General features: G+C 71.7%; 110 protein-coding genes (1 of these 110 running past the window's edge). 46 read left to right on the top strand and 64 right to left on the bottom strand.

Annotated features, from left to right (window positions below):
* From KBX26_RS21040 to KBX26_RS20995, 10 genes are all read right to left on the bottom strand, one after another.
* Positions 1-305, bottom strand: the 5' portion of a protein-coding gene (locus tag KBX26_RS21040) for a GNAT family N-acetyltransferase (RefSeq protein WP_210866230.1). Its footprint begins 148 nt before the window's first position; only the first 305 of its 453 coding nucleotides appear in the window; its start codon is at positions 303-305; the stop codon falls past the left edge of the window.
* 31 nt (positions 306-336) lie between these two features.
* Entirely contained in the window at positions 337-870 is a 534-nt protein-coding gene (locus tag KBX26_RS21035) for a DinB family protein (RefSeq protein WP_210866229.1), read from the bottom strand.
* 94 nt (positions 871-964) lie between these two features.
* On the bottom strand, positions 965-1,672 hold the full coding sequence (locus tag KBX26_RS21030; protein WP_210866228.1) for a dihydrofolate reductase family protein: 708 nt from the start codon (positions 1,670-1,672) through the stop codon (positions 965-967).
* Complete coding sequence (gene ribA / locus KBX26_RS21025; protein ID WP_030335546.1) at positions 1,669-2,346, bottom strand: GTP cyclohydrolase II; 678 nt, start codon at positions 2,344-2,346, stop codon at positions 1,669-1,671. The genes KBX26_RS21030 and ribA overlap by 4 nt, the downstream gene beginning before the upstream one ends.
* Positions 2,347-2,405: 59 nt before the next feature.
* Entirely contained in the window at positions 2,406-3,344 is a 939-nt protein-coding gene (locus tag KBX26_RS21020) for a lysylphosphatidylglycerol synthase transmembrane domain-containing protein (RefSeq protein WP_036412151.1), read from the bottom strand.
* 66 nt (positions 3,345-3,410) lie between these two features.
* On the bottom strand, positions 3,411-4,229 hold the full coding sequence (locus KBX26_RS21015) for a class I SAM-dependent methyltransferase (RefSeq protein WP_030335542.1): 819 nt from the start codon (positions 4,227-4,229) through the stop codon (positions 3,411-3,413).
* Positions 4,226-5,272 (bottom strand): glycosyltransferase family 4 protein, encoded by a 1,047-nt coding sequence (locus tag KBX26_RS21010; RefSeq protein WP_210866227.1) that lies wholly within the window; start codon positions 5,270-5,272, stop codon positions 4,226-4,228. The genes KBX26_RS21015 and KBX26_RS21010 overlap by 4 nt, the downstream gene beginning before the upstream one ends.
* Positions 5,269-5,667: a 6-carboxytetrahydropterin synthase gene (locus KBX26_RS21005; protein WP_030335538.1), complete on the bottom strand. Its 399-nt coding sequence runs from the start codon at positions 5,665-5,667 to the stop codon at positions 5,269-5,271. Before KBX26_RS21005 ends, KBX26_RS21010 begins: the two co-directional genes overlap by 4 nt.
* A 2-nt stretch (positions 5,668-5,669) precedes the next feature.
* Complete coding sequence (locus tag KBX26_RS21000; protein WP_030335536.1) at positions 5,670-6,653, bottom strand: zinc-binding alcohol dehydrogenase; 984 nt, start codon at positions 6,651-6,653, stop codon at positions 5,670-5,672.
* A gap of 149 nt (positions 6,654-6,802) precedes the next feature.
* Complete coding sequence (locus KBX26_RS20995; RefSeq protein WP_030335534.1) at positions 6,803-7,783, bottom strand: DUF2804 domain-containing protein; 981 nt, start codon at positions 7,781-7,783, stop codon at positions 6,803-6,805.
* Positions 7,784-8,121: 338 nt separating this feature from the next.
* On the opposite strand from KBX26_RS20995, the gene KBX26_RS20990 reads away from it, so the two are divergent.
* A complete protein-coding gene (locus tag KBX26_RS20990; RefSeq protein ID WP_030335532.1) occupies positions 8,122-9,444 on the top strand; it encodes an LPXTG cell wall anchor domain-containing protein in 1,323 nt (440 codons plus the stop codon).
* A gap of 59 nt (positions 9,445-9,503) precedes the next feature.
* Here KBX26_RS20990 and KBX26_RS20985 read toward each other — a convergent pair whose 3' ends face one another.
* Complete coding sequence (locus KBX26_RS20985) at positions 9,504-11,327, bottom strand: glycoside hydrolase family 35 protein (protein WP_210866226.1); 1,824 nt, start codon at positions 11,325-11,327, stop codon at positions 9,504-9,506.
* A gap of 82 nt (positions 11,328-11,409) precedes the next feature.
* Here KBX26_RS20985 and KBX26_RS20980 point away from each other — a divergent pair, with 82 nt between their 5' ends.
* The 6 genes from KBX26_RS20980 to KBX26_RS20955 all read left to right on the top strand — a co-directional run bounded on the left by KBX26_RS20980 (position 11,410) and on the right by KBX26_RS20955 (position 18,143).
* Complete coding sequence (locus KBX26_RS20980; RefSeq protein ID WP_030335527.1) at positions 11,410-12,423, top strand: LacI family DNA-binding transcriptional regulator; 1,014 nt, start codon at positions 11,410-11,412, stop codon at positions 12,421-12,423.
* 152 nt (positions 12,424-12,575) lie between these two features.
* Positions 12,576-13,898, top strand: a complete 1,323-nt coding sequence (locus tag KBX26_RS20975; RefSeq protein ID WP_210866225.1) for a carbohydrate ABC transporter substrate-binding protein — start codon at positions 12,576-12,578, stop codon at positions 13,896-13,898.
* 70 nt (positions 13,899-13,968) lie between these two features.
* A complete protein-coding gene (locus KBX26_RS20970) occupies positions 13,969-14,943 on the top strand; it encodes a carbohydrate ABC transporter permease (RefSeq protein WP_245233718.1) in 975 nt (324 codons plus the stop codon).
* A gap of 11 nt (positions 14,944-14,954) precedes the next feature.
* Positions 14,955-15,833, top strand: coding sequence for a carbohydrate ABC transporter permease (locus KBX26_RS20965; protein ID WP_210866224.1), 879 nt, complete (start codon positions 14,955-14,957; stop codon positions 15,831-15,833).
* Positions 15,834-15,852: 19 nt separating this feature from the next.
* Positions 15,853-16,143, top strand: coding sequence for a hypothetical protein (locus KBX26_RS20960; protein WP_210866223.1), 291 nt, complete (start codon positions 15,853-15,855; stop codon positions 16,141-16,143).
* Positions 16,144-16,151: 8 nt separating this feature from the next.
* Positions 16,152-18,143 (top strand): discoidin domain-containing protein, encoded by a 1,992-nt coding sequence (locus KBX26_RS20955; protein ID WP_210866222.1) that lies wholly within the window; start codon positions 16,152-16,154, stop codon positions 18,141-18,143.
* Positions 18,144-18,231: 88 nt separating this feature from the next.
* Here the strand turns inward: KBX26_RS20955 and KBX26_RS33045 are convergent, their stop codons facing one another.
* The 3 genes from KBX26_RS33045 to KBX26_RS20940 are packed head-to-tail and all read right to left on the bottom strand — an operon-like array spanning position 18,232 to position 21,263.
* Entirely contained in the window at positions 18,232-19,761 is a 1,530-nt protein-coding gene (locus tag KBX26_RS33045) for a hypothetical protein (RefSeq protein ID WP_307857871.1), read from the bottom strand.
* A gap of 9 nt (positions 19,762-19,770) precedes the next feature.
* Positions 19,771-20,634 (bottom strand): alpha/beta hydrolase, encoded by an 864-nt coding sequence (locus KBX26_RS20945; RefSeq protein WP_030335515.1) that lies wholly within the window; start codon positions 20,632-20,634, stop codon positions 19,771-19,773.
* 32 nt (positions 20,635-20,666) lie between these two features.
* Positions 20,667-21,263 (bottom strand): helix-turn-helix domain-containing protein, encoded by a 597-nt coding sequence (locus tag KBX26_RS20940; RefSeq protein ID WP_030335512.1) that lies wholly within the window; start codon positions 21,261-21,263, stop codon positions 20,667-20,669.
* A 78-nt stretch (positions 21,264-21,341) separates the two neighbouring features.
* Here KBX26_RS20940 and KBX26_RS33040 point away from each other — a divergent pair, with 78 nt between their 5' ends.
* The 3 genes from KBX26_RS33040 (at position 21,342) to KBX26_RS20925 (ending at position 25,523) form a co-directional block, all read left to right on the top strand.
* The gene (locus KBX26_RS33040) at positions 21,342-22,916 is read left to right on the top strand and encodes a bifunctional NAD(P)/FAD-dependent oxidoreductase/class I SAM-dependent methyltransferase (RefSeq protein WP_210866221.1); all 1,575 of its coding nucleotides are present in this window, start codon (positions 21,342-21,344) and stop codon (positions 22,914-22,916) included.
* 267 nt (positions 22,917-23,183) lie between these two features.
* Positions 23,184-24,857: a hypothetical protein gene (locus KBX26_RS20930; RefSeq protein WP_210866220.1), complete on the top strand. Its 1,674-nt coding sequence runs from the start codon at positions 23,184-23,186 to the stop codon at positions 24,855-24,857.
* Between the two features lie 99 nt (positions 24,858-24,956).
* Positions 24,957-25,523, top strand: a complete 567-nt coding sequence (locus tag KBX26_RS20925; RefSeq protein ID WP_210866219.1) for a DinB family protein — start codon at positions 24,957-24,959, stop codon at positions 25,521-25,523.
* A gap of 72 nt (positions 25,524-25,595) precedes the next feature.
* Here KBX26_RS20925 and KBX26_RS20920 read toward each other — a convergent pair whose 3' ends face one another.
* Positions 25,596-25,787 (bottom strand): hypothetical protein, encoded by a 192-nt coding sequence (locus tag KBX26_RS20920; protein ID WP_210866218.1) that lies wholly within the window; start codon positions 25,785-25,787, stop codon positions 25,596-25,598.
* A 172-nt stretch (positions 25,788-25,959) separates the two neighbouring features.
* Here KBX26_RS20920 and KBX26_RS20915 point away from each other — a divergent pair, with 172 nt between their 5' ends.
* On the top strand, positions 25,960-27,354 hold the full coding sequence (locus tag KBX26_RS20915; protein WP_210866217.1) for an NAD(P)/FAD-dependent oxidoreductase: 1,395 nt from the start codon (positions 25,960-25,962) through the stop codon (positions 27,352-27,354).
* Between the two features lie 26 nt (positions 27,355-27,380).
* On the opposite strand, the gene KBX26_RS20910 is transcribed toward KBX26_RS20915, so the two are convergent.
* Genes KBX26_RS20910 through KBX26_RS20900 form a run of 3 tightly spaced genes read right to left on the bottom strand, consistent with a single transcriptional unit; the run spans position 27,381 to position 30,007 of the window.
* The gene (locus tag KBX26_RS20910) at positions 27,381-28,148 is read right to left on the bottom strand and encodes a nucleotidyltransferase domain-containing protein (protein ID WP_210866216.1); all 768 of its coding nucleotides are present in this window, start codon (positions 28,146-28,148) and stop codon (positions 27,381-27,383) included.
* A gap of 36 nt (positions 28,149-28,184) precedes the next feature.
* Complete coding sequence (locus KBX26_RS20905) at positions 28,185-29,525, bottom strand: hypothetical protein (RefSeq protein WP_210866215.1); 1,341 nt, start codon at positions 29,523-29,525, stop codon at positions 28,185-28,187.
* A 5-nt stretch (positions 29,526-29,530) separates the two neighbouring features.
* Positions 29,531-30,007, bottom strand: coding sequence for a hypothetical protein (locus tag KBX26_RS20900; protein ID WP_030335497.1), 477 nt, complete (start codon positions 30,005-30,007; stop codon positions 29,531-29,533).
* 124 nt (positions 30,008-30,131) lie between these two features.
* On the opposite strand from KBX26_RS20900, the gene KBX26_RS20895 reads away from it, so the two are divergent.
* Together KBX26_RS20895 and KBX26_RS20890 are read left to right on the top strand one after the other, a co-directional pair.
* Positions 30,132-30,974 carry a copper resistance protein CopC gene (locus KBX26_RS20895; RefSeq protein WP_245233717.1) on the top strand — a complete coding sequence of 281 codons (843 nt, stop codon included), beginning with the start codon at positions 30,132-30,134 and terminating at the stop codon, positions 30,972-30,974.
* 248 nt (positions 30,975-31,222) lie between these two features.
* Entirely contained in the window at positions 31,223-33,628 is a 2,406-nt protein-coding gene (locus tag KBX26_RS20890) for a ricin-type beta-trefoil lectin domain protein (protein ID WP_210866213.1), read from the top strand.
* Between the two features lie 34 nt (positions 33,629-33,662).
* Here the strand turns inward: KBX26_RS20890 and KBX26_RS20885 are convergent, their stop codons facing one another.
* Both KBX26_RS20885 and KBX26_RS20880 read right to left on the bottom strand, forming a co-directional pair.
* On the bottom strand, positions 33,663-34,064 hold the full coding sequence (locus tag KBX26_RS20885) for a hypothetical protein (protein ID WP_210866212.1): 402 nt from the start codon (positions 34,062-34,064) through the stop codon (positions 33,663-33,665).
* Positions 34,065-34,174: 110 nt separating this feature from the next.
* Positions 34,175-34,561, bottom strand: a complete 387-nt coding sequence (locus tag KBX26_RS20880; protein WP_210866211.1) for a DUF2267 domain-containing protein — start codon at positions 34,559-34,561, stop codon at positions 34,175-34,177.
* A 177-nt stretch (positions 34,562-34,738) separates the two neighbouring features.
* Between KBX26_RS20880 and KBX26_RS20875 the strand changes: the two genes are divergently transcribed.
* The 3 genes from KBX26_RS20875 to KBX26_RS20865 all read left to right on the top strand — a co-directional run bounded on the left by KBX26_RS20875 (position 34,739) and on the right by KBX26_RS20865 (position 36,261).
* Positions 34,739-35,071, top strand: a complete 333-nt coding sequence (locus tag KBX26_RS20875; RefSeq protein ID WP_030335490.1) for a nuclear transport factor 2 family protein — start codon at positions 34,739-34,741, stop codon at positions 35,069-35,071.
* Between the two features lie 242 nt (positions 35,072-35,313).
* Positions 35,314-35,778, top strand: a complete 465-nt coding sequence (locus KBX26_RS20870; RefSeq protein WP_307857870.1) for an ATP-binding protein — start codon at positions 35,314-35,316, stop codon at positions 35,776-35,778.
* Positions 35,779-35,883: 105 nt separating this feature from the next.
* The gene (locus KBX26_RS20865; protein WP_030335487.1) at positions 35,884-36,261 is read left to right on the top strand and encodes a nuclear transport factor 2 family protein; all 378 of its coding nucleotides are present in this window, start codon (positions 35,884-35,886) and stop codon (positions 36,259-36,261) included.
* A gap of 1 nt (position 36,262) precedes the next feature.
* Here the strand turns inward: KBX26_RS20865 and KBX26_RS20860 are convergent, their stop codons facing one another.
* Complete coding sequence (locus tag KBX26_RS20860) at positions 36,263-36,799, bottom strand: SUKH-4 family immunity protein (RefSeq protein ID WP_210866210.1); 537 nt, start codon at positions 36,797-36,799, stop codon at positions 36,263-36,265.
* 190 nt (positions 36,800-36,989) lie between these two features.
* Positions 36,990-37,460: a molybdenum cofactor biosysynthesis protein gene (locus KBX26_RS20855; protein WP_210866209.1), complete on the bottom strand. Its 471-nt coding sequence runs from the start codon at positions 37,458-37,460 to the stop codon at positions 36,990-36,992.
* Between the two features lie 113 nt (positions 37,461-37,573).
* Between KBX26_RS20855 and trpB the strand changes: the two genes are divergently transcribed.
* The 3 genes from trpB to KBX26_RS20840 are packed head-to-tail and all read left to right on the top strand — an operon-like array spanning position 37,574 to position 40,254.
* A complete protein-coding gene (gene trpB / locus KBX26_RS20850) occupies positions 37,574-38,746 on the top strand; it encodes a tryptophan synthase subunit beta (protein ID WP_374224318.1) in 1,173 nt (390 codons plus the stop codon).
* Positions 38,743-39,465, top strand: a complete 723-nt coding sequence (gene trpA, locus KBX26_RS20845; protein WP_210861261.1) for a tryptophan synthase subunit alpha — start codon at positions 38,743-38,745, stop codon at positions 39,463-39,465. The genes trpB and trpA overlap by 4 nt, the downstream gene beginning before the upstream one ends.
* Before the next feature lie 57 nt (positions 39,466-39,522).
* Positions 39,523-40,254 carry a GntR family transcriptional regulator gene (locus tag KBX26_RS20840; RefSeq protein WP_210861263.1) on the top strand — a complete coding sequence of 244 codons (732 nt, stop codon included), beginning with the start codon at positions 39,523-39,525 and terminating at the stop codon, positions 40,252-40,254.
* On the opposite strand, the gene KBX26_RS20835 is transcribed toward KBX26_RS20840, so the two are convergent.
* Both KBX26_RS20835 and KBX26_RS20830 read right to left on the bottom strand, forming a co-directional pair.
* The gene (locus KBX26_RS20835) at positions 40,251-42,374 is read right to left on the bottom strand and encodes a sorbosone dehydrogenase family protein (RefSeq protein WP_210866208.1); all 2,124 of its coding nucleotides are present in this window, start codon (positions 42,372-42,374) and stop codon (positions 40,251-40,253) included. The two genes, KBX26_RS20840 and KBX26_RS20835, sit on opposite strands and share 4 nt — an antisense overlap.
* Positions 42,375-42,411: 37 nt before the next feature.
* Positions 42,412-43,359, bottom strand: a complete 948-nt coding sequence (locus tag KBX26_RS20830; RefSeq protein ID WP_210866207.1) for a LamG-like jellyroll fold domain-containing protein — start codon at positions 43,357-43,359, stop codon at positions 42,412-42,414.
* A gap of 133 nt (positions 43,360-43,492) precedes the next feature.
* Here KBX26_RS20830 and KBX26_RS20825 point away from each other — a divergent pair, with 133 nt between their 5' ends.
* Both KBX26_RS20825 and KBX26_RS20820 read left to right on the top strand, forming a co-directional pair.
* Positions 43,493-44,527, top strand: a complete 1,035-nt coding sequence (locus KBX26_RS20825) for a LacI family DNA-binding transcriptional regulator (RefSeq protein ID WP_030335470.1) — start codon at positions 43,493-43,495, stop codon at positions 44,525-44,527.
* 76 nt (positions 44,528-44,603) lie between these two features.
* On the top strand, positions 44,604-45,479 hold the full coding sequence (locus tag KBX26_RS20820; protein ID WP_210862974.1) for an alpha/beta fold hydrolase: 876 nt from the start codon (positions 44,604-44,606) through the stop codon (positions 45,477-45,479).
* A gap of 15 nt (positions 45,480-45,494) precedes the next feature.
* On the opposite strand, the gene urtE is transcribed toward KBX26_RS20820, so the two are convergent.
* From urtE to KBX26_RS20790, 6 genes are all read right to left on the bottom strand, one after another.
* Positions 45,495-46,187, bottom strand: coding sequence for an urea ABC transporter ATP-binding subunit UrtE (urtE, locus tag KBX26_RS20815; RefSeq protein WP_210862972.1), 693 nt, complete (start codon positions 46,185-46,187; stop codon positions 45,495-45,497).
* A complete protein-coding gene (gene urtD, locus KBX26_RS20810; protein WP_247680895.1) occupies positions 46,187-47,134 on the bottom strand; it encodes an urea ABC transporter ATP-binding protein UrtD in 948 nt (315 codons plus the stop codon). The genes urtE and urtD overlap by 1 nt, the downstream gene beginning before the upstream one ends.
* Positions 47,131-48,318 (bottom strand): urea ABC transporter permease subunit UrtC, encoded by a 1,188-nt coding sequence (gene urtC, locus KBX26_RS20805; RefSeq protein WP_030335464.1) that lies wholly within the window; start codon positions 48,316-48,318, stop codon positions 47,131-47,133. Before urtC ends, urtD begins: the two co-directional genes overlap by 4 nt.
* Positions 48,315-49,202, bottom strand: coding sequence for an urea ABC transporter permease subunit UrtB (gene urtB, locus KBX26_RS20800; protein ID WP_030335462.1), 888 nt, complete (start codon positions 49,200-49,202; stop codon positions 48,315-48,317). The genes urtC and urtB overlap by 4 nt, the downstream gene beginning before the upstream one ends.
* A gap of 70 nt (positions 49,203-49,272) precedes the next feature.
* Positions 49,273-50,517, bottom strand: a complete 1,245-nt coding sequence (gene urtA / locus KBX26_RS20795) for an urea ABC transporter substrate-binding protein (RefSeq protein WP_030335461.1) — start codon at positions 50,515-50,517, stop codon at positions 49,273-49,275.
* A gap of 421 nt (positions 50,518-50,938) precedes the next feature.
* Entirely contained in the window at positions 50,939-52,021 is a 1,083-nt protein-coding gene (locus tag KBX26_RS20790) for a substrate-binding domain-containing protein (protein WP_030335459.1), read from the bottom strand.
* A 96-nt stretch (positions 52,022-52,117) separates the two neighbouring features.
* Between KBX26_RS20790 and KBX26_RS20785 the strand changes: the two genes are divergently transcribed.
* Entirely contained in the window at positions 52,118-52,582 is a 465-nt protein-coding gene (locus tag KBX26_RS20785) for a MarR family winged helix-turn-helix transcriptional regulator (protein ID WP_030335457.1), read from the top strand.
* Between the two features lie 181 nt (positions 52,583-52,763).
* Here KBX26_RS20785 and KBX26_RS20780 read toward each other — a convergent pair whose 3' ends face one another.
* The 6 genes from KBX26_RS20780 to KBX26_RS20755 are packed head-to-tail and all read right to left on the bottom strand — an operon-like array spanning position 52,764 to position 57,320.
* The gene (locus KBX26_RS20780) at positions 52,764-53,480 is read right to left on the bottom strand and encodes an urease accessory protein UreD (protein ID WP_036412142.1); all 717 of its coding nucleotides are present in this window, start codon (positions 53,478-53,480) and stop codon (positions 52,764-52,766) included.
* Positions 53,480-54,262 carry an urease accessory protein UreG gene (ureG, locus tag KBX26_RS20775; protein WP_245233715.1) on the bottom strand — a complete coding sequence of 261 codons (783 nt, stop codon included), beginning with the start codon at positions 54,260-54,262 and terminating at the stop codon, positions 53,480-53,482. Before ureG ends, KBX26_RS20780 begins: the two co-directional genes overlap by 1 nt.
* A complete protein-coding gene (locus tag KBX26_RS20770; protein ID WP_030335450.1) occupies positions 54,252-54,986 on the bottom strand; it encodes an urease accessory protein UreF in 735 nt (244 codons plus the stop codon). Before KBX26_RS20770 ends, ureG begins: the two co-directional genes overlap by 11 nt.
* The gene (locus KBX26_RS20765; RefSeq protein ID WP_030335448.1) at positions 54,986-56,689 is read right to left on the bottom strand and encodes an urease subunit alpha; all 1,704 of its coding nucleotides are present in this window, start codon (positions 56,687-56,689) and stop codon (positions 54,986-54,988) included. The genes KBX26_RS20770 and KBX26_RS20765 overlap by 1 nt, the downstream gene beginning before the upstream one ends.
* Entirely contained in the window at positions 56,686-57,021 is a 336-nt protein-coding gene (locus KBX26_RS20760; RefSeq protein ID WP_210862386.1) for an urease subunit beta, read from the bottom strand. Before KBX26_RS20760 ends, KBX26_RS20765 begins: the two co-directional genes overlap by 4 nt.
* Positions 57,018-57,320: an urease subunit gamma gene (locus tag KBX26_RS20755; protein WP_030335444.1), complete on the bottom strand. Its 303-nt coding sequence runs from the start codon at positions 57,318-57,320 to the stop codon at positions 57,018-57,020. The genes KBX26_RS20760 and KBX26_RS20755 overlap by 4 nt, the downstream gene beginning before the upstream one ends.
* A gap of 305 nt (positions 57,321-57,625) precedes the next feature.
* On the opposite strand from KBX26_RS20755, the gene KBX26_RS20750 reads away from it, so the two are divergent.
* Positions 57,626-58,030: a hypothetical protein gene (locus KBX26_RS20750; RefSeq protein ID WP_210862384.1), complete on the top strand. Its 405-nt coding sequence runs from the start codon at positions 57,626-57,628 to the stop codon at positions 58,028-58,030.
* Between the two features lie 26 nt (positions 58,031-58,056).
* On the opposite strand, the gene KBX26_RS20745 is transcribed toward KBX26_RS20750, so the two are convergent.
* Positions 58,057-59,232: an LLM class flavin-dependent oxidoreductase gene (locus KBX26_RS20745; RefSeq protein ID WP_210866206.1), complete on the bottom strand. Its 1,176-nt coding sequence runs from the start codon at positions 59,230-59,232 to the stop codon at positions 58,057-58,059.
* A 180-nt stretch (positions 59,233-59,412) separates the two neighbouring features.
* Between KBX26_RS20745 and KBX26_RS20740 the strand changes: the two genes are divergently transcribed.
* From KBX26_RS20740 to KBX26_RS20715, 6 genes are read left to right on the top strand one after another with little or no spacing between them, the layout of a single operon-like run.
* Positions 59,413-60,390: an aliphatic sulfonate ABC transporter substrate-binding protein gene (locus tag KBX26_RS20740; RefSeq protein WP_030335438.1), complete on the top strand. Its 978-nt coding sequence runs from the start codon at positions 59,413-59,415 to the stop codon at positions 60,388-60,390.
* Positions 60,387-61,220 carry an ABC transporter permease gene (locus KBX26_RS20735; protein WP_210866205.1) on the top strand — a complete coding sequence of 278 codons (834 nt, stop codon included), beginning with the start codon at positions 60,387-60,389 and terminating at the stop codon, positions 61,218-61,220. The genes KBX26_RS20740 and KBX26_RS20735 overlap by 4 nt, the downstream gene beginning before the upstream one ends.
* The gene (locus tag KBX26_RS20730) at positions 61,193-61,924 is read left to right on the top strand and encodes an ABC transporter ATP-binding protein (RefSeq protein ID WP_030335434.1); all 732 of its coding nucleotides are present in this window, start codon (positions 61,193-61,195) and stop codon (positions 61,922-61,924) included. The genes KBX26_RS20735 and KBX26_RS20730 overlap by 28 nt, the downstream gene beginning before the upstream one ends.
* A gap of 14 nt (positions 61,925-61,938) precedes the next feature.
* Positions 61,939-63,345 (top strand): selenium-binding family protein, encoded by a 1,407-nt coding sequence (locus KBX26_RS20725; protein ID WP_210866204.1) that lies wholly within the window; start codon positions 61,939-61,941, stop codon positions 63,343-63,345.
* Complete coding sequence (locus KBX26_RS20720; protein WP_030335430.1) at positions 63,342-63,971, top strand: hypothetical protein; 630 nt, start codon at positions 63,342-63,344, stop codon at positions 63,969-63,971. Before KBX26_RS20725 ends, KBX26_RS20720 begins: the two co-directional genes overlap by 4 nt.
* Before the next feature lie 42 nt (positions 63,972-64,013).
* Positions 64,014-65,030: a methyltransferase gene (locus KBX26_RS20715; protein WP_210858966.1), complete on the top strand. Its 1,017-nt coding sequence runs from the start codon at positions 64,014-64,016 to the stop codon at positions 65,028-65,030.
* Positions 65,031-65,119: 89 nt separating this feature from the next.
* Here the strand turns inward: KBX26_RS20715 and KBX26_RS20710 are convergent, their stop codons facing one another.
* Entirely contained in the window at positions 65,120-65,971 is an 852-nt protein-coding gene (locus KBX26_RS20710) for an alpha/beta fold hydrolase (RefSeq protein WP_210858965.1), read from the bottom strand.
* Positions 65,972-66,110: 139 nt separating this feature from the next.
* Here KBX26_RS20710 and KBX26_RS20705 point away from each other — a divergent pair, with 139 nt between their 5' ends.
* From KBX26_RS20705 to KBX26_RS20695, 3 genes are all read left to right on the top strand, one after another.
* Positions 66,111-66,977 carry a metallophosphoesterase gene (locus KBX26_RS20705; RefSeq protein WP_210866203.1) on the top strand — a complete coding sequence of 289 codons (867 nt, stop codon included), beginning with the start codon at positions 66,111-66,113 and terminating at the stop codon, positions 66,975-66,977.
* Between the two features lie 82 nt (positions 66,978-67,059).
* On the top strand, positions 67,060-67,893 hold the full coding sequence (locus KBX26_RS20700) for a helix-turn-helix domain-containing protein (protein WP_307857869.1): 834 nt from the start codon (positions 67,060-67,062) through the stop codon (positions 67,891-67,893).
* A 66-nt stretch (positions 67,894-67,959) separates the two neighbouring features.
* A complete protein-coding gene (locus tag KBX26_RS20695) occupies positions 67,960-68,541 on the top strand; it encodes a dihydrofolate reductase family protein (protein WP_210866202.1) in 582 nt (193 codons plus the stop codon).
* An 83-nt stretch (positions 68,542-68,624) separates the two neighbouring features.
* Here the strand turns inward: KBX26_RS20695 and KBX26_RS20690 are convergent, their stop codons facing one another.
* The 5 genes from KBX26_RS20690 to KBX26_RS20670 form a co-directional block, all read right to left on the bottom strand.
* The gene (locus KBX26_RS20690; protein WP_210866237.1) at positions 68,625-71,012 is read right to left on the bottom strand and encodes a discoidin domain-containing protein; all 2,388 of its coding nucleotides are present in this window, start codon (positions 71,010-71,012) and stop codon (positions 68,625-68,627) included.
* Between the two features lie 125 nt (positions 71,013-71,137).
* Positions 71,138-72,178, bottom strand: coding sequence for a GDP-mannose 4,6-dehydratase (locus tag KBX26_RS20685; RefSeq protein WP_210866201.1), 1,041 nt, complete (start codon positions 72,176-72,178; stop codon positions 71,138-71,140).
* A 220-nt stretch (positions 72,179-72,398) separates the two neighbouring features.
* Complete coding sequence (locus tag KBX26_RS20680; protein ID WP_210866200.1) at positions 72,399-73,619, bottom strand: YeiH family protein; 1,221 nt, start codon at positions 73,617-73,619, stop codon at positions 72,399-72,401.
* Positions 73,619-73,765 carry a hypothetical protein gene (locus tag KBX26_RS20675; protein ID WP_167337331.1) on the bottom strand — a complete coding sequence of 49 codons (147 nt, stop codon included), beginning with the start codon at positions 73,763-73,765 and terminating at the stop codon, positions 73,619-73,621. The genes KBX26_RS20680 and KBX26_RS20675 overlap by 1 nt, the downstream gene beginning before the upstream one ends.
* Positions 73,766-74,033: 268 nt before the next feature.
* The gene (locus KBX26_RS20670) at positions 74,034-75,887 is read right to left on the bottom strand and encodes an adenylyl cyclase (protein WP_210866199.1); all 1,854 of its coding nucleotides are present in this window, start codon (positions 75,885-75,887) and stop codon (positions 74,034-74,036) included.
* A 205-nt stretch (positions 75,888-76,092) separates the two neighbouring features.
* On the opposite strand from KBX26_RS20670, the gene KBX26_RS20665 reads away from it, so the two are divergent.
* Positions 76,093-76,557, top strand: a complete 465-nt coding sequence (locus KBX26_RS20665; protein ID WP_210866198.1) for a hypothetical protein — start codon at positions 76,093-76,095, stop codon at positions 76,555-76,557.
* A 115-nt stretch (positions 76,558-76,672) separates the two neighbouring features.
* On the opposite strand, the gene KBX26_RS20660 is transcribed toward KBX26_RS20665, so the two are convergent.
* A complete protein-coding gene (locus tag KBX26_RS20660) occupies positions 76,673-76,945 on the bottom strand; it encodes a GlsB/YeaQ/YmgE family stress response membrane protein (protein ID WP_030335408.1) in 273 nt (90 codons plus the stop codon).
* Positions 76,946-77,014: 69 nt separating this feature from the next.
* Positions 77,015-77,770, bottom strand: a complete 756-nt coding sequence (locus tag KBX26_RS20655) for an alpha/beta fold hydrolase (protein ID WP_051708735.1) — start codon at positions 77,768-77,770, stop codon at positions 77,015-77,017.
* A gap of 111 nt (positions 77,771-77,881) precedes the next feature.
* Between KBX26_RS20655 and KBX26_RS20650 the strand changes: the two genes are divergently transcribed.
* Positions 77,882-80,920 carry a BTAD domain-containing putative transcriptional regulator gene (locus KBX26_RS20650; protein WP_247680893.1) on the top strand — a complete coding sequence of 1,013 codons (3,039 nt, stop codon included), beginning with the start codon at positions 77,882-77,884 and terminating at the stop codon, positions 80,918-80,920.
* A gap of 7 nt (positions 80,921-80,927) precedes the next feature.
* Here KBX26_RS20650 and KBX26_RS20645 read toward each other — a convergent pair whose 3' ends face one another.
* The 11 genes from KBX26_RS20645 to KBX26_RS20595 form a co-directional block, all read right to left on the bottom strand.
* Positions 80,928-81,476, bottom strand: coding sequence for a dihydrofolate reductase family protein (locus KBX26_RS20645; RefSeq protein WP_030335403.1), 549 nt, complete (start codon positions 81,474-81,476; stop codon positions 80,928-80,930).
* 133 nt (positions 81,477-81,609) lie between these two features.
* Positions 81,610-82,164, bottom strand: a complete 555-nt coding sequence (locus KBX26_RS20640; protein ID WP_307857868.1) for a hypothetical protein — start codon at positions 82,162-82,164, stop codon at positions 81,610-81,612.
* 17 nt (positions 82,165-82,181) lie between these two features.
* Entirely contained in the window at positions 82,182-84,020 is a 1,839-nt protein-coding gene (locus KBX26_RS20635) for a prolyl oligopeptidase family serine peptidase (protein ID WP_210866197.1), read from the bottom strand.
* Positions 84,021-85,799, bottom strand: coding sequence for an N-acetylglutaminylglutamine amidotransferase (locus KBX26_RS20630; RefSeq protein ID WP_210866196.1), 1,779 nt, complete (start codon positions 85,797-85,799; stop codon positions 84,021-84,023). It abuts the gene before it with no gap.
* Positions 85,800-85,897: 98 nt separating this feature from the next.
* Positions 85,898-88,567: a carboxylate--amine ligase/circularly permuted type 2 ATP-grasp protein gene (locus KBX26_RS20625; protein WP_210866195.1), complete on the bottom strand. Its 2,670-nt coding sequence runs from the start codon at positions 88,565-88,567 to the stop codon at positions 85,898-85,900.
* A 239-nt stretch (positions 88,568-88,806) separates the two neighbouring features.
* Entirely contained in the window at positions 88,807-90,156 is a 1,350-nt protein-coding gene (locus KBX26_RS20620; RefSeq protein WP_210866194.1) for a cellulase family glycosylhydrolase, read from the bottom strand.
* Between the two features lie 98 nt (positions 90,157-90,254).
* Complete coding sequence (locus KBX26_RS20615; protein ID WP_210866193.1) at positions 90,255-90,737, bottom strand: SRPBCC family protein; 483 nt, start codon at positions 90,735-90,737, stop codon at positions 90,255-90,257.
* Entirely contained in the window at positions 90,734-91,078 is a 345-nt protein-coding gene (locus tag KBX26_RS20610; RefSeq protein WP_210866192.1) for a helix-turn-helix transcriptional regulator, read from the bottom strand. The genes KBX26_RS20615 and KBX26_RS20610 overlap by 4 nt, the downstream gene beginning before the upstream one ends.
* Positions 91,079-91,137: 59 nt before the next feature.
* Positions 91,138-91,704 (bottom strand): TetR/AcrR family transcriptional regulator, encoded by a 567-nt coding sequence (locus tag KBX26_RS20605; protein WP_210866191.1) that lies wholly within the window; start codon positions 91,702-91,704, stop codon positions 91,138-91,140.
* Between the two features lie 4 nt (positions 91,705-91,708).
* Positions 91,709-92,269 carry a carboxymuconolactone decarboxylase family protein gene (locus KBX26_RS20600; protein ID WP_030335392.1) on the bottom strand — a complete coding sequence of 187 codons (561 nt, stop codon included), beginning with the start codon at positions 92,267-92,269 and terminating at the stop codon, positions 91,709-91,711.
* Positions 92,270-92,302: 33 nt separating this feature from the next.
* Positions 92,303-92,662, bottom strand: coding sequence for a hypothetical protein (locus tag KBX26_RS20595; protein WP_210866190.1), 360 nt, complete (start codon positions 92,660-92,662; stop codon positions 92,303-92,305).
* Positions 92,663-92,813: 151 nt separating this feature from the next.
* On the opposite strand from KBX26_RS20595, the gene KBX26_RS20590 reads away from it, so the two are divergent.
* A complete protein-coding gene (locus KBX26_RS20590) occupies positions 92,814-93,224 on the top strand; it encodes a VOC family protein (protein ID WP_030335387.1) in 411 nt (136 codons plus the stop codon).
* 109 nt (positions 93,225-93,333) lie between these two features.
* Positions 93,334-94,311 (top strand): aldo/keto reductase, encoded by a 978-nt coding sequence (locus KBX26_RS20585; RefSeq protein ID WP_210866189.1) that lies wholly within the window; start codon positions 93,334-93,336, stop codon positions 94,309-94,311.
* On the opposite strand, the gene KBX26_RS20580 is transcribed toward KBX26_RS20585, so the two are convergent.
* Genes KBX26_RS20580 through KBX26_RS20570 form a run of 3 tightly spaced genes read right to left on the bottom strand, consistent with a single transcriptional unit; the run spans position 94,305 to position 97,394 of the window.
* On the bottom strand, positions 94,305-95,069 hold the full coding sequence (locus KBX26_RS20580; protein WP_210866188.1) for a YqjF family protein: 765 nt from the start codon (positions 95,067-95,069) through the stop codon (positions 94,305-94,307). The two genes, KBX26_RS20585 and KBX26_RS20580, sit on opposite strands and share 7 nt — an antisense overlap.
* 37 nt (positions 95,070-95,106) lie before the next feature.
* Entirely contained in the window at positions 95,107-96,264 is a 1,158-nt protein-coding gene (locus KBX26_RS20575; RefSeq protein WP_247680892.1) for a winged helix DNA-binding domain-containing protein, read from the bottom strand.
* A complete protein-coding gene (locus KBX26_RS20570) occupies positions 96,261-97,394 on the bottom strand; it encodes an epoxide hydrolase family protein (protein WP_210866187.1) in 1,134 nt (377 codons plus the stop codon). The genes KBX26_RS20575 and KBX26_RS20570 overlap by 4 nt, the downstream gene beginning before the upstream one ends.
* Before the next feature lie 63 nt (positions 97,395-97,457).
* Between KBX26_RS20570 and KBX26_RS20565 the strand changes: the two genes are divergently transcribed.
* From KBX26_RS20565 to KBX26_RS20550, 4 genes are all read left to right on the top strand, one after another.
* Entirely contained in the window at positions 97,458-98,426 is a 969-nt protein-coding gene (locus KBX26_RS20565; protein WP_030335379.1) for a YafY family protein, read from the top strand.
* Between the two features lie 93 nt (positions 98,427-98,519).
* Entirely contained in the window at positions 98,520-99,443 is a 924-nt protein-coding gene (locus KBX26_RS20560) for an RNA polymerase sigma factor (RefSeq protein ID WP_030335376.1), read from the top strand.
* A gap of 112 nt (positions 99,444-99,555) precedes the next feature.
* Positions 99,556-100,440, top strand: coding sequence for an alpha/beta fold hydrolase (locus KBX26_RS20555; protein ID WP_210866186.1), 885 nt, complete (start codon positions 99,556-99,558; stop codon positions 100,438-100,440).
* A gap of 121 nt (positions 100,441-100,561) precedes the next feature.
* The gene (locus KBX26_RS20550; RefSeq protein ID WP_081883976.1) at positions 100,562-101,023 is read left to right on the top strand and encodes a DUF5709 domain-containing protein; all 462 of its coding nucleotides are present in this window, start codon (positions 100,562-100,564) and stop codon (positions 101,021-101,023) included.
* A 54-nt stretch (positions 101,024-101,077) separates the two neighbouring features.
* On the opposite strand, the gene KBX26_RS20545 is transcribed toward KBX26_RS20550, so the two are convergent.
* The 5 genes from KBX26_RS20545 to KBX26_RS20525 all read right to left on the bottom strand — a co-directional run bounded on the left by KBX26_RS20545 (position 101,078) and on the right by KBX26_RS20525 (position 106,436).
* Positions 101,078-102,658, bottom strand: a complete 1,581-nt coding sequence (locus tag KBX26_RS20545; RefSeq protein ID WP_030335371.1) for a DHA2 family efflux MFS transporter permease subunit — start codon at positions 102,656-102,658, stop codon at positions 101,078-101,080.
* 495 nt (positions 102,659-103,153) lie between these two features.
* Positions 103,154-103,477 (bottom strand): hypothetical protein, encoded by a 324-nt coding sequence (locus tag KBX26_RS20540; RefSeq protein ID WP_210866185.1) that lies wholly within the window; start codon positions 103,475-103,477, stop codon positions 103,154-103,156.
* A 67-nt stretch (positions 103,478-103,544) separates the two neighbouring features.
* Entirely contained in the window at positions 103,545-104,120 is a 576-nt protein-coding gene (locus tag KBX26_RS20535; RefSeq protein WP_030338316.1) for a DinB family protein, read from the bottom strand.
* 72 nt (positions 104,121-104,192) lie between these two features.
* The gene (locus KBX26_RS20530; protein ID WP_030338318.1) at positions 104,193-104,996 is read right to left on the bottom strand and encodes an IclR family transcriptional regulator C-terminal domain-containing protein; all 804 of its coding nucleotides are present in this window, start codon (positions 104,994-104,996) and stop codon (positions 104,193-104,195) included.
* 3 nt (positions 104,997-104,999) lie between these two features.
* The gene (locus tag KBX26_RS20525; protein WP_030338320.1) at positions 105,000-106,436 is read right to left on the bottom strand and encodes an amidohydrolase family protein; all 1,437 of its coding nucleotides are present in this window, start codon (positions 106,434-106,436) and stop codon (positions 105,000-105,002) included.
* 197 nt (positions 106,437-106,633) lie between these two features.
* Here KBX26_RS20525 and KBX26_RS20520 point away from each other — a divergent pair, with 197 nt between their 5' ends.
* The 6 genes from KBX26_RS20520 (at position 106,634) to KBX26_RS20495 (ending at position 112,254) form a co-directional block, all read left to right on the top strand.
* On the top strand, positions 106,634-107,770 hold the full coding sequence (locus KBX26_RS20520) for a CaiB/BaiF CoA-transferase family protein (protein WP_030338322.1): 1,137 nt from the start codon (positions 106,634-106,636) through the stop codon (positions 107,768-107,770).
* Positions 107,755-108,525, top strand: coding sequence for a citryl-CoA lyase (locus KBX26_RS20515; protein WP_030338331.1), 771 nt, complete (start codon positions 107,755-107,757; stop codon positions 108,523-108,525). Before KBX26_RS20520 ends, KBX26_RS20515 begins: the two co-directional genes overlap by 16 nt.
* Before the next feature lie 31 nt (positions 108,526-108,556).
* Positions 108,557-109,423 (top strand): extradiol ring-cleavage dioxygenase, encoded by an 867-nt coding sequence (locus tag KBX26_RS20510; protein WP_210866184.1) that lies wholly within the window; start codon positions 108,557-108,559, stop codon positions 109,421-109,423.
* Positions 109,420-109,782 carry a hypothetical protein gene (locus KBX26_RS20505; protein WP_030338325.1) on the top strand — a complete coding sequence of 121 codons (363 nt, stop codon included), beginning with the start codon at positions 109,420-109,422 and terminating at the stop codon, positions 109,780-109,782. The genes KBX26_RS20510 and KBX26_RS20505 overlap by 4 nt, the downstream gene beginning before the upstream one ends.
* Positions 109,779-110,744 carry a zinc-binding alcohol dehydrogenase family protein gene (locus tag KBX26_RS20500; protein WP_210866183.1) on the top strand — a complete coding sequence of 322 codons (966 nt, stop codon included), beginning with the start codon at positions 109,779-109,781 and terminating at the stop codon, positions 110,742-110,744. Before KBX26_RS20505 ends, KBX26_RS20500 begins: the two co-directional genes overlap by 4 nt.
* Before the next feature lie 85 nt (positions 110,745-110,829).
* Positions 110,830-112,254, top strand: a complete 1,425-nt coding sequence (locus KBX26_RS20495; protein ID WP_210866182.1) for an aldehyde dehydrogenase family protein — start codon at positions 110,830-110,832, stop codon at positions 112,252-112,254.
* Positions 112,255-112,265: the final 11 nt, after the last annotated feature.

Genomic DNA, 112,265 nt, shown 5'->3' with positions numbered 1-112,265 from the left:
GCACGAACGGCGTCCACCGCGAAGCGGCCGTACCCCCGGCCCTGTTGCTCGGCGGCGATGTTCAGCCGCCACAGGCCCGAGCGCCTGTCGTCCGGTCGGTCCCACTCGATGTCGAAGAAGCCCATCAGGAAGCCGACGACCTCATCACCCTCCACGATCAGACGTGGCCAGGCGATGTCGGGCTGCGCGTACGCCTCGGCAAGGGACCAGGCGACCGGGGACGAGTACTTCTCCTGGTCGGGTCGCACCTGCAACCGGCAGGCGGCTTCCACGTTGTGTTCAGTGATCTTCACCAGTCCGGGCACGCCCGCCACCCTATCGACCAGGATCCGCGCATCACCGTCGAGACTGCTGTGCCGCGCGCATCAGCCGGAGCTGGCCGATCTCCGCGACGTTCTTCATCAGCTCGGAGTTGACCCAACCGATCGTGTGCGTGACGGTGTGGTCAGTCCCGTCCGGCCAGGGGAACGTCGCGGTGCGGTCGAGGTCACGCTCGCTGAGCTGGTCGAGCAGACCCAGCCACTCGGTGCGCAGGTCACGCAGCCAGGCCACAGTCGGCTCGCCCGGGCCCGGCCAGGTGACGGCCGTGCGGTCGGGCGCGGGCACCCCCCGCAGATGGTCCATCGCCACGGTCCACCACCAGCCGACGTGCCAGGTGAGCCAACCGATCGTCGGCACCGGGACCGGGTCGGGTTCGGTGTCGGCCCAGTCCGGAACCCAGGTGCCGTCGACGCCCTGCCGCACCGACCAGCAGTGGGCGGCCGGCTCCCAGAGGGCGTCAGCCGCGTCGAGTCGCTCGAGGTGGTACTCGAACAGCGACCAGGTCAGGTCGAACTGCCAGCGCAGAAGGGCCAGCGGCGAAACGGACATCAGGGGATTCTGTCCGGGCACCGGCACCGCCGTCGACAGAATAACCAATCGACGGCTCGCGGCAGAGCGCGGCGGCACGGCGCGCGGGCCCCGATCAGTCGGCCGGGCAGCGCTCGGAGAGGGCGTAGCGGAGCAGGACCACGTCGCCGATCTGGCGAGCCTCGGCCAGGCGGGCGCGGCGACCCGGGTGCCAGGGGAAGCGACCCTCGCCGACGAACCGGGGCGCACGGCCGTCGCCGACGAAGAACGGGGCGACCACCAGGTGCAGTTCGTCGGCGAGACCGGCGGCGAGGAACTGGGCGTGCACCGTCCCGCCGCCCTCCACCATCAACCGCCGCACACCCCGCGCGGCCAGGTCGCTCAGCAGCCACCCCGGGTCGACGGGCTCACCCGCGTCGACCACTGTGGCCAGTCGGCCGACCCGCTCCTCGGTCTTCTCCAGCGCGCCGGTGGCGCAGTAGACGAGCCGCACCGAATCACCGGCGGTGAAGAAGCGCGCGGTCGGGTCGAGGTCACCCTGGGCGGTCAGCGTGACCTTGGTGGGCGAGGCCTGTCGACCGGCCGCGACCCGCTCGGCCCGACGGCTCGGGGAGCGCACCAGCAGCCGCGGGTCGTCGCGCCGGACGGTGCCGGCGCCGACCAGGATGGCGTCGCAGCTGGCGCGGACCGCGTCGACGCGGTCCAGGTCCTCGTCGTTGGAGAGCAGTAACCGCTGCTCGGAGGCGTCGTCGATGTACCCGTCGATGGAGGCGGCGCAACTCAACAGCACGTACGGCCGCGTCGGCTCCGGCCGGCAACTCATCGGGGCTGCTCAGGAGTGCGACCCGCGAGCGCGTCCGCCGCCTCGATCTCCGCCGCCTTGGCCGCCTTCGCCGCCAGGTACTCGGCGTTGGCCGGCGACAGGAAGACGCTGGTGAGGATCCGTTCGACCACGTCCACGCCCAGCCGGGTCAACTGGTCTTCCTTGTCCGGGTTGCTGCTGAGCAGTCGGACCCGCGGCACGCCCAATGTGGCCAGCATCTGCGCGGCGGCCGTGTAGTCCCGCTCGTCCTCGCCCCGGCCCAGCGCGACGTTGGCCTGGTAGGTGTCCAACCCGGCGTCCTGCAACGCGTACGCGTCCAGTTTGGCGTACAGGCCGATGCCACGGCCCTCCTGCCGCAGGTAGAGCAGGAACCCACCGGTCTCGGCGATCCGCTGCACCGCCTCGCGCAGTTGGGGGCCGCAGTCGCAGCGTTCGCTGCCGAACACGTCGCCGGTCAGGCACTCGCTGTGCGGACGCACCAGCGGCGCCTCTCCCCCGACGGCGAGCCGGTCCAGGGCACCGGCCCAGTCACCGAGACCGAGGGCCAGGTGCTCCCTACCGTCCACCAGGCCCTTGAAGGTGAACACCCGGGCGGTTGTGGAGTAGCCGTCGGGAAACGCCAGCGGCACCGTGACCTGCGTGCGGATCGTGGCAACCGGCAATGCTTCGGGCATGGGACTCCTTCGTCCGGCGCCACCGCCGTCCGGCGACGCGTACCGTCTCACCATCGACTTCAACAGCCGCCGTCGGAGGTGGCTTCCCGGGCGGCGGCCGGAGTTCGACGCCGACGGGCCAGCAGCACGGCGGCACCCGGCAGGCTGGCCACCAGCACCAGTGCACCGTAGACGGTGGCGGTGGCGACACCCTCGGCCGCGCTGAGACCGGCCGCGCCGAACACCCACGCGGCCACCCCCTCCCGTGGCCCGAAGCCGGCCACGTTCAACGGTAGGCCCATGGCGAGCAGGGCGAGCAGCGTCAACGGCAACAGTCGGGACAGCGGGGCGTCGGATCCGGCGGTGCGCGCCGCCACCAGGAAGGTGGCCAGGTGACCGGCGACCATCACCGCCGAGGCGACCAGCACACCGAACCAGGTGCGCCGCGCCAGCAGCCCTGACCGCACGTCCGCCACTGCGGTACGCAGCGCCGTGGCCCAGCGGGACCCGCCGCCGTTGGGTAGGACCCGGGCCGCCAGCACGACGACCAGCCCGCCGGCGACGACGAGCGCGGCGGCGACCGGCAGGTACGGCCGCACCGGGGACGGGAAGGCCGCGAGCACCACCAGCGCGACGCCGACCAGGACCACCTGCCCGGCGGTACGTTCCCAGACCACCGCGCGGATTCCCCGGCTGACGTCACCGGCGTCGCGGCCGTGGCGCACCGCCCGGTGCACGTCGCCGAGCACACCGCCGGGCAGTGTGGCGTTGAGGAACACCGCCCGGTAGCAGTGCGCCACCGCCGTCGCCAGCGGCAGGCGGACACCGAGGCCGCCGGCGACCAGGCTCCACCGCCACGCCGCGCAGACCGTGGTGAGCACCCCGATGACCAGCGCCGCTGCCAACGCCGGCGCGTCGATCAGTCGTACTCCGGCGAGGAACGGGCCACTGCCCACCTGCCACAGCAGGACGGCGAGCAGACCCACCCCGCCGACCACTCGTGCCCAGGCCCAGAACATCCGCGCCGGCCCTCCCCTTGAAGATCGTCCACTTGCCCTAGTCCACGTACCCAGGGCGTGAACGGTTCATCCACCGGCGAGGAGGTCGGTGTGGTCGACAAGCACGGTGAGTCGGCCGGCGGCCGCGTCGGCCAGCCGACGGCGGGCGTACGCCTGGGCGGGGCCGGCCAGGTCGGGGCGCTGCGCGCAGGCGGCCCCGAGCCAACCTCGGAACCACTCGGCGGCCAGGTCGGCCTGCTCCGGGCCGAGCCGCCACGGGCTGGGTCGTTCCCGCACGTCGACGCCGTGCCGGGCGAACGCGGCGACCGTGGCGGCGGCGGCATCCGGGCCGAGCAGCCGCCGGCCATCGACGGTACGCCGCTGGTGGTCGTTGAACGCGGCTTCGACCTCCTCGTCGAGCGGGTCGGTCGGGCTGAGCCGGACCCGCCCGGTCACCGAGATGGCGAACAGCGCGGGCCGGCCGACGCAGGCGGCCACCACCCGTTCGACGTCCTCCGCGGTGAGCATGTCCAGCAGCGCGGACGCGGTGACCAGTGACGCCCCGGCCAGGTCGGCGGCGGTCAGCCGGGTGAGGTCACCGCAGCTCGTCCGCACTGTCACCGGGGCGCCGTCGGCGGCTCGCACCCCGGTCATGCCCTCGGCGGCGCGGGCCAGCAGGTCGGCGTCCCGGTCGTGCAGCACCCAGTGCTGCGGCCCGGGCAGCCGGGCGGCCAGCCAACGACTCATCGAGCCGGTGCCGCTGCCCAGGTCGTGGATCACCATCGGGGCGTTGGCGGTCGGCCGGGCGCGGACGGCGTCCAGCAGGTCCTCGGCGCGCGCCGCCGCGTCGGCCGGCTCCCGCAACCGCAGCCAGTCGGCGAACGGCAGGGTCTCCTCGGCGGTCATTCCGCCACCTCCTTCAGTACGCCGGCCAGCAGCGCGGCGGTCACCGACCAGTCGGTCAGGGTGTCGCGCCGGGCGAGCGCGGCACGCCGTAGCCGGGCGCGCAGCGCGTCGTCGTCCAGCCAGCGGATCAGCGCGGCGGCCAACGCCGCCGGGTCGCCGGGCGGGACCAGCAGTCCCGGTCGGTCACCGTCGGGGGCGTGGCCGAGCGCCTCCGGCAGCCCGCCCACCTCGGTGGTCACCACCGGCAGGCCCCGGGCCAGCGCCTCGGTGACGACCATGCCGTACGTCTCGCCCCGCGACGGCAACACCAGCAGGTCGGCGGCGGCGTACGCGTCGTCCAACGCCGCGCCGGTCAGCGGGCCGGCCAGCCGCACCCGCTCGGTGAGACCCGCCCCGGTCAGCCGGTCGCGCAGCCGGTGCACGAGGTCCGGTTCCCGGGCCAGCGTCCCGGCGCAGAGCATCGTCCACTCCCGCCCGACCAGCGTGGCCAACGCGTCGACCAGCACGTCGTACCCCTTGTGGTGGGTGACCGCCGCGACGCAGAGCAACCGGTCGCCGGTCGCGGAGCCGGCGGCCGGCGGCGCGGGCCGCACCCCGGGCGGCGCGGCCCGGATCCTCTCGGCGAGCCTCGGGTGCCGGGCCAGCAGGGCGCGGCGGGTCCACTCGCTGGTGGTGACGACGGCCCGGGCGGTGGCCAGCGCGCGGGCCTCCGGCTCGTCGTCGAGCGGCAGGTGCACCAGGACCACCAGACGCAGCCGACGGGCGTGCGGGGCGAGCAGGTCCGGCACGGTCGAGGCGATCAGGCCGTCGAGCAGCACCACGGCGTCGTCGGGCGTGGCGGCGAGCAGCCCGGCCAGCGTCGCCCGGTCGGCCGGCTCGGGGTGCGGCCACGCGCCGGGCACCGGGTGCTCGTGGACCGACCAGCCCCGCTCGCCCAGCCCGGCGCAGATCCGCCGGTCGTAGCTGTTGCCGCCGCTGGGCGTGGCCGGGTCGTCGATGTCACCGGGCAGGACGACGTGCACCGCCCGGCCCGCATCGGTCACAGTGACCGCTCGTAGCTCGCCCAGGCGATGTGCGACTCGTGCAGGGTGACCGTGATGCCGGCCAGGTCGCGCGCTCCCGCTCCCAGCTGACCGGCGTGCACCCGCTCGACCAGTCGGTCCGCGACAGTACGGGCCAGCACCTCCGTGGTGGTGTTCACCCCGGCGAAGGCCGCCTCGTCGTCGAGGTTGCGGTACGTCAGCTCGCTCAGCACGGCCCGCAGCTGCTCGGTGGCCAGGCCGATGTCCACGACGATCCCGTCGGCGTCCAGGTCGGGCCGGCGGAACGTCGCGTCCACCACGAACGTCGCGCCGTGCAGGCGTTGGGCGGGCCCGAAGACCTCGCCTCGGAAACTGTGGGCGATCATCATGTGGTCTCGAACGGTCACGCTGAACACTGTCACTCCCCGTCGTCGTAGGTGATGAGGTGGCAGAGGGCGGGCAGGTCACCCGAGCTGAGTCGGGCGAGCACGTCGGGCAGCTCCGCGAACCGGGACGCGCCGGTGATCAACGCGTCGAAGGCCGGGTCGTCGAGCAGGTCCAGGGCGAGCGCCAGGCGGTCGGCGTAGCTGCGCCGCCCCCGTCGGGCGGGTGCCACCATGCCGACCTGGCTGCTGCGGACGGTGAGTCGACCGGAGTGGAACGCGCCGCCCAGCGACACCTGCACGGGGCGGTCGCCGTACCAGCTCAGCTCGATGACCGTGCCCTCCGGTGCGAGCAGGTCCAGCGACTGTTGCAGGCCGGCGGCGGTGGCGCTGGCGTGCACGACCAGGTCACGGTCAGCGCGGGCGTCGGCCGGGTCGGCGAAGTCGACACCGAGCGCCCCGGCCACGCCGGCCCGGCGCGCGTCGGTGTCGACCAGTTCGACCTGCACGCCGGGGAACCGGGCGAGCAGCGCCGCGACGCAGCAGCCCACCATGCCGGCGCCGATCACGGTGACCCGGTCACCGACCAGCGGCGCGGCGTCCCACAGCGCGTTGACGGCGGTCTCCACGGTGCCGGCGAGCACCGCCCGGGCCGCCGGCACCCCCTCCGGCACGGGCACCACGGCGGTGGCGGGCACGACGTACGCGCTCTGGTGCGGGTGCAGGCAGAAGACCGTCCGCCCGAGCAGGTCCGGCGGGCCCTGTTCGACCACGCCCACGCTGAGGTAGCCGTACTTCACCGGGCCGGGGAAGTCACCCTCCTGAAAGGGCGCGCGCATCGCGGCGTGCTGGTCGGCGGGCACCCGACCGGTGAAGACCAGCGTCTCGGTGCCCCGGCTGACCCCGGAGTAGCGGGCCCGGACCAGCACCTCGTCGGGGCCGGGGGCGGTCAGCGACACCGGCCGGATCTCGGCCGCGCCGGGTTCGCGCACCCAGCAGGCGTACGCCTCGCGGATCACCGTCGCGCACCTCACCTCTTGTTCTGGGCCGAACGGCCAGCCTTCCGTGCCCCGGTCGGGGTCGTCGATCATAAACACGGAGGCGAGGTGTCCACAGTTCGAAGCGCTGCCGTGCGCTGGCGCGGTGTGCGCGTGGTGGCGGCAAACCACTACCAGCGGTTGCGTGCCTCCTCGGCCCAACCGACGAGCCCGTCGAGGCTCACCGTCGTTCCGTCGTCGGTCTTCGCCCAGCCGGAGAAGTGCCCGAAACACTGGTGCGTCTCGTTCGCGACGACACCCAGGTTGGTGCGGGACACCTTCTCGTGGAACGGCTGGAACTCGACAGAGACCCGGTCGCCGCTGATCCGCCAGGGGCGCAGCCAGTCCGCCCGGTCGTAGGTCCAGCGCAGCTCCTCGCCGATCTTGTGCAGGCGACCGTCGACGAAGAGGCCGTTCTCGGTGACCCCGGTGCCGTCGGTCCACCGACCGCCGAGCTGGATCGCTCGTCCCGGCGCCGCGCCGGCGGCCCAGTTCCAGCTGACCGAGTACGGCCATCTGCCGCGACCGTGGTCCAGCACGGCGAACGCGTCCGGCCCACCGATCTCGTACGTCTGGCCGTGCAGTTCCAGCGTGCCGAGCACCGGGCGGCCGACGTCCTTGACCGTGTACTGGAATCGTCTGGTGCTCCACGGCACGACGACCCCGAGTGACTCGTGACCGGCCGGCAACGGCACGTCCACCTCCAGCCGTACGCCACTGGCGCTCGCCGAGATCGCGGTGCCGTCCGGGCGCTGGACGATCCGGATCGCCAGGCCACCGCCGCGGGCGCCCGCCTCGCCCACGCCGCAGTGCGGCGGTAGCACAGCGCCCCGCGCCAGCGGCACCACCACGTCGGCAGTCGTCTCGGTGCCGCTGTCCCGGTCGAGCACGTAGACACTGTGCACACCGGCGTAGTCCAGCGACGAGGCGACCAGCCCGATGATGTGCCGTGGGGTCACGATGCCCCAGTACTCCCATCGTTTAGTCCGGCCCCAGCCGCGCAGGTTCGCGGTGTGCAGGGGACGCCGGGTCCAGCCCACCGCCGCGGGGTTGAGTCGCCCGTCCCGTTGGCACAGGTCGACAGGCGAGAGCAGCTCACGTTCGTGCGTCACGAGCTGCACGATAGCCGCCCCTGCCCCGCCGGCTTGACTGACACATCGATGCGACCTACGGTCATATGACATCGGACATAGGATGTCATAGGATGTGGTGTATGCGGCAGCTTTGGCTGCTCCTGACTCTTTCTCTCCCGTCGTCCTGGTAGCCGCTCCCGCCCACCCCCACCGGTCTGGTGCGGCGGCCCGGCCCCGCCTGCGGCCACGAACCCGCACGAGACCGGCAGGAATCCCCCGTCATCGGCCGCCTTAGCGCCAAGCGGCCCGACGCTGCCGGGCGGCCACGGACATCGGCGTCCTGGCCGTCCGGCATCCCCCTCAAGGAATAGGACCCCATGAAGCTGTCCGCCCTCGGCCGTATCGCTCTGGCCACAGGCATCACCGTGCTGGCCACCGCCACGCTCCCCGGCACCCCTGCGGCCGCCGCACCGGTGAAGAGGAAGATGCTCCCCGTCCTGGTGGAGTTCAGCGACGCCTCCTTCCAGTTCCCGGACAAGGTGAAGGCGTCCACGCCGGACACCTACTTCGGCGCGAAGAGCGACTCGGCCGCGTCGTACCTGTCGGAGTTGTCGCGTGGGCAGTACAAGCTGGTGCCCGCCGTACCGGAGCAGTTCCTCGGCCCGATCAAGCTGGACCTCAGCGCCGCCGGCTGCCCGCACGGCAAGATCAATCAGATGACCCGTGACGAACTCGCCAAGCGGGGCCTGGTCGCGGGCGAGGACTACGACAGCATCTCGATCGTCTTCCCGGCGCAGAAGACGAACTGCCCCTGGGCCGGCCTCGCCACCCTGCCCGGCCCGACCACCTGGATCAACCTCTACGGCACCGCCAGTGGCATCGACGTCGTCGGCCACGAACTCGGGCACAACCTGGGCTTCGGGCACCAGGGTCGCGTCAAGTGCACCGGCGGCAACCTGGGCGCGTGCAAGTCAGGGGGCGCCAGCCACACGACCATCATGGCCGGTGGTTACCGGCCGGCCGGCTTCTCCGCACCGGAGATGATCCGTGCCGGATGGCTCAACGGCGGGGCGTCCCAGAAGGTCACCAAGTCGGGGGTCTACACGCTGCGCTCCCTGCACGGCAAGGGCAGCGGAGTCCGGGCCCTGGACATCGCCCTGGGCGGCGACCGGCTCGTCATCGAGTACCGCCACGCGGCCGGCAACTTCGACGCGAAGCTCGAGGGCGTGCACGCCTACCGTGTCCCCAAGGGCTCCTACGGTGCCTCGTCACTCATCGACACCACGACGGCGGACAAGACAGCCACCAACAACGCGCCGCCGAACGCGGACGCCATCACCAAGCTGACGGACAAGGCGAGCAAGCTGTCAGTCGCCGTCGTGTCCTCCGGCGGTGGTCAGGCCAAGGTCAAGGTCGCGCTCAACGGCGACTCGCTCGCCTCCATCGACGCGGCCCCCACGAAGTCCCCGTCCCCGTCCCCGAGCGCCACCCCCACCCCCAGTGCGAGCCCGAGCGCGAACACCGCCACGGAGGCCGAGTCCGACGGCTCCGAGCCGGTCACCGAGCTCGGCTCCCGGGAGCTGACCGCCGACGACGACAGCTCGACCACAATGCCGCTCGTCGCCGGTGGCGGTGCCGCCCTGCTGGCGGCCGGCCTGGGATTCCTCCTGCTGAAGCGTCGCCGCGGCAAGCACGCCTGACCGGCCGGTCGGGCCCGGTCGCCCGCTCGCACGGCGGGCGACCGGGAGCGGTCAGACGGTCATTCGAACTCCTCCACGTACTCCTCGGTGGGGCCCAACTCGGGCTGATCGCGCAGCTCCAGGACCGGGCCGAGCCGGTCGGTGTCCAGTACGACGATCGTGTTCTCGCCGGCGCGCAGCAGTGGCGCGGGGCAGTAGAGCGTCACCTGCGGACCGATGTCCCAGTAGCGACCGAGCAGGAATCCGTTGACCCAGACCATGCCGTGCACCGAGCCGGGCAGGGCGAGGAAGGTGTCCGCCGGCTGCTCGACGGGCACCGTCGCGACCGCGAACCCGGCGCCGGTGCTGGCCGGCCCGGCGGTGGTGGCGCGACGCAGGTCGTCAGGTGTCCACTCGGCCAGGGCGATCGGCGAGCTGGCCCAGCCGTGCACGATCCGGCGGTCGACGAGCACCGGTCCGAGCAGGCCCTTGTGCTGACCGACCAGTGGGCCGTAGTTGATCCGGCCGAGGTTCTCCACCAGGATCTCCAGGCGCACGATCGCGCCGGTGCCGCGAATCGGTATCTCCGGATGATCGGCGTCGGCGACACCGATCGGCACGCCGTCGGCGAGGACGATCGCCCGGTCGCGCACGTCGCTGAGGATGATGGTGTGCTCGCCCGTCGGGATCTTCGGGTGGGCGGTGAGCAGCACCATCCCGGCGTCCAGGCCGAGTTGTTCGAAGGTGGCCGGCCGCGGACCGGTCGACTCCGGTGCGGGCACGGCGCGCAGGCCGGCGATCAGGTCGGCGCGGTGGGTCAGCGGCACCCGCGTCGGCGGCAGCACCGGCATCCGCTCGGGCACCCGCAGTTGCCCGGTCACGCCGAGCGCCGCACGCATGGCGTGGAACTTGGCGGTGAGCGTTCCGTCCTCGGCGATAGGCGCGTCGGAGTCGTAGCTGGTGATGGTGGGCTGAAGCCGACCCCGGTCCGCGTTGGCGCCGGCCCACAACCCGAAGTTGGTGCCGCCGTGGGCCATGTAGAGGCTGACGCTTCCGCCCTCGCCGAGGATGGCGTCGAGAGTGCGCACGGCGCTGTCCACCGTGCGGACGTGGTGCCGCTCGCCCCAGTGGTCGAACCAGCCGTTCCAGTACTCGGCGACCACGAACGGTTCGTCGGGCCGGCGCGTGGCGAACAGGGCGCGGGCGGCCTCGGGCTTCGAGCCGAGGGTGGCCGCGGCGAGGGTGCCCGGCACCGTGCCCGCGTCGTGCATCAGTTCGGTCGGGCCGTCCGCTGTGAACAGCAGCTCGGTGATGCCGCGCTCGAGCAGGGCTGAGCGAATCCAGTGCAGGTACGCCTCGTCGTCGCCGTAGCTGCCGTACTCGTTCTCGACCTGTACCGCCACCACCGGTCCGCCGGCATGCGTCTGCTGCCGTGCGATACGGGGAATCAGCTCGTCGAACCAACGCTCGACCGGCCGGATGAACGCCGGGTCGGAGCTGCGCAGGACCACGTCACGCGCGGTCAGCCAGGCTGGCAGGCCGCCGTTGGACCACTCCGCGCAGATGTACGGGCCGGGCCGCAGGACGACGTCGAGGCCTTCTTCGCCGGCGAGCGCGATGAACGCCTCGAGGTCACGCCAGCCGTCGAAGCGGGGCGCGCGCTCGGCGTGCGGCTGGTGGAAGTTCCACGGCACGTACGTGTCGAGGGTGTTGAGACCGAGGTCGGCCAGTCGCCGGATCCGGTCGCGCCACAGCTGTGGGTGGACCCGGAAGTAGTGCAGGGCGCCGGAGAGGACGCGGTGGGGGACGCCGTGCCGGTGAAGCTGACTGCCGCTCCAGCCGAGCGCGGGTGATGGCCTGGGCGACGGTGTCAGCGTGCTGCTCGGCCGGGTCGTCTCGATCATGGCAGAAGCCTATGTTACCCGTGCCATTTATAACAATGGCGCTAGGATGCCGCCGTACCGGGTTCTCAGGAGGGCGGGGCGGATGACCGAGGCGACAATGCGCGACAAGCAACCGAGCATGACCGACGTGGCACGTGCCGCTGGCGTGTCGGCACAGACGGTCTCGCGGACGCTGCGCAACTCGCCGAACGTCAACGCGGAAACCCGACGTCGCGTACTCGACGCGGTCGAGCAGCTCAAATACCGGTACAACGGCGCTCCCCGGCTGCTGTCCTCGGGACGAAGCTTCACCCTCGGCCTGGTCCTGCTACAGGCCGGCGGCTACTACTCGCGCTCGGGGGTCACCGCCGGGGTGGAGGCGGCGGCCGGTCAGGCGGGTTACTCGGTGAGCATCGCGACCATCGCCGAGCTGGACACCGCACTGATGGAGAAGTCCCTGCTCAAGCTCTCTGACCAGGGCGTCGACGGCATCATCATCGCGGTCCCGTTGATCTCCGTGACCCAGCGGATGGAGGACATCACCCGGGACATCCCCACCGTCACGGTGGACGGCTCGCGCACGACCGGGGCGCGGGTGCTGGGCATCGACCAGCACGAGGCGGGGCGCGCGGCCACCCAACACCTGCTGGACCTGGGGCACCGCCAGGTGTGGCACGTAGCCGGGCCGGACGAGTGGATCGAGGCGCGGCAGCGTCGGCAGGGCTGGCAGGAGTGCCTGGCCGCTGCCGGGATCGACGCGCCTCCAGCCCTGGAGGGCGACTGGTCGCCCGAGTCGGGCTACCGGCTGGGGCAGATCCTCGCGATGATTCCCGAGGTCACCGCCGTCTTCGTGGCCAGCGACGAGATGGCCTTCGGGCTGATCAAGGCGCTGCGGGAGCGCGGGCGCTCGGTGCCGCAGGACGTCTCGATCGTGAGCGTCGACGACATCGAGCTGGCCGCCTACTGCCACCCGCCGCTCACCACCGTTCGGCAGGACTTCTACCGCTCCGGGGCGGCTGCTGTCGCACTCCTGCTCGACACCGAGTCGGAGGGCGAATCGCTCACGCCAGCCACCCTCATCGTCCGGGAGTCCACCGCGGCGCCGCGGCCACGCTGACCGTCCTGCTGCGGGCAGATCATTCTTGACGGGTCATGTTACGGGTGCCACAGTAACAACGCGCGGCCCGCCCAGCGATCTAGGCGGACCGTGTCTCGTGCTCGCCTCTCACTCCCGCACCGTTGTGCGTACCGCCACGGAGGACCACCCCCATGTTCAGAAAACCCATCGTCCTAGCCGTCGCCGCGGCGACGGCGCTCAGCCTGCTCACAGGTTGTTCCGGAGGCGGCGACAACGCCGACGGCAAGAAGAGCCTGAAGGTCGCGGCCTTCGAGGGCGGCTACGGCCGGGACATGTACCTGCAGGTCATCGAGGCCTACAAGGCGAAGCACCCCGATGTGGACGTTCAGCTGCAGCTCTCGAAGACCCTTGAGGACGAGATCAGCCCCAACATGAAGGCCGGCAAGTTCCCGGACGTCGTGGTGCTGCCCCAGGGCCGCAAGGCAGCGCTCGCCGAGACGCTGGTCAAGGACAAGGCACTGGAGGACCTCACCGGAGTCCTGGACATGACGGTGCCTGGTGAACAGGTCACCGTGCGGTCCAAGCTCGCCGACGGGATCGTGGGCAACCTCAGCACCAACCCGTACAACGACGACAAGACCTACCTGATGCCGATGTACTACGCGCCGACCGGGCTGGTCTACAACAAGGGCCTCTTCGCGCAGAAGGGTTGGCAGGTCCCGACCACCTGGGACGACATGTTCAAGCTCGGCGACGCCGCCAAGGCCGAGGGCATCGCGCTGTTCACGTACCCGACCGCGGGCTACCTGGACTCGTTCTTCTTCGCGCTGCTCGCCGACGTCGGCGGTGAGCAGTTCTACAAGGACGTCATGACGTATTCCGAGGGTGTCTGGAAGACCGCCCAGGGGCGCCAGGTCCTGGACATCACCGCCCGGCTGCTGAGCTACGCGGCGAAGACCACCGTGGGGTACGCGAACGAGCAGGACTTCACCAAGAACCAGCAGTCCCTGCTCGACAACAAGACCCTGTTCATGCCGAACGGCACGTGGGTCGTCGGCGAGATGAAGGACGCTCCGCGCGCCCAGGGCTTCGAGTGGGCGATGGCCCCGCTGCCGGCGGTCAACGCCGGTGGTAAGCGCTACCTGACCACGATCGTCGAGTCCGCCTGGGTTCCCAGCGGCGCGCAGAACAAGGACGCCGCGAAGGACTTCGTCGCGTACCTCTACTCCGACGAGGCCGCCGGCATCTTCGCCAAGGCCAACGCGATCCAGCCGATCAAGGGCATCGCCTCGACGCTGCCCGCCGAGATCGCCCCGTTCTACCAGCTCTACGAGGACCCGAGCATCTCCGCCCTGGTGGGTGGCTTCGGAAGCACCGCGCCGGTCGAGGGCGTGAACATCAAGGGCACGCTCTTCGACACCGCGAACAGCATCATCAGCGGCGACAAGACCGTCGACCAGTGGCAGACCGCGCTGAACGACGCCAGCGAGAAGCTGCGGCAAGCGGGCAAGTGACGCCCCGGCGGCAGCCCGGAACAGGGCTGCCGCCGACCCCTCCCCCCGCGAGAACCAAGGACTGGTCACGGTGACGACGACCCTCACTCCACCACCCAGAGGCGCCAGCAAGCGCGCGCCCAGCCGACCCCCGGTGTCAGCGCGTGGCAGCGCCGCACGCGGCCGGCCCGGCGACGGCCGATTCGTCGCCGCCTGCCTGCTTCCGGCACTGGCACTGTTCGCGCTGTTCATGATCTGGCCGACCGTCAGCGTGTTCCGGATGTCGCTCTACAGCTGGAGCGGTTTCTCGGCGCAGATGCGGTTCGTCGGCCTGGACAACTTCACCAAGCTCGTCGACGACGAGCAGTTCCTCCGCGCGTTCCAGAACACCGTCGCGCTGCTCGTGGTCGTGACCGTGGTGACGATGGGGATGGGTCTGTTCCTCGCCGCCGTCATGACCCGGCAGAAGCTGCGCGGCCACACCCTCTACCGGTTCGTGCTCTACATCCCCAACGTGCTCTCGGTCGTGGTCATCGCGGCCATCTTCTCGGCCGTCTACGACCAGGAGAACGGCCTGCTCAACGGCACCCTCCGGCTGCTCTCGCTGGACGGCCTGCAACAGGTCTGGCTGGGCGACCAGAAGCTGGTGCTCTACTCGGTCGCGATAGCGATGCTGTGGCAGTCGCTCGGCTATTACATGGTCATCTACATGTCGAGCATGGCGAGCATCCCGGAGGAGTTGTACGAGGCCTCGGCGCTCGACGGCGCCTCGGCAGGTCGGCAGTTCTTCGCCGTCACGCTGCCGCTGATCTGGCAGAACCTGCGCACCACGCTGACCTTCTTCATCCTCAGCGCGGTCAACCTCAGCTTCGTGCTGGTTCGGGCGATGACCGGCGGCGGCCCGGACGGTGCCTCCGAGGTGCTGCTCAGCTACATGTACAAGCAGGCGTACACGAACTCGGCCTACGGCTACGGAATGGCCATCGGCGTGGTGATCTTCGCTTTCTCGTTCCTCGTGTCGCTCCTGGTGAGCCGCGCGACCCGGCGTGAGCCCCTCCAGTTCTAGAGGACACTCCCATGACCACGATCAACAAATCCGGCCCGCGGCCTGGCCGTGGCCTCACCCACCTGCTCGTCGGTGCGATCACCCTGCTCATCGTCATCCCGGTCGGCTGGGTGCTGGTGGCCTCGCTGAAGCGCAAGAGCGAGTTCTTCGGCAGCCCGTGGACCCTGCCCGAGGGCCTTCACCTGCAGAACTACGTCGACGCGTTCGGCGGCGCGCAGATGGGCCGCTACTTCGCCACGTCGGTACTGGTCACGCTCCTCGGCCTGGTCTTCGTGCTGGCGGTCTCGGTGCCGGCGGCGTACGTCGTCGCCCGGTACGAGTTCCGCGGCAAGGGCATCGTCGAGGTGGCGCTGCTGGCCGGGCTGTTCGTCAACGTCAACTACATCGTGGTGCCGATCTTCCTGATGCTCGTCGACTGGGACCGCGCGCTGGTCGACGTGTTCCCCGACGGGTTCTTCCTCGACAACCCGGCGATGCTCTCGGTGGTCTACGCGGCGACCTCGATCCCATTCACGATCTACCTGCTGACTGCGTACTTCCGGTCGATTCCGGGAGACTTCGAGGAGGCCGCGCTGCTGGACGGGGCATCCCGATTCCGGATCATGACGCGGGTGATGCTGCCGATGGCCCGCCCGGCGGTCACCACGGTGATCCTGTTCAACTTCCTGGCCTACTGGAACGACTTCATCATCGCGCTGACGCTGCTGCCCGGTGAGGGCAAGACGTTGCAGGTCGGCCTGCTCAACCTGATGGCCGCGCAGAAGGCGGCCGCGGACCCGGGGCGGCTCTACGCCGGCATGGTCATCGTCATCGTGCCGGTGCTGCTCCTGTACGCGCTGATCCAGCGCCGACTGATCCAGGGCATGGCCGCCGGCGGCGTCAAGGGCTGAGGCCCGAGAAAGGGATGTCATGAAGGAACCGACGCGTGCCGTACTGCTCATCGTCGCCCGGCTGCTGATCGCGCTCGCCTGTGTCGTCGCCGTGGTGGTCGTCCGACCCACTGTCGGCTGGGGCCACCTCGCGATCATGCTTGTGGCGCTCGCCGTCCTGATCGGTCTTCTCGCGGACTACAACAGAAGTTCCGGTGAGCCGCGGCGTGCGGCGGGCCCGAGCTCCGCCGGGGGCGTTCCCTCCCGGCGTACGAACGAGACAGCGCAAGGAATTGACAGACTCCCCCACCCCGACCACCCCCACGGTTAGGACTCTCGATGCGCCTGTTCAGGTCCTCGTTGGTGGCTTTGACCACGCTAGCCACCGCAGTACTGGTCGCCGCGCCCCCCGCCGCGGCAGCCGCCACGAACTACTACGTCGACTGCTCCGCGAGCACGTCGGGCAGCGGCACCCAGGCCAGCCCCTGGAACAGTTTCACACCGGTGAACGCCAAGACGTTCGCCGCCGGAGATCAGATCCTGATCCGGCGGGGCACGACCTGCGCCAACCAGCAGCTCTTTCCCAAGGGTTCCGGCGCGGCCGGCGCACCGATCATCATCGACGCGTACGGCAGCGGCGCCAAGCCGGCGCTGGCCGGCAACGGTGCTGTCGTCGACGTCGTGAAGCTCTACAACCAGCAGTACTGGGAGATCCGCAACCTGGACATCTCCAACAAGGGATCGGCGATCGCCACCCGCCGCGGCGTGCACATCATCCGCGAGAACTCCGGCACCGGCACCTACTACCGGGTGACCGGGCTCAGCGTCCACGACGTCAACGGCAACCAGACCAAGAAGGACGACGACGCCAGCGCCGGCATCTTCTTCGAGGTTCTGGGCTACACCACGCAGACGAAGTTCGACGACGTGCTGATCAACAACAACACGATCGGCACCGTCGACCGCTACGGCATCCACTTCTGGACCCGCTGGATGGTCCGGCCCGAGCTGGCCAACCCCAACTGCGGTTCCACCTGCGGCACCTGGCTTCCGCAGACCCGGGTCGTCGTGCGCGGCAACACGGTCACCGACATCGGCGGCGACGCCATCGACGTGCACCACACCCAGAGCGCCCTGGTCGAGAACAACCGGGTGGACGGCTTCCGGGTCCGCGAGCCCGCGCAGTGCGCCGCCGGCATCTGGGGCTGGAACATCAACGACGCCCTGTTCCAGTTCAACGAGGTCAGCGGCGGCCGGAGCACCTGCGACGGGCAGGGCTTCGACCTGGACGAGGGCAACATCCGCACCATCTACCAGTACAACTACAGCCACGACAACGAGGGCGGCTTCATCCTGCTCTGCAACGGTGGGGGCTCGACCACCAAAGACAACATCGTGCGCTACAACATCAGCCAGAACGACCGCGGCCAGATCTTCGACCTGGTCTGCGGGAAACTCACCAACACGAAGATCTACAACAATGTCTTCTACGTGGGCGAGGCAGCCCAGATCATCAACAACGGCAACGGCTCGGCCGGCGCCAATGTCGAGTTCTACAACAACATCTTCTACGTGACCTCGACCCAGGCCAGCTACAACGCCGGCGCGCTGCTGTTCGACTCTAACGTGTTCTACGGCCAGCACCCCGCCGGCGAGCCCGCCGACTCGAACAAGATCACTACCGATCCGCTGTTCGTCGCGCCGGGCACCGCCACCTCGATCAGCAACGCCGGTGGCTACCGGCTCCGCGCCGGCTCCCCGGCGCTGGCCAGTGGCCAGGTCATGACCAGCCCGGGCAGCCGCGACTACTTCGGCAGCACCGTCACCCCGGGTTGCCGTCCGGACCGGGGCGCACACCAGCTCAGCACCGTCTGCGTGCCCAGCGCCGGCGTCATCCCCCGCACCGGATGGTCGCTGAAGTACGTGGACAGCCAGGAGACGGCCGCCGAGAACGGGGCCGCGACCAACGCCTTCGACGGCAACCTCAGCACCATCTGGCACACGAAGTACACCGGCGGCAACGCCCCGATGCCCCACGAGATCCAGATCAACCTGGGCGCGAGCTACTCCGTCTCCGGAATCCGCTACCTGCCCCGGCAGGACGCAGGCTCCGGCGCTGCCAACGGACGCATCGGCCAGTACGAGGTCTACGTCAGCACTGACGGCACCAACTGGGGTACGGCCGTGGCCACCGGCACGTTCGCCAACAACGCCAGCCAGAAGGAGGTCCGGTTCACCGCGAAAACGGGCCAGTATCTGCGACTGCGCGCCCTGAGCGAGGTCAACGGCAACCCGTGGACCACCGCCGCGGAGATCTACGCCCTCAACTGACCGACACATCAGGGAGCCTCCGGCATCGCGCCGGAGGCTCCCTGGCGTACCCATGGTTCACCACCTCGGGGTGCCGCAACCGTCTCGGTCACCGCCAGACCCTGTCCGCGATGTCGTAGACCATCGTGCGGTCGACCTGCTTCGGAAGCGACTGGCCGAGCCGCCACGACCCGGGGGTGGCGTGCAGCTCGACGGTCACCGAGCCCCGCGTCGCGGGGCCCAGCTCGCCGACCCAGTGCCGGTTCTCTTCGATCAGCCGCTCCACGGTCTCGACGTCGGGCGCCGTCACCTCCACCACTGTGGTGTCGACAAGCGCCGAGCCGACCAGCAAGACCAGGAGCCGGCCCAGGACCGCCGCAGGCACCGCGGGGTCCGTCGTTTCGACAGACACGTAGCAGTCGTCATGCCCGGAGAACAACAGGCGTGAGCCGGCCAGAGCGGGTAGGACCGGCTCGTCGAACGTGGCCGTTCCAATGGTGACGATCATTTCGTCGACGCGCTCGGCGGAAGGCGTACCCGGCACGTCGACAAAGGTCAGCTCGTAGGGGTACCAACCGGCCAGGAACCGGGGCAGCTGCTCCCGGGGTATCAGCAGGGCCTCTTCGCTGAGGCCGACGACGCCAGCCGCCAGCGCGCGGACCTCATGCACCTCGAAGCTGACGCCCTGTTCGGCAGCGATCCGTGACGGCCGCCACTGCTGATACTCCTCGTCCAGGAAGCTGTTGGTCTCCACGCCGACAACCATGATGGTGTCGTTCCCGGCGAGCATCAGCACATCGGCCAGCTCGGCGGCCTGCGCCGCAGTCGCATTCACCATCCAGGAGCCGCCTGTCTCGCGAACACTGAAGCTCAACGGGAAGGGCGCACCGTCCAGTCCCACGCTGTTCACGGAGAACGCGCCATGAGGTTTGACCTGGACCGTGGCGCCGTCGCGCGTGCCGTCCCCGGCGATCGGATAGCCGATCGCGGCGATGTCGGAACGCAGATCGGCGACGCTGAGCTGCGGATTCAGGGCCCTCGTCACACGGTCGGTGAGCGGCCGATGGGCAACGATGTGCTCGACCGCCGCCCGGTCCACCGTCATCTCGTAGTAGTCGACGGCGAATTCGACGAAGCGGTCGACGATGTCGTCGAGCAGGATGTCGAGCATGCCCGACCCATCCGGGCCGCTGTCGTCGTACGGTCGGTGCAGTGGTGGGAAGGTGATGCCGTCACCGGCGTGCCAGCGGTCGTCCTCCACCAGCCGCCACAGCACGGTGGTCGCCACGAGTCGGCCGTCCTCGTCGCAGAAGGCGGGTTCCGTCAGCTGAGAACGCAGCACCTCCGGGACGCCGTCGACCAGACCGGGCCACAGCTCGTGGTCCGGATGACGGTACGGCGACATCGCCGATTCATGGTCGAAGAGCCGGATGAAGGCGCCGTCGGGGGTGAACACGACGGCCCACTCGTCGCCGCTGCCATTGCTCATCAGCGCCGCCTCGTCCGTGCCCCAGGTCGAGGTGTAGGCGTAGTAGGGGTCCCCGCCGTCGATGATGCGCTCGAGTACGGCCAAGGCCTTGCAGCGCTGGCGCAGCCGGTCGATGTCGGGGAGTTTGGCGGCGACGTCGTAGGCGGTCACCGGGTCACCCTACGGAGGCGGCAGCACCCCGGTGTCGGGGGCAAGGACTCGGGTGAAGAACACCAGGGTGTCGCGGATCAGCGGCTCCAGCGGCACCCCGACGAAACAGTGGTCGGCGCCCCGCACCACCGACAACTCGACCTCGGCACCCGCCGCGGTCAACGCCGCGGCGAGTTCCTCGCTCTGCCCCACCGGTACGACCAGGTCCTCCTCGCCGTGCACCAGCAGCATGGGCGGGGCGTGGCCGGTGACGTAGGCGATCGGACTGGCTGCCCGGCCCAGCTCGGGGTTGCCGGCCAACGGGGCGCCGATCAGCAGCGACTCGGGCGAGTCGGCAGCGTCGTGGTCGATCGTCCCGGCCGGGTGGGCCTGCGACTGAATGGTCAGCAGGTTGGACGGCGCGTACCAGCAGACCGCCGCCTGGACGCGGGTGTCGTCCTGGTCGTCCCCGGTCAGCGCGAGCATCGAGGCGAGATGTCCGCCGGCCGACTCGCCCCAAACCCCGATCCGTTCGCGGTCCACGCCCGCCGTGTCGCCGTGTCGGCGCAGCCAGCGAACCGCCGCCGTGACGTCGTCGAGTTGGGCGGGGAAATGTGCCTCGCCGCTGAGCCGGTACTGCGCGGAGGCGACCGCGAAACCGGCCCGGATGGCGGCGGTGAAGGGATCCACCTCCATGAGCCACTCCGGTGGCTGCTTGGGCGAGCCGAACAGCCACGCGCCACCGTGGATCCACACCAGGACCGGGACCGGTTGGCGGGCCGCCACGGGCACGACCAGGTCCAACGTGAGCGGGCGGAAGCCCGGGACCTCGTTGACGACGATGTCACGGTGCTCGATCCGGTCGCTCCGGGGCCGGGATGCCGCGTCGGTCATCGCGCCATCTTCGCACCGACGGTCCGTGTTGGTCACTGCTGTTTGTCCGGGCTGGCGGGACGGGCGCGGACGTGCAGCCGCTCCCCCTGCGGCCCGAACAGGCTGAGGGCTTCGGCGGTGCCCGGGCCGGGGTTGTAGAAGAGGTGCGGGATGCGGGTGTCGAACTCGGCCACCTCGCCGGGGGTGAGCGTCAGATCACGGTCACCGAGCAGCAGGCGGATCCGGCCGGAGAGCACGTAGAGCCACTCGTACCCCTCGTGGGCCTGCGGGATCCGGCCTCCGGCGGACGGGTCCGGCGGGAAGATCTGCTTGAACGCCTGCACACCGCCCGGCCGGCGGGTCAGCGGCAGGTACGTCACGCCGTGCCGGACGATCGGTTTGGGGCGCACCCGGGGGTCGCCGGTGGCCGGGGCGTCGACGAGTTCGTCCAGCGCCACCTGATAGGCCCTGGCCAGCGGGAGTAGCAGCTCAAGCGTCGGTCGACGGCTCCCGGACTCCAGCCGGGACAGGGTGCTCACCGAGATGCCGGTCAGGTCGGCGAGCTGGGTGAGCGTGGTCCCGCGTTGGTGACGTAGGGCACGCAGCCGGGGGCCGACGGCCGCCAGCGCGGCACTGTCCTCGTTTGCCATAACGGCAAGGATAGTTGCCGCCGGGCTGGCGGCGGCGGATGGTGGTGACAGCCGACAGAACACGAGGGGGACGAACCGGTGGACGAGACATACGACGTGGTGGTGGTGGGCGGCGGCGCTGCCGGGCTCAGCGGCGCCCTGGCGCTGAGCCGGGCCCGACGGTCGGTGCTGGTGATCGACTCCGGTGAGCCGCGGAACGCGCCCGCCGACCGGATACACAACTACCTGGGCCGGGAGGGAACGCCGCCCGGTGAGCTGCTCGCGGTCGGACGGGCCGAGGTGGCCGGGTACGGCGGGCAGTTCCGCACCGGGCGGGTGCGCAGCGCCACCCGGGACGACGACGGGTTCCAGCTCAGCCTCGACGACGGCGAGCCGGTGCGCGCCCGGCGGCTGCTGGTGACCACCGGGCTGACCGACGAACTGCCCGACGTGCCCGGCCTGGCACAGCGGTGGGGTCGCGACGTGCTGCACTGCCCGTACTGCCACGGCTGGGAGGTTCGGGACCGTCGCATCGGCATCCTGGCGACCGGGCCACTGGCCGTGCACCAGGCGGAAATGTGGCGACAGTGGAGCTCCTCCGTGCTGCTCCTGCTGCACGACACCCCGGCACCGGACGCGGAGACCGCCGAACGGCTCGCCGCCCGCAGCATCACGGTGGTGCCGGGCCCGGTCGCCGCGGTGGAGGTGACCGACGACGCGCTGACCGGGGTACGGCTCGCCGACGGTCGTGTGGTGGCGCTCGACGCGATCGTGGTGGCGACGCGACTGACCCCCCGCGCCGACCTGCTGGTGGGGCTGGGCCTGGCCCCCGAAGAGGTGACGATGGGTGAGCATGTCATCGGGGCCCAGATCCCGGCCGACCCCACCGGCGCGACCGCCGTCCCCGGTGTCTGGGTGGCGGGCAACGTGGCCGACCTCCGGGGACAGGTGATCACGTCCGCCGGGGCCGGGTTGACCGCCGCGGCGGCGATCAACGCCGATCTCATCGCCGAGGAGACCCGCGACGCGGTGGCCGCGTACCGGCAGTTGGTGGCCACGACGTTCGAGGAGCCGGCGTGGGAGGAGCGCTACCAGTCCCGGCCCTCGGTGTGGAGTGGGCGTCCGAACCCGCAGTTGGTCGCCGAGGTCACCGACCTGACCCCGGGGCGCGCGCTGGACGTGGGCAGCGGCGAGGGCGCCGACGCGGTGTGGCTGGCCACGCGTGGCTGGCAGGTGACGGCGGTGGACATCTCCAGCACGGCGCTGAGCCGGGCGGCCGCGAACGCCGAGGCCGCCGGCGTCGGTGACCGGATCGAGTTCACCCACGTCGACCTGCGGGACAAGCCGCCCGCCGAGCAGGCGTACGACCTGGTGTCCGCGCAGTTCATGCACCTGCCTCGGCAGCAGCGGCAGGAGTTGTTCGCCCGGTTGGCCGCGGCGGTGGCACCGGGCGGCGTCCTGCTGATCGTCGGCCACCACCCGTCTGACCTGTGGGGGGCGGCGCACCGGATGCACATGCCGGACGCGATGTACACCGCGCAGGAGGTGGCCGCCGATCTGGACCCGATCCACTGGGAGGTGCTGACGGCGGAGGAACGCGCCCGCCTCGCCACCAACCCCGACGGCGAGGACGTCACCCACCACGACGCGGTCCTGGTCGCCCGCCGACGCTGACCCGCACCGGCCCGTCGCCCCGCGTCCGCACGTCGACCTGCGTCGATCATGGACTTTCCCCGGATGACAAAGGTGGTGGAGCAGCACCTTTCCGGCACCACGAGTCCGTGATCGGCGCGGGAACGGGGGAACGCGGGGCGACAACGTGAGAGGGGGTGGGGCAGGACTTCGCATGAGGTCCGCTCGGCGGTAGCGTTGCGCCACACTGACGGCCCGTGGGGCAGGCGACCGCCGACCCTGACGCCCCGATCGTACGGAGGATGGTGCATGTCCATCGGCGCTGAGCCGCACGCAGCACGCGACGATGCGGCCTCCCGGCCGAGCTTCGAGCTCGCCCTGCGCGGATACGACAAACGCCAGGTGGACCGGCACCTGGAGCAGCTCGACGGTCAGATCGCGATGCTGAGCGGGGAGCACGGGCGTTCCGCCGTCCGAGTCCGTGAGTTGACCGCCGAGGTGCAGCGGCTGCGTGCCGAACTGGCCGAGCTTCAGGAGCAGCCCGTGCAGGTGGACCGCGCCTCGTTCCACGACCTCGGCCCGATGGTCGGCGAGATCATGGCCCTCGCCGAGAAGCAGGCCGGGATCATCACCGAGTCGGCCACCGACCGGGCGAACGAACTGCGCAGCGAAGCTGAGCGGATCCTCGCCGACACCCGTGAGCGGTCCGCGCAGGCACGTCAGGACCTGGCCGAGGAACTGGCCGCCCGGCGCGCCGAGCAGGAGCAGGCGTACGAGGAGCGGCGCACCCTGGCCGAGGCCGAGTTGACGGCGATCCGCGAGCACGCCGAACAGTTGCGGGCCGACGGTGAGGCCGCGCACGAGCGCGCCCAGCACGAGGCCAAGCGGATCACCGAGCAGAGCGCGCAGCAGCTCAACCAGACCCGGGTGGCCGCCGACGCGCTGATGAAGTCGGCCCGTACCCAGATCCAGCAGGAACTCCAGTCGGCCCGCGCCAAGAACCAGCAGGAGATGGCCCAGTGGCAGGCCAACGTGGAGCGAGAGGTCAACGAACGGCGCACCGCCGCCGAGCAGGACATCGCCGAACAGCAGGCCGCCGCTGAGCAGGAGCTGGCCGAGCAGCGCAGCGCGACCGAGCAGCAGATCGCCGCGCTGCTGGCCGAGGCGCAGCAGCACGTGACCGAGCTGCGCAACCGCGCCGACGAGCAGGCCGCCAGCCAGCAGCAGCAGCTCGCCGCCCTGCAGAAGGAGCTTGACGAGCGCCGGCAGGAGGCCGCGGAGCTGCACGCCGAGCTGGACACCGGCCGCCAGCAGCTCGCCGAGATCCGCCAGGAGGGCGAGGCGCTGGAGAACGAGCTGTCCCGGATGCAGCAGCGGCTCAGTGAGGTCCGCCGGGACCTCACCGCCGAGAACGCCCGCCTGGACGAGGCCCGCCGGGCCGGGGACTCCGCCGAGCGGCACGCCAAGGAGGTCCGCGCCCGCGTGCAGCGGGAGGCCAAGCGGGTGGCCGACCTCGCCGCCGCCGCGGTCATGGCCGCGGCAGCCGGCGGTACGGAGACCGCGGAGTACCCGATGGTGGGTTCCCGCGCCAGCGCCGATCGACCCGCCCCCGAGCGGACCGGTGTCGAGCAGCTCACCGTCGACCGCGTCGGCGTCGACCGGCACGCCACGGAGCGAGCCCCGGTGGCCGACGCCGACGCCGATCGCGCCACGTCCGACCGCTCCCCTGTCGACAGTGGCCCCGCCGACCAGGCCCCGGCCGAGCAGGTGAACGGCGACCCGGCCGAGCAGGTGAACGGTGAGCACGGTGGCGCGGCGGTGGTGGCGGACGAGTCGGTGGCGCCGGACGCTACTGCTGCCCGTGAGGTGAGTGCCGACGCCGAGCCGATCTTCCCCCGGCACATCGGCACCGACGCGCCGACGCCCGTGCCGTTCCTGGCCTTCGGGCAGCCGGTCAGTGAGAACGGCGCCGCCCGGCACTGACCTCAGCAGCGGTTGCACCCGGGCCCGGAGCACCTCCGCACGGGCCCGGGTCGACCGCCCGGGGTTGGCAGCCAGGTCCGTTGTCCGTAGTGTGCGGCGGTGACGAGAAGCGAGCGACTCGCCGACCAACTGGACCGGCACTGGCGCAAGAACCTGCGACCGCGGCTGGACGATCTGACGGATGAGGAGTACTTCTGGGAGCCGGTGCCCGGCTGCTGGAGCATCCGCCCACGTGGCACGTCGGCCGCACCGATGTCAGCAGGTTCGGGGGCATGGACGGTGGACCACGCGTCCCCTGACCCGGTACCGGCGCCGGTGACCACCATTGCCTGGCGGTTGGCGCACATCATCGTCTCCTGCCTGGGTTATCGGGTCGGATGGCACTTCGGCGGCCAGGACGTCGACTCGCAGACCTTCGCCTACGCGGGGACCGCTGACGAGGCGCTGCACCAGCTCGACGAGATGTACGGCAGATGGAACGCCGGAGTCCGCGAGCTCTCGGACGCGGACCTGGAGAATCCGCCGCCGGTGGGTACCGAGCGGTTTCCGATGGAGGGCATCGTCCTGCACGTCAACCGGGAGCTGATCCATCACGGCGCCGAGATCTCCCTGCTGCGCGACCTCTACCGCTGGCAGGACACAGACGTGGCTCACGACGGAGGCTGAGCCGACCGGGCGAGATACCGCCGCAACTCGGCGGCCTCCCCGTCGGTGAGGACGGGGGCGAAGTCGAGGTGCTCACCGGGCGATCTGATCCAGCGGTACGCCGAACAGGCGGGCCGCACCCTGGCGTGCCACCGTGCGCACCTCCCGCAGGCTGCCGGTGGCGCCGGCCAGCGCCTCCCCGTCAGGTCCTTCGACCAGCACCGCGTACGACCGATCCGGCTCATGGCGGACCCGGGCACGGAACTGCGGCGGGATGTCAGGCATCCACCGATGATCCCTCACCGGGCTCGCCGCGTGGGTCCTCGGCACCTGGTCAGGGTCCGGGTGGATTCTGCGCGGAACCGGATCGCCGCGCCCGACGGAGCTGGCAGGCTGGGCTGGCCGCCGTGCACCAGCGGTGGCCGCCGGCCTGGCCGGTGACCGAGAGGAGCGCCGGGTGACCGACCAACCGGAGGAGTTCGACCTGCTCGTCGTCGGTGGCGGCAAGGCCGGGAAGACGTTGAGCATGGACGTCGCCCGATCCGGGCAGCGGGTCGCCATGGTCGAGCGCGGCATGATCGGCGGCAGCTGCATCAACGTCGCCTGCATCCCGACCAAGGCGTTGGTGACCAGCGCGCGGGCCGCCCGCCAACTGCGGGACGCGTCGGCGCTCGGCCTCACTGTCGACGGCGGCCGGGTCGACGTGGACCTGTTGCGCGCGCACAAGCAGGACGTGGTCGAGGGGATGGTCGCCGCCAACCGGCAGCAGTTCCTCGACTCCGGCCTGCACCTGGTGATCGGCGAGGCCCGGTTCGTCGGCCCACGGACCGTCCGGGTGGCCCTCGCCGACGGTGGCGAGCGGCTGCTGCGCGGCACCGACGTCGTGATCAACACGGGGACCCGCCCCCATCTGCCGTCGGTGCCCGGGATGGCCGAGGCCGGGGTGCTCACCAGCGACGAGCTGCTGCGCCTGGATCGGCTGCCGGCCCGGCTGGTGGTGCTCGGCGGCGGCACCGTCGGGGTGGAGTTCGCGCAGATGTTCGCGTCGTTCGGCAGCGCGGTGACGCTGGTCGAGGGCGGTCCACGGCTGCTCACCCGGGAGGATCCCGACGTGAGCGACGCGGTGATGCGCGTCTTCCTCGACGACGGCATCGACGTACGGGTGGGTGTGGCGGTAGCGCGCATCGAGCGGGACCCCGACGGCGCGTTGCGGGTGACGCTGGACGACGGCGGCGTGGTGATCGGGGACGACGTGCTGGTGGCGGCCGGCCGGGAACCGGTCACTGACGGGCTCGGCCTGGACGTCGCCGGCGTACGGCTCAGCGAACGGGGCTTCGTGGAGGTCGACGAACACCTGCGCACCAGCGCCGAGCACACCTGGGCGGCCGGAGACGTCGCCGGCAGCCCCCAGTTCACCCACGTCTCGTTGGACGACTACCGGATCATCAGGGCGAACCTCGCGGGAGGCCGGCGCAGCACCGCCGACCGGCTGATCCCGTACACCGTCTTCACCACCCCGGAGCTGGCCCGGGTCGGGCTGACCGAGATCGAGGCGCGCCACGCCGGGTACGACGTCCAGGTCGCCCACCTGCCGGTCGCCGCCATCCCCCGGGCCCGCACCCTGCGTCAGACCCGGGGCATGTGGAAGGCGGTCATCGACACCGGCACCGACCGGATCCTCGGCGCGGCGCTGCTCGGCCCCGAGGCCGGCGAGGTGATCACCTCCGTGCAGCTGGCCATGCTCGCCGCGATGCCGTGGACCGCCCTGCGGGACGCGGTCATCACCCACCCGACCATGACCGAGGGCCTCAACCTGCTGTTCGCCTCGCTGGAGTCCCGCCCGGTCCGCTGAGCGCCGCTCGACCAACCGTGCACCGGCTACCCGGCGATCTCGTCGCGTACCCGTTGCTGGAAGGCGCGGGCCTGCGCCCCGGTGGGCGGCGGCCCGCCGTGCCGCGCGGCGACCGCCTGCCGGATGACCTCGGCCGGGTCCCCCGCGTCGATCAGCCGCTGACCGGCCGCCGTCTTGGCGAGCCAGATGCCGTCGCGGTGGCGCACCAGCGATCGGCAGGCCCCGAGCACGGCGTCCTCGGTGCCGGGTGCGGGTTGGTCGGCGGGCGGTGTGGGTAGGGCGAGCCACCAGGTCAGCGCCTCGACGAGCAGCCGGCGCAGGTCGGCCGGGGCGAGGTCGGCGAAGACCTCCCCCGCTGGCGGCCCGAGCAGCGCGAGTCCGCTCTGGTGCAGGATGCTGCGGTCGAGGCCGTACCAGAACCGGCCGTCGGCGACCGGGCGGTCGGCGGGGTCGAGGGTGCGCCGGAACGGCATGCCGGCCCCGGTGTTCAGTTCGACCTCGAAGCCGGGCTCGGGGGTGCCGGAGGCGGCCACCGCCCGGTCGTAGACCACCAACTCCAGCCCGCGCGCCGGGCAGGGCAGCGCCTCGTGCCGCAGCCGCGCGACCAGCGCCTGCTTGGCGTCGGTGCTGAGCGGCCCGGCGCTGAGCAGCGCCACGTCCACGTCGCTGCGACCGGGCTGGTACGCCCCGAGCCCGACCGAGCCGGCGGCGTACGCCCCAACCAGGTCGGTGTCGAGCACGTCCCGGGCGGTGCTGACCAGGTCGTCGAGGTAGCGCTGAAGATCGGAGTGCACGGGCCATCATGGCGCACGGCTCGGAACCGGGCGGCACTACCCCGCGTAGAGCAGCAGCAGACCGGCGACGGTGTAGGTGACCATGAGTGCCAGCAGGGGCAGTTGGCCGGCCACCGCCCGGGCCCGGGGGAACAGGTACAGCGCGCGGTCGTGGGCGAGCAGGGTGCCGAGCAGGTGCCCGAGGACGATGACGGTGATCTGCAGGGTGGCCACCCCGGAGGGCGTGACCAGCGCGGTGTGCGGCTCCCAGTCGGCGGTGCCGAGCCAGTTGGCACCGGTGCCCAGCGGGTCGGAGAGCAACGCGACGGTGCGCTGGCCCTCCAGGATCAGCAGTGAGTAGTAGTGCGCCACCACGTACCCGACCGCGATCGGCACGATGGAGTGGGCGATCTCGCCCGGCACGGCACGGGCCTCGGCCGGGTCCGCGCGACCGATGCGCGCCGCGGCGCCGGTGGCGGCGAGGTACGCCACCGCGACGGCGGCGATGACGAGGCTCAGGCCGGCGCTGCCGGTGACCGCCGGGTGCAGGCCGTTCTCCTGGCTGAAGCGCAACCAGCCCGGCGCGTTGGAGAGGCTGTCGTACATGGTCGAGCCGAGCAGCACGATCACCACGGCGACCAGCCCGGGGCGGGGACGCAGACCGGCGATCCCGTCGAGCGGGTTGCGCCACACCAGGACGCCGTCGGCGGCCCGGCCGAGCGGGGCGAGCTGACCGATCAGGGTGCTGTACGCCTCGAACGGGTCGGCGTGGTCGAACCAGCCGGCGCCGAACACCACCGCGCCGACCAGCAGGAGCACCGCGTACCCGGCCAGCCAGGCGGTGATGACCGGCAGGGTGGCCCGGTCGGGGGCGACCAGTTCCAGCCAGACGAACCCGAACAGGGTGGCGGCGGCGGGCCACCATCCGACCCCGTCGGGCAGTTCACGCAGCCCACGGTGCGGGTCTCGCCGCGCGGCCAGCGCGGCGAGCAGGTGCACGGTGCGCAGCGGGTTGACCGCCCGCCAGACCGGGCCGAGCAGCAGCGACAGCGGTGCCAGCCCGACCCAGAGCAGGACGTAGAGCGTGCCGGCCGTCGGGTTGTCAGCGGTGTCCGGCCCGCCCAGCAGGCCGAGGCAGAACCAGGCCGCGGCGAGCAGGCCGAGCCCGCGCAGCGCCCACCGGACGGCCTGCGCGTCGACGAGTCGAGCGAGCCAGCGCGGCACGGGACGACCGCCGCTGGCGTCCCGGTCGAGCCGGGGTTCGCGCCACAGCACACCCAGTGCCACGAACGTGACGACGAGGGTCAGCGCGGCGGCGACGACGAGCTGCGGCAGCGTGATCGGCAGGTCCTGGCGGCCACCGACACCGTGGGCCAGCAGCGTGGGAGCGGCCGTCATGCCGCTCAGCGGACGACGAGCTGGAAGAGCACCAGCTCGGAGTCGTGCGTCTCCACCTCGAACAGTCCGGTCTGGTCGGCGCGGAACTCGACCGAGCCGGGCGTGCCGGCCGGCAGCCGGGCGCCCAGGTCGTAGCCGTGCACGTGCAACTCGTCGGACACGTCGGAGGTGACAGTGATCCGGACCAGCTCGCCCTTACTGACGGTGACCCGCCCGGTCGGCGGATCGACCCGCCGCTTCGCGATCGTCACGGTGATCTGTCGGTCCACCGCCGGGGTGCTGGCGGCGGCGCTGGGGGTGCCGGTGGGCGTCGGGGCGGGTGCGGTGGGGGTGGCGCCCGACGGGCCGGCGGACGTCGGCGCCGTCGAGGGGGTGCCCACCGAGGGGTCGTCGTCCTGCCCGCAACCGGCGAGGAGCAGGGCGGCGAGGGCGACGGCGGTGACGGTCGCGGCGGTGCGGGCGGCGGGGGTGCGGACGAACACGGGTGGACTCCGAACGACGCGAGGGGGACGGGTGTCGGTTTGATCGTCGGGGAGGAGAACTCTACGTCTTGTTCGGTGCCGGGGAAATGACCATGATGAACGAATGCGATCGAAGCTGATCACTGTGCGTAAGGTTCTGAGCCGTACCGTGGCGGCGCTGGCAGCGGCCCTGGCGGTGTCGCTGCTGCTGCCGGTCGCCCCGGCGTACGCGCACGGCCAGCTGGCGACCTCCACCCCGCTGACCGGCACCGTGGTACGCGAGCCGCTGACGCAGCTGGCGTTGTACTTCACCGAGAAGCCGGCCTCGAACGCGCACTTCGCCGTCACCGGGCCGGACGGGTCGCGAGTGGACAGTGGCTGGTCGCACGGTGAGCCGAAGCGACTGGACAAGCCGGTCACCGAGTACTTCATGGTCAACGGCGTGTTCGAGCCACGGCTGTACCACACCGGCTTCCCGGCCATGGTGACCGTCGCCCACTGGCCGGCGAAGGGCCGTTACACCGCCAGCTATCTCTCCGTGGCCTCCGACGGTGAGGCGGTGCGGGGCGAGGTGAGCTTCGACTACCAGGGCCCCGGCACGCCTGCCCCGGCCGGTTGGTCGCCGCCCACGGCGGGGCCGGATCCGGCGCTGATCGCCCAGGCCGAGGGTGGGGGCTCGACCACCCCAGGAGCCACCGGCAGCCCGGTCGCCCTCACCGACGCGGCGGCGGACGACCCGGCCGGCGCCGCCCCGGAGCAGCGTGGCGGCGGCTTTCCGGCCTGGCTGGTCCCGGCCCTGATCGTCGTGGTGGTCTCGGCGGTGGTGTTGCTGGCGGCCCGCCGTCGACCTGCGGCGCGGGGCGCCTCCCCGGCGGGCCGGCGGCCGGCCGGCCCGGCGGGTCGGGGCGCAGGCGCCCGCAAGGCTGCGGCTCCGACTCGGAAGACCGGTGCCCGGACGGGTGGTCCCGCGCGGCGCGGACGGCGGTAGACCACCGCAGCAACCGGCATTCTTCGCGTACCGCCTCGAACTTTCGCACGGACATAGGAAACTTTTGATGTATCGAGGCGAAGCCATGGACAGTGCAATCGAAACACCTTAATGTCTCGACCCATCAACCCGGTGTTTCCGCACTGTCACTCGTCGGCGTCGAGGACGTTACGGAGCCGGGGCCGACGGTCATCCTCACCGCTGATCCACGCCGGCCGTCGGGCACTCCACTGCCTCCTGGAGGAACGATGGGCACACCCCTGCTACGCCGACTCCACCATCCCGTCCTCGGTGCGCTGGCGCTCGTCCTCGCCGCCGGCCTCTGGGCCGTCCCCGCCACCGCCGCCCCCGCGCAGGAACCGGGCGTCACACTGCGCGTCTTCGACGTGCAGGTGCCGCTGTCCGAGCTGTGCACCCTCAAGCCCGCCCAGACCCCGAACGTGGACAAGCTGATGTCCACCATCAACTGGACCTCGGCGGCCGACTTCGGCTTCGAGGACAACTTCGTCTCGCAGGTGCTCGGCAACATCACCACCACCCAGGCCGGCAGCTACACGTTCCGGCTCAGCAGCGACGACGGATCCAAACTGTCCATCGACAATGCCGTGGTGATCAACCACGACGGGCTGCACGGCGCCACCCCGCCCAAGGAGGGAACCGTCACCCTCACCGCCGGCCTGCACCCGCTGCGCATCGACCACTTCGAGCGCGGCGGTGGACAGCAGATCACCCTGGAGTGGAAGACGCCCGGCTCGTCGGCCTTCGTGGTCGTACCGAACTCGGCGCTGAGCACCGACGCCGGCGTGGTCCGGGTGACCGCGCCCGGCCGCAAGGAGTGCGAAGGGGTCTTCGACTCCCCCGGCGACGGGCTGCCGCTGACCGGCGTGCACCCCGGCTACACGCTGACCAACCTGCGGCCCAGCGGCTTCCAGCCGAAGGTCACCGGGATGGACTGGCTGGCCGACGGCCGGCTCGTCATCAGCACCTGGGGCGGTAGCGACCAGTCCGGCACCTCCCAGGACGGCGAGGTCTGGATCCTCGGCAACACCGGCGGCTCGACCAGCCCCGGCACCGTCACCACCAAGAAGATCGCCGGCGGCCTGAAGGAACCGATGGGGCTCAAGGTCGTCGACGGGGTGGTCTACGTGACCGAGAAACAGCGGTTGACCCGGCTGGTGAACACCGGCGGCGACGAGGCGGCCGAGCGCCTGGAAACCGTTGCCACCTGGCCCTACGGCGGCAACTTCCACGAGTTCGCCTTCGGCCTGCTCTACGCCGACGGGTTCTTCTACCTGAACCTGTCGGTGTCGATCAACTCCGGCGGCGCCACCACCAACCCGCAACCCGCCACCAACCGGGGCACCACCATCAAGGTCAACAAGGACACCGGCGCGGTCAGTTACGTCGCCGGCGGCCTGCGTACGCCGCACGGCATCGGCTGGGGTCCGGAGGGCGGCCTCTTCGTCACCGACAACCAGGGCGGCTGGCTGCCCTCGTCGAAGCTGGTGCACGTCAAGCAGGGCCGGTTCTTCAACCACTACACGAACCCGGCGGGGCCGTTCGACACCGCCCCGGTCACGCAGCCGGTGCTCTGGATGCCGCAGAACGAGATCGCCAACTCGCCCAGCACGCCGCTCTACCTGACCAGCGGCCGGTACGCCGGCCAGTTCGTGATCGGCGACGTGACCTACGGTGGCCTGCAACGGGCGAACGTGGAGAAGGTCAACGGCGAGTACCAGGGCGCCCTGTTCCGGCTCACCCAGGGCCTGGAGGCGGGTGTCTCCGAGGTCAACATCGGCCCGGACGGCGCGATCTACGTCGGCGGGCTCGGCGCGGGCGGCAACTGGGGCCAGAGCGGCAAACTGTCGTACGGCCTGCAGAAGCTCACCCCGAACAGTTCCACCACGTTCGAGATGCTCGCGATGCGCGCCACCACCACCGGCTTCGAGGTGGAGTACACCCAGCCCGTCTCGGCGGGGACCGCCGCCGAACTGGCCGCGCGCTACAAGATCAAGCAATGGCGGTACGTGGCGACGTCGGCCTACGGCGGGCCGAAGATCGACGAGGAGACGCTGACCGTCACCTCGGCCACCCTCTCCTCGGACGGAAAGAAGGTCACCCTGGTGGTGCCCGGTCGCAAGGCCGGTCGGGTGGTGCACCTGCGCTCGCCGCGCCCGTTCACCTCCACCACCGGCCAGTCACTGTGGAGCACCGAGGCGTGGTACACGCTCAACTCCATCCCGGGCAGTCCGCCACCGCCGAGCGGCGGCACCATCACCGGCGTCGGCGGCAGGTGCCTGGACGTCGACAACTCGGGCACCGCCGACGGTACGAAGATCCAGCTCTGGACCTGCAACAACACCGCCGCGCAGTCGTGGACCCGGGTCGGCGACACCTACCGCGCGCTCGGCAAGTGCCTGGACGTGGACAATGCGGGCACCGCGAACGGCACGAAGATCCAGCTCTGGACCTGCAACGGCACCGGCGCGCAGGTCTGGCAACCGCAGAGCGACGGGTCGATCCGCAACCCGCAGTCCGGGAAGATCATGGAGGCCGCCGGCGGCAACACCGCCGAGGGCACCCAGATCCAGCTCGGCACCTATGCGGGCGGCGCACACCAGAAGTGGGTGGTCAGCAGCGGGGTGACCGGCTGACAGTCGGACGTGGGGGCGTGGCCTGATCGGCGGGTCAGGCCGCGCCCCGGCCCTTTGGCCGCAGGTCACCGGCGAGCAACGCGGACGCCGCCAGCGCCGCGGCCAGCACCCCGGTCACCGCGATGACGAATCCGCGCTCGGCGCCGCGGGGCGCCAACGCGACCCCGACGGCCAGCGCGGCGAGCGCCGCCACCGCCATCATCAGGCGGGCGGCGTCCGCGAGGCGCACCGCCCGGCGGCGGGCCGCGACCATGATGGTCAGCACGCCGAGCGCGCCGGCCGCTCCGATGATCGACCAGGACAGCCCCAGAGCGCGGGTCGGCGCGTCGACAGCTGTCGTCCCGGCGTACGCCAGCAGGCCGAAGGCGACGACCAGCAGACCGCCACGCCGCCGGGCCCGCGCGGCGTCCACACCATCCGGGGTACGCATCACCATCGCCTGACCTCCACGGTTGACCGCTGTCGCACCGGCATCATCCCCCGGTCGGCCCCGCGCGGAGAAGACCCCCGCCCCGGGATCCTGTGGGAGGCGCTCCGAGGCGTCGGTCAGGGGCCGTGCGGCAGCGGCTGCGCCAGCGCCCGCAGGTTCGCCGGCAACTGGGCCAGCGCGTCCTCGAACTCCCGGTGCCCGACCACCCGGTGCATCGTCTGCAGCACCGCGCGGGTGCCCCGCTCGGCGGCCGGGCGGTCGATCCCGGCGCGGTCGGCCACCCGGCGCAGGAACTCGTCGTAGTCGAACGTTTCGGCTGGCTCGGCCGCCTTGACCAGCAGCGGGCTCAGTTCGTCGGCCAGGTGGGGGGCCAACGCGCCCGCCTCCCCGCCGCTGAGCCGCTCGGTGAGGGTCCGCAGGACCGCCTCGGTGAGGGGGCGCGCCTGTTCCGGCGAAACATTCGCGCGTGCCGCAACCTTGTCGACGAACGCCAGCTCGGCCATGTCCCCGCCCTTCGCCTCGGAGACGCGTGGCTACCCGGGCCACGCGGCAGCAAACCCGGCGGCCGGCGCGATGGTTCTGCTGGTTGCCCCGCGCGACGCCGTCGGCTTCTCGTACGGTGAGGTCGGACCGGGAACCCGACGGCTGCCCGACGGCGGCCCGTGTCGCAGGAGGAGCAGATGGCCCTCGACCTGCCCGACGTGATCGACCGGTACTTCCGGGCCGTCAACGACCGGGACCTGGACGCCTTCGTCGCCTGCTTCGCCGACACCGCCAGCGTCGCCGACGAGGACCGGCTGTACGACGGGCGGGCCTCGATCCGCTCCTGGCGGCAGAAGACCATGGACGCGTACTCGTACACCGCCGAGCCGGTCCGCCTCACCCCGCAGGCGGGCGATTCGTACCTGGCCCTCACCCGGGTGTCCGGCGACTTCCCCGGCAGCCCGGTCGAGCTGCGGTACCGGTTCACGCTGCGCGACGGGCTGATCGGCGCCCTGGACATCCGTCAGTGACGGCGAACCCGTCCACCGGCCCGACGGCAGCACCGTGCCGCGAAGTCCGCCCCGGCCGCGCGGTGACCGTGTCCGGCCAGCGAGCCCAGCCGGGCGGTCCGGCCCGCAGGTGATCAACCGCCGAACGGACGAGACGGCCAACGGGTCAGTGGATGACATGATGTGAAGAACAGCTGTCGCTACGAGAAGGGTTCCGGCTGCCCGATGGCGCACTTCGAGGCTCGCACGCCGACGACACCCGCGTGGATCGCGGTGCCGCCGGCCGGGCAGCCGCGTCGGGCGGGCTGATGCCGGGAGAGCGACGGGAGGCCGTGGCCGAGCAGAATGTCCCGACCCACGCCACAGACACCATGGCGTACCAGGTCGCGACCGACGTGCGAGCGCTGCGCGCGTTCGTCAGCGCCGGGGCGCTGGCCCGCGGCCTGTCGGCCGAGCGGGTGGAGCTGTTGACGCTGGCGGTCAGCGAGCTGGCCACCAACACGTTGCAGCACACCACCGGCGGCGGCTGGGTCCGGCTCTGGGCGGAGTCGGGTCAGCTGTTCTGCGACGTGGTCGACCACGGGCCGGCGCGGGCGTTCGGGCGGAGCATGCCGGCCGCCGACTCGGTACGCGGTCGCGGGCTGGCCATCGTCGAGCAGATCTGTGACGAGGTGGCGGTGCTCACCGGCCCCGGAGAGACCGTCGTACGGATTCGCCTGAGTCTGTGAACGTCGGCGGCGATCCCCGCCCACGCGGGCCACGACGGCTGTCACAATGCGGACAGCCCGGGCCGACGGTGGCCCTGGGTCAGCCCCGAACAGGAGGACGCCACGATGCCGGACAGCGCACGCGAGGCGGAGCTGCTCGACGCCGAGCGCACCCTGCAGGCCGCCCAGCGAGCCGGCGACGTCGCCGCCCTGGACCAACTGCTGGTCGACCAGCTGATCGCCATCGGCCCGGACGGGCGTGCGCTCACCAAGCAGGACGACCTGACCGCCCACCGGGACCGCCGCTCGGTCGTCGAGGAGTTGGTGGAGGAGGAACTGGACCTGCTCGTCGTCGGTAGAACGGGGGTCACGTTCTTCCTGGGTCGGGTGTCCGGAACCCTCGACGGGGTGCCGTTCGCGGCGCGGCTGCGCTACACCCGGACCTGGGTCCACGACGACCCACACGGCTGGCGGGTCCTGGCCGCGCACATCAGCCCGGTCTGACTCAGCTCGGGTCCTCGTCGTCCTCGTCGTCCTCGTCGAGCAGGCCCTGCTCGTCGAGGAACGCGAACCACCGGTCGTCGGCGGGGGTCAGATCGGCGTAACCCGGCCCGAGCAGGTAGTAGTCCACGAAGGATTCCACGTCGGGGGCGAGCTCCTCGAACGCGTCGGACATGAACCACTCGGTGCCGGTCGGTGGGAAGTACCAGATCGCTCCGGTGCCACGGTCCATGAAGACCGGTTCGTCGCTGCGGGTGCCGATCACCAGCCAGCCGGCCCGGTTCTGGGGAATGGCCGAGAAGTCGGGCGCGTAGTCCAGGTGGTACTGGATCCCGGGCAGGGTCGACGTGGACGCCAGCTCGACCCGACCCGCCCGTATCCCGTCGGTCACCAGCAGGAGATCCCGCAGGTCGGCCGGGAGCCCCGCCGGCACGGCGTCGATGGCCGCCCCCTCGCCGAACTCGGCGTACGCCAGGCTCTCCGGCAGATCGGCCAGGTCGGCCCGCAGCTCCTCGATGAGCTGCCGCAGCTCGGCGTTCACCGCACCACCTCTGTTCGGATGAGGCCTCGTCCGGCAAGGCTCCGGCTGCCCGGAGACCCACGAGCCGATGCGCGGTTTGGTTCTACCACGCATCGGCTCGTCGCGGCGTCACCTCGCCGATTCCGCCTAACCAACGGGAACGGGAACTGCCCACGATCCGGTCCCGGTGTGCTGCCGTCGAGCCCTTTCCTCAGGTCACGACGGCGTCGATCGGCCCGACGCGCAGGGTGCCGTCGTTGAGGGGGGTGCAGCGGACGCCGCCGGTGGTGCGCAGCGCCTTCCAGGCCCCCGGGCCGACGGTGACGTCCATCCAGGCGCACGGTCGGGCCGCCCGGTTGACCCGCAGGCTGACCGGGCCGTCGCCGGAGTCCAGCACCAGCACTCTGCCGATCAGCTCGTCGACGGCGATCCCGGTGGTGAGGATGTTGCGCCGCACCTCGGCCAGGCCGATGCCGTCCGGCAGCGATTCCCGGGCGATGACGGTGACGCTGGCGTCGCGGTGTGCCTGCTGACCGAAGTAGCGGTCGCCGACGATGCCGAGGCCGGCCCGGATCCGGACGGCGTCGACCAGCTCGCCGGGTGGGGCGGGTGCCGGCCCGTCGGCGGGCCGGCCCAGGAAGCGGTGCACGGGCGAGGCCAGCAACTCGACGATCTCCGGCATGACAGGAAGTCTACGAAGCGCACGGGGTGCCGCGGCGCAGGTCGACGGATGACGAGGCGGGTCGGCTGTTGCCAGGGCACGGCAGACTGTTCTATAACTGTTGCATGAGTTCTATAACAGTACGCGCGACGGTTCCCCCTGGGCGGTACGGAAGCTATGGCGGGCGGTACGTGCCGGAATCCCTGATCCCCGCCTGCGAGGCGGTCGCCGAGGCCTTCTCTGAGGCGTGGGCCGATCCCCGGTTCCGTGGCAGCCTCACCGCGCTGCTGTCGGCGCACGTGGGACGACCGACGCCGCTGACGCCGGCCGTGCGACTGTCGGCCGAACTTGGCGTGACGGTGCTGCTCAAGCGGGAAGACCTGACGCACACCGGATCCCACAAAATCAACAACGTGCTCGGGCAGGCGCTGCTGGCCCGGCGCATGGGGCGTACCCGTCTGATCGCCGAGACCGGAGCGGGCATGCACGGCGTCGCGACGGCGACGGCCGGCGCCCTGCTCGGTCTACCGGTGACGGTGTTCATGGGCGAACGCGACGTGGAACGCCAGGCGCACAACGTCTTCCGGATGCGGCTGCTGGGCGCCGAGGTCGTTACGGTGACCACCGGCAGCCGCACGCTCAAGGACGCCACCAGCGAGGCCATGCGCCACTGGGTGACCGACGCCGACGAGGCGTACTACTGCGTGGGCTCGGTCATCGGTCCGCACCCCTATCCGATGATGGTCCGCGAATTCCAGCGCGTCATCGGTGACGAGGCCCGACAGCAGTGCGCGGCCGAACTGCCCGCTGCCACCCCCGACTACGTGGTCGCCTGCGTCGGCGGCGGCAGCAACGCGGCCGGCACGTTCGCCGGGTTCGTCGAGACGTCGGCGAAGCTCGTCGGGGTGGAGGCCGAAGGCGGCTCCGGCGCGGCGAACGGGGAGGTCGGCGTTCTGCACGGCTTCCGGTCGCTGTTCCTGCAGGACGAGCACGGGCAGATCAGGGAGGCGCACTCGATCGCGGCCGGGCTGGACTACCCGGGCGTCGGCCCCGAGCACGCGTACCTGCGCGATCTGGGGCGCGCCCGGTACGTCACCGCATCCGACGGGGAGGCGATCGCGGCCGCCGTCCGGCTCGCGCGGGCCGAGGGCGTGCTGCCCGCCATCGAGTCGGCCCACGCGCTCGCCTGGGTCGTTCGCGCCGCCGGCACACCGGAGCTGCCCAGCGGGTCGACAGTGCTCGTCACCCTCTCGGGGCGCGGCGACAAGGACGTGACCACCCTGATCGCGGAGGCGGACCTCGGATGAAGCTGTTGATGCCCTACATCACCGGCGGGATCGTGCCCGGTTGGACGGCCTTCCTGAGCGCCTTCGCGCACGCCGGGGCCGACATGATCGAGGTCGGGCTGCCGTTCTCCGATCCCACTGTGGACGGCCCCACCATCCAGGAAGCCTCGGACGCGGCGCTGGCCCGGGGCACCACGCCCGCCTCGGTCCTGGCGGACCTCGCCGGAACGCGGGTGGGCATCCCCCTGGTCGCCAGCACGTACGCCAACATCGCGCTGCGGCCCGGGTTCGGCGACGCGCTCGCGGCGGCCGGGGTGACCGGGCTGATCGTGCCCGACCTGCCCCTCGACGAGCTGGCCGGGTTGCACGTGCCGGGCGTCCAGGTGAGTCTGCTCGCCTCACCCGCCACGCCGGACGACCGGCTCGCCGAGATCGGCCGGCGCAGTCAGGGTTTCGTGTACGCCGTGTCGGTCATGGGCACGACCGGCGAACGTGACCGGCTCGCGCCCTCGGCCGTCCTGCTGGCCGCCCGGCTCAAGCAGGTCACCGACCTGCCCGTGCTGGTGGGCTTCGGCATCTCGACCCCGCAGCAGGCGGCCGAGGCGGCGGCGGCAGCCGACGGCGTCATCGTCGGCGCGGCCGTCATGCGGCGCATCCTCGACGGCGCGAACCCCGCCGAGGTCGGGGCCTTCGTGGCGTCGCTGCGGGCCGCGCTGTCGCCGGTGGCCCCCGTGCGATGATCGGCGGTGGCCGTCGACGACGGGGGGCGGACAGTCGACGCATCGGGAGGCAGACCAGTGGCACGCTATCGGGCCATCGCCGCCGACCTCGCCGCCAAGATCCGCGACGGCCACTACCGGCCGGGCGACGCGCTGCCCGCGCAACGCGAGCTGAGCGCGGCGTACGGCGTCACGGTGATGACACTGCGGCAGGCCCTGCGCGAACTGAGCGCCGAAGGGCTGATCGTCCAGCGGCCCGGCAAGGGCACCTACGTCGCGCCGTCGCCCGCGGCGTACCAGCTGGGATCCTTGCGGAGCTTCGGCGACGACCTGCGTGAGCAGGGCCACGAGGTCCACACGACGGTGCTCTCCCGCGCGCAGCGCCGGCTGCCCGCACGCGTCGCGGCCCGGCTGCGGGTCCGCGAGGCCGAGACGGGTCTGCGCCTCGAGCGGGTCCGCGCGTTCGCCGGCCGCCGCGCCATTCACCAGATTTCCTGGGTACGCGAGCCGCACGCGAGCCGGTTGCACGACGTGGACTTCACCGGCACGTCGCTGTACGCGGCCCTGGCCGACCTCGGCGTGACGGTGGCCCGGGCCTCGGAGACGATCCGGCCGGAGGTGTTGAGCGTCGACGTGGCCCGGCATCTGGACGAGGCCGAGGGAGCGCCGGTGCTGGTCAGCGACCGGATCACCTACGCGCCCGACGGGACGGCCCTGGTGACGGACCGGGCGACGATGGTGGGCAGCATGATGCAGATCACCGCCGACCGGGCCGCCACCGGGCTGTCCCTGCACTACGGCGCGGTCTAGCCCGCCATTGACCCGGTGCCGGCTGGTGTGCCGGTGACGGTCAGGTCGCGCACTCGGCCCACGTTGTCGAACGACCCGAAGCCGACCCGCCCCGCGCCGAACGTGGTGTCCTTCGCGGTCAACAGCGGGTCCCGGTCTCCGTCGACGTAGACGGCGATCTCGCCGGTGGCCGGCAGGTGCACCACCCGCACCCGGTGCCACCGGGCATCGGTGATCGCCGGGTTCGCGCCCCGGGACCGGCCGTTCCACTGGTGGTCGATGCGTTCCCGGTCGGCGTTGTCCACCTTGAAGATGCCGTTGTGCGGATAGATCGTGTTGTCGGTGGAGAGGTGGGCGTAGTAGAACTCGGTGTCCGAGCGCCAGCCGAAGACGATGATCACGTCCCGGTTGCTGACCTCCACCGGTGTGTCGAGCCGTACCTGAGCGTCCACCCGCACCGACGACCACGCCGGTCCGGCGGTCAGCACGGCGTACTCGAAGGGTCGGCGCGGACCCGGCCGGCTCTCCCCGGCCTCGGCCAGGATGACCTGGTCGCCTGCGAACCGCCACTTCGCCGGCGTCACCGGCGCCCAGTTGGCCGCCCCGGCGGTGCGGCGCAGCGTGACGTCCCCGACGTCGCCGCTGGCGTACCCGGTGGTGCCGGTCACCTTCCAGACCTTCCCGTTGGCCTTCGCGACGACGTAGAGCTCACCGGCGGCGTCGGTGCCGAAGCGCAGGTCGACCCGGTTGGGGTCGCCGGGCGCACCCGGCGCGGACAGGTCGCGCATCCGGACCGGGGTGCCCGCCGGGTCGAAGAGGGCGAGCTGGTGGATGGTGGCCAGACCCCGGCCCCGGCGCATCTCGTTGGCCTCGGTGTAGAACACCCGGCCGTCGACCAGGTCACCGAAGACGTACTTGCCGCGCAGCGCGGGCAGCGTCCGCCCCCGGTAGACGAAACCACCGGCCACCGCGACACCGACGTCGTCGGTGCAGTTCCAGCCGGCGGCGGGGTCGTGGTCGTACGCGGCGACCGGGTAGGTGTAGCCGTAGCTGGCGTCGTCGGCGGGCAGCGGGAGCAGCCGGTCGCAGGGGTTGGTGGCCGTCTTGTCGAAGACGAATGAGCCTTCCCGCTCGCTCCAGCCGAAGTTGTCCCCGGCACGGACCTCGTAGATCGCCTCGACGGCGTGTTCACCGATGTGCCCGAGGTACATCCGACCGGTCGCCCGGTCCCAGCTGAACCGGTGCGGGTCCCGGAAACCCACCGCGTAGAGCTCGCCGAGCGCGCCCGCCCGCCCCACGAACGGGTTCGTCGGTGGGATGCCGTAGCGCCCGTTCGCGGCGTTGGTGCCCCGGGGGTCGATCCGCAGCAGCTTGCCGTGCGGCACCGCCAGGTTCTGCGGGTCGGTGTTGCGCGCGCCCTGCCCGCCGTCGCCGACGGCGAGGTACAGCAGGCCGTAGTCGCGGTCGTGGCGCTTGGCAGTGGGGTCGAAGTTGATTTCCTGGATGCCGTGCACCTGGCCGCCGAAGCCGATGCGCAGCACCTCGCGGTGCGTACCGGCGAAGGTGGCGGCGCCCGGGTCGGTCGCCGTCCACTCGATGATGACGCCGTGGAAGAGCGTGTTGGGCTGGGCGTAGTCCGGTACGGCGGTCGTCGTCGACGCCAACTCGGTGTGGATGGTGTAGAACCGGCCGTTCACCCCGAACTCCGGATGGAACGCGACATACCCGAAGCCCTGGCCGAGCCCACGACCGGAGAAGAACCGCGGCGCGAACGTCGCGGCCACGTCCAGGTAGACGTGCGGCACACCATTCTCGACGAGGTAGAGGCTGCCGTTGAGGTCGGGCACCGCCCGTCGGCCGGAGCCGTCGGGCACCTCCATGATGGTGTTGATCCGCGCGGTACGCATGAGCCGCGCGTCGGTCGGCGCCGGCGTGGGGTACGACTGCGGGAAGCTGGCGTACTCGCTGAGCACCAGCCCGAGTCGGGACTGGGTCGGCATCTCGGGGATCGGGTCGTAGACCGCGTCGGCGGCCCGTGCGGGCGTGGCGACCAGTGTGGACAGGATCAGCACGAGGGCGGTGAGGCAGGCCCTCACTGTTAGCCGGCGGGTGGTGCCGGCCCGGCGGTGCACTGTGCGCACGCGTGTCTCCTTCTCGGTGGGACGGTGCCGAGGGTGGTCAGCGGGCAAGGTGGCGGTACTGCCTCCGTACGTCGTTCGCGGAGACCACACTGTCGAGGAACATCAGGCCGTCCATCCGGCAGTCGCACGGGTTGCGTTCCACCGTGTCCTGCGGGAAGCTGCCGCCGATCTTGATGCCCCGGGGGTCGGACGCGCTGGTCAGGTGCGGGCCGGGTCCGGACACCAGCCACGGGTCGTCGGTGCGGGTGTAGAAGCCGTCCACCGGTTCACCGTTGCGGTAGAGGGCGAGCGCGCCGGTGTCGAAGTCGAAAGTGGCGGCCAGGTGCACCCACTGCCCCACCGGCAGCAGCTCGCGCCAGTCCTGGGTGGCGGCGAAGGTCTGCGAGTTGCCGCCGTCGAGCCGCCGGCCGAGCGCGACGAGGCGCACCTGCCCGTCGACGTCGATCAGCTCCAGCAGGGCGCGGACGCCGTGACCGTCGGAGTCGCCGGTCAGCACCCCGGCCAGGCCGATGGCGTTGTACCTGTCGTCCGGGTCGGCGGTGGTGGAGTTGGGCAGCGGGCTGTCCATGTTCAGCTTGAACCAGCCCATCACCGTGGTGCCGGCGGTGGCGCTGAAGGCGCGCAGCGTCCGCACCCCGCTGGCCGACCAGGTGCCGGCCTTCCAGTCGTCGTTGCCGGCACCAGTGGGGTCGACCTGGCGGGTCTGCACCGCGTTGCGGCTGCCCCGGTAGGCGTGGTCCGGCACCCGCATCGCCGCGCCGCCGTTGACCAGCTCGATCTCGGTGCCGGAACGGCCCTGGTCGCGTTCCAGGGCCGGGTCGCCGGGCACAGGGTGGTCGAAGTCGTACGCGGCGACCAGATGCGTGCGCAGCGCCGGGTGGACGTCGGGCGAGGTGTGCCGGTCCGCCTGTGCCGGTGGCGTGCCCACACCGGCCAGGACGCCGATCGCCAGCAGGGAGACGGCCGCTCGTCGGGCAGTGGACATGGCTGTCACCTCGTTTCGCGGCAGGGAGGATGCCGGTCACGTAAGCGCTTACGTAAGCGCTTACGTACCCTAGGCTTCGATCAATGTCACTCGCAATAGATCGGGTGACATGAATGTTTCCGGAGGGTTGCGGATGTCCAGGGCCAGCCGGCGGCCGCGCCTCGTGGACGTCGCCGAACACGCAGCTGTCTCGCTGGCGACCGCCTCCCGGGCCCTCGCCGGCCGCGCGGGGGTCAGCGCCGAGGTGGCCGACCGGATCCGCCAGATCGCCCGCGAGCTGGGCTACGTGGCCAACCCGTACGCCCGCACCCTGGCCGGAGGAGCCACCTCCACCGTGGGTCTGATCGTCCACCAGGTCGACGACCCGTACTTCGCCGAGATCGCCGCCGGGGTCATCCAGCTCGCCGCCGAGCAGGGGCTGCTGGTGCAGATCTGCCAGTCCGGCCGCGACCCCGACTACGAGCTGCACCAGCTGCGCCACCTGATCGCCCAACGGGTCGGCATCGTCCTGATCAGCGGTTCCGGCTACGACGACCCACGGATGGAGAGCGCGGCCCGCGCCGAGCTGGCCGCGTTCCAGGACCACGGCGGCCGGGCCGCGGCCATCGGCCGACACGCGCTCGGCGTCGACGCCGTCCTGCCGGACAACGAGGCCGGTGGCCACGCCCTCGCCCAGCACCTGATGGATCTCGGCCACCGACGGATCGCGGTCGCCGCGGGCAGCGCCGGCCTCACCACCGTCGCCGACCGGCTGGCCGGGGTCTCGGCGGCAGTGCGCCAGCGCGGCCGGTCCCCCGTCGACCTCGCCGTCGTGCACAGCGCCTTCACCCGCGACGGTGGGCGCGCCGCCGCCGAGCGGATCCTCAACGAGCATCCGGAGACGACGGCGATCATCGCGCTCAACGACGTGATGGCCATGGGCGTGCTGTCCACACTGCGGTCCCGCCGGGTGCCGGTGCCCGCGCGGATGTCAGTGGTCGGCTTCGACGACGTCTCCGTGGCCGCCGACCTCGCACCCAGCCTCACCACCATCCGGCTGCCGATGACCGAGATGGGCCGCACGGCACTGACCCTCGCGCTCAAGCCCCGCACGACCCGCCCCCGCCGCCGCCCCACCGGGCACCTGCTGGTCGTCCGCGACTCGACCGGGCCCGCACCGACGAGCTGACCGCAATGCCGCACCGCGACGGCCGGACGTCTGGCACGGTCGAGGGGTCCACCCCGTGACCGGATCAGGAGAGTCAATGGCCGAGAACGCCGTACGCCACCGGACCGTCGACGTCGACGGCATCGCGATCTTCTACCGCGAGGCCGGTCCCGTCGACGCGCCGGTCGTGCTGCTGCCGCACGGGTACCCGTCGTCATCGTTCCAGTTCCGCCACCTGCTGCCCGCGCTGGCCGACCGGTGGCACGTCATCGCGCCCGACTACCCGGGCTTCGGTTACAGCGCGCTGCCCGACCCCGACCGGTTCGCGTACACCTTCGACGCCCACGCTCACCTGCTCCAGCGCTTCGTCGACACGCTGGGGCTGACCCGCTACGTGATCTACCTGCAGGACTACGGCAGCCAGTTCGGGCTGCGCCTGGCGATGGCCGCCCCGCAGCGGGTCGCCGGCCTGGTCATCCAGAACGGCGACATCTACCCCGACCAGCACGGGCCCAAGTACGAGCCGCTGAAGCGGTTCTGGCGCGACCCGACCGACGAGGGCCGAGCGGAGTTGGCCACGGCGATCAGCGAGGACGGCTTTCGCGGCGAGTTCCTGGGCGAACTGCCGGACCGGCTGACCGACCGGGTGAGCCCGGACCTGTGGCGGCTCTCCGGCGCGCTGGTCACCGATCCGCGGCGGCGCGACGCCTGGCTGCGACTCCTCGCCGACCAGGGCAGCACCGTCGCCTGGTTCCCGCGCCAGCAGGAGTACCTGCGGACCCACCGGCCGCCCACACTGATCGTGTGGGGGCCGCACGACGGCTACATGCCCGAAGGCGCGGCCCGCGCCTACCTGCGGGACCTGCCCGACGCGGACCTGCACCTGCTCGACGGCGGCCACTGGCTGCTCGAGACGCACCTCGACGAGGTCGTCCGGCTGGTCCGCGACTTCCTCAACCGGCTCCAGCCGTGACAGACGCCCCGCCGATCAGACCGCCAGGGCGGCCCGGACCTCCCGCTCCGCCGTGACACCCCCGTCGCCGTGCGAGGTGACCCGGCCGGACTCCAGCACGTGGTAACGGTCCGCCACCCGCAACGCGAAACCCAGGTGCTGCTCGACGAGGAGCACACTGAACCCGGCCTGCCGGGTCAACTCGACGATCCGCTCCTGGATCTCCGCGACCACCGACGGCTGGATGCCCTCGGTCGGCTCGTCGAGCATCAACAGCCGGGGCCGGGTGATCAGGGCACGGGCGATGGCCAACTGCTGACGCTGACCGCCGGAGAGCAGCCCGGCCCGACGCCGCAGCAGCGGGCGCAGCGCCGGGAACAGATCCAGCACCTCCGCCGTGGCCACCGCCCCGTCGCGCCGGCCGTCGGCGACCAACCGCAGGTTCTCCGCGGCGGTCAGGTGCGGGAAGCACTGCTGGCCCTGCGGGACGTACGCCATCCCCCGCGCCACCCGCTCGTGCGGCCCGGCGCGGGTGACGTCCGCACCGTCCAACTCGACGGTGCCGGCGCTCGGACGCAGCAGGCCGGCCGCGACCCGCAGCAGTGTGCTCTTGCCGGCGCCGTTGTGCCCGAGCACCGCGGCCACCCCGTCGGGCGGGACGGCCAGGTCGACCCCGTGCAGCACCCGAGAACGCCCGTACCCGGCGTGCACCCCGCGCAGCGTCAGCATCATGCCTCCCGGCCGGTGCGGGCCGACCCGGCGTCGACCGGGTGGCCAAGGTAGACCTCCTGCACGCGCGGGTCCGCCTGGACCTGCGCCACGGTGCCCTCGCTGAGCACCCGCCCGGCGTGCAGCACCGTGACGCTGCGCGCGAACCGGCGCAGGAAGTCCATGTCGTGCTCGATCACGACGACAGTGCGGTCCCGGCTCACCGTCTCCAACAGGGCGCCGGTGGCGTCGCGTTCCTCGTGGCTCATGCCGGCGACCGGTTCGTCCAGCAGCAACAGCCGGGCGTCCTGCACCAGCAGCATGCCGATCTCCAGCCACTGCTTCTGGCCGTGCGCGAGGGTCCCGGCGAGATGCCCGGCGCGCCCGGCCAGCCCGATGGTCTCCAGCGCCGCGGCCACCTCGTCGGGGACACCACGGCGACGCCGGGCCAGCGTCGCCCAGCTGCGCCGGGCCCCGGCGGCGATGTCGAGGTTCTGCAACACCGACAGCTCCTCGAAGACCGTCGAGGTCTGGAACGTCCGCCCGATGCCGAGCCGGCTGATCCGGTGCACCGGGCGACCCAGCAGCTCCTCGGCACCGAAGCGGACCGAGCCGGTGGCCCGGACCAGGCCGGTGATCGCGTCGACCAGTGTGGTCTTGCCGGCCCCGTTCGGCCCGATCAGGAACCTGATGTCCCCGGCGGGCACCTCCAGGCTGACCCCGTCGACGGCGGTGAAACCGTCGAAGCTGACCCGCACGTCGCGGACGGACAACCCGTCCAACCGTTCCCCGCTCGTGCCGTGCAGGCCGGGCATGCGCTCACGGCCCTCGCTGCGCTCGGTGCGTTCACTCATGCCGTGCCGGTCGGGCATGCGCTCACGGCCCTCGCTGCGCTCGGTGCGTTCACTCATGCCGTGCCGGTCGGGCATGCGCTCACGGCCCTCGCTGCGCTCGGTGCGTTCACTCATGCCGCAGGCACCTCCGTCCGTTCGGCGCGTCGTCGGGCCGCCGGCAACCACCCGCGCCGCACCGGCCGCGCGCCGACGTCACGGCGGCGAGCCAGCGCCCACAGCGACGCCAGGCCGCCGGGAAGGAACGCCACCACCACCACGAAGAGCAACCCCTGCAGGTACGTCCAGGTGCCCGGGAACCGCTCGGAGAGGGCGGTCCGCGCCCAGGCCACCGCCACCGCGCCGAGCACCGGCCCGAGCAGTGTGGCCCGGCCACCCACAGCGACGCCGATGACGAACTCGATCGACGGGACGATGCCGATCAGCGCGGGCGAGATGATGCCCACCGCCGGCACGAACAGCGCACCGGCCAGCCCGGCCATGCCGGCCGCGACCACGTACGCCACCAGCTTGACCGACGCCGGGTCGTAGCCCAGGAAGCGGACCCGTTCCTCACCGTCGCGGACCGCCACCAGCAGCTCGCCGTAGCGGCTGTGGATGAGCTGCCGGGTCAGCGCGAGCAACGCCAGCAGCGTGCCGGCGATGATGAAGTACACCATCCGCTGGTTGACCGGGTCGTCCAGGTCGTAGCCGAAGAAGCCCTTGATGTCGGTGAGCCCGTTGGTGCCGCCGGTGGTGCCCTGCTGACCGATCAGCAGGATCACCATCGCGGCGGCGAGCGCCTGGCTGAGGATGGCGAAGTACGCGCCGCGCACCCGGCGGCGGAACACCAGTGAGCCGAGCCCGAAGGCGACAGCCATCGGCAGCAGCACCGTGGCGGGCAGCGCGAACCACGGGCTGGCGAACGGCCGCCACCACAGCGGCAGCTCGTCGAGCTGCCCGTACAGCTGCATGAAGTCGGGCATCCCACCCGGGCCCGCGTCGGCGAGCTTGAGGTGCATGGCCATCGCGTAGCCGCCCAGGCCGAAGAAGACGCCCTGGCCCAGGGTGAGCATCCCACCCCGGCCCCAGGCGATCCCGATGCCGACCGCGACCATGGCGACGCAGAGGTACTTGGCGAGCAGCGCCAGCCGGAAGTCCGACAGCACCAGCGGGGCGACGGCGAAGAGCAGCGCCGCGCCGAAGGCGAATCCGGCCGCCGTCCGCAGCCGCGAGCGCCGTCCCGGCGGGTTCGGTGGTGCGGCGCCGGCGGGGGCCGGTGCGACGGCGGTGCTGGGCGGCGCGGGGGTGACGGCGGTCATGCGAGGCTCCTGGTCCGCAGCGTGAACAGGCCCTGTGGTCGCCACTGGAGGAACGCGACGATCGCCACGAACACGATCACCTTGGCGACGCTGAGGGTGGTCAGGTACTCCCCGGTGGCCTGGAGCACACCGAGGGCGAAGGCGACCATCACACTGCCCTTGAGCTGGCCGATCCCGCCGACCACGACGACCAGGAAGGCGTCGATGATCAGGTTGGTGCCCATGGTCGGGCCGATCGGGCCGAGCAGGGTGAGCGCCACCCCGGCCACCCCGGCCAGGCCGGAGCCGAGGAAGAAGGTGGTCCGGTCGACCCGGGAGGTGGCGATGCCGGACACGGCGGCGAGGTCGCGGTTCTGCACCACCGCGCGGATCCGACGCCCGAGCGGGGTGAGTCGCAGCGCCAGTGTGAGCGCCGCGACGGCGGCCAACGCCAGGGCCAGGATGAACAGCCGGTTGTTGGCGATGGTCAGCCCGCCGGGCAGCGCCACGTTGCCGGTGAGCAGTTCGGGCGCGCGGGTCTGCACGTTCGGGCTGCCGAAGACGTCGCGGGCCAGCTGCTGCAGCATCAGTGACACCCCCCAGGTGACCAGCAGGGTGTCCAGCGGTCGGGCGTAGAGCCGGCGGATGAGCAGCACCTCCAGCAGGACACCCATGGCGCCGGCGACCACGAACGCCACCGGCAGCGCGACCACCAGCGACAGGCCGGCGCCGGTGATGCTCTGCTGCAGGACGTAGGTGGTGTACGCGCCGGCCATGATGAACTCACCGTGCGCCATGTTGATCACGTTCATCTGGCCGAAGGTCAGCGCGAGGCCGAGCGCGATGAGCAGCAGCACCGCGCCGATGCTGATGCCGGTGAAGAGTTGACCGAAGAGGACTGTCACGGTGGGTACTCCGTACTGCTGGTCGGGTGGCCCGGGCGGGGCGCCGCGCGGCCCGCCCGGGCCGGCGTCGTCAGCTCAGGCCGCTCGCCCACGGGTAGGTCTTGAGGTACGGATCCGGCGCGACCGGCTTGCCGGAGTTCCACACCTCGGTGATCAGACCGTCCGCGCCGATCTTGCCGATCCGGGCGGTCTTGGCGATGTGCTGCGTCTTGCCGTCGACGGTGACCAGACCCTCCGGCGCGTCGAAGGTGATGCCGTCCGAGGCGGAACGGACCTTCTCCACGTCGAAGGCGCCGGCCTTCTCGACCATCGCCTTCCACAGGTGGACCCCGACGTACGCGGCCTCCATCGGGTCACTGGTCGGTTTGTCCGCGCCGTACTTCGCCTTGTACGCGGCCACGAACTTCGAGTTCGCCGCGCCCGGGGTGGTCTGGTAGTAGTTCCAGGCCGTCAGTTGGCCCTCCAGGTACTGGGTGCCGATGCTCTTGACCTCTTCCTCGGCGATCGACACCGACACCACCGGCATGGCGGCGGCGGTCAGCCCCGCGGACTTGTATTCCTTGAAGAAGGCCACATTGCTGTCACCGTTGAGCGTGTTGAACACCGCGTCCGCGCCGGACGATTTGACCTTGTTGACGATGGTGCCGAACTCGGTGGAGCCCAGCGGCGCGTAATCCTCGCCCAGCACGGCCATCCCGTTCGCGGTCGCGTACGCCTTGATGATTTTGTTCGCGGTACGGGGAAACACGTAGTCGCTGCCGACCAGATAGACCGACTTCGCGCCCTGCGCCTTGAGGTAGTCGAGCCCCGGAACGATCTGCTGATTGGTCGTCGCTCCGGTGTAGAAGATGTAGGGCGACTGCTCCAGACCCTCGTACTGCACGGGGTAGAACAGCAACGCCTTGTTCTTCTCGAACACCGGTTTGACGGCCTTGCGGCTGGCCGAGGTCCAACAGCCGAAGACGGCGGCCACCCGGTCCTCGGAGATGAGCTTCTCGGCCTTCTCGGCGAAGGTGGGCCAGTCGGAGGCGCCGTCCTCACCGACCGGCTGGATCTTCTTGCCGAGGACACCGCCGGCCGCGTTGATCTCCTCGACGGCGAGCATGATGGCGTCGCGAACGGTGACCTCGCTGATCGCCATGGTGCCGGAGAGCGAGTTGAGCAGGCCCACCTTGACGGTGTCGCCGGAGACGTCGGCGCTGACGCCGGTGGCGCCGCCCTCGTCGGTGGTCTTGCTGCCGCACGCGGTCATCGCGGCCGCGGCGACCACTGTCATGGCACCCGCCAGGATGCGGCGGCCCCGGAATAATGACATCTACTCTCCCTGCGGTGCACTCAGGTGACGTTAAGGACGGTCGGTGCGGTCCGATGGAGCTGACGTGGGCGATGCCGAGGTCGACGGGTGGACGCCGTGCGGGGCACCGGATCGGATATGGGCAGGGAAAGCGTCGACCGGCATGATTGCGCGGGTGTTTCCCGGTCCTTAATTGACTGTTTCCGAGGGGCCCGTCAGGCGCGCACGAAAAACGGCCGACACCGTGGGGAGGAAACGGTGTCGGCCGTTGGGAAAGACGCGAGATAAGTGCCACCACAATGGTGGGCAGAAGAATCAGCCGACGGTGGGCGCACAATGGTGACAGCTGACCGCCCGGCCAGATACTTCACGCAGGAAGCATCTTAGGACGGGATCGGGTGGCGCTGTCAAGGGCCTGGTCGGCCGATTCCCGGCGCCCGGTTCAGAGTTGGGCGAGCACTGTGAAGTCCAACCCGTCCGCCTCGGCCAGGTAGATGCGCTGACGCACATGCCGCTGACGCAGCCGCAGCCGTCCACGCGGCCCGTGGTAGGCGACCGTGTCGGCGGCCGTCTCGATGGCCCGCACGTCGAGGGTGCGGGCCTGACCGATCAGCGCGGCGAGCAGCATGACACCCTCGTAACAGGACTCCCCCAGGCTGCCCAGCGGTGGCGCCTCCACCCCGAAACGCCTGGCGAACTCGCCGTGGAAGTCGAGGTTCTCCGGGGTCACCAGCCCGGCGAAGAAGCCGGCCGTGCTGTACAACCTCCGGGTCGCGCCGGCACCGCTGGCCAGCAGCATGTTCTCGTCCATCAGGGTGCTCAGCCGCAGGCAGCGCTGATCCAGGCCGGATCGGGCGAACGCGCGGTTGAACCGCACCGCGTCGGCACCGACCAGCAGCATCAACACCGCGTCCGCGTCACTGTGCTCGATGCGGCGCAACACCTCGGTGAAGTCGTGCGCGTCCAACGGCAGGAAGTGCCGGCCCACCACCTGCCCTCCGCCGCGCAGCGCGTACCGCTGGGCCGCCCGCGAGGTACGACGCGGCCAGACGTAGTCGTTGCCCACCACGAACCAGCGACGCACCCCCTGCTCCCCGGCGAGCAGCCGCATCGCGGGCCACAGTTGGGCATCCGGTGTCTCGCTGGTCAGGAAGACCCCTTCGGTACGCTCACCGCCCTCGTAGAGTGCGGTGTAGACGTACGGCACCCGGTGCGCCACGCGGGGCGCCAACGCCTGGCGCACCGAGGAGATGTGCCACCCGGTCACCCCCTGCACGGCCCCCACCGACACCAACGCCTCGACCTCGGCAGCCACCTCGGCCGGCGGTGCGCCACCGTCGACCGGCACCAGCCGCACCTCCCGGCCCAGCACGCCACCACACCGGTTGATCTCCTCCACCGCGAGTTGCGCGCAGAGCTCGCAGGTGGGGCCGAACATGCCGGCCGGCCCGCGCATCGGGTAGACCAGCGCGATGCTGACCACGGCACGGTCGACGGTCAGCCACGGCGGTGCCGGCGCGGACATGAGCACATGATTGCCCGGCCCCCGACGGAAGACCAGCGCTCACCACTGGCCGGGACGACTCGCTACCATGACACTGCCACCGGACCAGGGAGTTTCATGTCAGACGTGCCCGGGGCGCCAGCCGACCTGCTGCGCTCGCTCACCCGCGCCGAACGGCTGCTCTCCCGCCGGTTGGGCGCTGTGCTGGCCGACGACGGGCTGAGCATCGAGGCCTGGCGGGTGCTCTGCCTGCTCTCCGACGGCCAGGGTCACCCGATGAGCGAGGTGTCCGCCGAGGCGTCGCTGCCGCCGGGCACCCTCACCAAGCTGGTCGACCAGCTCGTCGACCGCAATCTCGTCTTCCGCCGGATCGATCCGGTCGACCGCCGTCGGATCCGGGCGTACCTGAGCGATCGAGGCCGCCGCGAGCACGCCCGCCTGGACGAGCGGGTCCGCGCGAGCCTCGCCGAGTTGGGAGTGCCGCACGCCGCCGACCTGGCGAGCCAGCTCGACGACCTGATCGGCCGTCTCGCCCCGGCTCCACAGCGGGAGCACGTTCACGCGTCCGGCCGCCACCGCTGACCTCTGGCCGGCGCACCGACCAACCCTGGGCGAGCCGCCCGTCTCGCCCTGCTCCCGACGCGAACGCCACCCCGCCGCGAGCGTGATGTCTGTGAGTCATCACGATGACTCACAGACATCACGCTCTCCGCAGTGTCCGCTTCCGAAACGGCCGGGGCGCCAGGAGGACCGACAGGGCTTCCTAGCCAGTGAGCTGGGCGCGCAGGGTGTGCGCGTCGGGGGCGGTGGCGGTCCAGAGCGTCGCCGGTCCGCCGGCCAACGGCAGCCGGGCGACACCGCTCTCGACCGTCGGCGGGTCGACGGGTCGCGACGGGTCGACCACCAGCAGCGACCCGGTGGCCGGGGCGCCGCCGAGCACCGCCGGGCCGGCCCAGCCCGGCGCGTGCGGTCCCACCGCGAGGGACTGGCGCAGCAGTGGTCGACCCGCGTAGTCCACGTGGGTGTGCACCACGGCGCCGCCGGGCGTCTCGCCGTACCGGCCGCAGATCAGCTCGTCGCGCCAGCGCAGGCTCGCACCGGCTGCCAGCTCGACTCGGGACTCGGCGAGATGCGCGCAGCCGGCCGCCGCGACCAGCTGTTCCGGAAGCCAGTGCAGCGTGGCACCGGCGTGTACCACCGCCCGCACCGCCATCCGGGACACGGCACCCGAGCGGCCCGGCAGGGCGATGGACGCGGCGACGCTGTGCACCCGGACCGCCGCTCCCGGGCCCACCTCGATCTCCAGGCGCAGATCGTCGCCCGCGAGCGGTCCGGCCGCCCCGCCGACGAGGTGCACAGTGGCGACACCACCGTCGGTCGGGGTCTGGCGCAGCAGCAACGGCGTTTCGCCGCGCAGCTCGACCACTGCTGTGCCGCCCCGATCGTCGGCCCGGGCGACGAGCCGGGCGAGTGCTCGCATCAGGCCGGGCCGACCGGCGCGGTGAGCGGGTGCAGGTCGGCGTGGTGGGCCAGCTCGTGCCGGATCCACTCCGCAACCGCTGACGCCGTGGGATCTCCCACGATGGACAGGAAGAGGGTCGGGAGGTCGCCGCGCCGGGCTCGCGCGTCACGGTCCATGACCGCGAGGTCGGCACCCACCAGCGGTGCCAGGTCGGTCTTGTTGATCACGAGGAGGTCGGCGGCGGTGACCCCCGGCCCACCCTTGCGGGGCACCTTGTCCCCGCCCGCCACGTCGACCACGAAGATCTGCCGGTCGACGAGCCCTCGACTGAAGGTCGCGGTCAGGTTGTCCCCACCGCTCTCCACGAGGACCAGGTCCAACGGGCCGACCGTCTCGGCCAGTTCGTCGACGGCGTCCAGGTTGGCGCCGATGTCGTCGCGGATCGCCGTGTGCGGGCAGCAGCCGGTCTCCACCGCCCGGATCCGGGCGGGGTCCAGCACCCCGGCCCGCCGGAGGAAATCGGCGTCCTCGGTCGTGTAGATGTCGTTTGTCACCACGCCGAGCCGCAACTCGTCGGCGAAGGCCCGGCAGAGGGCGGCCACCAGGGCCGTCTTGCCGGAACCGACCGGGCCGCCGATGCCGACCCGCAGGGCACGGCCGGCGCGCGCCAACGGCGGGTGGGGGTCCACCCCCGGCTCCGGGTGGGTGTGCGGAACGGTCTCGTCGTGGGGTGGGGCGGCCGGCGGCGTGGTCGGGTCGACGGCGGGCACAGCGTTCGGCACAACGGTGTCAGGACGCAAAGAGACGCACCTCCCAGGTGGCATGGATTTCGGCATGGATGTCGGCGAGTGGAGCGGCGGCGGCCGGCAGCCGCTCCGGTGGGCCGTCGGCGGCCCGTGCCGCGTCGGCAGCGGTGCCGTCGCAGGCGTCGGCCAGACCGACCAGCAGGGCCTGGACCCGGTACGGGTCGAGGCCGAGCAGACGTACGCCGGCACTGGCCGCCCCGGTGACCGTCCCGTACGCGGCGATCGTGGCGGTCTCGACGCGGGACAGCCCGGCCGCGGCGCAGAGCAGACCCAGCACCAGCGGTTGGTGTGCGCCACCGGGCGTCGCGGGCAGATCCGCGAACGGGGCGTCCGGCCAGATGGCCCGGCCGGCCCGCAGCAGAGCCCGGCCCTGTCGGCGCGAGACCGCCCGCAGCGCCGGTGCTGCGGTACGCGCGTCCAGCTCCGCGTCGAGCCGGGCCAGCGCCTGCGACCTGACGGCGGGTCCAGTCAGGACACCCGAGCGGGTTGGGTGCGCCGAGCCGACGGTCTCGGGCACCGCCGTCCGGTGCGCGGCGGCCGCGAACGCGGCGCCGACCAGACCGGCGGTGGCCAACCGTCCGGCCAGGAACGCCTCCAACGTGACCAGGTCGGTGACCCGGCCGGCGGCGACGGCCGCCTCCAGACCACCGGAGTGCGCGTGCGCCCCCGCCGGGAACCGCCCGTCGGCCAACAGCAACAGCAGGCTCGGCGTCGCCATCAGAACAGGAAGTACCGCTGGGCCATCGGCAGCCGGGTCACCGGGTCCGGCTCCACCACCTGCCCGTCGATCCGCACGGTGAAGGTGTCCGGGTCCACCTCGATGCGCGGCATCGCGTTGTTCTCCGGCAGGTCGGCCTTGCCCCGCGACCGCACGTCGCTCACCGGCACCACCCGGCGGCGTACGTCCAGGCGGAGCCCGGCGTCCACTGCCGCCGGAGCCACGAAGGCCAGGCTGGTAGCGGCCGCCGCCGCGCCGTACGCCCCGAACATCGGCCGGGGCAGCATCGGCTGGGGTGTCGGGATCGAGGCGTTCGCGTCACCCATCTGGGCGTACGCGATCATGCCGCCCTTGAGCACCAGGTGCGGTCGGACGCCGAAGAACGCCGGGTCCCAGAGCACCAGGTCGGCGAGCTTGCCCGGCTCGACCGAGCCGATCTCCCGTTCCAGCCCGTTGGCCATCGCCGCGCAGATCGTGTACTTCGCCACGTACCGTCGGGCTCGGTGATTGTCGGCGGCCCCGTCACCCGGCAGCGCGCCGACCCGGTCCTTCATCACGTGGGCGCTCTGCCAGGTCCGCGTGATCACTTCGCCGACCCGGCCCATCGCCTGCGCGTCGGAACCGATGATCGAGATCGCGCCGAGGTCGTGCAGCAGGTCCTCGGCGGCCATCGTGGATGGTCGGATCCGGCTCTCGGCGAAGGCCAGGTCCTCCGGCACGGACGGGTTGAGATGGTGGCAGACCATCAACATGTCCAGGTGCTCGGCCAGGGTGTTCGCGGTGTACGGCCGGGTCGGGTTGGTCGACGACGGCAACACGTTCGGCTCGCTGGCCACGGTGATGATGTCCGGCGCGTGCCCGCCACCGGCGCCCTCGGTGTGGTACGAGTGGATCGCCCGTCCACCGATCGCCCGCAGGGTGTCGGCGACGAACCCGGCCTCGTTGAGCGTGTCGGTGTGGATCGACACCTGCACCCCGGACGCGTCCGCCACCCGCAGGCACGCGTCGATCGCCGCCGGTGTGGTGCCCCAGTCCTCGTGCAGCTTGAAACCACCCGCACCGGCCCGCAACTGTTCCCACAGCGCCTCGTCGGAGACGGTGTTGCCCTTGCCGAGCAGCAGCACGTTGACCGGCATCGTGTCCAGCGCCTCGTGCATCCGGGCCAGGTGCCAGGCGTTCGGGGTGACAGTTGTCGCGCGGGTCCCCTCGGCCGGCCCGGTGCCGCCGCCGACCAGCGTGGTGACGCCGCTGGCCAGCGCCTCGGTGACGATCTGCGGGCAGATGAAGTGCACGTGGGTGTCGACAGCGCCGGCGGTGAGGATCCGCCCGTTGCCCGCGATCACCTCTGTCGACGGGCCGATGACCAGGTCGGGGTGCACGCCGGGCATGGTGTCCGGGTTGCCGGCCCGACCGAGCGCCACGATGCGCCCGTCGCGCAGCCCCACGTCGGCCTTGACCACGCCCCAGTGGTCGAGCACCACAGCGCCGGTGATGACGGTGTCCAGGGCCCCCTCGGCGCGGGTGGCCCGGGACTGCCCCATCGACTCGCGGATCACCTTCCCGCCGCCGAACACCGCCTCGTCGCCGCCCACGCAGTGGTCGGTCTCCACCTCGATCAGCAGGTTCGTGTCGGCCAGCCGGATCCGGTCACCGGTCGTCGGCCCGTACAGGTCGATGTAGCGCTCCCGCCGCACGGCGCTCACTGCGGCGACCCGTCGGCCGTCGGGGTGTCGAGCGGTCCGGCGCACTCGCCCCGCAGGCCGGGCACGACGCGCGCGCCTCCCAGCGGGACGAGGTCGACGCTGCGGCTGATGCCCGGTTCGAACCGGACCGAGGTGCCGGCCGGCACGGCGAGGCGCTGCCCCCACGCCGCGCCCCTGTCGAACGACAGCGCCGGGTTGGCCTCGGCGAAGTGGTAGTGCGAGCCGACCTGCACCGGGCGGTCGGCGGTGTTGACCACGAGCAGTGTGGTCACCGGGCGACCCACGTTGATCTCGACCGGGTCGGTCGCCGGCAGGATCTCCCCGGGGATCACGGGATCGGGTGGTGCACCGTCACCAACTTGGTGCCGTCCGGGAACGTCGCTTCCACCTGCACCTCCCTCAGCAACTCGGGGATGCCGTCCTGGACGTCGTCGCGGCCGAGCACCGCCCGGCCGGCCGACATCAGGTCGACCACCGACCGCCCGTCGCGGGCCCCTTCGAGGAGGAACGCGGTGATCACCGCGACGGCTTCGGGATAGTTGAGGCGCAGGCCGCGTTCGCGGCGGGCGCGGGCGACATCGGCCGCGACGTGGACGAGCAGGCGGTCCTGCTCGTGCGGGCTGAGGAACACGGGGCTCTCCCGGTGGGTCGGCGTGCCCCGGCTCGCCGTCGGCTCCACGCGGAGCCACCCCGGGTGGACCCGGGGACGAGCTGGGAGTCACACGACCGCCGGGGCACCGCCGCCGGGGCGACCCGGGACTCCACCATCCCGGCCCGCACGACGGGCAACCGGCGGTGTCGGGTCGGATGCGGACCGCACCGCCCACCGCTGAGCCGACCGTAGAGGATCGCCACCGACCGGGGCAACAGCCCACCGGATCACACCGGACGCCGACGCGTATTCCCGTGAAGGGGTCGGCAGGGCATGATCGCCGGATGACGGCGACGAGGGGTACGCGGGCACTGCTCGGTGTTCTGTTCCTGGCGGCGGCCACGATCGGGGCGTGGATCCTGTGGCTGGGCTGGGACACCCGGTACACGGTCGACGCGCAGACCGGCGCGAGCAGCGGCCCGTACGAGCCGTGGCAGGTGATCGGCTGTGTGTTGACGCTCGTCCTGCTGGCCGGGCTTGCCGGGACGCGGCTCAGCCCGTGGCTGGTGGCGCCGGTGATGACCGTGGCGTTCACAGCGGTCTGGTCGTGGCGGGCCGCCGGGACCGACGACAGCGGGCTGTGGGTGGTAGGCGGAATTCTGGTGCTGGTCGGGATGGCGGTCGGCAGCACGCTGGTGAGCCTCGCCGGGCGGCGGATCGGCCGACGGATGGCCCGCCGACCCGCCTAGCCGCGGCGGCGGTGCCGTCGGCCGGGTCAGCGAGCCCCGACGGGTTCCGGCGCGGGCGAGCCGGCGAACGGGATGTCGACGTGGCTCGCCGCGCTCCGCGCGCCGTCGGGGTGCCGCCACAGCCCGCGGTCGCGCAGGATCGGCAGCACCCCCTCGCCGAACCAGTACGCCTCCTCCAGGTGGGGATAGCCGGAGAGGATGAACTCGTCGATGCCGAGCGCGTGGTACTCGGCGATCCGATCAGCGACTTCGGCATGGCTGCCCACCAGCGCGGTACCGGCCCCGCCACGGACCAGCCCGACCCCCGCCCACAGATTGGGGGCGACCTCCAGCCCGTCGCGGGAGCCACCGTGCAGGTCGAGCATCCGGCGCTGCCCCTCGGACTCGCTGCGGCGCAGCCCGTCCTGGACCGCCCGGATGTCGGCCTCGGCGATGCCGTCGAGCAGGCGACGGGCCTGCGCCCACGCCTCGTCGGCGGTGTCGCGGGCGATGACGTGCAGCCGGATGCCGAAGCGCAGTTCCCGCCCGACGGCGGCGGCCAGCGACCGGACCCGGTGCAGCTTCTCGGCGACCTGGGCCGGCGGCTCGCCCCAGGTGAGGTAGACGTCGCTGTGCCGTACCGCCACCGGGAGGGCTGCGGCCGACGAGCCGCCGAAGTAGACCGGCGGGGCCGGGTCGGGCAACCGGTGCAGCCGCGCCTGCTCGACGCGCAGGTGGCTGCCCGCGTGGTCCACCGTCTCCCCCCGCCACAGCGCGCGGACGACGTGCAGGAACTCGTCGGCCCGCGCGTACCGGGCGTCCTTGTCCAGGAAGTCGCCGTAGGCCCGCTGCTCCGATGACTCGCCGCCGGTGACCACGTTGAGCAGCAGGCGGCCCCGGGACAGCCGCTGGAACGTGGAGGCCATCTGGGCGGCGAGGGTGGGTGAGGTCAGGCCGGGCCGGAAGGCCACCAGGAACCTGAGGCGTTCGGTGACCTCGGTGAGCATCGCCGTGGACAGCCAGGCGTCCTCGCACCATGCGCCGGTGGGGGTGAGCGCGCCGACGAAGCCGAGTTGCTCGGCGCTGCGGGCGATCTGTCCGAGGTACGCCACGCTGGCCGGGCGGGCGCCTCCGGCGGCACCGGTCGGTACGCCGTGCCCGCCGCCGACGATGTCGCGGCTGTCGCCGTTGGTGGGCAGGAACCAGTGGAAGGTGAGGGTCATCGCGGCTCTTTCCGTGAGCGGGGGCGGTCGGCGCACGCGGTGACGCGAGCACCTCCTGAGGGGTGGGACGATCCCGCCGACAGCCTACCCATAAAACCTATCGGGTTAGTAGGCTACCGCCCACGATCCCCCACGCCGGTCGATGCGGCCCGGCGCACCTGCCCGACCCAAGGAGCCGCCATGCGCACCCCCTCGACGCCTCATCCCCCGCGTCACCGCCTGCTGACAGCCGCGTTCACCGCGCTGGTCCTGCTCGCCACGGCCGCCGTGAGCGCCTGCGGCGGGTCGGCCGACGCCGGAGACGAGGCGGGCAAGCTGCGAATCGGCTACCAGCGCTTCGGAGGGCTGAGCCTGGTCAAGGCGCGCGGCGAGACCCCGGGCGTCGAGTGGTCGCTGTTCGAGAGCGGGCCGGCCCTCACCGAGGCGCTCAAGGCCGGGTCGATCGACATCGGACAGGTCGGCGAGGCCCCACCCGTCTTCGCCGCCGCCGGCAAGATCCCGTTCTCCATCATCGGCACCTCGGCTCCGATCCCGCAGGGCGAGGCGGTGCTGGTCAAGGCCGACAGCGGCTACCGCAGCTTCGCCGACCTCAAGGGCCGGACGATCGCCCTCAACAAGGGCTCCAACGTGCACTGGCTGCTGGTCCGGCTGCTGGAGGCCAACAAGATGACGTTGAAGGACATCAAGGTCAAGTACCTCAAGCCGGCCGAGGGACGACCCGCGTTCGACAGCGGACAGGTCGACGCCTGGGTCATCTGGGACCCGTACTTCGCGCTGGCCGAGCAGCCGGGCGTCCGGGTGCTCGCCGACGCGACAGGCCTGGCCAGCAACCGCGAGTACGTCCTGGCCGCGCCCCAGGCGCTCGACAAGCGCTCGGACGACATCCGGGCGTTCCTGCAGCGCTACCGCGAGGTGACCGACTGGGGCATCGCGAACCCGCAGGAGCGGGCCCGCACGCTGGCGCCGGAGCTGAAGATCCCGGAGGACGTCACCAGCCGCGCTCTCGACCGCAGCGCCAAGCCACTCGCCCCGGTCACCCCGGCCATCGGCGACGAACTCCAGGCGATCACCGACAGCTTCATCGCGCTGGACCTCATTCCGGGGCCCGTCGACATCAGGAGCCGGGTGGACGACCGCTTCAGCGCGGTGTTCCAGTGAGCCGTACACAGCTGTTGGAAACGCCGACCGAAGCCGTGGCCGTCGCGCCGGCCGACCCCCGGCGCCCCCGCTCGACGCGGCGGTGGCGGCGGCTGGTCAGCCCGGTCGTGCTGGTGCTGGGCTGGGAACTGGCCGCCCGGACCGGGGTGCTCGCACCGGAGAAGCTGCCCGCGCCCAGCGCCGTCCTCGCCACCGGCTGGCGACTGAGCCGGGACGGGACGCTCGCCGTCCACCTCGTGGACTCCCTCACCCGGGCCGCAGCGGGGCTGTTCATCGGCGGCGTTCTGGCGCTGGTCCTGGGCACCGTGGCCGGGCTACTGCGACTCGGCGACGACCTGGTCGATCCGCCGGTGCAGATGGCCCGGATGTTGCCACACCTCGGGCTGGTGCCGTTGCTGATCATCTGGGTCGGCATCGGCGAGTCGCTGAAGATCAGCCTGGTGGCGCTGGGCGCGTTCTTCCCCATCTACTTCAACACCTACGCCGGCATCCGCGACATCGACGAACGACTGGTCGAGGTCGCCCGCACCTGCGGGCTGGGCCAGGCCGCCCGCCTGCGCCACGTGGTGCTGCCCGGCGCGCTGCCGTCGCTCTTCCTCGGCCTGCGGCTGGCGATCGGGGCGGCCTGGCTCAGCCTGGTCGTCGGCGAGCAGGTCAACGCCCAGACCGGGATCGGCTTTCTGATGATGGAGGCGCGGGAGTTCAGCCAGACCGACGTGGTGGTGCTCGGCCTGCTCGTCTACGCCCTGCTCGGGCTGATATCCGACAGTGCGTTGCGGGTCCTGGAGAGGAGGATGTTGACATGGCGTCGCGGACTGCGGGCCACCTGAACGGCGCCGAGCCGGTGCTGACCGCCCACGCGGTGCGCCGGGCGTTCGGCCCGACCGTCGTGCTGACCGGGGTCGACCTGAGCATCGCCCGCGGTGAGGTCGTCGCCCTGCTCGGCGGCAGCGGTTCCGGCAAGAGCACACTCCTGCGGATTCTCGCCGGGTTGGACGGCGACGCCAGCGGGACGATCGTCGTGCACGGCACCGCCGCCGTGGTCTTCCAGGAACACCGGTTGCTGCCGTGGAAACGGGTGGCGGACAACGTGCGGCTCGGGCTGTCCGGTGTGGACGCTCCAGGGCGTGTCCGGCGGGCGCTGGCCGAGGTCGGTCTCGCCGAGCGGCACCGCGCCTGGCCGGCCGAGTTGTCCGGCGGGCAGGCGCAGCGGGTGGCCGTGGCGCGGGCCCTGGTCCGCGAACCGGACCTGCTGCTGCTCGACGAGCCGTTCGGCGCGCTGGACGCGCTGACCCGGCTGCGGATGCAGATCCTGCTGCGCCGGCTGCGCGCCGAGCACGGTTTCGCCGCCCTGCTGGTCACCCACGACGTGGAGGAGGCGTTGCTGCTCGCCGACCGGATCCTGCTCCTCGACGAGGGTCGCATCGCCGCGGACCTGCCCGTCGACCTCGGTGCAACCCGTACCCCGGACGACCCGGCCTTCGGCGCGCTGCGCCGCCACCTGCTCGACCGACTTGGCGTCCCCACCACCTGATGAGCGGAGCTGTGATGACCCGCTGGACTCCCGATCCCACGTTCTACCCCTCGCCGCGCGAGGCGGTGACCGCACCGACGGAGAAACTCGCCTACGTGGCGGCCTTCGACCGGGCGGCCAGCCGTCCGGACGCCATAGTGGTGCTGGACACCGACCCCGACTCCCCCGAATACGGCCGGGTCGTTGGCTGGACCGACCTGCCGTACGTCGGTGACGAGCTGCACCACTTCGGCTGGAACGCGTGCAGCAGCGCGCTCTGCCCGACCGCCCCGCACCCGCACGTCGAGCGGCGCTACCTGATCGTGCCCGGCCTGCGGTCGTCGCGCATCCACGTGCTCGACACCCAGCCTGATCCACGCCAGCCGCAGATCGTCAAGGTGATCGGGGCCGAGGAGTTGGCGAAGCGGGCTGGCTACTCGCGGCCGCACACAGTGCACTGTGGGCCGGACGGCATCTACCTCTCGGCTCTCGGTGGCGCGGACGGCGAGGAGGGTCCCGGTGGCATCGCCATCCTGGATCACACCACGTTCGAGGTACGCGGGGCGTGGGAGGCCGACCGGGGTCCGCAGTTCCTGGCGTACGACGTGTGGTGGCACCTGACCCAGGACGTGCTGGTCACCAGCGAGTGGGGCACTCCGTCGATGATCGAGGACGGCATCATCGGTGAGTTGCTGCTGGGCCGACGCTACGGGCACGCCATCCACTTCTGGGATCTGGCGAAACGCCGGCACGTGCAGCGGGTCGACCTGGGCGATGCGTATCAGATGCCGCTGGAGCTGCGGCCGGCGCACGACCCGACGAAGTCGTACGGGTTCGTCGGTGTGGTGATCAGCGTCGAGGACCTGTCCGCCTCGATCTGGTTGTGGCACCGCGACGGGGACGGCTGGGCGGTCACCAAGGTGATCGACATCCCGGCCGAGCCGGCCGACCCGGCGGACCTGCCCGACCTGCTCAAGCCGTTCGGCGCGGTGCCGCCGCTGGTGACCGACATCGACCTGTCGGTGGACGACCGGTTCCTCTACGTCTCCTGCTGGGGCACCGGCGAGCTGCGCCAGTACGACGTCAGCGACCCGCTGCACCCGGTACAGACGGGCTCGGTGCACCTCGGCGGGATCGTCCGCCGCAGCGCGCACCCGTCCGCGCCGGACGAGCCGTTGGCCGGTGGCCCGCAGATGGTCGAGGTCAGCCGGGACGGTCGGCGGGTGTACGTCAGCAACTCGCTCTACGGCGCGTGGGACGACCAGTTCTACCCCGACGGGGTGGGCGCCTGGTTGGCCAAGCTCGACGTCGACGTGGACGCCGGTGGGCTCACCCCTGATGAGCGGTTCTTCCCGCACGGGGACGAGTTCCGGGGCCTGCGGGTGCACCAGACCCGGTTGCAGGGCGGGGACGCCTCCTCCGACTCGTACTGCTTTCCGTGACCCTCACCGCCCTGGCGACGCTCGCCGCGCTCGGCGCGTTCCATGGTCTGAACCCGGCGATGGGGTGGCTGTTCGCGGTGGCCCGGGGCCTTCAGGAGCGCAGCCGGATGGCGTTGCTGCGGGCCCTGCCGCCGATCGCGGCGGGGCATCTCGCCTCGGTGGCGATCGTCGCCGCGCTGGTCGCCGCGACCCGGTCGGTGACGGCGAGCAGCGCCCTCGCGGTGCTCGGCGGCGTGCTGCTGGTCGCGTTCGGGCTGTGGCGACTGCTCTCCGAGCGGCACTTCCGCTGGGCGGGGATGCGGTTGTCGGCGGGGCAGCTCGCAGGTTGGTCGTTCCTGATGTCGTCGGCGCACGGCGCGGGCCTGATGCTGGTGCCGGTGCTGGTGGCCGAGCCGGTGCCCGGGGGTCACTCCGGGCACCTGGCCGCCGCGCCGGTCGGTGCGCTGTCCGGCCTCGCGGCGGCCGGGGTGCACACCGTGGCGATGCTCGGCGTCGCCCTGGCCGTGGCGGTGCTGGTCTACCAGGTGTTCGGGGTGGGTGTGCTGCGTCGGGCCTGGTTCAACGTGGACCGGCTCTGGGCCGGGGTGCTGGTGGCCGCGGGGTTGGTGACGTTGCTACGGGCGTGACCGTCCATCGTGGAAAGCGCCGATCTGTGATCTCATGTCGGCATGATCACTCCCACTCCCCTCATGCGTCTGGTGGCCGGTGTGTGGGGGTTCAAGACCCTCGCGGCCGGCGTCGAGCTCGGCCTGTTCACCAGGTTGGCCGGTGGGCGGACGATGACCGTCGAGGAGGCCGCCGCCGAGTTCGGGTTGCCCGATCGGCCGGCGGACCTGTTACTGGCCGCCAGTGCCTCACTCGGGCTGTTGGAGAAGGCCGGCGACGCGTACCGCAACTCCGAGTTGGCCGAGCAGTTCCTGGTCGAGGGTCGCCCGTACTACTTCGGCGCGCAGATCCGCTACTCCGACCTGCGCACCTACCTGCCGTGGCACCGCATCGGCGAGGCACTGCGCACGGATCGCCCGTTGACCTGGGACCCAGAGGCCCAACAGTCGATGTTCGACACCGCCGACCCGGAGATGCTGGCGCAGTTCTGGGACGCGATGTTCTCCACGTCCAGCTTCACCGCCAGCGCGTTGGCCGACGCGTACGACTTCTCGGCGCACCGCCGCCTGCTCGACGTCGGCGGCGGGGCCGGCGCGTTCCCGATCGAGTTCTGCCGCCGCCTGCCCGAGCTGCGGGCGACGGTCCTGGATCTGCCGCACGTCTGCGTGCGGGCCCGGGAGCGGATCGCGGAGGCCGGCCTGACCGGGCGGATCGACGCGGTGGCGGGTGACTTCCTCGCCGACCCGGCGCTGCCGACGGGCCACGACGTCATCCTGCTCAGCATGATCCTGCACGACTGGGACGAGCCGACGAACCGGGCGTTGCTGGCCCGGTGCCACGCGGCGTTGCCGCCCGGCGGGGCGATCGTCGTCTGCGAACTGCTGCTCAACGACGAACGCACCGGGCCGCCCGAGGCGGCGCTGATGGGGATGAACATGCTTGTCGAGACCGAGGGTGGGCGCAACTATTCGGGTGCCGAGTACGCGGCCTGGCTCACCGACGCCGGTTTCGTCGACGTGCGGACGGTGCCGTTCGATGCCCCCGGGGCGAACGGCGCGGTGGTGGCCCGCCGGGCCTGACCGACGACGACACCCGGCCCCGGTGCGAACCGTGGGCCGGGTGTCGCGGCGCCTCACGGCGCTGGCGTCCGATCGGCTACCGGTACGGGTCAGGCGCGCGCCTTGGCCGGCTGCTTCATGAAGTCCAGGACCGCCTTGTTGATCTCGTCGGCGTGGGTCCACGGGATGCCGTGCGGTGCGCCCTTGAGCGTGATGAGCTGGCCGGTCGGCATCATCGGCCCGAGCCGCTGGCCGGTCACCGGGTAGGGCAGCACCCGGTCCTGGTCACCCTGAATGATCAACACCGGAATGTTGATCTTCGGCAGGTCGGGGCGGAAATCTTCCTGCCAGGCGTCCACACTGTCGTGGGTGGCCTTACCGGAGGCCATCGCGCCGATCTGCCAGTGCGCCCGGTACGCCTCCTCGCTGACCCGCTTGCCCATGTTCTGGTCCGGGTTGAAGAACGCGTCGCAGAAGGACGTCAGATAGGCGAAGCGGTCCTTGATGATGGCGTCCTGGAAGCCCTTGAAGAGCTTGCGGTCGACGCCCTCGGGGTTGTCGTCGGCCTTGGCCAACATCGGTTGCAGCGGGCTGAGCAGCACGGCCCGGCTGACCCGCTGGGAGCCGTAGTTGGCCAGGTAGCGGACGACCTCGCCGGTGCCCATCGAGTGACCGATCAAGGTCACCTCGTTCAGGTCCAACTCGGTCATCAGCACGTCCAGGTCGGCGGCGAACGTGTTGTAGTCGTACCCGAAGGCCGGCTGCGCCGAGTTGCCGTTACCGCGCCGATCGTAGGTGATCGTCCGGTATCCGGCGTTCTGCAGCACGCTGGTTTCCTTCTCCCACGTTGCCCCGTTGAACGGGAAGCCGTGGATGAGCACCACGGGCTTACCGGATCCGTGGTCCTCGTAGTACAGGTCGATGGGTGCGGAGTTTTCCGTCCCCACGGTAATGAAAGGCATGTTTTTCTCCTGCTCCGGTGTGGGCTGTCGGACGCCCCGCGCTTTCCCGTCGGGTCGACGGATATGCGGACCTCCGGACACGCCCAGCAGCCCCGAACAGGGGTGTTCTGATCGGGTAGCGACGGCCTAGCCTCGGGTGGTGAGCCTTCCGCCCCGACTGCGGGCTGTCAGCGACCTGCACGTCGGGCACCCACTGAACCGGGCGTTCGTGCAGGAGCTACGCCCCGACAACGACGGCGACTGGCTGCTGGTCGCCGGTGACGTCGCCGACCGGTTCGCCGACATCGAGTGGGCGCTCGCTCTGCTGAGCAGCCGGTTCGCTCGCGTCGTCTGGGCACCGGGCAACCACGAGCTGTGGACGCCGCCGAACGACAGGGTCACCCTGCGCGGCGAGGAGCGTTACCGCGAGCTGGTCCGGATGTGCCGGCGGCTGGGGGTGCTCACCCCGGAGGACCCGTACCCGGTGTGGGACGGCGACGGCGGCCCGGCCACCATCGCGCCGCTGTTCGTGCTCTACGACTACACGTTCCGGGTGCCGCAGGCCCGCACCCAGCAGGAGTCGCTGGCCCTGGCGTACGCGGCCGGGGTGGTCTGCACCGACGAGATGCTGCTGCACCCCGACCCGCACCCCAGCCGGGAGGCGTGGTGCGCGGCCCGGATCGTCGAGACCGAACGCCGGCTGGCCGAGCGCGACCTGGCGCTGCCGACGGTGCTGGTCAACCACTACCCGCTGGTGCGCGAACCCACCGACGTCCTGCGGTACCCGCTGTTCGCCCAGTGGTGCGGCACGGTCCGCACCAGCGACTGGCACCTGCGCTTCGACGCTGCCACCGTCGTGTACGGGCACCTGCACATCCCCCGCACCACCTTCCACGACGGGGTGCGCTTCGAGGAGGTCTCGCTCGGCTATCCGCGCGAGTGGCAACGCCGGGGGCCGGTGCCCGACCCGGTGCGCACCATCCACCCGGCCGACGACCTGCGCCGGCGCTCATCCGTCAGCGGGTGATCCGTCCGGAATCGGCCGCCTCCGACGCCCCCTGTCGGCGAGGCGTCGGCGATGCCGGCGGGCGGTCGGCGATGCTGTGGGCGTGGAGTACGTGTCCAGAGGGCCGCGACCACCGCTCGACGGGCTGATCGACGACCTCTACTACCTGGAGGGCTCGTCGCCGTACGCCCGGCTGACGTTGCCGCCGATGCCGGCGGCGTTGCTCATCGTCAACCTCGGGGCGCCGATGCGCATCCGCACCGACATCGAGACGGCCGCGTACGCCGACGGCTGCGTGCTCACCACCCCAACCCGCGCTGTGGAGTTCGGCTACCCACGTCAGACCCGGTCCGTCGGTGTGCACTTCAAGCCGTGGGGGCTGGCGCCGTTCCTGCCGATGCCCGCGGCCGAGCTGCGCGACCGGCCGGTGACGGTGGAGCAGGTGTGGGGCCGGCCCGCCATCGCCGAGCTGCGGGATCGGCTGGCCACGGCGCACGGACCGCACGAGATGCTGACGCTGCTCGAGGAGGAGCTGATGCGACGACTGCGCGGGACCGCCGGTCTGGGGCTGGTCCGCCACACGAGCGGCGTGATCGCGGCGACCAACGGTGCGGTGGCGATCGGCGACCTGAGCGTGGCAGCCGGTGTCAGCGGCACGCATCTGGCACAGCGGTTCAAGGAGCTCGTCGGCGTCACACCGAAGCGGCTGGCCCGCAGCTACCGCTTCGCCGCGACCGTGCTCACGATCGACCCCGCCGGGCCGATCGACTGGGGCGGCCTCGCCGGTGCCGCGGGCTACTTCGACCAGGCCCACTTCGGGCACGAGTTCCGGGCGTTCACCGGGCTCACGCCGACCCGGTACATCGAGGTCCGGCGGCGGTTCCTGCGCGAACATCCCGGCCACGTGCTGGACGGCTGGCCGTTGCCGGCCGATTGATTTTGTACAAGAGCGACAGCTCACGGCACGCTAACTTGGGGGCACCCCCAAGCAGAGGAGCGCCCCGTGGGCAAGGTGGTCATGTACAGCTCGGTGTCGGTGGACGGGTTCATCGCGGACGAGTTTGACCAGCCCGGGCCACTGTTCGACTGGTTGACCAGCGGTGACGTCGCGTTGGACGACAGCGGTGCGCTGAAGGTGTCGCAGACGTCCTACGACTACACCCGGCCGTACTGGGACCAGATCGGGACGACGATCGTCGGCCGCCACGTCTTCGACATGACCGGCGGTTGGGACGGCAAGCCTCCGGGCGGGATCGACAATGTCGTCGTCGTGACCCACCGGCCCCCGCCCGAGGGCTGGGACCCTGAAGCGCCGTTTCACTTCGTCGACGGCGTCGAGGCTGCCGTGACCAGGGCGCAGGAGCTTGCGGGTGACCGCATTGTCGAGGTCGCCGCCGGTGACGTCGGCGGCCAGGTACTCGCCGCGGGCCTGATCGACGAGGTGCGGATGGACGTCGTACCCGTCGTGTTCGGCTGCGGCAAGCGTTACTTCGGGTCGGTCCACGCGCAGCACCTGTTGGCGGATCCTGAGGTGGTGGTTCAGGGCAACCGGGTGCTTCACGTGCGCTACCGGGTGCGCCGTTGACCGACCTGGGGCGGGATGCGGCCTGTGCCCACTCGACGCGGTGGGGACGGCCGCCGCTGCCCGGCGGCCGTCCCCCCGCCCGGTCAGCTGGCGTAGACCTCCAGTGTCGACAGCTGCCCGGCCGGCCAGCCGGTGTTGCCGGTGACGGTGATCCGCACGTAGCGGGTCTGGGCGGCGGTGAACGTGAGCGTCACCTGGTTACCGCTGGCCGGGTCGAAGGTGCGCCCCGCCGAGCCGACCAGCGTGCCGAAGCTGCCCCCGTCGACGCTGCCCTGCACGGAGAGGGTCTGCGTCCGAGCGCCCCAGGCCGATGACGGCGGCAGCTTCAGCACCACCCGCCCGACCGTGCGCGTCGCACCCAGGTCGACCTGCACCCACTGCGGGAACGCGTTGTTGGCGCTCTCCCAGTAGCTGTTCGCGTCACCGTCGACCACGTTGCCCGAGCCGTAGCTCTGCACATGGCTGCTCTCCGACGTGGGTCGCCCCCGGGCGAGGTCCGCGTTGGCTACGGCGTCCGTGGTGACGGTGACCGCGTTGGACGCCGTCGAGGTGTTGCCGGCACCGTCGCGGGCGGTGACCGTGAACGTGTACGCGGTGGACGGGCTGAGCCCGCTCACCGTCGCCGTGGTGCCGGTGACGGTGGCGACCACAGTGCCGCCCTGGCGTACCTGGTAGCCGGTCACCCCGGTGTCGTCGGTGGCGGCCGTCCAGGACAGGGACACGCTCGTCGACGTCTTGCCGGTCACCGTGAGGCCACTCGGGGCGGTCGGCGGGTTGTCCGTGGTGCCGCCGGCGGCGTACACCTCGACCTGGGAAAGCTGGCCCGCCGGCCAGCCGGTGTTGCCGGCGATGCTCAGCCGGATGTGGCGGGCCGTGGTGGTCGGCAGCGTGCGGGTGACGGCGTTGCCGGTGGCCGGATCGAAGGTGAACGCGGAGGCCGCGGCGATGGTCGAGAAGGAGCTGCCGTCGACGCTGCCCTGCACGGTGATGGTCTGGGTACGCGCGCCCCAGCCGGCGGGCAGCCGCACGACGAGCTTGTTGACCTGGTGGTTGGCGCCGAGGTCGACCTGCCACCAGTGCGGGAACGCGCCGTTGGCGCTCTCCCAGTAGCTGCCGACGTTGGAGTCCACCGCGTTGCCCGAGGGGAATCCGCTGCCCTGGCTGCTGGCCGCTGTGGACCGGCCGGCCGCGAGGTCACCGCCGGTCGGGGGCGGGGTGCCGAGGATCGGCGGGGTGGGGCGGACGGCGGTGAGGCCGAGTTGCCCCTTGAGCATCCGGCCGCCGTCGGCGGTGATTCGCAGGTAGTAGTCGGCGGAGCAGGCGACGCCGTCCTCGTCCAGGGCCCGGATGTTCGCGCCGGCCGGGGTGGTGGCCTGGGTTTCGGACGTCTTGGCGATCTGGTTGCCCTCGTTGTACTCGTCGAACATGGACACGTACAGGCCCTGGGAGCCGAGCCGGATCATGTTGTAGATGTGCCGCCAGTAGAAGTCGCCGTGTTTGCGGTGCCCCCCGGCCAGGTCGCCGGGCATCACGCAGGGCAGGTAGTCGATGCCGCGCGCCGCGCAGTCGGCCATGTCGCCGACGTTGACGTTGTTGTAGTACGAGTCCAGTTCCTCGACGGTCCTGGCCCGGTAGACCATCCACGGCGAGATCGCGTGGAAGGCGTGGTAGACGTCGAGGAAGCCGGGGCGGGAGTCTTCGATGCCCTGCCGCCACCAGGTGGGCACGCCGCCGATGACGTAGCAGCCCTGCGCCTTGAACCAGTTGATCACCTCCAGGCAGGGCCCGGGGGTGAAGGGGCGGCTGGGCTCGCTGAACCCGAAACCCCAGATGCAGACGACCGGCTTGCCGTTCTGCCGGGCGTACGCGGACGACGCGGTGTGCGCCGCCATCTTCGTCGTCCAGTCGGTCTTGATCTCCGACTGGAAACTCAACCAGTCGGTGACGTCGTACATGATGTAGAACTTGCGGTTGTACCGCTCGGCCGCGGAGCGCACCTTCTGCGCCATCGCGTCGCGGGTCGGGCCCTCGTCGCCCATCGGGTTGAACCGTTGCAGGGCGGCGGTGTCGCAGCCGTACTCCTGCATCCAGCGGAAGTGGGTGTCCACCGTCTGCTGGTCGTACGAGGAGAAAAGGGTGGCCGGCTGGCCGTTGCCCAGGTTGGGGTACGCGGTGGGGTAACTGCGGGTGTACTCCCGCATGTCCGGCCAGGACACGATGGTGGTGTTGGCGGACGAGGGCGGCTGGAACCGGTCGCGGCTCCAGTGCCACCACCCGCCGATCGGCGCGCCGTCGCCGGGGGCGCTGAACCAGCCCTGGTAGCCGACCGTCACCTTGCCGACCACGTCCCCGGGAGGACTGGCGGCGTGCGCGGGGCCGGCGACCGTGGTGAGCAGCTCGGTGGTGGAGGCGGTGGCGAGGGCGGACCCGGCCAGTACCGATGTGACGAACCTGCGGCGGGACACCGCCATGACGACCACTCCTTCTTCGACGGAAGGCATTGACGGTCATCGTGGCAGCAGTGGATGCCGCACCGCAAGAGTGAGACTGTTCGATGAAATTCCCGATCAGATGACGGGAAATATGCGCTGGGATGTCAGCGACTGAGCGCCCACGCCGGGGACAGGATGTGGCTGCCGGTCTGGCGGCGGCGCGCTTCGCGCACCGTCATCCGGACGCCCTCGGTGAAGCCGACAGTGGGGTGCCAGCCGAGCAGCTCGCGCGCCCGGCGGGTGTCCAGCGCCATGTCGCGGACCTCGCCCGACCAGGGCAGCGGCTCGTAACGGGCCACCTCGTCGACGCCGAACGCCTCCCGGACGGTGTCGTACACCTCGTTGACGCTGGTCTGCCGCCCCGAAGCGATGTTGACAGTCCCCACTCCGCTGTGGTGACAGGCGAGCGCGATCGCCTCGGCGACATCGCCGACGTAGACGAAGTCCCGGGTCTGCGTACCGTCGCCGTGGATGACCGCCTGCCGGCCCCCGAGCAGCGCGTCGACCATCAGGGACACCACACCGCAGTCGCCGCCCTCCTGCCGGGGCCCGTAGACATTTCCCAACACCATCGAGGTGTACGACAGGCCGTGCTGACGTCCGTACCAGTCGAGGTAGTGCACGCCGACGGCCTTGCTGACGCCGTACGGGCTCACCGGCGCGATCGGGTGGTCCTCGCGCACCGGCAACTCGTGCGCGGCGACGCTGCCGAAGATGTCGCTGCTGGTCGCGTTGACGATCAGCCGTACGCCGCTGCGGGCGCAGGCGTCCAGCACGTTGACGGTGCCGAACACGTTCACGTCGGCGTCGTACAGCGGTGAACGGCGGGCGGTGGGAAGGCTCGGCTGCGCGGCGAGGTGCACCACCACGTCCGGCTGCCACTCGTGGATGATCTCGACACCCTCCGACGCGCGGATGTCACCGGAGATGACGTCCGCCTCGGTCAGCCCGCCGCACACGGCGTCGGCCAGGTTCTCGATCCGGCCGGTGGAGAAGTTGTCGAGCACCCGGACCTGGCTGCCCATCAGCATCAGCCGGGCGACCACGTGGCTGCCGATGAAGCCGGCGCCGCCGGTGACCAGCACGCGTCGGGGCACCAGGCCCGTCGGCGGATCGACACCGACGGCGGTGACGGGCAGGTCCATGAGGAACTCCTTGGAACGACGGAACGGTCGGCCCGCAGCTGCAACCGGCCGACCGTAACCCACCCAACAGCTACCAAACGGACACTTAGCCCAATGCCCTGCGTGGATACCCGTGATTCGGTCCCTAGAGGTCAGTTTTCACCCATTCAGCTGCACGTCACCGGTGTCGCTAGTAGTTTGCTCACGGGCTGTCGAGACGACCCCGCGGCGACCGCCCGCCTCATGCTGAGAAATTGCGGAACAGCAGGGACGCCAGGCCGAGCGCCAACGCGAGGTTGAACACCGTGGCGCTGGCGAACACCGCCACCGGTCGCCAACCCGCCTCCCGCAGCGACGCGACCCGGACCTCCAGACCGATGCTGACGAAGGCCAGGATCAGGAACCAGACGCGCAGGTCGTTCACGATGGCGATGGTGGCCTTCCCGTCCGCACCCGTCGCGTCGAGGTACCAGGTGGCGATGACCGAGGCCGCGATGAAGCCGAGGACGAACTTCGGGAACCGCGTCCACAGCTCACCGAGACCTGGTCGGGCCGCGCCGGGCCGTCGTTCCACCCGCAGTGTGAAGTACGCGGTGAGCGCGACCGCGACCACACCCATCAGGGCGTTCTGGGTGACCTTGACGATGCTGGCGATCTGGAGAGCCTCCTCCCCGGCGAGCGCTCCCGCGGCGGTGACCGCGGCCGTGGTGTCGATGTTGCCACCGATCCAGGCACCGGCCACCGCGTCGGAAAGCCCGAACACATCGGCCAACCAGGGCAGGATGAAAATCGACGGCAGCGCGAAGACGATGACCAGACTCGCCGTGTAGGCCAACTGCTCGCGGCGCGCCCGCACCGCGCCGGCGGCGGCGATCGCCGCGCTGACCCCACAGATCGACACCGCCGACGCGAGCAGCGCCCGCAGCTTGTCGTCGAGGCCGAACCGGCCAGCCAACCACCAGGTGAAGAGGAAGACCCCGCTGATCAGCAGGATCGCCTGGGCGATCGCCGGGCCGGCGGCGCTGGCGATGACCGCCAGGTTGATCGACGCCCCGAGCAGCACCAGACCGGTCTTGATGAAGAACTCGGTGCGGAACGCGGCGGCTATCCGGTCGCGCCACCCGAGCACTGTGACGGCGACGTTGCCGAGCAGGCCGAGCAGGATCGCGTAGACCGGGTACTCGATCGCCGCTCCGATGTCCTCGACGGCGGTGCCCTCGGCCCAGGCCGGGACGTTCTGCTCCAGAAAGCGGGTCAGCGCGGCGAGACCGACCACGATCAGCAGGCCGACTGCCGTCCAGGCCCAGAACGCCCCGTCACGCACCACACTGGTCGGACCGGCGGGGTCGACGGTGGTCGGCGACGTACTCGGCTCGGCCACGTCTTCGGCGGGTGCGTCGCTGGCCCGGGTGGCGTCGGGCGTGCCGGGCTCGCTGCCCGTGCGGGTCGCGTCGGCGGTCATCAGGGCACCAGCCCGGCGGGGATGGCACCGAGCAGGACCAGGACCAGCAGTGCCAGCCCGAGGATTGTCGCGACCCAGTCCTCGTTGAACGCGAGCCGGGACTCCCCTGCGGTCTCCGGGTTGGGGGGTGACGGGTCGGTGGTCATGGCGTACCTCCATGGTGGTGAACCGATCCGGCGCTGCCGGATCGGTCGGACGTGCGGTGGCGTGCGTTCGGAGCCCAGCCGGTGCGCGGGGGTCACGAGTCGACGCGCGATCCGGCGGTGAGGAGTGGACCAACCGGCATTCACCTATTTTCCTACCGGGTCGATAGGAATTCAAGACCGTTGGCGCGGATTCTCCACGCGTCGCACCACCTACGGCGGTGCCGGAGCCGACGACCGGCTCCGGCACCGCTTCTACGCCCGATCCCCGCTATGGGGTGGGGTACTCGGTCAGGTAGACCGGGGCGCCGACCTTGGTCATGTCGGCCGCGTCGCCGACGCCGTTGACCACGTGGTCGATCGTGCCGGCGCTGAGGTTGACGGTCATGATGTGGTGCAGCCGCACCCCCGGCCGGTTCGGGACCTCGAAGCCGTTCTCGGTGTGGATCGACGGGTTGTTCTGGTTGAAGACGTACACCCCGCCGCCGTACAGGGTGTGGTGACGCACCCGGTCACCGACCTTGTACCCGGCCCAGCCCTCGACCGGGCCGTTCATCCAGTCGGCCTGCGTCGGCGGGTCGTACGGCAGCTCGTTCTGGTAGAGGATCGTGGTGCCGTGCTCGCCGTTCCAGACCGTGTTGTACCGCTGGAAGTGCTCGACGAACAGCCCGGTAGCGGTCACGCGGTCGCCGTTGATGACGGCCCCGTAGCGACCGGTGTTGGTACGCCAGCGGTCGGTGTCACCGTTGACACCCTCGGTGAAGCCCTCGACGCCGTGATCGCCGCGCCACACCCAGGTGTGGTCGATGAGCACGTTGTCGCTGTTGACCTCCAGCGCGGTGTTCGTCCGTCCGATGTGCGGACCGCCGACCCGGAAGTACACGTCGGAGAGCGTGGTCGGGTTGTGCGGGCTGCTCGCGTTGTGGCCGTGCTGGCGTCCGACCCGCAGCAGGACCGGCGACTCGACGGTGCCGGCGTCGATCGTGACACCGGCGACGATCACCCCGGGCACACCGGCCACGTCCAGCGGGATCGTGCCGTTCACGGCGGTGAGCGTGGCGTGCCCGATCCCGAGCACCACGGTGTCCGGACGCCGGACCTCGATGCTGCGCGCGATGTCGTACGTGCCGGGGGTGAGCAGCAGGTGCTTGCCCCGGGCCAGCTGGCTGTTGATGACCCGCACCGGGTCGGAGGGCTTGGCGATGAAGAAGTCGCCGATCCCGATGGTCCGCCCCGGCGTCATGCCGTCGGCCCAGGAGACGCCCCGGCTGTCCCGCTGGGCGGCGGGCACCCGCACCTGGTAGCGGCCCTTGCCGTCGATGAAGAGGTAGGGCTTCTCCCGGCTGAGCGGGGTGGTCTCCAGCGTGGTGTAGGGCGGGTCGGGGAAGCTGGCGTCGTCCGGCGCGCCCTCGACCCCGGCGAACACCTGGTTCCACACCGCGTTGGACCAGCCCGCGACCTCGCTGTTGCGGGTCAGCCACTGCTGCTGTGAGCCGTTGGTGGTGGCGGGCAGCCGCGAGTCGGCGATGAAGCCGCCGCTGGCGTACTGCGGACCGGCGGTGCAGTAGTCCATCAGCGACAGACCACCACCGCCGATGTTCAGCCGGCGCATCGACACCGCCTGGGACACCGCCCAGAAGTTCGCCGACGACCGGCAGTCGTCCTGGCCGGCCGCGTTGATGGTGAGCGAGAGGTTGGACAGGGTGCGCCAGAAGTTGACCAGCGCCAGGCAGTTGCCGGTGCCGCCGTCGGCCAGGCAGCGGTTGTAGACCTCGAGTTTGCCGTTGATGGCCACGTCGGTGGGCGAGGCGCCCAGGCCGGACACCTCGGTGTAGTAGCCGACCTTGGCCTGCAGCGGTTGCGTGGCGGTGCCGTACGTGCCCGGCTTGAACAGGTAGGCGTGCCGCTCGGTGCCCATCTCGTTGTCGACCTGCCGGGCGTGCGCGGCGTCGAGGGTCTGCTGGATCTGGCCGACCGGCATGGACGGGTCGAAGATCGTCACGTTCGGGCCGAAGTCGGGTGCGCCGTGCGTCGGGCGGCCGGCGGCGGCGGCGGTGCTGGACATGGTGACGGCGGCGGTCACCAGCAGGGCAAGGGTGAGGGTACGTCGGGACGGGCTTGTCATGTGGTTCGTCCTCTCCGCTGACCGGACCGTCTCGTCCGGCGCAGCTGGGGCGGCGTGAGAGCGCTCTCTGACCACAGCGGCCGAGAATGGGTCGCGCCGAAGGCGTCGACATGTTTCTACCCGTTAATTCGGCCGGCCGCCATGACCGGGCCGGCGAACTTCGCGCCGGGGCGGAGGAGGATGACGGACGACCTGGGAGGTGCCGATGCCGCTCGGCCCACTGCCCCACCTGGACGAACACGCCACGATCATCAACGCCGGGCCCGACCGGGTCTGGCCCCACCTGATCGACGTCGTGGAGAGGTCCTTCTCGCGGTTCGGCGCTAGCGGGTACGCCCGCCTGGTGCATGCCGCCGACCCCGTCACGTCCGGGCCCCGACCCCTCAGCGAGGGCTCGACACTGCCCGGATTCCACGTCGCCACCGCGATCCCCGGTCAGGAGCTGGCCCTGCGGGGCAGCCACCGGTTCTCGACGTACGCGCTGACCTTCCGCCTCGACGCCGACGGTCCGACCCGGTCACGGCTGCGCGCCGAGACACGCGCGGTCTTCCCCGGCCTGGCCGGCGGCCTGTACCGGCAGATCCTGCTGACCTCGGGCGGCCACGTGTTCGGCGTACGCCGCCTGCTAGCGGCGGTCCGCCGCCGATCCGAACAGGGATCCGTACGCTGACGAGAGGGGTTCGTGATCCCGACCGCACGGTCCACGTAGCTGGTCCAGTTCAGGGTCCGGACACGGCGAGGCCCGCCCTCCGGGGGAGGGCGGGCCGGCACGATGGTGCGAGAGGTCAGCGCACCCGACGGCGGCCGTAGGCACCGGCTGCGACAGCCACGCCGACAGCCGCGAAGGCGACCTGGATGACCAGCTCGATCCAGTCGATCCCACTGGTGTCGTCGACGCCGAAGACACCGGCAACGAGCGTGCCGAGGATCGCCGCGATCACACCGATGAGCAGCGTCAGCCAGATCGGGATGTTCTGCTTGCCGGGGACCACGAGCCGGCCCAGCGCGCCGATGATCAGACCGATGATGATGGCGGCGAAAAAGCCGGAAACTTCCACGGGGATTCGTCCTTCCAGAGGGATGTCGTCGACAGGTGATTGCCCCGAGCAACCGATTGCGAAACACCCCTACGCCTCCCCCAGGAACTCGTCGATCATCGGGGCCAGCCAGTCGGCGCGCTGCGGGATCGTGGTGTGGGTGGTGCCGGGCAGGATGGCCAGCCGGCAGGCCGGCAGGCCGGTCAGGTCGCCGGGCACCGCGCCGCCGAGCAGCCGGAACATGCGCACCGCGTGCTCGGGTTGGACGATGTCCGCGTCGCCCAGCACGATCATGGTGGGTGCGGCCAGCGCGCGGACCTGCTCGGGGGTCCACCGGGGCAGGTTCGCGTCCAGCACCTTCATCTTCGTGACCAGGGTGGCCCAGCCCGCCGGGTCCGGTGCGGTCCGCAGGTACTCCTCGTGGAACTCCGAGCCGTGCAGGTGCTCCGGTTGCAGGTCCTGGATCCCGTCGAGCAGCCCGGGGTGCAGGCCGTCCTCGTCGAAGCTCACCGAGGCGAGCACGAGGCGGCCCACCCGGTCGGCGTGGTGGGTGCCGAGGCGCAGCGCCACCGCCGCGCCCATGCTCCAGCCGAAAACGTCCGCCCGCCCGATGCCCAACCGGTCGAGCAACTCGACGACGTCGGCGGCGAAGTGCTCCACGGTCAGCGGACGGTCCACGTCGGGGGTGTGGCAGTGGGCCTGCAACTCGACGGCGATCACCCGCCGGGTCTTCGCCAGCGACGGCAGGATCGTGCCGAACGACGTACCGATGCCGGAGAGTGCGCCGTGGATCAGCACCAGTGGGCGACCCTCACCATTGCCATGCGCTTCGGAGTAGATGTCCATGCCCACACCGTGCGCCCGCGCGCTTACGGTCGACTTCAGGTCGCCTTACCGGTGTCGAAGCCCCTGGCCGGCCGGCGGCGGGCCCGGACGGCGCCCCGGCAAGGCCATAAGATGACCGCCGTGCAGTTCGGGGTGCTCGGGCCGCTCGCCGTGACCACCGACGCCGGCGAGCCGGTGGTGGTGCCCGGCACGAAGGTACGGGCGTTGCTGGCCGACCTGCTGGCCAACCGCAACCAGGTGGTCTCGGCGGACCGCCTCATCGACGACCTGTGGGGTGACGACTCCCCCGCCAACCCGGCCGGTGCCCTCCAGGTGCGGGTGTCGCAGCTGCGCAAGGCGCTCAACGACGCCGAGCCGGGCGCCCGTGAGCTGGTCGAGTCCCGGCCACCCGGCTACCTGCTGCGGGCCGACGCCGTCGACGCGGACCGGTTCGTCGACCTGAGCCGCAGCACCGATGTCGAGCGGCTGACCGAGGCGCTGGCACTGTGGCGCGGCGAGGCGTACGCCGACGTGGCCGACGCCGCTTTCGCCAGTGCCGAGGCGGCCCGCCTCGCCGAGCAACGCCTCGTCGTGCACGAGCGGTTGGCGCAGGCCCGGCTGGCCCGGGGCGAGCACGACCTGGTGGCCGCGGACCTGACCGAGCTGGTCGCCCGCCATCCGCTGCGCGAGGGGCTGCGGGCGGTGCAGCTGCGCGCGCTGTACGCGGCGGGCCGCCAGTCCGAGGCGTTGGACAGCTACGCCGACCTGCGCGAACGCCTCGCGGAGGAGTTGGGCCTCGACCCCGGCCCGGAGCTGGTCGCCCTGCACCGCAGAATCCTCGAACGGGACGCCGGCCTCAGCGCCCCGCCGAAGGCGGCGATCATCCGGAACAGCCTGCCGGCCCAGCTCGACGAGTTGGTCGGTCGGGCCGAGGCGTTGGCCGAGCTGCGGGCGCTGCTGTCCCGGCAGCGGCTGGTCACGCTGGTCGGCCCGGGTGGCGTCGGCAAGACCCGCCTGGCCACCGAGACGGCCCGCGCGCAGTCCTTTCCGGACGGCGTCCAGCTGGTCGAGTTGGCGCCGCTGCCGGCCGGTGACGCCCGGGTCGCCGAACAGGTGCTCGGCGCGCTGGGCGGCTATGAGACCGCCGGCACGAGCCTGTCCCCCGCCGACCGGGTGGTCACCGCCCTGCGGCACCGGCAGCTGCTGCTCGTGCTGGACAACTGCGAACACGTCATCGAGCCGGTCGCCGAGCTGGTCGCCCGGCTGCTGCGCGACGTGCCCGGGGTGAGCGTGCTGGCCACCAGCAGGGAGCCACTCGGGCTGACCGGTGAGCAGCTCTGGGAGGTACCCCCGCTGCCCGTGCCGCACGACGGTGACCTGGACACGGTCCGGCGCTCGGCGGCGGCCCGGTTGTTCGTCGCCCGCGCCGCCGCGCAGCAGCGCGGTTTCCGCCTCGACGGGCAGAGCGCGGCGGCCGTGGCCCAGCTCTGCCGTCGCCTCGACGGCCTCCCGCTGGCGCTGGAACTGGCCGCGACCCGGGTACGCGCGCTGGGCGTGCGCGGCGTGGTGGACCGGCTCGACGACCGGTTCCGGCTGCTCACCACCGCGCAGCGGGACGTGCCACCCCGGCAGCGGACGCTCACCGCCGTGATCGCCTGGAGCTGGGACCTGCTGGACGAGCCCGACCGGACGGTGCTGGCCCGACTGGCGGTGTTTCCGGACGGGTGCACCCCGCAGGCCGCCGAACACGTCTGCCGCACCGACCTGGACACCCTGGCTCGGCTGGTGGACCGGTCGCTGGTGGTGCTCGACGACTCCGGCGCGGCCCCGCGCTACCGGCTGCTCGAATCCGTGGCCGCGTTCTGCCTGGAGCGCCTGCGCGACGCCGACGAGGTCCGCGCCCGGCACGCCGCCTACTACACCGAGCTGGCCGAGCGCGCCGACCCCGGGCTGCGCGGGGCCGAGCAGCGGCGCTGGCTGGCACAGCTGGACGCCGAGACGGCGAACCTGCGTGCCGCGCTGGACCACGGTGGCGGGCTGCGGCTGGCCGTCGCACTGAGCTGGTACTGGTTTCTACGTGGCCGGCTCACCGAGGCACGGCGTGCCCTGTCGATGCGCGGCGACCCGGCGCAGGAAGCCCGCGCGGCGGCCTGGCGGGTGGGCTTCGCGCTGCTGCGGGGCGACGCCGTCGCGCCGGCGCAGGTGCGCGCCGCGGTCGCCGGCGACCCGGACGGCCGGGGCGCCTGGTTCGCGGCCGACGCGGTGACCGACCACAGTGACCTGGCCCTGGCGGCGGAGCTGTTGCCCACCCCCGCCGACGCGTGGACCGAGGCCGCGGTGCTCACCACCCAGGCCAAGATCGCGCACGTGCTGGGCGACCAGGCGACGCTGGAGCGGGCGGCGACCCGCAGCGCCGCGCTCTTCGCCGACCTCGGCGACCGGTGGGGGCAGCTTCAGGCGACCGAGTGGGTGGGCGCGTTGGCGGAGATGCGCGGCGAGCACGACCGCGCCGCCGCGCTGCACCGCGACGGGCTGCGCTGGGCCGAGCAGCTGGGGCTGTGGCCGCAGGTCGGCACCGAGCTGTCCTGGCTGGCGTGGCTGGCGGTGCAGACCCGCGACTACCCGCAGGCCAGGGAGTTGGCCGAACGCGCGTACCGGCTGGCGCAGGAGCACGACTCCCCCAGCGCGCTGGTCTTCGCGGAGCTGAGCCTCGGGCTGGCCGCCCGCCGAGACGGCAAACTCGACCTGGCCCTCACCCACCTCACCAACCTCGTCGAGCGGGGCCGGGCCGAGGCGCAGCCGGCGCTGTACCTGCCGCCCGTCCTGGTCGAGCTGGGCCACGCGGTCGAGCAGGGTGGCGACCCGGACGCCGCGCTGGCCCTGCACGTCGAGGCGTTCGAGGTCGCCGAGGCGATGGCCGCGCCCCGCGACGCGAGCTACGCCCTGGAGGGGATGGCGTCGGCGGTGCGGGCCCCGGAGGCCGCCGCCCGGTTGCTCGGCGCGGCCGCCGCGGCGCGGCTCGCCACGCAGGCTCCGCCCGCCCCGGCCGAACGCGACGAGATCGAGCGGGTGACCGGTCGGGTGGGCGCCGCGCTCGGTCGGGAACGCTTCGACGCGCTGGTCGCCGAGGGCGCGAAGCTGAGCCCGGGCGAGGCCCGGGCTCAGCTCTGACCGGTGCTCAGCGCTTCGGCTGGTACGAGGCGACGATCACGCCGCTCTTGTGCACCCGGGTGTCGACCAGGTCGAACGACGCCTTGAAGTCGGTCAGCGGCACCGTCACGCTGGCGGCGCCCTCCAGCACGGGGTGGATCCAGAACCGGACCTCGTCCACCAGACCGGCCCGGATCAGCTGGGCGGTGACCGAGCCGAAGCCGTACTGGATGATGTTCCTGCCCTCCTGGGCCTTGAGCGCGGTGACCGCCGCGACCAGATCGCCCTGGAGCACCTCCGTGTTGTTCCAGGTGGGGTTGGTCAGGGTGGTGGAGGCGACGTACTTCTTGACGTTGTTGAAGTACGCCGCGCCCGTGGTCGGGTCGCTCTCGTCCATGTTCGGCCAGGCCACGGACATGCCGTCGTAGGTGGCCCGGCCCATCAGCATCGCGTCCGCCTCGTCGGTCTGCGCTCCGGCGAGGCTCATGGCCTCCTCGTCGAAGTACGGCCCGGTCCACATCGGGTTCTCGATGACGCCGTCGAGGGTGATGTAGGTCGAGTTGATGAGCTTGCGCATCGGAATCTCCTGGGTGTCGGTCGTGCTCTCCGGTGACACCCAGAACTCTGCCGGCGACCGCTTACGATTCGCTTCAGGTGCCCTTTCGCGGGCCCGGAAGCGGGCCTGACAGCGGGCCCGACGGCGGGTCCTTTCACGGACCCGACGGCGGGTCCGGAAGCGGGTCGGTCAGCGGGATCGGCAACGCCTGCGGGGTCACCGCGCCGCCGCCGGTCGAGTGGGCCGGGGCGGGACGGTCGCCGACGCGGCTGTGCAGCCGTCCACGCCCGGCCGGCCCGGCGCGGCGGGTCACCTCGACAGTCACCATCCGCACCGGCGGTGGTGGCACGGCGAACCGCCCGACGCCCCACCGCACCCAGATCGGGATCCGGCCGGCGTACGCCTCCGCGCGCAGCTTCTGCACGGTGCGGGCCCGGTCGGTGTGGTCGACCTCCACCACCACGGGCGGGCCGTCCGGGCGGGCGCACGCCACGTCGAGCACCGAGTGCCGCTGCTGAAGCGGCGGTGGCAACGGCAACACGCTGGGCGCGCGCCGGTAGACCCGCCAACCCTGGGCCTCGGCCCACCGCACCACCGCGTCGATCACCCGCGCGGTGACCTCGTCGGTGTCCAGGTCGACGAACGTCAGCTCGGCCAGCCAGCGGCCCAGGTCCGCGGCCAACCGCTCGCCCTGCGCCGCGACCTCCACCGGCGCAGGATAACGCCTCAGCCGAGCACGCTCGCGGTGGCGGCGAGGTGCCGGGTCAGCCAGGCGGCGGTGGCCGTCCGGGCCGCCTCGGCGTTGGCACGGCCCAGGAAGTCGTGCCCCTCACCGGCGAGCACCAGGTGCCCGTGCGGCACACCCCGGGCGGCGAGGGCCTCGGCGACCTGCGCCGACTCGCCCGCCGGCACGTTGGTGTCGTTGGCGCCGTGGATGAGCAGCACCGGCACGTCGAGCCGGTCGATGTGGGTCATCGGCGACAGGTCGCGCAGCAGGTCCGCGTCCCGCCGCGGGTCGCCGTACTTGCTGACGGCGGCAGCGGCGATCCACGGCTCGGTGCCGGCGAAGAAGGTGTGGAAGTCGGAGATGCCGCACTCGGCGACCCCGGTGGCGAACAACCCGGGGAAGTTCACCAGAGCCGCCAGGACCAGATAACCGCCGTAGGAGCGGCCCAGGCAGCCCAGCTGACCGGGCCGGGCGACACCGGCGTCGACGAGGAATTCGGCGCAGGCCGCCACGTCGGCGATCGCCCCGTAGCGGCCGGCGAGGTTGTCGGCGGCGACGAAGGAACGGCCGAACCCGGACGAGCCGCGCACGTTGGGTGCGAACACCGCGACGCCCTGCGCCACCAGGGCCTGGAACAGCGGGTGGTAACCGGGACGCTCCTGCGCCTCCGGGCCACCGTGCAGGCTGATCGCGGTGGGCCAGGGACCTGGCCCGGCCGGGCGGTAGAGCCAGCCGGAGAGCGGCAACCCGGCGCGGGCCCGCAGGTCGACAAGGTACGGCGCGACACCGGCGTCGTCCGTACGCGCGGCGGTGTCCGACCGCAGCGGGCGCGACGCCCCGGTCGACGGGTCGACCAGCCACACCTCGCGGGGCCGCACCGGCCCCTGCGCGGTGAGGCAGAGCAGGCCGCCGTCGGCGGCGAAGACGGCGTCGCCGAGCACCTCGCCGGGGGCGGCGACGGCCCGCTGCACCCCGCTGGTGAAGTCGAGCAGGCTCAGCTCGCTGCGCCCGCCGTAGGTGTTCCACAACAACGCGCCGCGCTGCCCGTCCGCGCTGGGCGTGACGTGTTCCAGTTCGGCGTCCGGCCGACCGGCGAGCCGGGTCGGCGGTTGCTCCGGTCGGGTCAGGTCGACCCGCACCAGTGCGGCCAGCTCCGAGTACGCGTCGGTGCGGGCCAGCACGCTCGTGCCGTCCGGGCCGAACCACCCCTGGTCGGTGCTGCCCCGTCCGCTGTCCGGCAGCAGCCGCCGGCGAACCCCGGTGGCCACGTCGAGCAGCTCCAGCCAGCGGGCGTTGCGCGGGCCGCGACGCAGCAGGGCCGCCCCGCCGTCCGCCGTGACGTCCAGGAGGGTGAGCAGCTCACCCTCGGCGAGCACCCGCCGGTGTCCGGTGGCCGCGTCGACCAGCAGGGCCCGCCCGTGCGCGTCGGTCTCGGTGACCGCCATCAGCGCGCCGCCGGGCAACCAGCCGGCCAGTGTGGCGCTACGCCGGCCGAACCCGGCGACCTGGCGGCGTCGCGTGCCGTCCGGGCGCAGCACCCACAGCTCGGTGCGGGGGGCACCGCCGGGGGCGACGACGCAGGCCAGCCACTGCCCGTCCGGGGACCAGCTCAGCGCGAGCACCGGCTCGTCGCCGACGGGCAGCGCGACGGGCGTGCCCGCGTCCACCTCGCAGACCCAGACGCCGGGCGTGCCTGCCCGGTCGGAGAGGAACGCCACCCGGCGGCCGTCCGGCGACGGCGCGGGGGCGAAGTCCGCACCCGCCGGCGGCGACACCGGACGGGGGATCGCGGGTCGGGCCCGCCGGGCGGTGCGCGGCGCCTCGGTCCGTACGCTCATCTAAACCCCGATCCGCTGCAACCAGAGCTCCAGCAGCCCGAGCTGCCAGAGCGCGTTGGAGCCCAGCGTGGTCCGCCGGGCGTTCGGCGCGTCCAGCAACTCCTCCAGGTAGTCCTTGCGGAACAGGCCCCGCTCGCGCGCCGGTCGGGCGGTCAGCGCGTCCCGCACGTCGTCGAGCAGCGGGCCGGCGAGGTGCCGGATGGCGGGCACCGGGAAGTAACCCTTGGGCCGGTCGATCACCTCGTCCGGGACGATGCCCCGGCTCGCCGCCTTCAGCACACCCTTGCCGCCCTGCGCCAGCTTCATCGCCGGTGGGCAGGCGGCGGCCAGCTCGACCACCTCGTGGTCGAGGAACGGCACCCGGGCCTCCAACCCCCACGCCATCGTCATGTTGTCGACCCGCTTCACCGGGTCGTCGACCAGCATCACCAGGCTGTCCAACCGCAGCGCCGCGTCCAGCGCGGTGTCCGCGCCGGGCGCGCCGAAGTGCGCGGCGACGAACTCCAGGCTGGCGTCGCGGTCGAGCATCCACTCGGGCGCCAGGTGCCCGCCGAGCGCGTCGTGGCGACGATCGAAGAACACCCGGGCGTACGCCTCGACGGCGTCCGCCCGGGCCACGTTCGCCATCGGGGGATACCAGTCGTAGCCGGCGAGGATCTCGTCGGCGCCCTGCCCGGACTGCACCACGGTGATCCGCTGCGAGACCTCCTCGGAGAGCAGGTGGAACGCCACGCAGTCGTGGCTGACCATCGGCTCGCTCATCGCCGCGATGGCCTGGTGCACGGCGGGGACGAAGCGCTGCGCGCCGATGCGGATCTGCTGGTGGTCGGTGTCGAAGTGGCGGGCCACCAGGTCGGAGTAGTGGAACTCGTCGCCGCTCTCCCCCGCCGCCGCCTCGAAGCCGATGCTGAAGGTGGCCAGGCCGCTCTGGCCCTGCTCGGCCAGCAGGGCGACGATCAGGCTGGAGTCGAGACCGCCGGAGAGCAGCACGCCGACCGGCACGTCGGCGACCATCCGCCGACGTACGGCGGTGCGCAGCGCGGCCATGAGCCGCTCCTGCCACTCGTCGGCGGACATGGCGGGGGCGGCGGCCCGGTTGAACTCCGGCCGCCAGTAGGTGGTGTCGGTGCTCCGACCGTCCGCGGTGATCACCCGCACGGTGGCCGGCGGCAGCTTGCGGACCCCGGTGAGGATCGTGCGGGGCGGCGGCACCACCGAGTGGAAGCTCATGTAGTGGTGCAGCGCCACCGGGTCGAGGTCGGTGTCGACGTCACCGGCGGCGAGCAACGCCGGCAGCGTCGAGGCGAAGCGCACCCGGCCCGGCCCCTCGGCCAGGTAGAGCGGCTTGATGCCGAGCCGGTCCCGGGCCAGCACCACCGTGTGCGTGGCCAGCTCGACCAGGGCGAACGCGAACATCCCGTAGAACCGTTCGACGCAGGCGGTCCCCCACCTGTGGTACGCCTTGAGGATCACCTCGGTGTCCGAGGTGGACCGGAAGGCGTAACCGGCGGCGGTCAGCTCGTCGCGCAACTCCCGGTAGTTGTAGATGCAGCCGTTGAAGACGGTCGCCAGACCCAGCTCCGGGTCGACCATCGGCTGCGCCCCCGCGTCGGACAGGTCGATGATGCGCAGCCGGCGATGCACCAGGGCCACCGGTCCGTGCTGCCACCGCCCCTCGCCGTCCGGTCCCCGGGAGGCCAGCGCGGGGAGCATCCGCTCGACGGCCGCCAGGTCCGGTGGTGACCCGTCGAGGCGGAGTTCGCCGCCGATACCGCACATTCGCACGCACCTCTCATCGGCTGGGTCCGCTGGGCCGCTGACCGGTCCAGGCTTGGCGGGCCGGGTTGCGTCCCGATGACGGGTCAGTCAAGCGTGGGTTACACCGGCGGTTCGTCGGCTCCACCGAGCAGCCAGGTGTCCTTCGACCCGCCACCCCGCGACGAGTTGACGATCATGCTGCCGGCCGGCGCCACCCGGGTCAGCGCCACCGGCGCCACCTCGGCGGTGTCACCGAGGAACACGAACGCCCGCAGGTCGACGTGGCGGGGAGCCAGCGCCGCGCCGTCGAAGACCGGGTGGGTGGTCAGCGCGACCACCTCCTGGGCGATCCACCGGTGCGGGGCCGCGAGGATCTGCTCCCGGACCGCGTCCAACTCCTCCGCCTCGGCCCGGGGGCCGATCACCACCCGGTCACCGCCGTACCCGTCGACCGGCTTGAGCACCAGCTGGTCGAGTCGGCCCAGCACCTCGGCCCGCTGCTCGGGCAGTCCGCACAGGTACGTGGGCACGTCTCCCAGCAGCGGCTTCTCGCCCAGGTAGTACTCGATCAGCCGGGGAACGTAGGCGTACAACGCCTTGTCGTCGGCGACGCCGTTGCCCAGCGCGTTGGCCAGCGTGAGCCGCCCGGCGTGCACCGCGGCGAGCAGCGGCCACCCCAACGGCACCCCGTCCGCGCCCGGCGCGTGCAGCAGCGCCTCCTCGTCCATCCGCAGGTAGATCACGTCGACCTCGCGGCGGCAGCCCTCGCGGACCAGCCGGACCCGGCCCTCCTCCACCAGCAGGTCGCTGGTCTCGGTCAGCGGCACACCCATCTCGTCGGCGAGCAGCCGGTGCTCGAACCACGCCGGGTCACCCGGGCCGCCGCTGAGCACCACCACGGCGGGGTCGTCGGTCGTGGCGGGCGCGGCGGCGACCAACGCCCGGTACAGCATCGCCGGCGTCTCGTCGGCGGGCAGCAGGTCCTCCGGCACCGGCAACTCCGGCAGCACCGCCCGGGTCAACCGACGGTTCTGCACCGCGTAGCCGAGCCCGGAGGGCACCCGCAGGTTGTCCTCCAGCACGTACCAGCCGCCGTCCGGGTCGCGGACCAGGTCGGTGCCGGACACCTGGGCGCGGGTGCCCCGCCGGCCCATCAGCGCCCCGGTCGGGCGCAGCCCGGGTGACGACTCCACCACCCACGCCGGCACCACGCCGTCGGCCACCACGGCCCGGTCGGCGTAGACGTCGCGCAGGAACGCGTCGAGGGCGCGGGCGCGTTGCACCAGGCCGGTACGCAGGGTCCGCCAGTCGGCGGCGGGCACCACCCGGGGCACCAGGTCCACCGGGAAGAGCCGGGTGCTCGCCTCACCGGCCACGCTGAACGTCACCCCCCGGGCCCGCTGCTCCTCGTCCCGGTCGTGCTCGCGTTGACGCAGGACGCCGGCACCGAGCTGACGCAGGGCCGCGAGCATCGGGGCGTACACCGGTTGCGGTCCGGCCGGTCCGAATACCTCGTCGCCGGCGTCGGCGTACGTGGGCAGCGCCGGTGGTGTCGACGCACCCGGCAGCGGCCCTCGGACCCGACCCCGGGTCTCGTCGAGCAGCAGGTCGACCACGTCGGCCAACCGGCCACGCCGCTGGTACGCCCGCCGCTGCCGTGCGGCGGAGCTGCCGTGCTCCAGCGCGTACCGGGTCAGCTCGCTGACCTGCTCCCAGTCACCGGTCGCCGCCAACTGCGGGCGCAGGTCGGTCACCAGCCGGCGGACCGCCTGGGCGGCCGGCACCGGCCGGGCCGAGCGGGGCAGGTCGAGCAGGTCGCCTTCCAGCCCGGAGCGGGCCGCCCGCCACACGGCGGCGCGCAGCACCGGTGGTCGCACGGCCGTGCGCTCCACCCCGGCGCGCAGGGCGGCGACCTCCCGCCGGACGAGCGCCCGGAACAGGCCGGCGAGCAGGACGATGGTCTCCACGTCCGGGTTGGCGTCGGTGATTCGCAGTTCCACTGTGGGCACGTGCGCCGACGGCCGGACGTCGAAATAGATCATGGCGGGGTCGGTGATGGTCTCGGAGGCGATCAGTTCGGCGACCAGCGCCTCGTGGTCGGCGGCGCTGGTCACCTCGCCCGGGTCACCGGCGGTGGGCCAGCGTTGCCAGACCAACGACCGGACGCTGGCGTAGCCGCTGTCCTGACCCATCCAGTACGGCGAGCTGGTGGAGAGGGCGAGCAGCACCGGCAGCCACGGCTGGACCCGGCGGGTGACCGCCACCGCCAGGTCCCGGTCGGCGACGCCGACGTGCACCTGCGCGCCGCAGATCAGCTGCTCCCGGGCGAGCATCTGGTACTCGTCGAGCATCCGCCGGTAGCGGGAGGTGGGTGTGACGCTGGGGTCACCGTCGGCCCGCAACGGCACCGTACCGGCCGCCACGATGCCCAGCCCGACCCGGTCGGCGACCTGGACCGCGCTGTGCCGCAGCCCGGTCAGCTCGGCGCGGATCTCGTCGAGGGTGCGACAGACCGCGGTGTTGGTCTCCACCACGCTGCGGTGGAGCTCGGCGGTGAACGAGGCCGCCGGCAACCGGTCGAGCAGCTCGCCGGCGCGGGGCACCAACTCCCTGGTGTGCAGGTCGACGACGTGGAACTCCTCCTCCACCCCGATCGTGGCCAGGTCAGCCGGGTCGCCGTCGTCGAGCGACAGGGCCCGGTTGGTGCGCGGCGTGGGCGCTGTCCGGCCATTGCCGGACCGGCCCACCGGCCCGTCGTACGTCGGCGCGTTCGTGGTGTTGTCGGCCATGGTCACCCCGGTTCGCGTGTCGGTGGTGTCGACTGTCCGACGAGCGTTCCCAGGGTTGGTACCGGGGGCGTTTCCGGCGCGTTAAGGTGACCCGCCGTTCTGTCCATCCGCCGGCACGGCGATCGATCCGCGCGCTGCTGCCTGATCGACACGGGCATGGCGATGTCGGGGTATCCCGTCGATCCGGATACCCCGACATCAGTGAACTCGTGTCGATCATGGCCTGGGAGCGGCCGGGGTCACCTCATGTTCGCCACCACGAACGGCGCGTGGCCGTGCAGGTAGTTGGTCCACCCGCCGGTCACCGGCGCGCCCGGGCTGAGCAGGTTGGTGGTGTCGGTGCCGACGTCGAGCTTCCAGGCCGTCCAGGAGATGCCGTTCGCCTTCATCCAGTCGATCCAGGACTGCGCCTCGGGCAGGCAGGCCCGGCCGTCGAGGCCGCCGTCGGCGTTGCTGGCGCCCCACTCCGTGACGAACAGCGCCAGACCCGCGTGGATCGCGGCGTCCCCCTTGGCCCGCAGCGACGACCCGTGCGTGCAGGAGTAGAAGTGCAGCGTGTACATCAGGTTGGTGCCGGCGACCGGGCTGGCCGCCGCGACGTCGACGTCCTGTGACCAGGTCGGGGTGCCGAGCACGATGATGTTGTCCGGGTCGGCGGCGCGGATCGCGGACACCACCGCCTGGTGGTACGGCTTGATGACGGTGGTCCAGCTGACCTGGAGCGGCTCGTTGTAGGGCTCCCAGATGACGTTGGGCAGGTTGCCGTACCGGCGGGCCAGGTCGCCGAAGAACGCCACCGCCTGGGACTGGTTGTTCTGCGCCTCGTGCGCGTGCCAGTCGACGATCACGTACACCCCGGCGGTGACCGCGTTGTTGATGATGGTCTCCACCTGTGCGCGCGCCTTGGCTGGGTCGCTGAGGTACGCCCCCGCCGGCTCCACCCCCATCGCCGCGCGGATCACCTGGAGGTTCCAGTTGTCGCGCATCCAGCGCAGCGCGGAGAGGTTCTCGGCGTACGGGGCGGTCTCCCAGTTGAGCCACATGCTGCTGATGCCGCGCAACTGCACCCGGGCGCCGGACTTGTCGCACATCGTGGTGCCGCAGACCCGCAGCTGCCCGTGCCGCTCGACGGGCGTGCCGGTGGTGGGCGGCGGGGTGGTCGGGGGTGGCGTGGTCGGTGGCGTGGTCGGGGGTGGGCCGCCGGCGCAGCCGGCGCCGTTCACCGTGCAGTTGACCGGGGTGCCGGTGCCGTTGACGAGGAAGCCGAACGAGGTCGAGGCACCAGCGGCGAGGTTGCCATTCCAGGACACGTTGGCGAAGGTGTAGTGACTGCCCGAGGTGGTCTGCTGCGCGTTCCACGACTGGGTGATGGTCGAGGAGGACGGCAGGTCGAACTCGACCCGCCAACTGCTGATCGGCGCGGAGGTGTCGTTGGTGACGGTGACCTGCCCCTGGTAGCCGTTGCCCCAGTTGTTCGTCACCGAGAACACGGCGGTCGCCGCGCTGGCCGGTGTGGCGGCGACCGCCGCCGCCCCACCGGCGAGCAGGCCGGCGACAGCCAGGGTCGTGACAAGTCTCAGTGTGCGCATGCGGAACCCGCTTCGGATCGACGATGGTGGCCTGAGGCGGGGCGGCGCCTCCGCGAACAATATCGATCAACGCCGATGCAGGCAAGCGGAGCCGCTGCTCAGAGGGTCCTGGCGAGCTCGACGAGCTGGTCCAGCGCCGCACCCCAGCCCTCGTGGAAGCCCATCTCCTCGTGCGACTTCTTCGCCGACGCGTCGGCGTGGATCGCGGTGGCGGTGTACTTCGTGCCGGCGCCGTCCGGCTCGATCTGGATCACCGCGGTGAACGGGAAGCCGTCGGCGGTGACGATCGGGCGGAACCCGGCGCCCATGGCGGAGGTGAAGACCAGCGTCGAGCCCTCGTCGGCCACCAGGATGCAGCCGCTGCTGGGAAACTCCTGGCCCTCGGGCGAGCGCATGGTGGTGTCGAACCGGCCACCGGGCCGCAGGTCGATCTCGCAGGCGACGGTCGACCAGGGTTTCGGGCTGAACCACCGCATCACCAGCTCGGGCGTGGTCCAGGCGCGCCAGACCAGTTCGGGGGCCACGTCGACGCGGCGCTCCAGGACGAGATCGAGGTCGGGGTTCACCGGGTAGGCGGTCATCGCTGCTGCTCCTTCAGGTCGTAGAGAACCGAGTCGAGTTGGTCGAGGCGTCGGGTCCACCGGGCGCGTTGCGCGGCGAGCCAGGTGTCGATGCGCTCGAGCGACTGAGGCGCGAGCCGGTAGGTGCGCACCCGGCCCTGCTTCTGCGACGTCACCAGGCCACAGCGCTCAAGGACGTGCAGGTGCTGGGTGAACGACGGCAGCGCCATGTCGAACGGGCGGGCCAGCTCGCTGGTCGTGGCCGGACCCTGGGACAGGCGCTCCACGACCTGGCGGCGGGTGGGATCGGACAGCGCGTGGAGCACGCTGTCGAGCGCGTCGCCCCCCACATGCTTAGCCATACGCCTAACTATTCCATCGGGCTGACACTGAGGTCAAGCACTAAGTGTCAGCCCGATGGTCAGCGGCGTAGCGCGTTGAGCACCAGGTCGGCGTACCGGCGCCACACCGCCGGGTCGCGCTCGTCGAGCACGATGAGCTGCCGAACCGCCCCGCAGAGAAGTACCCGGATGTCCAACTCCCCGGCGTCCTGGCGGATCTTGCCGGACGGCCGGGCCGCCGCCACCAGCTGCCCGATCAGGCTCAGGATGCGCGCGGCGGGCACCAGCCGGCCCTCGAAGAACGCGTCGGCGAGGACCCGGTCGCGCGCCAGGCGTCCGAACAGGTCGGGCACGAACGAACACCACTCCTGGTACGCGTCAGCGCCGTCAAGCGCCGCGCGGATGCGCTGCTCCAGCTCCTCAAACTGCCGCTGGACCACAGCGACGATCAGGTCCTCCTTGCTGGGGTAGCTGCGGTACACCGTCGCGCGACCCACCCCGGCCCGCTCCGCCACCTGCGGCACCGTCACCTGCAGACCCTGCTCGGTGAAGAGCTCCCGGGCGGCGGCGATGACCCGCTCCTGGTTGCGACGGGCGTCCAGCCGCCGACGGGGTGCGTCCGGGTCGCTCGGCGTCGGTGGGGTCATGGCGTCAGTCTGCCCGTTCGGTCCCGCCGGTCAGCAACGGCTCGTCGCCGTACACGGTGGTGAGTTCGACGTTGAGCACCGTGGCCACCCGTCCGAACGACCAGTAGTAGCCGATCACCTGGAGCACCTCGACGACCTCGCGCTCGCTGAGATTGGCCCGGACCTCGTCGAAGAGGTCGTCGGGAACGCGCGGTGAGCGCACCACCTCGGCGGCGAACCGGATGAGCGTCCGGTCGTCCGCGGCAAGGCCCGGGTTGTCGAGGTCCCGGCTGCTGATGATGTCGCGGGTGCGCTGGTCGACGCCGGCGGCCTCGGACATCGGGCGGTGCTGGGCCGCCACGAACTCGCACCCGGCGTACTCGGCGACCGTCAGGATGACCAGCTCCCGCGAGCGGGCGGGCAGCTCCAGCGAGGTGAACTGCGCCTTCGCGAGCTGGATGAAGAGGGCCACCGTGCCGACCGAGTGGGTCAGCATCTTGACCATCGGGTCGGGCGGCAGGGCGGACAGGACGTCGCGGACGTCGGCCGGAATGGCGTTCGGGTCGGGGTCGGCAAGGCGGGGCATGGCTCTCTCTCCGGTGCTGATTGTCGAGGTGGGTCAGGCGGGCAGGTCGAAGCCGGTCTCGCTGAGGTGGCGGAACCGGCCGTCCTCGGCGTACGACCCGAAGATCGCGATCTCCCGCCTGGCGGTCGACCCGTCGACCATGGTGATCTCGAAGACGTGTCGTTCGGCGTAGCGGAGACCGTCGCGCAGCTCGTCGAGAACCCGTACGGTGCCGCCGGCGATCTGGGCGCGTACCCGGGTCACCATCTCGACGAATCCGGCCCGGTCGACGGTCTCGCCGTCGCTGCGGTGGGTGTAGTCCGGGGCGTAGAACTCGTCGAGCGCCTCGGTCAGGTCGCGGGTGGGTTCGAAGACCACCGCGCGCAGGGCGTCGCTGATCCGTACCGGGGTCATGGGGGCTCCTCGTGGTGACGGTGGGCATATCCGGACTCGCAGGTCCGCTTCGTGGCCACCGTGCCGGACTCGCGAGTCCGCTTCTGGTGAGAGTCGTCACCGCGCAGTTTCGGATAAGCGTCCGGCGGCGCGGACCCCTACCGTGACGTGCATGTTCACCGCGATCACGCACTCACAGATCTACGTCCTCGACCAGGACGAGGCCCTCGACTTCTACGTCGGCAAGCTCGGCCTGGAGGTCAACGCCGACGTCGACATGGGCTTCATGCGCTGGCTGACCGTCAACGTCCCCGGCGAGCCGGGTCGCCAGATCCTGTTGGAGAGGCCCGGCCCACCGGCGCTGTCCGAGGAGACCGCCCAGCAGGTCCGCGCCCTGGTCACCAAGGGTGCGATGGGCGGCTCGCTGATCTTCTCCACCGACGACTGCCGCAAGACGTACGAGACGCTGCTGGGCCGGGGCGTCGAGTTCACCGAGGAACCCACCGAACGCTTCTACGGGATCGACTGCGCCCTGCGCGATCCGTTCGGCAACAGCATCCGCTTCACCCAGTTGACGTCCTGAGCGGCGAGAAGTCCCGAGGGGCGACGCGGGCACCCGACCATCGGGGCGGTCGACCCGGCCGCCCGACGCGCGAGGTGCCCGCCGGCCGCGTCGGTCGTAGCCTGGGGCCATGCGAACCACCACGCTGGGCAGCACCGGCCCCGAGGTCGGCGTCATCGGCCTCGGCTGCATGGGCATGAGCCACGGCTACGACATCACGGGCCCTCGCGACGACGACACGTCGATCTCCGTCATCCGACAGGCACTGGACCTGGGCGCGACACTGATCGACACGTCGGACGTGTACGGGCCGTACACCAATGAGGAGCTGGTCGGGCGGGCGCTCACCGGCGGCGAGCGGGAGCGGGCCGTGCTGGCCACGAAGGTCGGCCTGGTGGCCACCTCCCCCACCGGCGGCCCCGGCAACTCGCCGAGGATCGGCAACAACGGCCGCCCGGAGCACATCCGCGCGGCGATCGACGAGAGCCTGCGCCGACTCGGCACCGACCACGTCGACCTCTACCAGCTGCACCGGGTCGACCCGCAGGTGCCCATCGAGGAGTCCTGGGGCGCGATGGCGGAGGTCGTGGCGGCCGGCAAGGCCCGGCAGATCGGGCTCTCCGAGGTGACGGTCGCCCAGATCGTGCGCGCCCAGGCGGTGCACCCGGTCGCGTCGGTGCAGTCCGAGCTGTCACTGTGGACCCGCGACCCGTTGACCGAGGTGCTGCCGTACTGCGCCCAGCAGGGCATCGCCTTCCTGCCGTTCTCCCCGCTCGGCCGCGGTTTCCTCGCCGGCCGGTTCAGCTCGTTCGACGACCTTCCCGCCGACGACTTCCGGCGCGGCCTGCCGCGCTTCCAACAGGACGCGCTGCGCGCCAACCTCGCCATCGTCGCCCGGGTCCGGGAGATCGCCGACCGGGCGGGCGTCAGCCCCGCGCAGGTCGCCCTCGCCTGGGTGGTGGCCCAGGGTGATCAGGTCATCCCGATCCCCGGCACCAAGACCCCGAAATACCTGCTGGACAACTGCGCGGCCGCTGACGTGCGGCTCAGCGCCGAGGACCTGGCCGACCTGGACGCCCTGCCCGCGCCCGAGGGTGGCCGCTACTGAGCCCGCGGCGGCCCGGCGGCACGTAGCCGGGCCGCCACCGGCGGGCCGAACCGGACTCCGACACCGGGCGAGTAGAGCACGCTGACCGGCGGCCCGACCGGTGCCGGCAACCCGGCGGCGGCGACCAGCTCGTCATCCAGGTGCAGCAGCTCGCACCGGTGCAGCGGCCAGCTCGGATGCCAGTTCGGCAGGTGCAGCGTGCGTCCGTACGCCCGGGTGTGCAGCCCCCAACGGGCGGTGAGGAAATGGTCGAGCGGGGTCGGCTCGACGATCCGTTCCCCGACCCGCACCACCATCCGGCTCGTCGCGCCCGCCGGCCCCGGCCAGCGCCGCCGGCACCGGTAGGTGCGGCGGTCGCCGTCGCGTGCCAACCGCATCGACGACCAGAGGTACGGCAGGCGCAGCGTCGCCCGGGCCACCAGCACCGGCACCAGGCGGGACGCGTCGAGCGACCGGAACACCACAGCTCGTCGGCCGTCGTCGTCGACGGAGTAGAGCCGGACGTTGGTTTCTGAGAAGGTGCCGAAGTAGGGCACCCCCGGGCCACGGCCGAAGCCCAGCCCGACCATCCGGAAACCGATCAGGCCGACGTAGCTGACCCCGTGGAGTGTGTCCGGCCGGGTCCCGACGGGAAGCAACGGCGCGACGAGCGCCGGGTCGACCGCCCAGTGCAGGAACGTGAGGTCCTCCCAGCGCTGCCGCAGCACCGCCCAGGGGAACGCCTGCCGGGGCGCGTGGTCGACCGGTTCGGGGTGCACCCTCTCATCCTCGCCCAGTCGGCAGGCTGGCGTGGTCTCAGGCGTGCGGGCCGACACTGACGGTGCCGACGGTCAGCGACGCCCGGCCCTCCAGGATCTCGCCGACCCGGTCGACCTCCTGCGCCAGCGCCCGTTGCCGGGCCGCGTCGAGCGGGCGCAGCGGCTCGACGGTGACGCGGATCGACCGGCCGGAGCGGCGCTGGTGCCACACGCCGGCGACCACCCCGTCCACCAGCAGCACCGGGTAGTTGCCGGCCTGTCCACCGGCGAGCGCCCGGGTGGCGGCGGCACCGGGGAAGAGCCGCTCCCGGGGGTGGCAGCCGACCGCGTACGCGTCGAAGTAGGGCAGCAGCCGTAACCCGGACGGCCGGTCGTCGGGGAAGTCGGAGTCGTCGGCGGCCACCCAGGCCGTGGTGCCCTCCACTGTCACCTCGGTCAGATCGAGCGAGTCGAACAGCCATTTCCCCCACGCCGGTGGGACCGCCAGCCACCTGGCGAACTGCGCCGGGGTGGCCGGGCCGTACGCGTACAGGTAGCTGCGCACGAGTGCGGCCAGGGCGGCGCGACCGGGCATCGGCGCGAAGTCGGGCAGCCACCGGGTCGGGCTGGTGTACGTGGTGACCCGACCGCGGTTCGGGCCGAAGCAGATCACCCCGCTGCGGGTGGCGTCGGTCATCGCGGCGACCCACCGTGGCCACCTGTCCTGAAAGGCCTCCATGACCAGGTCGCCCGCCCACGGGCCGGTACGGGCGACGATCTCCTCGGTCAGCTCGGCGGTGGTCAGGTCGGCCTCGGCGACCGCGTCGGCGATGGCCGCGAGGACCTGCTCGGTCTGCTGGGGCGTCAGCAGGACCACGCTGCGTTCCCACGACGGGGCCGGCAACGCGGTCAGCGCGCCGACCCACATCGGCAGGTCCGCGGCGGCGAGCAGATGCACGGTGCCGCGTGGGCCCCGGGTCTTGACCAGCGTGCGATCCGTCCACAGTGCCCGGCGCACCAGGGCGCGGGGCGCGCCCGGCACCCGCAGCCCGACGGACAGCTCGGCGGCCGACGCGACCTGGGCGTGCGCGCCGCACATCGTCGACACCACGTCGGCGACGCGTACCGCGTCCGATGCCGCGCCCGCCGCCGGTGTGTGCAGCCCGTGCCGCCGAAGACGTCGGGCGGAGACCTGGTCCCAGCTCAGCTCGGTCATCGCAACTCTCGGAAGAACGTGCGGATGTCCGCGGCGTGCGCCAGCGGCTCGTCCATCGCCACGAAGTGGCTGCCCGGGTTGCCCTGCGGCCAGTGCACGATGGTGTTGTCCCGTTCTGCGAGGCGGCGCATCAACGCGGACCCACCGCCGTACACACCGGACGGCACCCGCCGTTGGCCCGTCGGCCAGGCGAAACCGCCATCTTCGGTAACGGTCAGCCGCTCGTACATGGGCCACGACGACGTTCCGGACGTGCCGGTGAACCAGTAGAGGCTGACGTTGGTGAGCAGGTGATCCCGGTCGATGGCCTGCTCCGGCGTGGGCACCGTCATGGTGAACTCCTTGAACTTCTGCATCATCCAGGCCAGCAGCCCGACCGGCGAGTCGTTCCAGGCGTACGAGAAGGTCTGCGGCGCCGCCCGCAGCAGCGCGTGATGGTCCACGCCACCGCTCATCCACCGCTGCATCTGCTCCCACTCGGCGCGTTCTGCCACGCTCATGTCCGGCACGTCGGCGGCGGTCGGGAAGCCGAACCCGCCGTCGATGTGCACACCGACCACCCGCTGCGGCGCCACCGCCGCCACCCGCGGCGCGACGTACGCGCCAAGGTCGCCGCCCTGGGTGCCGTAGCGGTGGTAGCCGAGCCGGGCCATCAGTTCGGCCCACATCCGGGCGAGCCGGTCGATCGTGAAACCGGCCGGCGGCGCCTGCGAGAAACCGTAGCCGGGCACCGACGGGACCACCACGTGAAACGCGTCGGTGGGATCACCGCCGTGGGCGCGCGGGTCGGTCAGTGGACCGATCAGCTCGGTGAACTCGACGACGGAGTTCGGCCAGCCGTGCGTGAGCAGCAACGGCAGCGCGTCCGGCTCCGGCGAGCGGACGTGCAGCAGGTGTACGTCCAAGCCGTCGATCTCGGTGAGGAGTTGGGGAAAGTCGTTCAGACGCGCCTCGTGCGCCCGCCAGTCGTAGCCATTCGCCCAGTACCCGGTCAGCTCACGGAGGTAGTCCACCGGCACCCCGCGGCTCCAGCCGGTGCCGGGCAACGAGCGGGGCCACCGGGTGCGGGAGAGCCGGTCACGCAGGTCGTCGAGGTCCGGCTGGCTGATGTCGATGCGAAAGGGTGTCATGCCGAAAACGCTACGGCCCATATAGGACAGCTTCTGGCACACATCGCTGGCATTCTGGGAGCCATGTCCGACACCCCCGCCCGACTGCTGAGCCTGCTGTCGCTGTTACAGACGTCCCGCGAATGGCCCGGCAGCGAGTTGGCCACCCGGCTCGGGGTCAGCCTGCGCACCATCCGCCGCGACGTGGAGCGGCTGCGCGATCTCGGCTACCCGGTGCGGGCGACGATGGGCGCGATCGGCGGATACCGGCTCGTCGCCGGTAAGGCGATGCCCCCGCTGCTGCTCGATGACGACGAGGCGGTGGCGATCGCTGTCGGTCTGCGCACCGCCGCCGGTCACGCGGTGGCCGGCATCGAGGAGGCCTCGGTGCGGGCGCTGACGAAGCTCGAACAGGTGCTGCCATCCAGGCTGCGGCACCGGGTCAGCGCGCTGGGGGCGGCCACCGAACCGATGCTCACCTGGGACCAACCGACTGTCGACCCGGAGCACCTGAGCGCGCTGGCCGCCGCCGTCAACAACCGGGAGCGGCTACGGTTCACCTACCGCCGTCGCGACGGCGTGGACGCCGAACGGCTCGTCGAGCCGTACAAGCTGGTGTCGGCCGGGCGACGCTGGTATCTGGTGGGCTACGACAACGACCGCGACGACTGGCGGATCTTCCGGGTCGATCGGATCACCGACCTGCGGCCCACCCGGAACCGGGTCGCCGCCCGGCAACTGCCGGCGTCCGACGCCGCCACGTTCATGACGGAGAAGCTGCTTGAGCTGACCCCCGTCTACCGAGCGGTGGTGACGCTGCACGCGCCGATCGAGCGGATGGCGGGCCCGCTCAGCGGTGCCGGCGTCGAGCTGGACCCGATCGACGCGACCTCGTGCCGGCTGCGCAGCAACGCCGACACGCTGGAGTGGCTGGCGTGGCGCCTGCTCACCCTCGGTTGCGAGCTGGAGGTGCACGAGCCGCCGGAGTTGATCGCACACCTGCGGCAGATCGGCACCCGTGCCACCCGCGCCGCCAGCCCTCCCGCAGCGTAGGACGGCCGGCCGCTCGGGGCATCGACACGCCAGCCCGCCGTACGCTTGACGGAGCACAAGCCAGCAAAACCGGCTTTTGGGGAGGAGCTGGACGTGACGCAGAGCGACGCGGAGCTGGTCGTGCTCGCGCAGGCGGGAGACGCGGCCGCGCTCGGTGTGCTGCTGGCCCGGCACGAGGCCGGGATGCGTGCCGTCGCGCTGAGCGTCCTCGGTTACGGGCCGGACGCCGAAGACGCGGTGCAGGACACCATGGTCGTCGCCCTGCGTCGCATCGGCGAGGTTCGCGACCCGAACGCCGTCGGGTCCTGGTTGCGGGCCATCGTCCGCAACACCAGCCGGACGACGTTACGCAAGCCCCGAGCCGTCCCGGTCGCCGAACCGGAGTGGTTCACCGGCCCGGCCGACAGCCCCACCCCCGAGGAGGCACTGGACCGGGCCGTGATGCGCGACTGGGTGTGGCATTCCCTCGAGCAACTGTCCGAGCCTGACCGCCTGGTCACCCTGCTGCGCTACTTCAGCGACGCGTCCTCGTACGAGCAGATCGCCGCCGTGTGTGGGGTGCCGGTCGGCACCGTCCGCAGCCGCCTCAACCACGCCCGCCGTGCGCTCGCCGGCGGTCTGCGCGCGGCCGCGACCACGGCGCACGCCGACGTCGCCGCCGCCAACGACGCCCGGTGGCGCGAGGGCCGCGACGTGATCGCCACCGCGATGGGCGGCGGCTTCGAGCGGGTGGTCCGCGAGAGTTGGTGGCCGAACGCCGAAATGATCGTGCCGGGCGGCCCGCGCGGCGGTCGTGACCTGGCGATCAGCGGCATGAACCGCGACCTGACCGCCGGGGTACGTCAGCGGCTGCGCAACGTGGCCGCCAGCGGCGACGTGCTGATCTGGGAGACCGACCTGATCAGCCCGCCCGACGACCCGGAGCACTGCCCACCCGCGGCGCTGTGGTTGCAGGTGCTGCGCGAGGGGCGGGTACGCCAACTGACCCTCTTCCACCCCGTCCCCGCGCTGGTCTGAAAAACCCTCCCGGCCGAGCGAACTTTTCCCCCGACCCGAGCATCTGGTCCGCGTCATGCACCAGTCGCCGTGTCGGCGGACGCCGCACGGTTCTCGGATCGGGAGATAGTTCATGGGTTCCACCAGCCACGACGTCAGCGCCCTCGCACCCGGTGCCCACACGTTCACCGTCGACGGCGTTCGGCAGGTCTACCACGTCGCCGGCACCGGCCCGGTCTGCGTGGCGCACTCCGGCGGCCCCGGCATCGAGTGGGCGTACCTGCGGACGCCCAGCCTTGAGACGCACTTCACCATGGTCTACGTCGAGCCGGTGGGCACCGGCGCGTCCGGGCAGCTGGAGAACCCCGCCGATTACCGCCTGGACACCTATGTCCGGTTCCTGCACGCCGTCGTCGAGCACCTCGGCGAACCCCGGGTGTACCTGCTCGGACACTCACACGGCGGTTTCGTCGCCCAGCGGTACGCGCTCACCCACCCGGACCGGATCGCCGGCCTCGCCCTGTACGACACGTCACCCGTCACCGGCGCCGAGTTCTGGGCCGAGGCCATGGCAGGCCTCGCCGCCTACCCGCAGCGGCACCCGGACCGGCCGGAGGCGGCGGCGGTCCCGGCCGCCTTCGCGCAGATCGGCGGCGCGACGGACGACGAGTCGTTGGGCGCCGCGCTGCGCGCCGCCCTGCCGGTGTACTTCGCGGACTTCTGGGGTCGACAGGACGAGTTCGCCCCGTTTCAGGCGGCCGTCCGGATCTGGTCGACGCCGGCCGGCGCGCAGGACCCCACGCCCTTCGACGTGCGGGACAACCTGGGTGAGATCACCGTGCCCGTCGTGGTGATCGTCGGGGCGTACGACTTCATCTGCGGCCCGCGCTGGGCCGAGCAGCTGCACACCGGGCTTCCGGACTCGCGGCTGGTGACCCTGCCGCGAAGCGGACACTTCGCGCACATCGAGCAGCCGGCCGAGTTCACCGACGCCGTGGCGGAGCTGCTGAAGCGCTGACCCGCCCGGGTACGGCGCGACCCGAGGTCCGTTCGTCACAGCGGGCAGGCCTCGGGGTGCGGGCGCGTTGCACGGTCATAGGCTGAGCACTTTGCCGCACCGTGACACAGAGGAGACCGCCGTGAGCCAGACCGAACGGATGGATTCCGTCGACGAGTGGAACGTGGCCGAGGACGACGGGGTGCTGGACGCCTCCGACACCCTCGACGACGACCTGGTCGGCGACCCCCTCGACACCGGCATCGTCGCCGAGGACCACTGGACGGCGGCCAACCGGTTCGGCACCACGCCCGCCGAGGAGCGGGCGGGCGAGTCGCTGGAGCAGCACCTCGCCCAGGAGGTGCCGGATGTCGACCCGTACGCCGAGGGTGGCGACGACGAGGACGAGCTGACCCGCCGGGGGTACGAGGCGGAGGCGCGCGCCGGCCGCCTCGTCGCGTACGACGACGGCGTCCGCGAGGACGACGAGGCCGAGGCGGTGGCGTGGGACGCCGGCATCGACGCGGGTGCCGCCAGCGCCGAGGAAGCGGCGATCCACGTGGTCGAGGACCCGGACGGGCCCGGCGACGGTCCGTTGCGCTGACGACGTACCCGCCGCGCCCGGCACCTCAGCGGGTGCCGGGCGCGGCGGGGTCGGTCAGTGGATGACGACGGGCGTCTTGATCTGCTCGCCCTGCGGGTCGTCGAGCTGCGCCGGCTGCCGTCGGCGCGGCAGCAGGGCGGCCGGGATGAAGGTGAGCACGACCAGCGCGAACGCGACCCAGAACGTGGTGGCGAACGACTTGGCGGCGAAGTCGAGCCCGCGCTCGATGAGCGACGGGTCGACCGGCATCTGCTGAAGCAGCTCCGGCCGCTGCTGGGAGGCGATGGCCAGCCCCGCCTCGGTGACCGGCTTGCCGCTCTCGTCCACCAGGCCGGGAATCGGCCGGGAGCCGTTCAGCTCGTTGGTGAGGATCACCGACATCACGGCGGCACCGACCGACCCGCCGATCTGCTGGAGGATGTTGACGAGCGTCGAGCCGCGCGCCACCTCCTGCGCCTGCAACGTCCGCAGCGCCGACGTCATGATCGGCATCATCGTGCCGCCCATGCCCAGACCCATCACGAACAGCGACGCGCCGAGCAGCCAGTACGAGGTCTGCGGGTCGACCTGGGTGAAGCCGAAGAACCCGATCACGATGAGCCCCAACGCGAACGGGACCGTACGCCCGATCGGCACCCGGTCGGCGAGCGTGCCGGCGATCGGCATGGTGATCATCGCGCCGATGCCCTGCGGGGCCATCAGCAGGCCGGCGGCCAGCGTCGACTCACCGCGCACCTGCAGGAAGTAGCTCGGGAACAGCAGCCCGGCGCCCATGAACGCGATGATGAACACGAACATCGTCACCGACGCGATGGTCAGGCTGCGGTTACGGAACAGCCGCAGGTCGAGCAGCGGGTGCCGGGGCCTGAACGAGTAGAGCACGAACGCCACCACCAGCGCCCCGCCGACCAGCATCGGGGCCCACACCTTGGCCTCGGCGAAGGTGCCCACCTCCGGCAGGGACGAGACGCCGTAGAGGAAGAGGGCCAGACCCGGGGAGAGCATGAGCATGCCGACGAAGTCGAACGACTCGGACGGCTCGGGCGCGTCCTTCGGCAGCGCGAACTGCGCGTAGATCAGGGCGATCAGGCCGATCGGCAGGTTGATCAGGAAGATCCAGTGCCAGCTCGCGGTGTCGATCAGCCAGCCACCCAGGATCGGGCCGCCGATCGGGCCCAGCAGCATCGGGATGCCGAGGACGGCCATCAACCGGCCGATCCGGTGCGGCCCGGCCGCCCGGGTCATGATGGTCATGCCCAGCGGCATGAGCATGCCGCCGCCGAGGCCCTGCAGGACCCGGTAGCCGATCAGCTCGCCGATCGTGTCGGCCATGGCGCAGAGCCCCGACCCGATCGTGAACAGAGCCAACGCCACCATGTAGAGCCGTTTGGTGCCGAACCGGTCCGCCGCCCACCCGCTGAGCGGGATCACGGTGGCGAGCGCGAGCGTGTAGGCGGTCATGGTCCAGGCGACGCGGGCGTAGGACGCGTCGAACTCGCTCTGGAATGTGGGCAGCGCCACACTGACCACCGTCACGTCGAGGATCGACATGATCGCGCCAAGGACGACGACGCCCGCCACCTTGAGCACCGCACCGTCGAGTTTGTCCGATGTCGCGATGGATTGCTGTGTCACTAACTCTCCTGAAGTCGATTGAGCCGGCCGATGGTGGGCGGTGGCGGCAATGCCGCGCCTACCGGGCGCGGGGCGCGAGGTGCCCGGGGCAGCGACGCGCGGAGGCAGACTAACCGCCAGTTGTGACGATTCGCCGCCGGTTTTCGTGACCGCCCGGCTGCTTATCCGAACGGCTGTGCGACTGTGGCCGGACGTCGGGGTGGCGATCGGCCGGCAGAACCGCGATCCAGTGGTCACCGGGGTGGTCTCCTGATCGGCCTGGACAGCCGCCCTGGTGATCTGCCGGTCTGTCGAACGCGTCACGGCGGGAAAGCCGCGCGTCAGGCCCGCCGTCCCTGCGCGGCAGGACCTCATCCCCGGTAGCTGAACGGGCGACCGCGGCGTCTGCCTGCGCCAACTCCTCGAACATGACCCGAATCTAGAACACCTGTACGACACTTTCAGTCACCGTGATCGATTCGCAGCAGGTCGGCGCCACGGCGGCGGGCGCCTGATTTATCGCGCGGCCCGCAACGCCGCCGCGACCTGGACCACGTCCAGGTCGACGACGACGTCCTCACCATCCCGCATGCCGCGCTCACCGATCGCCAGACCGATCAAGGCCAGTTCGGCGGCATCGTCACGCAGTTCGTACTCTTCGCGACTCTCCTCGCCGATGCCGCCCAACTCGTCGCGATTCCAGGCGGCGACGGCTGACTCGGCCAGAGACCGAGGCGACCGCACGCTGATCCGGCCGACCTGGGAACCGAGACGAGCACCGATCGCCAGCAGCACGGTCCGGTCCCGCTGATATCGCAGGTACTGTTCGCGATCCTCCACGAGCCGTGGCTACTCGCGCCCCGTGCAGCCACCGGTCCCAAGCAGGTGAACGTTAGTGGTCCGGGCACTAGTTGCTGCGCTTGCTGGCGTCGAGGGCAGCCTGCTCCACTCGCTGACGGTGTTCCCGCCACCATGACTCGTCGCCCGGGGGCAGGTTGTCGTTTTCCGACAGCAGCCCGACCGCGCCGTCGATGAGTTCGCGCACGATGTCGGCGTGGCCTGCGTGCCGTTGTGTTTCCGCGACGACGTGGACCAGGACGTGGTGCAGCGTGACAGCAGCATCGCCCCACCACGGCACCCGGCCGACCTCATCCAGGGTGAGGGCTTCGATGGTGGTGTCGGCGTGGGCGATCGCGCGACGGTACAGTGCGATGATTTCCTCGCGGGTCTCATCCGCGCTCGCCCACATGTCGGCGTTGGGCTCCGCCCCGTCGCCGACGTACGGCAGTTCCTCCTCGAACGGCCGGCCGAACACGACGCCGAAGTAGAGGACCTCCATGGCCGCCACGTGCTTCACCAGACCCAGCAGGTTGGTCGCGGTCCGGGTCAACGGACGCCGAACATCGTATTCGCTGAGCCCGTCGAGCTTCCACAGCAGCGTGTCACGGCCGCCCTTCAGGTAACTGTGCAGGTCTGCCTTCATCGCGGCACTATGGCATCCGATCTGGTGTCGGCGCCGCCCCGGACAATCAAAGAAGTTCGTGATCGGTGGAACCTAGACGGTGACCACCGGCACGGCGGCGGTCAGCGCCCAGTCGTGCCCGATGTCGGCGGCGGCGCGCAGCAACCTCGGCAGGTGCTCCTCGCGCAGGGTCTCCACCGAGGTCTCGGCGGCGTGCACCGTCACGTTGATGGCGGCGACGACCCGCCCGTCGCCGTCGCGGACGCCGGTGGCGACGGATCGGATCCCCGGGGCCAGGTCCTGGTCGGCGAGCGCCCAGCCCTTCGCCCGGACCTCGCGCAGCACGGCGTCGAGGTCGCCGGGCGAGGGCTGCCAGCGCGGGGTGATGCCGGAGCGGCTGGGCTCGGCGAGGACGGCGGCCAGTGTGTCCGGCGGTAGCGCGGCGAGCAGCACCTTGCCCATCGACGTCGCGGGCGCCGGAAAGCGGGTGCCGATGGTGACGCCCAGCGTCACGATCTTGGGGACGGCCACCCGGGCGACGTAGACGATGTCACTGCCGTCGAGCTGGGCCATCGAGGTCGACTCGTTGGTCTGCGCGACCAGCTTCTCCATGTGCGGGCGGGCCACGTCCCACATGTTCAGCGCGTTGACGTACGCCATCCCCAGTTCGAGGACACGCGGGGTGAGGGTGTGGCCGCGGCCCGCCGCGCGGACGTAGCCCAGCGATTCGAGCGTGATGAGGATGCGCCGGACGGTGGGGCGGGCCAGGCCGGTGGCGGCGGCGATCTCGCTGAGGGTCATCGAGGGGCTGGCGGGACGGAAGGAGCGCAGGACGTCGAGGCCCCGAGCGAGAGCCTCGATGAAGTCGGGCCCGGCGCCCCTTCCGTTGTCACCCATGTCCTAATGCTTCCATTGCGCCGACCCGGCGTCCCACTCGGTGTACTGGTACGGGTTCTCCAGGATCGCGGTCTCGGGGATGTCCGGGTTCATGCCCCGCTGCCACGCCTGCTCCCCCATCGTCTCGCGCAGGTGGTCGATGGTCGCCGCGACCCGCGCCCGCGCGGCGGCGAGGTCGACGCCGACGAGGCGGCCGTCGCGCTTCACGACGCGCCCACCGACGAGCACTGTGTGCACGTCGGCACGCTGGGCCTGGAAGACGACGTGACCGTGCGGGTTCAGGATCGGGAACATCACCGGCGAGGCGTCGTTCTTGATCAGGACGACGTCGGCCTGCCGGCCGGCGGTGAGCGCGCCGATGGTGGCATCCATGCCGAGGGCGCGGGCGCCGCCCCGGGTGGCCCACTCGACGACCTGCTCGGCGCGCAGGTGGCAGTGGGTGACGGTCTCCTGCTTGGCGTGCGCCTCCAGGTGCTCCCGGGAGCGGTCCGCGCCGAGCGTGCTGCGCATCGCGGAGAAGAGGTCGCCGCTCCACCACACGCTGGTGTCCATCGACAGTGACACCGGGATGTCGTGGTGGCGCAGCTGCCAGGTGGGTGGGTAACCCTGGCCGGCGCTCTGCTCGCTCTCGGTCGAGACGGAGACCGAGCCGCCGGTCGCGGCGATCCGGTTGTACGAGTCGTGGGTGAGCGTCGCCGCGTGCACGTAGACGGTCGACGGGGTCATGAACCCGTTCTCGTGCATCAGTCGGATGCCGTCGTCGTTCGTGGCGCCCCACACGCCGGCGTGGGTGGTCACCGCGGCGCCCAACTCCCGGGCCACCTCGAACGCGGCTCGTTCCGGGAAGGCGGGGTCGCCGGTGACGTCGAAGGCCATCTGGAAGCCGGCCAGCTTGCCCCCGTCGACGCGACGGCGGTGGAAGTCGCGGAACTCCGGGGAGGTGGCCCATTCCCAGGGCCCCTGCTGGATGTTGCCGTAGGCGAGCACGAATCGCCCGTCGACCGCCTCCAGGGCGTCCACTGCGGCGTCGGCGTGCTCGGGCGTCTGCAACCCGTGCGACCAGTCGACAGTGGTGGTGACGCCCGCGTCGATCGCCTCGATCGCCCCGAGCAGGTTGCCGGCGTGGATGTCCTCGGGCCGGAACAGCTTGCCGGACTCGAGGTAGTACCAGACGAAGTACTGGGTCAGGGTCCAGTCGGCGCCGTACCCGCGCATCGCGGTCTGCCACAGGTGCCGGTGGGTGTCGACCATGCCGGGCATGAGGATGCCGCCGGTGGCGTCGATCTCCAGGGCGTCGTCGGGCGCGGTGAGGCCGACGCCGACCTGCGCGATCCGGTCGCCGACGACCAGCACGTCGGCGCCGGGGAGCACCGTGTGCGCGTCGTCCATGGTGAGAACCAGGCCGTTGCGGAAGACCACCGGCCGGTCGGTTGCGCTCATCGCCACCCATTCCTTTCCGGGGTACGAGGGGAATCCGAACTCTTGTCCGCTGTACGGCCAGCCCGGGTGGCGCAAGTGTGGTCCGGGTCACCATTCGTGTCAAGGTCTGGCCCCGCTGGCCAATTCCTCCGTTGACACTCCCCTTCCGGTGTCGGAAGCTGTCACGACGGACAGGTGTCCGTAGAACGGGCGGAAAAATGGTGCAGCATTCGACAGGGCCGTTGGCCGGGCTGCTCGTCGCGGACTTCTCCCGGATCCTCGCCGGGCCGTACGCGACGATGCTCCTGGCCGACCTCGGCGCACAGGTGGTCAAAGTGGAGAGCCCCGGTGGCGACGACACCCGCACCTGGATGCCGCCCACCCGCGACGGTGTCTCGACGTACTACCTCGGCATCAACCGCAACAAGCGGTCGATCGCCCTGGACCTCAAGAATCCCGACGACCTGGCCGCCGCGCAGGAGCTGGCCCGCCGCGCCGACGTGCTCATCGAGAACTTCCGGCCCGGTGGCCTCGCCCGGTTCGGCCTCGACTACGACACGGTCACCGCGACCAACGAGAAGGTCGTGTACGCGAGCATCAGCGGCTTCGGCACCGGCGCCGGCCGGGACTTCCCCGGCTACGACCTGATGGTGCAGGCCATCTCGGGCCTGATGAGCCTCACCGGCGACCCGGACGGCTCGCCGTACCGGGCCGGGATCTCGGTCTTCGACGTGATGGCCGGGTTGCACGCGAGCATCGGCATCCTCGCCGCGCTGCACCACCGTGGCGCGACCGGACGCGGCCAGCACGTCGAGGTCAACCTGCTCAGCTCGGCGCTGTCCGGCCTGGTCAACCACTCCAGCGGCTACGTCGCCGGCGGGACCGTCCCGTTCCGGATGGGCAACGCGCACCCCAGTCTCTTCCCGTACGAGCCGCTGCCCACCGCCGACGGCGAGCTGATCGTCATCGCCGGCAACGACGGGCAGTTCCGCAAGCTCTGCCAGGTGCTCGACCTGCCCGACCTGCCGGACGACCCGCGCTTCGGCCGCAACCAGGACCGCACCGCCAACCGCGAGGAGCTGCGTCCCCTGCTCGTCGAACGGCTCGCCACCCGACCGAAGGACGAGTGGTTCCGTGATTTGCTCGCCGCCGGCGTCCCGTGCGCGCCGATCAACACCATCGACGGCGGGGTGGCGCTCGCCGAGGAACTGGGGCTCGACCCGGTCGTCACCGTCGGGGACGTACCCGGCGTGCGTAACCCCATCACCTTCTCCGACACCCCGGCGCGTTACGAACTGCCGCCGCCCGGGCTCGACGAACACGGCGAGGAGATCCGCGCGTGGCTGAAGAACTGAGCTTCCCGACCGGGATCGGCACCTCCGACCCGACCACCATCTCCCTGCTGGGGCACGACCTGGCCGCCGACCTGATGGGCACCGTGGGCTTCGGCGAGCTGGCGTACTGGCTGGTCGCCGGCCGCCGGCCCACCTCCGGTGAGGTACGGGTCTTCGAGGCGGTGCTGGTGGCCCTCGCCGACCACGGCTTCACCCCGACGGCGATCGCGGCCCGGCTGACCTACCTGTCCGCGCCCGAGTCGTTGCAGGGCGCGCTCGCCGCCGGTCTGCTCGGCGGCGGCTCGCGCTTCCTCGGCGTCACCGAGGACTGTGGACGTTTCCTCGCCGACACGCTCGCCCAGGCCGGTGAGGTGACCGACTACGACGCGGTGGCGCTGGACGCGGTCACCCGGGCCAAGCAGGAACGCCGGCTGGTCCCCGGGCTGGGGCACCCCGTGCACAAGGAGCAGGACCCGCGCACCCCCGTGCTGATCCGGATCGCCACCGAGGAGGGTCTGCACGGCCCGCACCTGCGGCTGTTCGAGGCGATCGGACGCGTCCACCCGCAGGTGCTCGGCCGCACCCTGCCGCTCAACGGCGCCGGGGTCTGCGGCGCGGCCCTGGCCGACCTGGGGCTCCCCGTCGAGATGCTGCGCGGCTTCGCCCTGCTGGCCCGCGCGGCGGGGCTGCTCGGGCACCTCGCCGAGGAGCGACGACGACCGCTCGGCATGGACATCTACCGCACTGTCGACAGCAACGCCGTTTACGAACCCTGACCCCCTCTCCGCACCCCCGAAAGGAGCGGGAATGGCCTCCATCGTCGCGGTCATCGCCTCCACCCACCACCCCTTCTACTACCGGGCCAGCACCGCCACCGGCGAGGATCGACCACCGTTCGCCGACGAGTGGACCCGCAAGATCCTGGCGTTCCGGGAGACGTTGACCCGGGCCCGACCCGACGTGCTGGTGATGGTCGGCTCCGACCACTTCCACCAGCTCTGGCTGGACAACATGCCGCAGTTCCTGGTCGGCAAGGCGCCCCGCTACGACGCCAACTGGTACAACGAGGAGCGCGAGTTCGGGCTGCCCCGGATGCTGCTCACCGGCCAGGAGGACCTGTCCGCGCACATCCTGCGGGCCGGGCTCGACGCCGGGTTCGACCTCGCGTTCAGCAACGAGCTGCGCATCGACCACAGCATCACCTGCCCGATCATCACGCTGCGACCCGAGGCCGACCTGCCGATCGTGCCGATCTACACGAACATCTTCGCGCCGCCGCTGCCGCAGCCGAAGCGCTTCGTCCAGCTCGGCCAGAGCATCCGCGACATCGTCGAGTCGTGGCCGTCGCACCTGCGGGTGGCCGTCATCGGCACCGGTCACCTCTCGCTGGAGCTGGGCGGCCCCCGGCAGTTCGGCCCGCACGGCCCGGACCCGGAGTTCGACAGGCGGGCCGTCGAGTGGATCGCCAACGGCGACCTGGACGAGTGCCTGCGCGAGGTCACCCTGGACAGCCTGCACTCCCCCGGCAACGCCACCCACGGTTTCATGGACTTCATGCTCATGATGGGCGTGGCCGGTGCCGGCGTGAAGGCCGACTACGTCGACACCCTCGACCTGTTCCACACCATGGAGGCGTACTTCACCTGGTACCCGAACGGAGCGCCGACGGCATGAGCAGATACCTGCTGAACAAGTTCCTCTTCACCGTCGACCGGGACCCGGAGCTGGTCGAGCGCTACCGCAGCGAGCCGCGCGAGCTGGTCGCCTGGTGGGAGGCCGAGTGCGCCAACACGGTGCTGAACTGCCACACCGGCGAGGCCAGCACCTGGCTGCGCTTCGACGACGTGGAGCGCGAGGCGTTGGCCACCCACGACCACGTGAAGCTCTTCGAGCTGGGCGCGCACCCGTTCCTCACCCTGACCCTCTTCATCGCCCTCTTCGAGCGGGACAACACCGAGCCGCTGGAATACCAGAAGTCCTACGGCGCGCGGCTGGCCCACTTCTCGATGCCCTACCCGGACATCGCGACGTGATCCGCGCGGCAGTGCTCACCCGCTGCGGTGCCGCGCCGACGCTCGCCGAGCGGCCGACACCCGTGCCAGCCGACGGCGAGGTGGCGGTCACCGTCGAGGCGGTGCCGATCACCCCGCTGGACGTGCTGTGCGCCAGCGGCACCAGCTACTTCGGCCCGCCGACCACCCCGTACGTGCCGGGGGTGCAGGGGGTCGGTCGGCTGGCCGACGGCACTCGCGTGTGGTTCGGCACGTCGGCCGGGATGCGCCCTGGTGTGGACGGCAGCATGGCGGGCACGGTCACGGTGCCCACCGCCGACGTGGTGGCGCTGCCCGACGGCGTACCGCTGAGCCTGCTCGCGGCCCTGGGCCTCTCCGCGGTCGCCGCGCAGGCGGCGCTGACCGACGCCGGCGGCCTGTCGGTCGGTGACCAGGTCGTCGTGCTGGGGGCCGGGGGTGTGGTGGGCCAGGCCGCCATCCAGCTCGCACTGCTCGGCGGCGCCCGCCGCGTCATCGCCGTGGCCCGCTCGGCGGCGGCCCGCGCCCGGGCCGAGGAGCTCGGCGCCGCCGTCGCCCTCCCGCTGCTCCCCGACGACGACGTCGCGTCGTTGGCCGACCGGCTGCGCCACGCCGCCGACGGGCCGCTCGACCTCGTCCTGGACCCGGTCTTCGGTGTCCCGGCCGCGGCGGCGCTGCGGGTGCTGCGCCCCGGTGGGCGACTGGTCAACCTGGGCAGCGCGGCGGGTGCGACCGCACCCATCGAGTCCGCCGTGCTGCGCAGCGGGGCACTGCGGATCGTCGGTTACACCAACAACGGGTTGTCGACCGCCGCGCGGGCAGCGGCGCTGACAGTGGTGGCCGGGCACGCGGCGACCGGCCGGCTCACCGTCGATCATGAGATCGTGCCCTTCGATGCCGTCGCGGATGCCTGGGCCCGGCAGGACGCCGGCACCGCCGCCGGCCGGATCGTCCTCGCGCTCTGAGGAGGGCCGGACCCCAGCCAGGGATCGCGAAACCCTGGATAAACCGCACCTGGTTGGGGTTCCGGCACGGTGCGACGGTCGGTCCATGACACCTTCCACCCACACCGTCGCCGGCCACTGGATCGGTGGCGAGACCGTCACCGGCTCCGCCGGCACCCTTCCCGTCGTGAACCCGGCCACCGGCGAGGTCGTCGCCGAGACCCCGGCCGGCACCGCCGCCGACGTCGATCGCGCCGTCGCCGCCGCCCGGGCCGCCTTCCCGGCCTGGTCGGCGACCACCCCGCAGCACCGGGCGGACGTGCTGCGCCGCCTCGGCGCCGGCCTCGCCGCCCGTACCGAGGAGATCGCCCAGGCGATCACCGCCGAGATGGGCTCGCCGATCGGCATGTCCCGCACCGCCCAGGTCGCCTTCCCGGCTGCGGTGCTCGAATCCATCGCCGGCCTGGCCGACGACTTCGCCTGGACCGAGGAGGTCGGCAACTCGCTGATCGTCCGCGAGCCGATCGGCGTGGTCGGCGCGATCACGCCGTGGAATTTCCCGCTCCAGCAGATCGTCTCCAAGCTGGCCCCGGCCCTGCTCGCCGGCAACACGATGGTCTTCAAGCCGTCCGAGAACGCCCCGCTGACCGCGCGCATCCTCGCCGAGACCGCCGCCGAGGCCGGCGTACCGGCGGGCGTCTTCAACGTCGTCTACGGCACCGGCGCGACGGTCGGCGAGGCGATCTCCGCCCACCCGGACATCGACATGATCTCGTTCACCGGCTCCACCCGCGCCGGGCAGCGCATCTCGGCGGTGGCCGCGGCGAGCGTCAAGCGGGTCGCGCTGGAGCTGGGCGGCAAGGGGGCGAACATCATCCTGGACGACGCCGACCTGCCCGACGCTGTCGAGCGGGGCCTGATGATGGCGTTCAGCAACGGCGGTCAGGTCTGCGGCGCGTGGCCCCGGATGCTGGTGCCCGCCTCCCGGCAGGACGAGGTCGTGGCGTTGGCCGTCGAGGCCGCGAAGCAGTACACAGTCGGCGACCCGGGCGACGAGGCCACCCGGATCGGCCCGATGGCGTCCGAGACGCACCGACAGAAGGTGATCGGGTACATCGAGCGGGGCATCGCCGACGGCGCCCGGCTGGTGTTCGGCGGCCCGCAGCGGCCCGAGGGGCTGACCGTCGGGGCCTACGTCCAGCCGACGATCTTCGCCGACGTCGACCCGGCCTCCGCGATCGCTCAGGAGGAGATCTTCGGCCCGGTGCTGACGATCATCCCGTACGCGGACGAGGAGGAGGCCGTGGCCATCGCCAACGGCACGGTGTACGGCCTCACCAGCGGCGTCTTCGGTGAGCCGGAGCACGCTCTCGCCGTCGCCCGGCGGCTGCGCGTGGGCCAGGTCGACGTGAACGCCGGCCACTGGAACCCGCTCGCCCCGTTCGGCGGCTACAAGCACTCCGGCAACGGCCGCGAGTTCGGCCGAATGGGCCTCGAAGAGTTCCTGGAAACAAAGTCCATCCAGCGCTAACCCCCCCCCAC

Source organism: Micromonospora sp. C97 (assembly GCF_018070385.1).
In the GTDB taxonomy this organism is placed as follows: domain Bacteria; phylum Actinomycetota; class Actinomycetes; order Mycobacteriales; family Micromonosporaceae; genus Micromonospora; species Micromonospora parva.
The sequence above is the reverse complement of the archived record's forward strand: the minus strand, read 5'-3'. Positions and strand labels throughout refer to the sequence as shown.

Bases quoted from the DNA above. Each gene is read 5' to 3' on its own strand.
- ribA (WP_030335546.1), bottom strand. From the start codon at position 2,346: ATGCCCGAAGCATTGCCGGTTGCCACGATCCGCACGCAGGTCACGGTG.
- KBX26_RS20740 (WP_030335438.1), top strand. From the start codon at position 59,413: ATGCGCACCCCCTCGACGCCTCATCCCCCGCGTCACCGCCTGCTGACA.
- KBX26_RS20960 (WP_210866223.1), top strand. From the start codon at position 15,853: ATGAAGGAACCGACGCGTGCCGTACTGCTCATCGTCGCCCGGCTGCTG.
- KBX26_RS20615 (WP_210866193.1), bottom strand. From the start codon at position 90,737: ATGACCGCCTACCCGGTGAACCCCGACCTCGATCTCGTCCTGGAGCGC.
- KBX26_RS20715 (WP_210858966.1), top strand. From the start codon at position 64,014: ATGATCACTCCCACTCCCCTCATGCGTCTGGTGGCCGGTGTGTGGGGG.
- KBX26_RS20620 (WP_210866194.1), bottom strand. From the start codon at position 90,156: ATGCGCACACTGAGACTTGTCACGACCCTGGCTGTCGCCGGCCTGCTC.
- KBX26_RS20855 (WP_210866209.1), bottom strand. From the start codon at position 37,460: ATGCCGGAGATCGTCGAGTTGCTGGCCTCGCCCGTGCACCGCTTCCTG.
- KBX26_RS20645 (WP_030335403.1), bottom strand. From the start codon at position 81,476: ATGCGCAAGCTCATCAACTCGACCTACATCACCCTCGACGGCGTCATC.
- KBX26_RS20920 (WP_210866218.1), bottom strand. From the start codon at position 25,787: ATGCCTGACATCCCGCCGCAGTTCCGTGCCCGGGTCCGCCATGAGCCG.
- KBX26_RS20990 (WP_030335532.1), top strand. From the start codon at position 8,122: ATGAAGCTGTCCGCCCTCGGCCGTATCGCTCTGGCCACAGGCATCACC.
- urtA (WP_030335461.1), bottom strand. From the start codon at position 50,517: ATGTCATTATTCCGGGGCCGCCGCATCCTGGCGGGTGCCATGACAGTG.
- KBX26_RS20590 (WP_030335387.1), top strand. From the start codon at position 92,814: ATGTTCACCGCGATCACGCACTCACAGATCTACGTCCTCGACCAGGAC.
- KBX26_RS20530 (WP_030338318.1), bottom strand. From the start codon at position 104,996: ATGGGTGACAACGGAAGGGGCGCCGGGCCCGACTTCATCGAGGCTCTC.
- KBX26_RS20685 (WP_210866201.1), bottom strand. From the start codon at position 72,178: ATGGACCTGCCCGTCACCGCCGTCGGTGTCGATCCGCCGACGGGCCTG.
- KBX26_RS20680 (WP_210866200.1), bottom strand. From the start codon at position 73,619: ATGACCGCCGACGCGACCCGCACGGGCAGCGAGCCCGGCACGCCCGAC.
- KBX26_RS20965 (WP_210866224.1), top strand. From the start codon at position 14,955: ATGACCACGATCAACAAATCCGGCCCGCGGCCTGGCCGTGGCCTCACC.
- KBX26_RS20670 (WP_210866199.1), bottom strand. From the start codon at position 75,887: ATGACAAGCCCGTCCCGACGTACCCTCACCCTTGCCCTGCTGGTGACC.
- KBX26_RS20650 (WP_247680893.1), top strand. From the start codon at position 77,882: ATGACCGCCGTGCAGTTCGGGGTGCTCGGGCCGCTCGCCGTGACCACC.
- KBX26_RS20610 (WP_210866192.1), bottom strand. From the start codon at position 91,078: ATGGCTAAGCATGTGGGGGGCGACGCGCTCGACAGCGTGCTCCACGCG.
- KBX26_RS20825 (WP_030335470.1), top strand. From the start codon at position 43,493: ATGTCCAGGGCCAGCCGGCGGCCGCGCCTCGTGGACGTCGCCGAACAC.
- KBX26_RS20790 (WP_030335459.1), bottom strand. From the start codon at position 52,021: ATGTCCGCGCCGGCACCGCCGTGGCTGACCGTCGACCGTGCCGTGGTC.
- KBX26_RS21035 (WP_210866229.1), bottom strand. From the start codon at position 870: ATGTCCGTTTCGCCGCTGGCCCTTCTGCGCTGGCAGTTCGACCTGACC.
- KBX26_RS20630 (WP_210866196.1), bottom strand. From the start codon at position 85,799: ATGTGCGGTATCGGCGGCGAACTCCGCCTCGACGGGTCACCACCGGAC.
- KBX26_RS20785 (WP_030335457.1), top strand. From the start codon at position 52,118: ATGTCAGACGTGCCCGGGGCGCCAGCCGACCTGCTGCGCTCGCTCACC.
- KBX26_RS20750 (WP_210862384.1), top strand. From the start codon at position 57,626: ATGACGGCGACGAGGGGTACGCGGGCACTGCTCGGTGTTCTGTTCCTG.
- KBX26_RS20745 (WP_210866206.1), bottom strand. From the start codon at position 59,232: ATGACCCTCACCTTCCACTGGTTCCTGCCCACCAACGGCGACAGCCGC.
- KBX26_RS20605 (WP_210866191.1), bottom strand. From the start codon at position 91,704: ATGACCCCACCGACGCCGAGCGACCCGGACGCACCCCGTCGGCGGCTG.
- KBX26_RS20830 (WP_210866207.1), bottom strand. From the start codon at position 43,359: ATGTCCACTGCCCGACGAGCGGCCGTCTCCCTGCTGGCGATCGGCGTC.
- KBX26_RS21030 (WP_210866228.1), bottom strand. From the start codon at position 1,672: ATGAGTTGCCGGCCGGAGCCGACGCGGCCGTACGTGCTGTTGAGTTGC.
- KBX26_RS20565 (WP_030335379.1), top strand. From the start codon at position 97,458: ATGTCCGACACCCCCGCCCGACTGCTGAGCCTGCTGTCGCTGTTACAG.
- KBX26_RS20725 (WP_210866204.1), top strand. From the start codon at position 61,939: ATGACCCGCTGGACTCCCGATCCCACGTTCTACCCCTCGCCGCGCGAG.
- trpA (WP_210861261.1), top strand. From the start codon at position 38,743: ATGAAGCTGTTGATGCCCTACATCACCGGCGGGATCGTGCCCGGTTGG.
- KBX26_RS20780 (WP_036412142.1), bottom strand. From the start codon at position 53,480: ATGCGAGCACTCGCCCGGCTCGTCGCCCGGGCCGACGATCGGGGCGGC.
- KBX26_RS20820 (WP_210862974.1), top strand. From the start codon at position 44,604: ATGGCCGAGAACGCCGTACGCCACCGGACCGTCGACGTCGACGGCATC.
- urtE (WP_210862972.1), bottom strand. From the start codon at position 46,187: ATGCTGACGCTGCGCGGGGTGCACGCCGGGTACGGGCGTTCTCGGGTG.
- KBX26_RS20600 (WP_030335392.1), bottom strand. From the start codon at position 92,269: ATGCCCCGCCTTGCCGACCCCGACCCGAACGCCATTCCGGCCGACGTC.
- KBX26_RS20985 (WP_210866226.1), bottom strand. From the start codon at position 11,327: ATGATCGAGACGACCCGGCCGAGCAGCACGCTGACACCGTCGCCCAGG.
- KBX26_RS20770 (WP_030335450.1), bottom strand. From the start codon at position 54,986: ATGGCGACGCCGAGCCTGCTGTTGCTGTTGGCCGACGGGCGGTTCCCG.
- KBX26_RS20905 (WP_210866215.1), bottom strand. From the start codon at position 29,525: ATGACGGCCGCTCCCACGCTGCTGGCCCACGGTGTCGGTGGCCGCCAG.
- KBX26_RS20975 (WP_210866225.1), top strand. From the start codon at position 12,576: ATGTTCAGAAAACCCATCGTCCTAGCCGTCGCCGCGGCGACGGCGCTC.
- KBX26_RS20585 (WP_210866189.1), top strand. From the start codon at position 93,334: ATGCGAACCACCACGCTGGGCAGCACCGGCCCCGAGGTCGGCGTCATC.
- KBX26_RS20575 (WP_247680892.1), bottom strand. From the start codon at position 96,264: ATGACCGAGCTGAGCTGGGACCAGGTCTCCGCCCGACGTCTTCGGCGG.
- KBX26_RS20980 (WP_030335527.1), top strand. From the start codon at position 11,410: ATGACCGAGGCGACAATGCGCGACAAGCAACCGAGCATGACCGACGTG.
- KBX26_RS21015 (WP_030335542.1), bottom strand. From the start codon at position 4,229: ATGACCGCCGAGGAGACCCTGCCGTTCGCCGACTGGCTGCGGTTGCGG.
- KBX26_RS20945 (WP_030335515.1), bottom strand. From the start codon at position 20,634: ATGACCGACGCGGCATCCCGGCCCCGGAGCGACCGGATCGAGCACCGT.
- KBX26_RS20625 (WP_210866195.1), bottom strand. From the start codon at position 88,567: ATGGCCGACAACACCACGAACGCGCCGACGTACGACGGGCCGGTGGGC.
- KBX26_RS20875 (WP_030335490.1), top strand. From the start codon at position 34,739: ATGGCCCTCGACCTGCCCGACGTGATCGACCGGTACTTCCGGGCCGTC.
- KBX26_RS20865 (WP_030335487.1), top strand. From the start codon at position 35,884: ATGCCGGACAGCGCACGCGAGGCGGAGCTGCTCGACGCCGAGCGCACC.
- KBX26_RS20535 (WP_030338316.1), bottom strand. From the start codon at position 104,120: ATGAAGGCAGACCTGCACAGTTACCTGAAGGGCGGCCGTGACACGCTG.
- KBX26_RS20655 (WP_051708735.1), bottom strand. From the start codon at position 77,770: ATGGACATCTACTCCGAAGCGCATGGCAATGGTGAGGGTCGCCCACTG.
- KBX26_RS20520 (WP_030338322.1), top strand. From the start codon at position 106,634: ATGGTGCAGCATTCGACAGGGCCGTTGGCCGGGCTGCTCGTCGCGGAC.
- KBX26_RS20570 (WP_210866187.1), bottom strand. From the start codon at position 97,394: ATGACACCCTTTCGCATCGACATCAGCCAGCCGGACCTCGACGACCTG.
- KBX26_RS20730 (WP_030335434.1), top strand. From the start codon at position 61,193: ATGGCGTCGCGGACTGCGGGCCACCTGAACGGCGCCGAGCCGGTGCTG.
- KBX26_RS20635 (WP_210866197.1), bottom strand. From the start codon at position 84,020: ATGAGCGTACGGACCGAGGCGCCGCGCACCGCCCGGCGGGCCCGACCC.
- KBX26_RS20885 (WP_210866212.1), bottom strand. From the start codon at position 34,064: ATGGTGATGCGTACCCCGGATGGTGTGGACGCCGCGCGGGCCCGGCGG.
- KBX26_RS20675 (WP_167337331.1), bottom strand. From the start codon at position 73,765: ATGACCACCGACCCGTCACCCCCCAACCCGGAGACCGCAGGGGAGTCC.
- KBX26_RS20555 (WP_210866186.1), top strand. From the start codon at position 99,556: ATGGGTTCCACCAGCCACGACGTCAGCGCCCTCGCACCCGGTGCCCAC.
- urtC (WP_030335464.1), bottom strand. From the start codon at position 48,318: ATGACCGCCGTCACCCCCGCGCCGCCCAGCACCGCCGTCGCACCGGCC.
- KBX26_RS20505 (WP_030338325.1), top strand. From the start codon at position 109,420: ATGAGCAGATACCTGCTGAACAAGTTCCTCTTCACCGTCGACCGGGAC.
- KBX26_RS20890 (WP_210866213.1), top strand. From the start codon at position 31,223: ATGGGCACACCCCTGCTACGCCGACTCCACCATCCCGTCCTCGGTGCG.
- KBX26_RS20955 (WP_210866222.1), top strand. From the start codon at position 16,152: ATGCGCCTGTTCAGGTCCTCGTTGGTGGCTTTGACCACGCTAGCCACC.
- urtD (WP_247680895.1), bottom strand. From the start codon at position 47,134: ATGAGTGAACGCACCGAGCGCAGCGAGGGCCGTGAGCGCATGCCCGAC.
- KBX26_RS20595 (WP_210866190.1), bottom strand. From the start codon at position 92,662: ATGACCCCGGTACGGATCAGCGACGCCCTGCGCGCGGTGGTCTTCGAA.
- KBX26_RS20525 (WP_030338320.1), bottom strand. From the start codon at position 106,436: ATGAGCGCAACCGACCGGCCGGTGGTCTTCCGCAACGGCCTGGTTCTC.
- KBX26_RS20710 (WP_210858965.1), bottom strand. From the start codon at position 65,971: ATGCCTTTCATTACCGTGGGGACGGAAAACTCCGCACCCATCGACCTG.
- KBX26_RS21020 (WP_036412151.1), bottom strand. From the start codon at position 3,344: ATGTTCTGGGCCTGGGCACGAGTGGTCGGCGGGGTGGGTCTGCTCGCC.
- KBX26_RS20495 (WP_210866182.1), top strand. From the start codon at position 110,830: ATGACACCTTCCACCCACACCGTCGCCGGCCACTGGATCGGTGGCGAG.
- KBX26_RS20940 (WP_030335512.1), bottom strand. From the start codon at position 21,263: ATGGCAAACGAGGACAGTGCCGCGCTGGCGGCCGTCGGCCCCCGGCTG.
- KBX26_RS20880 (WP_210866211.1), bottom strand. From the start codon at position 34,561: ATGGCCGAGCTGGCGTTCGTCGACAAGGTTGCGGCACGCGCGAATGTT.
- KBX26_RS20665 (WP_210866198.1), top strand. From the start codon at position 76,093: ATGCCGCTCGGCCCACTGCCCCACCTGGACGAACACGCCACGATCATC.
- KBX26_RS20510 (WP_210866184.1), top strand. From the start codon at position 108,557: ATGGCCTCCATCGTCGCGGTCATCGCCTCCACCCACCACCCCTTCTAC.
- KBX26_RS20930 (WP_210866220.1), top strand. From the start codon at position 23,184: ATGTCCATCGGCGCTGAGCCGCACGCAGCACGCGACGATGCGGCCTCC.
- KBX26_RS20690 (WP_210866237.1), bottom strand. From the start codon at position 71,012: ATGGCGGTGTCCCGCCGCAGGTTCGTCACATCGGTACTGGCCGGGTCC.